Genomic DNA, 113,353 nt, shown 5'->3' with positions numbered 1-113,353 from the left:
TGTTGCGGGCGGAGGCGTCCCGCCCGCCCGGGCACTACGACCTCATCCACTCCCACTACTGGCTCTCCGGCCAGGTCGGCTGGCTGGCCAAGGAGCGCTGGGGAGTGCCGCTGGTGCACACCGCCCACACCCTCGCGAAGGTCAAGAACGCCCAGCTCGCCGCCGACGACCGGCCGGAACCGAAGGCCCGCGTGATCGGCGAGGAGCAGGTGGTCGCCGAGGCGGACCGGTTGGTCGCCAACACCAGGGTCGAGGCCCGCGACCTCGTCGAGCGGTACGACGCGGACCCCGCCCACGTCGCCGTCGTGCAACCCGGCGTCGACCTGGACCGTTTCCGGCCCGCACCGAGTGACCGCCACCTGGCCGCCCGTGCCGCCCGCCGCCGGCTGGGGCTGCCGGTCGACGGCTACGTGGTGGCCTTCGTCGGTCGGATCCAGCCGCTCAAGGCGCCGGACGTGCTGATCCGCGCCGTCGCCGCGTTGCGCGAGCGTGACCCCGCCCTGGCCGACGAGCTGACCGTGGTGATCTGCGGCGGGCCCAGCGGCAGTGGCCTGGACCGGCCGACCGCCCTGATCGAGCTGGCCGCCACCCTCGGGGTCACCGACCGGGTCGTCTTCCTGCCACCACGTACCGGCGACGACCTGCCGGCCCTGTACCGGGCCGCCGACCTGGTCGCGGTGCCGTCCCACAACGAATCCTTCGGGCTCGTCGCCCTGGAGGCCCAGGCCTGCGGTACGCCGGTGCTGGCCGCCGCCGTCGGCGGGCTGGTCACCGCCGTACGGGACCACGTGAGCGGGATGCTGATCGACGGGCACGACCCGGTGGACTGGGCCCGTGCTCTCAGTCGCCTGCTGCCGGACAGCGCCCTGCGGGCCACGCTGTCCCGGGGCGCCGCGCGGCACGCCCGGAACTTCTCCTGGGACCGTACGGTGTCGGGTCTGCTCGACGTCTACGGCGAGGCGATCGCCGCGCGCCGGGCCCGGCTCGCCGCTGACCTGGCCTGCGATCCGGCTCTGTCCTGCTCCTGGTGACCAGGGCCGCTCGCCACCGGAGCGGGTACGCCGGGTCGGTCGTAGAGTGGGTCCGGTGAGCCCGAAGAGCGATCTTGCGACCCTCATCGAGTCGGTCTGCGCCGAGCGTGACCTGGCCTGGGAGTCGACCGGTCCCGGCGCGTACGCGGTGACCCTGCCGGGCACCCACAAGCTCAAGACGGTCTGCAACCTGATCGTCGGCGAGCACGCGCTGCGGATCGAGGCGTTCGTGATGCGCCAGCCCGACGAGCGCCGCGAGGAGCTGTGGGCGTGGCTGCTCCAGCGCAACGCCCGGATGTACGGCGTCTCCTTCTCCATCGACGCGGTCGGCGACGTCTACCTGACCGGGCGGGTCAATCCGGCCGGCGTGGACGCCGACGAGCTGGATCGGCTGCTCGGCTCGGTCCTCACCTACTCCGACGAGTCCTTCGACAGGATGCTGGAGATCGGCTTCGGCAGCTCGATCCGGCGCGAGTACGAGTGGCGCGTCAAGCGCGGCGAGTCGACGGCGAACCTGGCCGCCTTCGCCCACCTCTTCGAGCCCTCCACCCCAGCTGCCACCACCGACCCGGCCTGACGACCCGCGCCACCCCCCCATCTCCCGCGATCCTGCACTTTCTGTCGCGACAGAAGTGGCATAAGCGGTCGTATCGACAGCTGAATGTGCAAGATCGGCGGCGTTGTGGGGTGGGGCTGCGACACCCGCGAGGGTTCGGGTCGTTCCTGAGGGGTATGCCGCGGCGCGCGGTGCGGCACAGGGACCCCCGCGCGCCGAGGACGGAGTGTCGAGGAGCGGAGCGTCCCATGGCTCAGCGGAACAGCTCAGGTCGCGGCGGGACTGCGACCAGGACCAGACGACAGGCCGGCAACCAGACTCCGGGTACCCCGGGCGTCTCCGAGTCGGCGATCTCGCAGATGCGGGTGGACGACATCCGGGGGCAACTGCGCAAGCGCGGGGTCTCCGGTATTTCCGCGATGCGCAAGCCCGACCTGGTGAAACAGTTGGTGCGCTCGCTGCGTTCGGACGCCGGTGGCGCGGGTCGGCGCAGCACCGGGCCGGCCGGGCGGGCATCCGGCAGCAGGGCGTCGGCGGGTCGGGCCGCCGCGACGAAGAAGTCGGCGGCGCGGGCGGTGCCGAGTCGCGCGAAGGCCGCGCCCGCGAACAAGAGCGCCCCGGCGAAGCGAGCCGCCGCGAAGAAGACGGCCGCCGCGAAGAGAGCCACCCCGGCGCGGAAGACGGCGGCTGCGAAGAAGACGACGACCGCACGGACGTCGACGGCGGCCCGTAGGTCGGCCACCGTGAAGAAGACGACGGCGGCGAAGTCGACGGCCGCGCGTCGGACCTCCGCCACCGCTCGTACCGCGCCGGCGCGCAAGGCGCCCGCGAAGAAGTCTCCGGCCCGACCGGCCGCCAAGCGCGCGGCCCCGGCGAAACGCGCCACGGCGAAGAGCGCGGCTCCCGCGAAGCGGGCCACGGCAAGCCGGTCGACGGGTACGGCGGCCGGTGGGATCCGGACCGGGCGGGGCAGCGGACGGTCGGTCCGCAGCTCGCAGGTGATCGCGTCGATCGCCGACCGGCCGGAGCGGCCGGGCCGGAGTTTGATCACCGCGAATCACGAGGTGATCCAGCGGTGGGCGCGAGCGCGTGGCGCGAAGCCGGCGACCATCGCGGGTACCGAGCGGGAGGGTCGGGCCGGTGTTCTGACCTTCAACATTCCCGGATATCGGGAAAGCAGCCGGATTCGTGAGATCACCTGGGATGAGTGGTTCCACACATTCGATCTGCGCCGGCTCAATCTGATCTATCAGGAGCAGATGCGCGACGGTCGGCAGAGCAACTTCTTCCGGACCGAGTCACCCGATCGTGAGGACGGTTGAGGTGTTTGCGGGAATGCTCGACGGGTACCCGGCTGTTGCCAGAGACCGAGGCCAGAGCTGGGGATACTCGTCAGTTGTGACCGGCGAGACAGCCCATCTGGGTTGAATCCAGAATCCGGCCGAACTAGCTTTATTGCGCCGCACCGCGCTTGGAAACGTTCGGGGGAGCGGCGGATCGATCAGATCCGCGCACCAGGCGAGGTGCGAGGGGACGGGTGGATCAACCGTTGGGGGACGGTGCCCACCTGTTTGGACCGGCGGCGCGAGCGGGCGATGCTTACGGGGGTGAGTGTTGCCCGCCGCCGCCGGCCCCACCGGCGAGCGCCCACCACGACCTTCGGGACGTGGTGGGCGCTTTGCCGTCGTACGGTCAGCTTGTCGGGATCGCGTCTGCCGGCTCCCGGTCGGCGGCCCGGCGCAGCGCGTCAACGTGGCGCTCGCGGGTCGGCCCGGCCAACAGGTGGCCGACTGCGGCCAGCAGGCCCAATCCGCCCACGATCAGCCAGTGCCGGTCACCGAGGTACTGCAGGCTCACCCCGCCCAGCATGGGCGCGACGAACGCCGCGGCCGGGAACGTCAGATAGAAGACCGACTGGTACCGCGCCCGTAGGTCCGGCGGCGCGAGATCCGCGTTGATCTGGGCGTTGGGCGGGGCGGCGAGCATCGAGCCGACCGTCCAGACCACCGCCGCGCCCAGGTAGACCGCCAGCTCGTCGGCGACCGCGAGCACTCCGAAGCCGACCGCCAGCAGGGCGGTGGAGGCGGCCAGTACGACGGCCTTGCGGCGTCCGTCGATCAGGCGGGGCACGAACAGTTGCCCCAGCACGATCAGCGCGCCGCCGAGCGCCACGACCACGCCGTACGCCGACGGCCCGAGGCCGTCCGCTCGCATCGCCAGCGGCATGATCGTCGAGGTCTGCAGGGTCAGGACGGCCAGCACGAAGGTGAGCCCGACGAAGACCAGGAAGATCCGGTCCCTGAGTACGGTGAGCAGTCCGGGCCGGCGGGGCCGGCCGGCCGTCGGGTGGCTGGTCGGAGCGGCCCGTCGCAGGGTCTCCGGAACCTTCCAGCCGATGACGGCGGCGGCGGTCAGCGTGGCGCCCGCGTCGATGAGGAACAGCGCGGTGAAGCTCGCCTCGGCCACCAGCCCGGCGAGCAGCGAGGCGACCGCCATCCCGAGGTTCAACGCCCAGAACTCCAGGTTGAACGCGCGCGAGCGCCGGTCCGTGGGCACCACGTCGACGATCGCCGCCACCAACGCCGGGCCGGGCATGGAGTGCGCGACGCCGACCAGCGCGGCGAATGCCGCGATCAGCAGCAGAGGACGGCTGAAGGCCAGCGCCACCATCAGGGTGGCGGTGGCCAGGTGGGCGGCGAGCAGAGTCGACCGGCGACCCCACCGGTCGGCCAGCACGCCACCGAACAGCACGCCGACCGCCCCACCGGCGCCGTACGCCCCGACGACGGCGCCGGCCACCGCCGCGCTGGCGCCTCGGGCGTCGGTCAGGTAGAGCGACAGGAAGAGCATGGCGAACGCGCCCGCGCGGTTGATCAGCAGGCCCGCCCAGAGGTACCAGAAGGCGCCGGGGAGCCCGCCTGCGGTGTCGTGCCACCAGCGCCGCAGGGCGTGCATGCGACCTCCCGACAGTTCAGTTTCTTAACCGTTTCCTCGGAACGGTAGTCGGGCCTGCGCGCGGTGGTCGTACCGGACTCAGGCCGCGGTCCCGGCGGGCTGCGGCGAACGGGTGCCCACCGGCGCCGCGACCTCGGCGGCGTGCCGCAGCGCGGTGGCCCGCCGCTCGCGGGCGGGGCCGGACGCCAGGTGGGCCACCGCCGTCAGCACACCGATCGCGGCGCAGCCGAGCCACAGCGCCGCGTTACCGACGTGCTCACGGACCAGGCCGCCCAGGATGGGCGCGCTCGCCCCGGCGATCTGCCAGGAGAGGCCGAACACGCCCTGGTAGCGACCGCGCAGCTCGGCCGGGGACAGCTCGGCGATCAGCGTGGAGTTCGACGGCGAGTTCAGCATCTCGCCGACCGTCCAGATCAACACGGTCAGCCCGTAGAACCAGGCGCTGCCCGCGAACGCGGTCAGCCCGAACCCGACGCCCATCACCACGGCGGCGACGGCGAGCACCTGCGAGCGGTTGCGTCCCCGGATCAGGCGAGGCACGAAGAGCTGGCCGACGACGATGAGCAGACCGTTGAGGGCGATCACCGAGCCGTACGTGGCCGGGCTCAGGCCGGAGTCGCCCATGGCGATCGGCAGCATCGAGATGTGCTGGAGGAACACCAGCGCGGCGAACAGGTTCAGCGTCACGAAGCCGAGGAAGACCCGGTCGGTGAGGATCGTGCGCAGGGCGCCGCGCGGGGCGGTGGTCGCCGCGACGGTGAATCCGCCGTGGCGCGTCTCCGGCACCCGGACGAAGATGATCAGTGCGGTGATCAGCATCGTGCCCGCGTCGACCACGAACAGCAGCAGGTAATCGGCCTGCGCGGCGAGGCCGGCGAGGATGGCGGCGCAGGCGAAGCCGAGGTTGATGGCCCAGTAGTTGAGCGAGAAGGCGCGTAGCCGGTCCTTCGCCGGCACCACGTCGATCATCATGGCCCCGAACGCCGGCCGGGCGGCCTCGGCGAACATGCCGAGCAGCAGGGCGCCCAGCGCGACCGCCCAGAGGTCCCGGGCCAGCCCGAGGGCGAGCATCATGGTCGCCGCGCCGACATGCGCGGTGAGCAGCGTGGGCCGGCGGCCCCACCGGTCGGCCAGGGCCCCGCCGGCCGTGGTGCCGACCGCGCCGCCGACGCCCCAGAGACCGAGCACCAGGCCGGCCTGGGAGGGCGAGAAGCCACGTTCCTGGGTCAGGTAGATCGCGAGGAACACGAGGACGAACGAGCCGAGCCGATTGATCAGGGTCCCCGACCACAGGTACCAGAAGGTCCTCGGCAGTCCGCCGGTGGTGTCCCGGAACCAGCTCCGCATTGTCCGCACGTCGTGCCCCCGCTTACAAGTAATGACCGATCTGACTACCGCGCCTTACGACCCTAGTGCTGGCCGGATTCGCAGGTCACCCGCTTTTTCACGTGGTGGTCGTCACCACGGGTGCCCGCGTGTCCGCAACCCGGTTGAGGCAGGATGATCCGCATGACTGCGAGCGAGGGGCCCACCGTCGGGACGCTGGTCCTGCTGCGGCACGGCGAGAGTGACTGGAACGCCAAGAACCTCTTCACCGGCTGGGTGGACGTCGACCTGACCGAGAAGGGCGAGGGCGAGGCACGGCGCGGCGGCGAGCTGCTGCGCGAGCACAGCCTGCTGCCGGACGTCGTCCACACCAGCGTGATGCGCCGGGCGATCCGCACCGCCGAGCTGGCGCTCAACGCCGCCGACCGGCACTGGATCGCCGTGCGCCGGTCGTGGCGGCTCAACGAGCGCCACTACGGCGCCCTACAGGGCAAGAACAAGAAGCAGACCCTTGACGAGTACGGCGAGGAGCAGTTCATGCTCTGGCGGCGCTCGTACGACACCCCGCCGCCGCCCATCGCTGACGACGACGAGTGGTCGCAGGTGGGCGACCCGCGGTACGCGCTGCTGCCGACCGAGCTGATGCCGCGTACCGAGTGCCTCAAGGACGTCGTGGAGCGGATGCTCCCCTACTGGTACGACTCGATCGTGCCCGACATCCTGGCCGGCCGGACGGTGCTGGTGGCCGCGCACGGCAACTCGCTGCGCGCTCTGGTGAAGCACCTCGACCAGATCTCCGACGAGGCGATCGCCAAGCTGAACATCCCGACCGGCATCCCGCTGCGCTACGACCTGGACCCGCAGCTGCGCCCGCTCACCCTGGGCGGTACCTACCTCGACCCGACGGCAGCGAAGGAAGCCGCCGCCGCGGTCGCCAACCAGGGCCGCTGAGCGTCGCAGAAAAGAGGGCCCCGCGCCGGCGGGGCCCCCTTTCTCGTACGCCTGGTCAGTTGCCGGTCGGGCTGCTCTCCCCGGTGATCAGGTAGATGACGTGCTCGCCGGCGTTCACCGCGTGGTCGGCGAAACGCTCGTAAAAGCGGCCCAGCAGGGTGGCGTCGATCGCGGTCTCCACCCCGTACGGCCAGTCGTCGCCGAGCAGCACCGCGAACAGGCTCTTGTGCAGCTCGTCCATGGCGTCGTCGTCGCGGTCCAGCTCGGCGGCGAGGTCCACGTCGGGCTTCGCCAGCACGGATCCGATCTTCGCGGCCATCCGGTCGGCGATGTCGGACATCTCGGTGAAGACCGTCCGCAGCTCGGCCGGTACGGCGGGGGAGGGGTGCCGGCGCAGCGCGGTCTTCGCCACGTGCTCGGCGAGGTCGCCCATCCGCTCCAGATCCGCTGCCACGTGCAGCGCGGTGATCATCGCCCGGAGGTCGGAGGCGACCGGCGCCTGTCGGGCGAGCAGGTCACACACCCGCTCCTCGACGTGCCGGTAGAGGTCGTCGATCTCGGCGTCCCGCTCGATGACCGTCTCGGCGGCCTGCCGGTCGGCGGTGAGCAGGGCCCGGGTGGCCTGGCGCATGGCGGCGCGGATGCCCTCCGCCATGTCCACCAGCAGTTGGCTGACGATCTGAAGGTCGGCCCGGAACTCGTCGCGCATCATCACGTCCTGTGGTCGGTCGCCGCCGACGGGTGTCGGCGCAGGGGTTGAGCAGGTGCGACGCCAACGGTAGGGGGCGTTGACGGACCCCGGATGAACCACGGTGAACGACGCCAGACGTGGGGGTGAACACTTACAGAAGTGAGGGTGGTTCGTCCCGTTCTGTGTGGTAGCCAGGTTAACAATGACCCTACGATCGCCGGGTGGAGTGGGCGGTGGCGGTCGTGGTGGCCGTGGCGTTGGCGACCGGACTGGTCGCCGGTCTCGTGCTGCCCCGGTTCCTGCCGGCGCGCGGCAGCTCCACGTCGACGGGTAGCGCGAGCTCCCGCTGGAGCAGGGGGAGGCCCGCGATAGCCGACTTGCAGCAGGCCGGCCTCGGCCGTCGGACGATCGACTCGCTCCGGGCCGGTGTCGTGGTACTGGACGACGACGACGTCCCCGTCCTGATCAATCCGGCCGCCCGCGCGATGGGCCTCCTGCGCACCGGCAGCACACCGGGTTCGATCGCCGCGCACCCGTTGATCCGTACCCTCGCGGGCCAGGTGCGGCGCACCGGCGTGCGGCGCGAGATCGAGCTGGACCTGCCCCGCGGCCGCGACAGCGCGGGGGAGAATCCGCTGGGCGTGCACCTGCGGGCCATGGGTATCGGGAACGGCTTCATCGCCGTCGAGGCCGTCGACGTGACCGAGTCGCACCGGCTGACCCGGGTCCGGCGCGACTTCGTGGCGAACGTCAGCCACGAGCTGAAGACCCCGATCGGGGCGCTGCAACTGCTCGCCGAGGCGTTGCTGGACGCCACCGAGCCGGCCGACGCCGCGGCGCCCGACCTCTCCGAGGACCTGGTCGCCGCCCGTCGCTTCGCCGAACGGATCCAGCACGAGTCCACCCGGCTCGGCCGGCTGGTGCAGGAGCTGCTGGAGCTGACCCGGCTCCAGGGCGCCGAGCCGCAGCCGCCGCCGGAGCCGGTCGCGCTCGACTGGGTGATCGCCGAGGTGGTCGATCGCACGCGGACCACGGCTTCCGCTCGGGGCGTCGAGGTGACGGTCGACGGCGCACGTGGTCTCACCGCCTACGGCAGCGACAGTCAGCTCGCCACGGCCGTGGCGAACCTGGTCGAGAACGCCATCAACTACTCGGGCGAGGACACCACGGTGCGGGTCACCCTCCGCGGTGACAGCGAGCACGTCGAGATCGCGGTCGCCGACCAGGGCATCGGTATCGCCCCCACGGACGTGGACCGGATCTTCGAGCGGTTCTACCGGGCCGACCAGGCCCGCTCACGCGCCACCGGTGGCACCGGGCTCGGCCTGGCCATCGTGAAACACATCGCGAGCAACCATGGCGGTCGGGTGGAGGTGTCGAGCACTCTTGGCGGTGGGTCGACGTTCACCCTCCGGTTGCCCGCCAGCCCACCGGACGACCTCCTGGCGACACTGCCGCCGGTTGGGATCGAGGCCGGTCCGGCCGAGCTACGGCAGGTCTGACAGCAATGGAAAGGAAATCCCCGTTGAGCCGCGTTCTGGTGGTCGAGGACGAGGAGTCGTTCTCCGACGCCCTGTCGTACATGCTCCGTAAGGAGGGCTTCGAGGTATCGGTCGCCGCGACCGGAACCGACGCCCTCACCGAGTTCGACCGGACCGGCGCCGACATCGTGCTGCTCGACCTGATGTTGCCCGAGATGTCGGGGACCGAGGTGTGCCGGCAGCTCCGGCAGCGCTCGGCGGTGCCGATCATCATGGTCACCGCGAGGGACAGCGAGATCGACAAGGTGGTCGGCCTGGAGATCGGTGCCGACGACTACGTCACCAAGCCGTACTCGCCCCGGGAGTTGGTCGCCCGCATCCGGGCGGTGCTGCGACGGCAGAGCCCGGAGGTCGCCGAGGCGGGCGCTCCGACCCTGGCCGCCGGCCCGGTGCGGATGGACATCGAGCGGCACGTCGTGACCGTCGAGGGCGGAGCCGTGCAGCTGCCGCTCAAGGAGTTCGAGCTGCTGGAACTGCTGCTCCGGAACGCGGGCCGGGTGCTGACCCGTGGCCAGCTCATCGACCGGGTCTGGGGTGCCGACTACGTCGGTGACACCAAGACGCTGGACGTGCACGTCAAGCGGTTGCGTTCCAAGATCGAGCCGGAGCCGTCGGCGCCGCGGTTCATCGTCACCGTGCGGGGTCTGGGCTACAAGTTCGAGCCGTGATCGACCGATCCGAAGGGGGTCCACGCCGGGCGTGGACCCCCTTCGGGCTGTCGGCGTCCGCTCAGCGGACGACCTTTACGTTGAAGAGCGCGGTGTCGAGCCGGCCGTAGAGCCGCAGCCAGAGGGGCATCAGCATCTCGGTGCCCCGGGCGGTGGAGAGGTCACCGAGGTCGATCACGTCGGTGTGCCCGAAGCTGACGAGCAGGCCGGTGACGATCCGCTTCGCCTCGGCGTCGTCGCCGGAGACGAAGACGCTGTGGTCGCCGTCGGCCAGTTGGCGCGGACGCACCATCAGCTCGGCGGTGAGCGTGTTGAGTGACTTGACGACCTTGGCCTCCGGGAACTCCCGTTGGATCCGCTCGGCCAGGGACTCGCTGTCGTCCACGGTCAGCGTGGGCGGGAAGCCCGCGCCGAAGTCGAGCGGGTTGGCGATGTCGAGCAGGACCTTGCCCGCCAGGTTCGCCGCGCCGGCCGCGGTGAGTGCCGGCAGGGACCCGGTGCCACTGGTGGCGTTGACGACCAGCTCCGCCTCGGCCGCCGCCGCGGCCATGGTCTCCAGGCCGACCCCGGGGTGCTCGGCGGCCCAGGCGGCGTACGCGCCGGCCCGGGTGGCCGCGACATCCCGGGTCCCGATGGTGACCTGGTGGCCCAGCTCCGCCGTACGGGCCGCGATGGCCTGTCCCACCGAGCCGGTGCCGAGAACTGCGATGCGCATGTCGATCGATCCTCCACTCGGGCGCGGTGGCCTCGCGCCGCTTGCTCGCAGACTAACAGACAGGTCTGTCTATCTGCTGTCCCTGATGCGAACACCCCGGCACGACTGGCGCGACGCCCGGGCCAGGGTGGGGACTCTCCTGCGGCGCCTTTGGAGCTGATGCCGTAAACGAGTCATCCACTGATGACGCAAACGATTCAGCTCCAAAGGCATCTCCGACGCGTACCCCCCGCCGCTCCTCGACGAGCGTGCGGATGCGGCCGCAGACAGAGCTGTCTGTAAAATCGTGCCCGCCACCAGCAACGACGAGGGAGTACCGATGCCCGCGCACCGCACGCCGGCCGGCTCGGCCCGGGACCGGATCCTGGACACCGCGTTCCGACTGTTCTACGCGCACGGGCCACGCGGCGTGGGGGTGGACACGGTCATCGCCGAGTCGGGCGTGGCCAAGGCGACGCTCTACAAGCACTTCCCGCGCAAGGACGACCTGGTGCTGGCATACCTGGACCGGGTCGACCAGGCCTGGTTCGGCGCGCTACGGGCGGCGGCCCGCGATGCCGGTGACGAGCCGCGCGACCAGCTCGTCGGGATGTTCGACGCCCTCACCAGCGCCTGTCGCCGGGACGGCTACCACGGCTGCGCGTTCATCAACACGGCGGCCGAGTCGCCCGCCGGCGGTCCGGTGCACGCCCGGACGGTCGAGCACAAGACCGTCGTCCGGGCGTGGGTGACCGAGCTGGCCCGCAAGGCCGGCGCGGCGGACCCGGAGCTGCTCGGCCGGCAGCTCACCCTGCTGATCGACGGTGGGCTCGCCGGCGGCGTGCTGGACGGCGATCCGGCGATCGCCGAGGCGGCCCGGCAGAGCGCCCGCACCGTCGTCGACGCCGCCCTCGACTGACCCGGGCGGTCGAAACAGGCGCCCCCCAGGGCCGGCTAGAGATCGTCGGCGGGGTGGGGGGCGACCAGGCCCTGCCGCACCCGCGCCGCGCACAGCTCGGCCAGCCGCTCGTACGCGGCGGCGCCGATCAGTGCGGTCAGCTCCGGGCCGTACGACAGGTACATCGGCTCGGCCCCGACGTGCGCGTCGGTCGACGAGGTGCACCACCAGTCCAGGTCGTGCCCACCGGCGCCCCAGCCCCGCCGGTCGAACTCGGACAGGGTGGACACCAACACCTTGGTGTTGTCCGGACGTTTCACCCAGTCCTGGTCACGCCGGATGGGGAGCTGCCAGCAGACGTCCGGCTTGTATTCGAGCGGGTGCACACCGTCGCGCAGCGCCTGGGCGTGCAGTGCGCAGCCACCGCCACCGACGAAGTCGGCGTCGTTGAGGAAGACGCACGGCCCGTCGGCGCCCTGGGTGGCGGTGCGGCGGGCCGGGTTCTTGCCGTCGATCGTGTCCTCGTCGGTCCAGTTCTTGAACCCGCGCTGGAAGTGCTGCCAGGTCGACGGCGTGAGCAGCTTGACGGCACGGCGGACCCGCTTCTCGTCGTCCGAGTCCGTGAAGAACGCCCCGTGCGAGCAGCAGCCGTCGGCAGCCCGGCCGGCGATGATGCCGTGGCAGCCCCGGCCGAAGATGCAGGTCCAGCGGGAGAGCAGCCAGGTCAGGTCGGCCCGGATCAGGTGGGTCTCGTCCGCCGGGTCGGCGAACTCGATCCACTCCCGGGGAAAGTCCAGCGGCACCTCACGGCTGCGCGGGTCGCCCGGGTCGTCCACCAGCACGCGAAGCTCCATCGTCACCCGGACCAGCGTACGCGTGGTGCCGTCCGCAGGCCGGCGAGCCGCACGAACGTGTTGCGCCTAGGGTCTTCACCATGCGACTGGGTGTCCTCGACGTCGGATCCAACACGGTGCACCTGCTGGTGGTCGACGCGCATCACGGCGCGCACCCCTGGCCGGCGCACTCGGAGAAGGTCGTCCTGCGTCTCGCCGAGCAGATCGGCCCGGACGGGGCGTTGACCGAGGCGGGTGCGGACAGCCTGGTCAAGGCGGTCGGCATGGCCAGGGCGGCGGCCACCCGGCTGGAGGCCGACGACCTCATCGCGTTCGCCACCTCCGCGGTCCGCGACGCCACGAACGCGGCCGACGTGCTCGCCCGGGTCCGCGACGAGACCGGCGTACGCCTCGAGGTGCTCTCCGGCGCGGACGAGGCACGGATGACGTTCCTGGCGGTGCGACGCTGGTTCGGCTGGTCGGCGGGCCGTCTGCTGGTGCTCGACATCGGTGGCGGCTCCCTGGAGATCGCCGCCGGGATCGACGAGGACCCGGATGTCGCGGTCTCGTTGCCGCTCGGCGCCGGGCGACTCACCCGCGAGCGGCTACAGGTCGACCCGGCCAGCGTGACGCCGCCGTCCGCCGAGGCTGTCGACGCGCTGCGGGAGTACGTCGACGGCCGCCTGGACAAGGTGGTCGATGAGATGACCGAGGTGGGCTGGGACCGGGTGGCGGCCACCTCGAAGACCTTCCGCACCCTGGCGCGACTGGCCGGCGCGGCGCCGTCCGGCGCCGGCCTCTGGGTGCACCGCAGGCTGACCCGTGCCGGTCTGCGGCAGATCATCGGCTTCATCCGGCACATGACGCCCGCCCAGTTGATGGAGTTGGAGGGCGTCGGCGCGGGCCGGGCACACCAACTGTTGGCGGGCGCGGTGGTCGCCGAGGCGGCGATGCGCCGGCTCGACCTGGATGCGTTGGACATCTGCCCGTGGGCCCTGCGGGAGGGGGTCATCCTCCGTCGGCTCGATCAACTCGAACCGATGTGACCGGTCCCCGGCGGCGACGGGTTTGCCGGTGCTCGTCCTGATGACCCCGTGACAGCCGGGCTACGCTGGCTGGTGTGACGTCCCGAGTCCCCGTGCTCCTGTCCAGCTCGTCGGTCTTTCCCGAGCCGACGGCTGCGGCGTTCCAACTGGCCGCGGCTCTCGGCTACGACGGCGTCGAGGTGATGGTCTGGACCGACGTCGTCAGCCAGGACGCGGGCGCGTTGCGCGGCCTGTCGACGCACTACGGCGTTCCGGTCCTCTCGGTGCACGCGCCCTGCCTGCTGGTCACGCAGCGGGTGTGGAGCCCGGACCCGTGGCAGCGGCTGCGCAGGGCGGCCGAGCTGGCCGAGACGCTCGGGGCGCCGACGGTGGTGGTGCATCCGCCGTTCACCTGGCAGCGCGACTACGCACGCGGGTTCGCCGAGGGGCTGGCCAGAGTCGAGGAGCGGTTCTCCGGGCTCCGCTTCGCGGTGGAGAACATGTACCCGGTACGCATGGCCGGCCGGCAGTTCGTCCCGTACGTCCCCGGCTGGGACCCCACCGACACCGGCTACCCGTCGTACACCCTGGATCTTTCACACTGCGCGGCCTCGCACAGCGACCCCCTCGCGATGGCCGACCGGATGGGCGCGGGGCTTGCCCACGTGCACCTGGGCGACGGCACCGGCGAGGGCCGCGACGAACACCTGGTGCCCGGGCGCGGCACCCAGCCCTGCGGGGAGCTGCTCTCCTCGCTGGCCGGCCGGGGTTTCACCGGCGCGGTGGCCGTCGAGGTGGCGACCCGGGGCGCGAAGAGCCGCGCGGTGCGCGAGGCCGACCTGCGGACCGCGCTCGAATTCGCCCGCGAGCACCTCACCGCGCCGTCACCGGTCGACGTCTGACGCCGGCCGCCGGGGTCAGCTGACTGGGGTCAGCGATTCGACGGTCGAGGTCGGCTGCGCGGCGACCGTCGCCTGCTCGCCGACCGCGGCCCGCTTGCGCGCCCGGTGCGCCGCCACGTGCGAGCGGGTGGCGCAGCGCTCGGAGCAGAACCGTCGGCAGCAGTTCGAGGACGTGTCCAGGTAGACGTTGCCGCACCGCTCGTCGGCGCAGACCCCGAAGCGGGCGCTGCCGTACTCGCAGAGCCACACGGACAGCCCCCAGACCGCGCCGGCCAGGTATTCGGCGCTGACCGACGCGCCACGGCTGGTCACGTGCATGTGCCAGTCGCTGGAGTCGTGCCCGGAGATGCGCGGCTGGACGGGGAACGCCTCCAGCAGCGCGTTCAGCTCGTTCACCGCCTGGGCGTCGCGGCCCGAGGTGCCGTACTCGAAGACGTCGCGCAACCGCTTCTGAGCCCGCCGGAAGATCGCGACGTCCCGGTCGGCGACCTCGTCGCGCATCCAGGCGTTGTCGTCGGGGAAGAGGGCCCGCAGGTCGTCGAGGTCGTCCAGGCGGGCGTTGACCAGGTCAACGCCGGTCCGGGCGTACGCGTCGAAGTTCACACCCCAACGGTAGACGACTCACGGGGTGCGCGGCGCGTCGATGTAGTGCGGCAGGAACCGCGCGTAGCCGTCGGTGATCAGACTGGCGCTCTCGCGGACCCCCAGTCCGGCCGACTCGCCGTCCACGATCCAGCTACCCAACACCGTCCGGTTGCCGTCGAACTGCGGCAGAGCCCGGAACTCCTGGTAGCACCACCCCTCGTCGCCGTAGATCCCCGGGTTGGTGATCTCCTCGCCCGCGGTGACGATGCGTACCGAGCCGCCCTCCCGGCCGAGCAGGGGCTTGGCAACGTACTCGGGCATGCCGCGCGGCGAGTCCAGGTACGCCGGCAGCAGGTACTCGTGACCGGGGTACAGCTCCCAGAGGATCGCCAGCAACGCCTTGTTGGACAGCAGCAGCTTCCAGGCCGGCTCGATCCACGTGGTCGGGGTGCCCGGGGCCAGCGCGGGCGGCCCGTACGGCTCGGCGAGCATCCACTCCCACGGGTAGAGCTTGAAGCAGGTGGTCACCGGGCGGTCGGCGGCGTCGACGAAGCGCCGGCCGTCCCAACCGATCTCCTGGATGGGTTGCAGCTCGACGTCCAGGCCGGCCTGCCGGGCGGTCTCGGCGAGGTAGCCGGCGGTCATGTGGTCCTCGCCCGACTCCTCCTCGTTCGACCAGAGCACGTGCACCCGGGGGTCGTGCAGTCCGGCGCCGATCTTGGCCCACGCGCCGACCAGCCGCTCGTGCAGGCTGTTCCACTGGTCCAGGTCGGGGCGGGTCTGCTCCAGCCAGTACCACTGGATGATGCTCGCCTCGACCAGCGCCGTCGGGGTGTCCGCGTTGTACTCCAGCATCTTCGGCGGCCAGGTGCCGTCGTACGCCAGGTCGAAGCGTCCGTAGAGGCTGGGCGGCGCCTCGCGCAGGGACCGCGCCACCGCGTCGGTGGCCCACTCCGGGATGCCGAACTCGGCGTACCGGCGCTGCGCCACCACGCGCTCGGCGGCGGCCACGCACATCCGGTGCAGCTCCTCGGTGGCGTCCTCCAGCCGCAGCACCTCGTCGAGGTCGAAGGCGTACGCGGCGGTCTCGTCCCAGTACGACATGACGCCGCCGTCGGGCAGTTCGGTGTCGACGTAGACCAGCCCCTGCGCCCGGATCGTGGCGTCCCAGTCGGGCCGGGGAGTCACGGACTCGCGGCGCACGTCAGCCGCCGCAGGACGCGAGGTGGGTGCCGAACCCGCCGCGCTCGGGCAGGGCGGCGGTCGTCGGCTCACCGCCGGTCCGCCCCGCGGTGGGGGCGGACACCCGCATCGCCAGCGCGACCGTGTCGCCGCCACCGACCGGCCCGAGAGCGCAGTCGTCATCGTCGTCGTCGGAGGTCATGTTGCAGCCGGAGAGGGCGAGCGCGAGAGCGGTGAGCGCGCCGAGTTGCACGGAGGCCGACCGGAGCCGGCGGCGGGGGCTTTGGTCCACGGCATCGTTGTAGCCGATCCACGCCAACGCCGCAGCCCCAGCCGCCGCCGGGCGGGGGGCCTGGCAGGGGCGATACGCTCGGCTCATGCTCCGTTCCGTCATCCTCGCCGCCTCCCGGTCATCCCAGGTCGAGCGGCTCGTCGCGACTGCCCCGTACACCCGGGACGTCGTCCGCCGGTTCGTCGCCGGCGCCGCCACCGACGACGCGTTGCGCGCGACCCGCGGGCTCGTCGACGACGGTCTGGCCGTCACCCTCGACCACCTGGGCGAGGACACCGTCACTCCCGAGCAGGCCACGGCCACCCGGGACGAGTACCTGAAGCTGCTGTCGATGCTCTCCGGAGCGGGGCTCACCCCCGCCGCCGAGGTGAGCGTGAAGCTCTCCGCGCTGGGCCAGATGTTCGACGAGCAGTTGGCGTACGACAACGCGCGTGCGATCTGCACGGCCGCCGACAAGGCCGGCACCACGGTCACCCTGGACATGGAGGACCACACCACCACCGACTCGACGCTCGAGGTGCTGGCGAAGCTGCGCAAGGACTTCCCGTCGACCGGCGCGGTGCTCCAGGCGTACCTGCGGCGGACCGAGTCGGACTGCCGGGAGCTGTCCTCGGCCGGGTCGCGGGTGCGTCTGTGCAAGGGCGCCTACAAGGAGCCGGAGTCGGTGGCCTACCAGTCGGCCCGCGAGGTGGACAAGTCCTACGTCCGCTGCATGAACATCCTGATGTCCGGCGACGGCTACCCGATGCTGGCGACGCACGACCCGCGGATGATCTCGATCGGCGAGGACCGGGCCCGCTGGTTCGACCGGGGGCCGGAGCGCTTCGAGTTCCAGATGCTCTACGGCATCCGTCCCGAGGAGCAGGCCCGGCTGGCGGGCGAGGGCTACACGGTGCGCACCTACGTCCCGTACGGCGACGAGTGGTACGGCTACCTGATGCGTCGGCTCGCCGAGCGCCCCGCGAACATGGTCTTCTTCGGCCGTGCTCTGATCTCCAAGAAGTGACAGTCGCTTGACGCGCCCGGCTAGCAGCGTTAGCTTTTGAGCTATGGAAGCTAGCCGGGTGTGTGCCGGTGCCTAGGGCGGGGCTCAACCAGCAGACCGTGGTGCGCGAGGCCGCCCGCCTCGCCGACGAGGTCGGTTACGAACAGCTCACCCTCGCCGCGCTCGCCAGCCGGCTCGGCGTCGCGCTGCCCAGCCTCTACAAGCACATCCGCGGGGCCGACGCGCTGAGTCAGAAGCTCTCCGCGCTCGCCACCGCCGAGCTGGCCACCGAGCTGACCACGGCCGCCGTCGGGCGGGCCGGCGGCGACGCCCTGCGCGCCATGGCCGACGCCTACCGGGCGTACGCCCGCCGGCACCCCGGGCGCTACCCGACCACCCAGCGGGTGCCCGACCCGTCCGACCCGGAGCACGTCGAGGCGGGCGAACGCGCGGTCGGCGCCATCTTCGCGGTGCTCCGCGGCTACGGGCTCACCGGCGACGACGCGGTGGACGCGACCCGCGCCCTGCGCAGCGCCCTGCACGGGTTCGTCGCCCTGGAGGCAGCCGGCGGCTTCGGTCTACCGCGCGAGGTCGAGCGGTCGTACCACCAGTTGGTCGCCGGGCTGGACACCGCGTTCCGCTCGTGGCCGGCTCGCGGGGCCTGACCCGGCCGATCGGGCCGGGTCGGCCTCGCCCGATTCGCCGATTGGTCGTACCCTTCGGCGGGTGACTGACGGGGTGCAGCAGCCAGCACCGCGGCGGCTCTGGCCGCTGTGGACCGTACTCGTCGTTGTCGTCCTGCTGCTGGGCTGCGGCCTTCCGGCGATGCTGGTGATCGGGGCCATCCGTGAGGCCAACGGCCGGGCCACGCTCAGCCGGGCCGGCGCCATCGCCACCGACGACCCGGCCACCGCCGTCGCGCGAGGGCTGTCCGACCGGATGACCGCGCAGCTCCGGCGCCAGTCCACGGCGCTGCTCGGCGGCGATCGCGCCGCCTTCCTCGCCATCGCCGACCCGTCCGCACACGCCGACCTGCGTCGTCGCTTCGGCGCCCTGCGGGCCCTCAAGGTGACCGTCTGGCGGGCCGAGCCGAGCGGCCTGCCCACGCCGGTCGTCGGCAGACCGGGGGAGTGGCGGCTGCTGGTGCGCTTCCAGTACTGCTTCGTCGCGGCCGACTGCCGACCGAGCCCCGTGCTGATCGGCACCCGCTGGCGGGAGAACGGTGACACGCCCCGACTGGTCGCCGTCGAGGAGTCCAAGTCCGTCGAGACCGGCACCCGGCCCTGGGAGATCAGCGACCTGGTCGTGGCGGTCGGCGCGCGGACCATCGTCGCCACCACTCCGGCGCTGCGCGGCAAGCTGCCGGCCCTGCTGACCCAGGCCGAGGCGGCGGCCAAGGTCGCCGACACGTACGTCGCGGCGGGCTCGCCCCCGGACCGCTACCGGATCTTCTACGCCGGCCGTACGGAGTGGCAGCGCTGGTACGGCGGCGGGCGGCCACAGTGGACCGGCGGATACGCGGTGACCGTCGGCGGTGGCCACCACGAGGTGGTGCTCAACGCCGACGGGCTCCCCAGCAGTGGCGCCGACGACCTGCTCCGGCACGAGCTGACCCACGCCGCCTCACTGCCCGAGCGTGGCTACCCCGGAAAGACGACCTGGTGGCTGGTCGAGGGGCTGGCCGAGTTCGCAGGTTCGGGCGGTCAGCCGGTCGACCGGTACGAGGGGCTCGCGGAGGTGCGCAAGCTCGTCCGGGGTGGTTGGGACGGCCGGTTGGAGGGCGTCACCCCGGCCGACGACGCACCCGCCGAACGGGTGGGCGGCAGCTACGGCGTCGGCTACCTCGCCGTCCGCCACCTCGTCGACCGGTTCGGGCCGGAGCGGCTGCTGACCTTCTTCAAGGCCGTCGTGCACGACCGCGCGACGCTCGCCGCCGCCGCCGACGAGGCGTTCGACGAGGACTGGTCGACGCTGCACGACGAGTGCGTGGCGTACGTCCGCGCCACGGCCGCGTGACGGTGCGCCGTACCATCGATGGGTGCGCCGCCCCGACCTGCCGAGGCCCGCAAGCGCCACGCGGCCCCGCCTGCTCATCGCCCTGACCGCCGTCGCCGTCCTCACCGCCACCACCGCCGCCTCCTGCGGTGACGATCAACCGCCGGTCGCGCTCGCCTCGGCCGCCCGCAATCCGGTCAGCGAGGTGATCGACGCGCCGGCGACGGTGACGGCCCGCGCTGCCGCCAGCCTCACCGCGCCCGCCGACGGCACCCTGGCCAGCCTGCGTGTCCAGCCTGGACAGCGGGTGAAGCGCGGTCAGGTGCTCGCGGTGGTCGCGTCCCCGTCGGCCCAGTCTCGCCTGCGCCAGGCGAAGGAAGCGCTGGACGCGGCCAAGCGCGCCGGTCGGGGTGTCTCCACCGGCAACCTGACCAGCAGTCGGCGCAGCACCGACAAGGCCGCCGACGAGGCGTTCGACGCCGCCCGCAAGGCCGCCGAGAAGATCGCCGACCAGCAGTTGCGGGATGCGTTGCTGGCGCAGGTGACGTCCGCCCAGCGGCAGTACGCCGCCGCCGCGCGCAGCGCCGACGCGGCCGTCCGCGCCGTGCAGCGGGGGATCAGCGGGTTGAACTCCGCCGTCGGTTCGCTGTCCGCGGCACAACGGCTCCAGGCCCAGCAGGCGTACGACCTGGCGAAGGCGACCGTCGACGCGCTGACCCTGCGCGCCCCGATCCCGGGAGTGGTGCAGCCGGGCGGTACCCGGGCCGGCGGTGGCGCGAACGCCGGTCTGGCGGGGCTGTTGGAGCAGGCCGGTGGGGCCGGTCTCGACCCGTCCGCCCTGTCTCCCGCCCAGGCCGGCCCGCCGGCCGGGGTCGACGACGCCGTCGTGGTCGGCGGTCAGGTCACCGCCGGTACGCCGGTGCTGACCATCGTGGACACCGGGCAGCTCGGGCTGCTCGCCGACGTGGACGAGACCGACGTGCTGCTGGTCAAGCCCGGCGTGACGGCCACCGTCGAGCTGGACGCGGTGACCGGCGCCAGCTACGACGCCACGGTCCGCTCGGTGGACGTGCTTCCCACCAGCTCGGCCCAGGGCGGGGTCACCTACCGGGTACGCCTCGCCCTGGGCGCGGGCAAGCTGGCCGAGGACGAGCCGGCTCCCACGCCCCGCCCCGGCATGAACGCGATCGTGCACCTGCGCGTGCGTGAGGCGGCCGACGCGGTGACCGTCCCCGCCTCGGCCGTCTTCACCGCCGACGGTCGGGACGCCGTCTGGGTGGTCCGCGACGGTAAGGCGGACCGGGCGCCGGTGACCGTGGGCGTCCAGGGGTCCGACCTGGTGCAGATCCTCAACGGCGTCCAGGCCGGCGACCGGATCGTGGTGCGCGGCACCGACCAGGTGCGCGACGGCCAGGAGGTGCGGTGAGCGACACCCCGCCGGCCATCGAGGCGGTGGACGTGTCGCGCACCTACCAGCTTGACGGGGTGTCGGTCGAGGCGCTGCGCGGGGTGTCGTTGACCGTGCAGCCGGGGGACTACGTGGCGCTGGTCGGGCCGTCCGGTTCCGGCAAGTCCACGCTCATGCACCTGCTGGGCGGCCTGGACCGGCCGACCGGTGGCCGGTTGGTGATCGGCGGGCGGGACGTCAACACCCTCTCCCCGCCGGAGATGGCCACCCTGCGCAACGAGACGATCGGCTTCGTCTTCCAGGCGTTCCACCTGCTGCCGCGTACGTCGGCGGTGGAGAACGTCGCGTTGCCGCTCGTCTATCGGGGGGTGTCGGCCCGGCAGCGACGGGAGCGGGCGGCGGCGATGCTGGGCCGGGTCGGTCTCGGGCACCGGCTCGACCACCGGCCCAACCAGATGTCCGGTGGTGAGCAGCAGCGGGTCGCCATCGCCCGCGCGCTGGTCACCGAGCCGACGGTGCTGCTGGCCGACGAGCCGACCGGCAACCTGGACAGTGTGACCGGCGCGGCGGTCCTGGAACTGTTGGAGCGGCTGAACGCGGAGTCCGGGGTGGCGTTGGTGATGGTCACCCACGACCAGGAGGTGGCGGCGCGGGCCGCGCGCCGGATCGCCATGCGCGACGGTGTGGTGGTGGCGGACAGCGCCGGCGACCTTCATGATCGACCGCCGTCCGGTGATCACAATCGACCTGAGACACTGGTGCCCGCTCCCAGCGCGGAGCCCCGGTCCGTGTCCGGAAACGGCCCGGGGCACCCGTCCGGTGGCTCCGGTGGCGCCGCCGGAGCCACCGGACGCCTTCCGCAGGACCCTGGTCCACCTCACACGGAAGCCGAGGTGCGCGAGCCCGGCCCGCGCCGAGCGACGGCCGATGTGCGCGAGCCCGGCCCGCGCCGAGCGACGGCCGATGTGCGCGAGCCCGGCCCGCGCCGAGCGACGGCCGATGTGCGCGAGCCCGGCCCGCGCCCCGCGCGAGCAGACACAACCGAGCCCGGGGACGGTACGGCGTGAGGGTCGCGGAGGCGTGGCGGGTCGCGCTGGACGCGTTGCGCGCCAACCGACTGCGCAGTTCGCTCACCATGCTCGGCGTGATCATCGGTGTCGCGTCGGTGGTGTTGCTGGTCGCCATCGGCACCGGCACCAAACAGAAGGTGGAGCAGCAGGTCGAAGGGCTCGGCTCCAACCTGCTGCTGGTGGTCCCCGGCAAGATCGAGGTGGGCAACGCGCCGGTGGTCTCGCCGTTGACGCTCAAGGACGCCGACGCGGTCTCCCGCGTCGTCGGCGATCCCCAGCGGGTCGCGGTCACCGTCGCCTCCGGGGCGACCGCACGGGCCGGCGCGCGCTCCGACTTCACCACCGTCCAGGGCGTGCTGGAGACCACGCCGACGGTGTTCACCCGGACGCTGGCCCGGGGCCGCTACCTCACCGGCACGGACGTGGACACCAGCCGGCGGGTCGCGGTGCTCGGCGACTCGGTGGCCCGCGCGTTGTTCCCCGACCGCGATCCCCTCGGTCAACAGGTCACGCTCGCCGGCGTGCGGTTCCGGGTCATCGGCGTGTTCGCGCCCCTCGGGCAGAGCCTCGGCGTCGACCGGGACGACGAGGTGCACGTGCCGGTGACCGCCGCGCAGCGCCTCTGGGGCACCCAGCGGGTGGACGGCATCGCGGTCAAGGCGCCTGACCGGGAACGGATCGACGAGCTGGGTGAACGCATCGTCGCGGAGCTGAACCGCCGGCACCCGGACACCGAGTTCAGCGCGGTCACACAGCAGCAGATCCTCGGTGTGCTCGGCGACATCCTCGGCGTCCTCACCGGTGTGCTCGCCGCCATCGCCGGCATCTCGCTGCTCGTCGGCGGCGTCGGCGTCTCCAACATCATGCTGGTCAGCGTCCGCGAGCGGACCAGGGAGATCGGGCTGCGCAAGGCCGTCGGCGCGCGGCCCCGCGACATCGGCGTGCAGTTCCTGCTGGAGGCGGTGCTGCTCACCACCATCGGCGGGCTGACCGGGATGGCGCTGGGTGTGGGGACCGCCCTGCTGGTGGACGCGTTGTCACCGATCCCCGCCGCGATCACGTGGTGGTCGTTGGCGCTGGCCTTCGGTGTGTCGGCGGCGGTGGGGATCGTCTTCGGCGTGGTCCCCGCGCAGCGCGCCGGCCGGCTCGACCCGGTGGTGGCGCTGCGCGCCGAGTGAACAAACGGACGACGGACGCAGCCGGGGGGATAACGGCCGGCCGGAACGGGTGAACCGGCCACCGAAACATGATCAGTTGTACGAAGGGATCGCGCCGGTCACAGCCGCCCCGCTACCGTACTGGTAACACGCGCGTCGCCGCCCGGCCCGGAGCATCCGTCGGGTTGGCACGCGCCGGGCATGGGATGGGTCGGTGAGCCATGGCCGGGTCGCAGTCCGACGGACGGCTGTCGGAGGTCAAGTTCCTGACCGTCGCGGAGGTGGCGACGGTCATGCGGGTGTCGAAGATGACGGTCTATCGCCTCGTGCACAGCGGTGAGCTGACCGCGGTCCGGGTGGGCCGGTCGTTCCGGGTGCCCGAGCACGCGGTGCACGAATATCTGCGGGGCGCTTTTCAGGAAACCGCCTGAGCCACCGTACGGCCGATCGAGCGCCCGCTGGGCGTGATGGACGGGGGCGCGTTGGTCCTGCTGACGCTCTCCCGCTACCCTGGAGCGCGACCGAGACCCCGCCGGTGCGCCCCGCCGCCCAGACTGGTCCGGTCCGTTGTCCGCATGCGGTCTCCGTCGCCACCTGCGTGGTGTCATCCGGTCCGCCCCGCACGTTGTATCGAAAGGCTGTCGTATGGGCTCGGTGGTCAAGAAGCGCCGTAAGCGCATGGCTAAGAAGAAGCACCGCAAGCTGCTGCGCAAGACCCGCGTCCAGCGTCGCCGTCTCGGCAAGTGACCGCCGCCGGGCCCAGCCCGGCACCAGCGTCACTTGCCAAACTGTCGACTCCCGGAGGCTCAGGTGATCAGGCCGTGGTCGTCCCGGCTCGATCCCGCCTGTCGGCGTAGGTGCGTGCGATGACCCCCGGTAGCACCCCAGGTGCTCCGGGGGTCGTCGTCGTGACCGGGGTCGGTCGTTACCTGGGCGCCCACGTGGCGGCCCGACTGGCCGCCGACCCGCGTATCGAACGGGTCATCGGCGTGGACGCGCCGGAACCGGCCGCCGAGTTCACCGATCTGCTGGACCGGGTGGAGCGGATCCGCGTCGATCCGGGTTCGCTCGGGGGTCTCCTCGCCGACCTGGACGTCGACGCGGTGGTCCACCTGGCGCTGGTCAGCTCTCCCGACCCGCAGCACGGTGGCCGGTCGGCCATGAAAGACCAGAACGTCATCGGCACCATGCAGCTCCTCGCCGCCTGCCAGCGGGCGCCCCGCCTGCGCAAGCTCGTGGTCCGGTCGTCGACCGCCGCGTACGGGGTGTCGTTCCGCGATCCGGCGGTGTTCACCGAGGAGACCGAGCCGCGTGAGGTGCCGCGCGGCGGTTTCGGCCGCGACATCCTCGACGTCGAGGGGTACGTCCGAGGTTTCCGCCGCCGTCGGGCCGACGTGACCGCGACGGTGCTGCGCTTCGCCCCGTTCATCGGTTCGACCGCCGACACGACCCTGACGCGCTACTTCGCGCAGCCGTTCGTGCCGACCGTGTTCGGCCGCGATCCCCGGCTCCAGTTCCTGCACTTCGACGACGCGTTGGAGGTGCTGCACCGGTCGATCGTGGAAGACCACCCGGGCACCTACAACGTCGCCGGCCCGGGTGTGCTGTCGCTGTCCCAGGCGATCCGCCGCGCCGGCCGGGTGGCCGTACCGGTGTTCGAACCGGGTCTCTCCGGCGCCGCGGCGCTGGCTCGCTCCATGGGGATCGGCCGCTACGGCCTCGACCAGGTCGATCTCTTCGTACACGGCCGGGTCGTCGACACCACGCGCCTCGAGCAGGAGTACGGCTTCACGCCGCGCTCCACCGCCGAGGCGTTCGAGGACTTCATCCGCGCCCACCACGGTAAGGCGGTGCTCAGCCGGGGTCAGTTGGCCGCCGCCGAACAGGTGGTCCTGGACGGCATCCGGCAGGTCCGTGCCGCGGTTCGGGAGCGGACGTCATGACCGGGCAGGAACCGCAGGGGATCGGGCGGTTCGACGTACCGTCGGTTCCGCCCGTGCCGGACGCGGAGCCGGCGCGGCGCAACGGCCACCGCCCGGCGGCCCGGCTCGCGCCCGCCGCGACGGCCGGCGACGAGGTGGACACGCCGACCGACGGTCCGGCGGGTACGGCCGGCGACGAGGTCGACGCCACGGCCACCGGCGAGCCGGCCAGCGGGAACGCGCCGGCTTCCGGCGGTGGCACCGCGCCGGCTTCCGGCGGTGGCACCGCGCCGGCCGTGGCGGATCGGCCGGGGGACCAGTGGGACCGCAGGGTCGCCAACGGGCTGGCGTTCCTGCGTCGACGGTTGGCCGGGGACTACGAGGTCGACGAGTTCGGTTTCGACCCGGAGTTGACCGACGCGGTCTTCCACCCGTTGCTGCGGCTGCTCTACCGGGACTGGTTCCGCACCGAGGTCAGCGGGGTGGAGCACGTACCCGTCGAAGGGCCCGCCCTGGTGGTCGGCAACCACTCGGGCACCGTGGCGCTGGACGCGTTGATCCTGTCGACGGCCCTGCACGACAAGCACCCGGCCCACCGCTACCTGCGCCTGCTCGGCGCCGACCTGGTGTTCCGGATGCCGGTGGTGTCGGAGATCGCGCGCAAGACCGGCGGCACGGTGGCCTGCAACCCGGATGCCGAGCGGCTGCTCGGCGGCGGGGACCTGGTCGGCGTGTTCCCCGAGGGGTTCAAGGGCATCGGCAAGCTCTACGCCGACCGGTACAAGCTGCAACGGTTCGGCCGGGGTGGCTTCGTCTCGGCGGCGCTGCGCACCGGCACCCCGATCGTCCCGGTCGCCATCGTCGGGGGCGAGGAGATCTATCCGATGCTCGCCGACATCAAGCCCCTCGCGCGTCTGCTCAAGCTGCCGTACTTCCCGGTGACGCCGACCTTCCCGTGGCTCGGGCCGCTGGGAATGGTGCCGCTGCCCAGCAAGTGGCTGATCGAGTTCTGCCCGCCGATCCCCACCGCCCACCTGACCGACTCGGCGGACGACCCGCTGGTCGTCTTCAACCTCGCCGACCAGGTGCGGGAGACCATCCAGCAGACCCTGCACACGCTGCTGGAACGGCGGCCCGATCCGTTCGGTCCCTGACCCTCAGTCGGTGCGGCGGCGACGCTGGAGGGCCAGGCCGGCGGTCACCGCGCCGGCGACGAGACCGGCCGCCGCCGTCGACGGTACGGCGATCTTGACCGCTCGACGGCCGGTACGGAAGTCCCGTACCTCCCAGCCGCGCTGGCGGGCCTGCCGCAGCAGGGTGCCGTCCGGGTTGACCGCCACGGCCCGGCCCACCGCGGAGAGCAGCGGCAGGTCGTTGGCCGAGTCGCTGTACGCCGCGCAGCGGGTCAGGTCCAGCCCTTCCACGGCGGCGAGCTGGGTGACCGCCTCGGCCTTCGCCGACCCGTGCATGAGGTCACCCACCAACCGCCCGGTGTACGCCCCGTCCCGTACCTCGGCCACCGTGCCGATCGCGCCCGTGAGGCCGAGCCGGGCGGCGATCACCCGTCCGATCTCCACCGGGGCGGCGCTGACCAGCCACACGCGTTGGCCGGCGTCCAGATGGCGTTGGGCGAGCTGGCGGGTACCGGCCCAGATCCGGGGGGCCATCAGCTCGTCGAAGATCTCCTCCGCCAGGCGTTCCACGTCGTCGACCCGCCATCCCTCGACGAAGGCCAGCGCGGCCTCCTTCGCCTGGGACATGTCGCCCGCGTGTTCCCGGGCGAGCAGCCGGAACCGGAGCTGCTGCCAGGCGAAGCGGGCCAGGTCGGCCGTCGTGAAGTAGTTCCGGGCGGCGAGCCCCCGGGCGAACCAGTAGATCGACGCGCCCTGCATCATCGTGTTGTCGACGTCGAAGAAGGCGGCGGCGGTCGGGTCCGGTGCCGGCGGGGTGAGCGCTGCGAGGTCCGTCTCCGCCCAACCGGCGGTGTGTCCCCGGACGTCGGTGCTGACCGTCACCCTGCGGCTGCGCGCCACGCGACTTCCCCTCCTTCCGCAGCTACGACGATGCCTCCAGCGAGGGTATCCGGAACGCACGGTCGACCGGCCGGGCACAGGGAACTCGTGCCGCGACCGGTCGGTTGTGCGCTCTCGCGTGGCGGTCCGCCTGCCGGTCTCGCCGTGCGCGCCTTCGCCGTGCGGGTCGACGTGCGCGTCTTTCGGTGGCGGTCAGCGTGCGCCGGGGCAGGTGCTCGGGGTGGGGCCGAGCGTGTCGCTGCCGGTCGGCGCCGGCAGGCCGCACGCGATGGCGGCGCGCACCGCGTCCGACCGCTCCCGGATGCTGTCCAGCAGGGCCAGCGACCGCCGGGTCCGTTCCCGGTCGGCCCGGCCGGCGCCGTCGAGCAGGTTGCTCACCGCCCGCCGCTGGCTGGCGACGAACGTGTTGACGGCGTCGAGACTGGCCGGCTCGGCGCGCTGCACGGCGGCGGCGGTGAGCAGGCGGACGCCCTGGCGGGTGTCGGCGTCCATGTCGTCGAGGACGGCGCTGTAGCCGATGCGGTCGCCGCGCAGCTCGGATGCCTCGCCGAGCCGGGTGCGGGCGAAGTCCAGGAAGAGCTGGCCGCGGCTGATGTCCGAGCTGGCCAGGGCGAGTTGCGCTCGCTCGGTGGACCGCTTCATGCCGTAGAGCGCGTCGCCGGGAACGGCGTTCTCGCTGGCGGCGGAGATACCGGAGACGGCGATGGCGCCGGCGGCGATGCCGACCAGGATCGCTCCCCGGGCACGGGCCCGCCGGGCGGTGACCGCTGGCAGCAACGAGCCACGGCTCGTGGCGGCGGTACGCGGGGCGGCCGGCTCGGCGGTCGTCGGGGTCGTGCCGATCCCCTCGCGCTCCGCGGTGGCGAGCAGCATCGCCCGCAGACCGGTGCGGAAGTCGGGATCCACCTCGACGGCGGGGGGATCGACGCTGATCCGCTGGCCCACCGCGACGAGCGGCGCGAGCTGGCTGTCCACCCGGGACCGCACGTGGTGCCGCCGGCCGCCGTTGGCCTCGTCGAGAAGTTGCGCGAAGCGCTCGGCACGCCGGCGACAGAAGAGGTCGTGGTCCACCGCAGGCACCTCCTCTCGCTGGTCACGGCCGGTCGGCCGCCGTGGTCTACGGCGACCGGTCGGCGTTGTGACACCACGGAGGTGAGGCGCCGTCCGGCCTGCCGGGCGGACCTCGGTGCCCCGGCCCTGCCGGGACTTCCACCGGTCGCACCCGGAGAAACGCGGCGGGCCGGGCACGGGTTACGGGCCGGGCGGAGCGGAAATCACAAAAAGTGATCGGCGTCACCGAGTGAGACCCACCCTGAGCTGCGCAGACAGTGATCGGCGCGCATCGGTGGGCTGGCGAATCACGGTTGGAAGCCGTCGGGCAGAAGTCGTGCCAGCGCACGGACGGCCCGGTACTGCAAGGCCTTGATGGCACCCTCGTTCTTGCCCATGGCTCGGGCCGTCTCGGCCACCGAGAAGCCCTGCAGGAACCGGAGGACAATGCACTCCTGCTGCTCCGGGTTGAGCTGCTTGACGGCGGTGAGCAGGGCGACGTTGGTGATGTGCTCGACAACGGCGGCTTCCGGACTGCCCTCGGGGCCGCGATCCTCGCGGTCGGCGTCGAGCACGTCGCCCGTGGTGACCTCCAGCCGGTAGCGGCCGGACTTGAAGTGGTCCGCGACCAGGTTACGGGCGATGGTCACCAGCCAGGCGCCGAGATCGCGGCCCTGCCAGGTGAAGCTGCCGATCCGTTTGAGGGCGCGCAGGAACGTGTCCGACGTCAGGTCCTCGGCGAGCTGTCGGTTGCCGACCCGGAAGTAGACGAACCGGAAGACCGTGTCCACGTACCTGTCGTAGATGAGACCGAACGCCTCGGACTCGCCGGCCTGCGCCCGCTCGACGAGCGTCCAGACCTCGGTGGCCGGATCGGACGGGTCCGGGCGGCTCGGGAAGCCGGTCGGCGTCGTCGCGGTGGCGGCCGGAACCGCCGGGATCACCGCCGTCTCGCCCGCCGCCGGATCGGTGGTCGCGGCCGGGGCGTCGCTGGTCCGGCGGCCCTGCGACGGCATGGTCGGTCGGGTCGGCGCGGCGACCCGACCACCGGTCGGCATCCCGTTGCCACCGGGGACCGCAGGTCTTGGCGGAGGCTCGTTGGTGTGCGGGCGGTTGCGGGTCCGCTGCGCGGGGCCCTCGCCGCGCGGGTCGCCCAGCGGCGCGCGGGTGGCTGGGCGTTCGTTGACCTGCGCGCGAGGCGTCTGGCCGGTCAGGCCGACGGGACGTTCCGCGTATCCGAAGGTGGTCATCGCGCCGTCCCCGTCCCGTTGGTGGCCGGGTGGGCCGGTTTGCGGGTCGTCGGTGCGGACCGGCCGGGCAGCCGGTCGGGCAGGACTGTTCCGGGGTGTGCCGACGGGCGGCAGTTCCCCTTGAGGTGCTGGTCCAATGCGCTCACAGGCACGGGGGCCTCCTCGGGCTGAGGGGTGTCGACTCACGGCAAATGGGGTGAGCCGACCCGAGTGATAATAGGGCCAACGTCACCCGCGCGTGGCAAGTCCGTTACACAGGGCGGAAGTATTTCCCGCCGTGTCGCACCGGTGGCGGACCGGTTGTCCGTCGTGTGCGTTTGACTTTCGGCCGGCCCCTTGTTCCAGGGTGGATCCGCAGGTCGGACGGCACATTGGCCGATCAGGTGAGCGGTCCCCGCCACCTGCCGCGGCGGCGCGGCCGAACCGCCGACCGGGCGCGTCGGTCGTCCCATCAGCCGGACTCGATCGGTGCGCCGGTGGCACGGTAAGCGTCCCGTACACGGGACGCTGGGCGACCCCTCGTCGGCGCGTCGTCGGGCGTGGCCAGTCGACCACCGCTGTGCCAGACTCGATGACCGTGCAGGACTTCCCGGCGGACCCGCCGCCGAACCTCGCCGACCGCGTCCACCGGGCGGCTCTCGACCACGGCGACCGGTCCGCGCTGCACTGGCGGGATCGGAAGGTGAGCTGGTCCGAACTGGACGCCGCCGTGACCGCCGCCGCGCACGGCCTGGCCTCCGCCGTTCCGACCACCGAACCGGGCGACCCGCCGCCCCGGGTGGCGATCGCGCTGCCCAACACCCCCGACTTCGTGATCGGGTGGCTCGGCGCGCTACGGGCCGGGCTGGTCGCGGTGCCCGTCAACCCCGGCTTCACCGCCCCGGAGCTGCGACACGTGCTGGCCGAGTCCGGCGCGTCGCTGCTCATCGGCACCGAGCGGGTATGCGGCCTCGTCGCCGAGGTGGCCGCCGACCTGCCCGCGCTCACCGCCGTGCACGTCACCGCGCCGACCGCCGAGCAGCCCGGACCGCGCCCCCGGGCACGCCGCGGCGGCGACGACCTCGCCGTACTGCTCTACACGTCCGGCACCGCCGGCCGTCCGAAGGGCGCGATGCTCTCCCACCGCGCGCTGCTGGCCAACCACGACCAGGTCGACGCCATCGAGCCGCCGGTGGTCGGTCCGGACGACACGGTGCTGCTGGCCCTGCCGCTGTTCCACGCGTACGGCCTCAACGCGGGGCTCGGCGCCGTCGTCCACCATGGCGCCACCGGCGTGCTGCTCGACGATCCGGACCCGACGGCGGGACTCGCCGAGATCGCCCGGCACCGGGTCAGCGTGCTGGTCGGCGTACCGTCGATGTTCCTGGCCTGGGCCGACGCCGACACGGCCCGCGCGGCGACCGCGTCGGTACGGGTCGCGGTGTGCGGCGCGGCGCCCCTGGAACCCGCGGTCGCGGCGCGCTTCACCGAGGTCACCGGCCACCCGGTGCACGTCGGCTACGGCCTCACCGAGACCTCGCCGGTGCTCACCTCCACCCTGGTCTGCGGGGCGCCCAAGGCCGGCTCGATCGGCCGACCGCTGCCCGGCGTCCACCTGCGCCTGGTCGGCCCGGACTCGGTGGACCTGTGGCGCGACGGCCAGGCCGTCCCCGACGACGACACCGACGAGATGGACATCTCCGACGCCGCCCCCGGCACCGACCCGGGACAGATCGTCGTACGCGGCCCCAACCTCTTCGACGGCTACTGGCCGGACGGCCGCGACGGTCCGGACGCCGACGGCTGGTGGGGCACCGGCGACATCGCGTACGCAGACTCCGACGGGGACCTGCACCTGGTGGACCGACTCGGCGACCTGATCCTGGTCAACGGCTTCAACGTCTATCCGCACGAGGTCGAACTGGTGCTCGCCGGCCACCCCGGGGTGGCCGAGTCGGCGGTACTGGGTGTGCCGCACCCGCGAACCGGAGAGACTGTGCGGGCGTACGTGGTGCCGGCGCCGGGGCGGCCGGCCAGCGGCGAGGAGTTGCTCGCACACTGCGCACGGAACCTGGCCCGGTTCAAGTGCCCGACCGCCGTCGAGTTCGTCGACGCACTGCCCCACTCGGCGATCGGCAAGGTACGAAAGACCCAGCTCCGGTCGGCGACCCCGGCCGGCCCGCCCGCATCCGCCGACGCCCGCACGGAGGTACCCGATGGCCACTGACGCCCGGCTCGCCCTGATCACCCGACCCGGCTGCCATCTGTGCGACGACGCCAAGGCCGCGCTCGACCGGGTGGTGGCGGTCACCGGCGACAAGTGGGTCGAGTGGGACGTCACCGGTGACGAGGGGCTGGAACGGGAGTACGGGGACCGGCTGCCGGTGGTGATGCTCGACGGCAAGGAGCACGGTTACTGGCGGGTGGAGGAGGAGCGGCTGCTGCGGGACCTGACCACACCGCAGCTCTGACTGTCCGCCTAAGGTGCTGGGATGACCTCCGCGCACCCCCACCTGGTCTGGGACTGGAACGGCACCCTGCTCAACGACCTCAGCCTGGTGGTGGCCGCCACCAACGCCGCGTTCGCCAGCGTGGGCGGGCCGGTCGTCACCGCCGACGAGCACCGGACGCGCTTCCGTCGGCCGATCGCCGAGTACTACGCCGAGGTGCTCGGGCAGGCCGTGGACGACGAGGCGTTCGGGCGGTTGGACCGGATCTTCCACGACGCGTACCGCGACGGGTTGACCACCTGCGAGCTGGCGGCCGACGCGCGGACCGCGATGGCCGCCTGGGACGGCAGCCAGAGCCTGCTCTCCATGTGGTTCCACGAGGAGCTGGTGCCCACGGTGCACACGTACGGGCTGACCGGCCACTTCACCCGCGTGGACGGACTGCGGGCCACGGTCGGCGGCGACCGCAAGGCCGAGTCGCTCCGGCGGCACCTGGCCGACCTGGACGTGGACGGCAGCGCGGTCGTACTCATCGGCGACTCCATCGACGACGCGGCCGCGGCCCTCGCCGTCGGCGGCCGGGCGGTGCTCTACACGGGCGGATTCACCGACCCGGCCCGTCTGCGCGCCTCCGGTCACCCGGTGGCCGACACCCTCACCGACGCGGTGGCCCTGGCCGCCCGGGTGGTCAGTTCCGCAGGTAGGTGAGGACGGCCAGCACCCGCCGGTGCTGCTCGGTGTCCGGCGGGAGGGTGAGCTTGGTGAAGATGTTGCGCACGTGCTTCTCCACCGCGCCGTCGCTGACCACCAGGGCGCGGGCGATGGCCGTGTTCGACCGGCCTTCGGCCATCAGCGCGAGCACCTCCCGCTCGCGCGGGGTCAACTCGCGCAGCGGGTCGTCACGGCGGCGTCGGGCGAAGAGCTGGCCGACCACCTCCGGGTCGAGCACCGTGCCGCCGGCCGCCACCCGCCGGAGCGCGTCCAGGAACTCGTCGATCGCCGCCACCCGGTCCTTGAGCAGGTAGCCGATCCCGCCGCCGCCGGCGCCGCCGGTGGTGGCGAGCAGATCATCGGCGTACGACACCTCGACGTACTGGGAGAGCACCAGGATCGGCGTACGCGGCACCAGTTGGCGTGCCCGCACCGCCGCCCGTAACCCCTCGTCGGTGTGGGACGGCGGCATCCGGACGTCGACGATCGACACGTCGGGCCGGTGTTCGACCACCGCCTCGACGAGCGCGTCGCCGTCCCCGACGGCGGCCACCACCTGGTGCCCGCTCTCGGTCAGCAGCCGTACCAGCCCCTCCCGGAGCAGGACGGCGTCGTCAGCGATCACGATGCGCATGGGTGTGGTGTCTACCACGTCGAGGTCGCTCTTCCGGTGGTTCACAGCGGCAGTTCGGCGCGGATCTCGGTGGGGCCGCCGTTCGGGCTCACCACGGTCAGCTCACCGCCGGCCGCCCGCACCCGGTCGGCGATGCCGGCCAGCCCGTGCCCCTTGGCCAGGTGTGCGCCACCCTGTCCGTCGTCACCCACCCGCACCTGGAGGTGGGTGCCCTGGCGGGCCACGGCGACCGTGGCCTCGGTGGCGCGGCTGTGTTTGGCGATGTTGGTCAGCGACTCGGCCACCACGAAGTACGCGGTGTTCTCCACCGCCGGGTCGAGCCGGCCGTCCCGCGCGCCCAACTCCTTGTCGACCTGAAGCTCGATCGGAATGAGCCCGCGGCCGGCGAGCGCGGCGAGCGCGCTGGGCAGACCCCGGTCGACCAGGATCGGTGGGGCGATGCCGCGCGACAGCGCCCGCAACTCGGCAAGCGTCTCCCGGGTCTGGGTGACCGCCTCGTCGATGGTCCGGCCGGCCTCCTCCGGGTCGGAGGCGAGTTGCATGCGGGCCCGGCTCAGGTCCATCGCGAGCCGGACCAGCCGCTGCTGCGGGCCGTCGTGGATGTCACGTTCCAGCCGGCGCAGCGCGGACGCCTCGGCGGACACCGCCGCCCGCTTCTGCTCCTCCAGCACGGTGATCCGGTCCCGCATCTCGGCCACGCCGGTCAGCAGGGCCCGGGCGAAGCTGGCCTGGAGCAGCGCGCAGCCCCGCACCACGATCGGCAGGGTGATCAGGAAGAACACGCCGACCGCGGTGTTCAGCCCGATCCGGGCGGTGGTCGAGTCACCCAGGCCGAGGAGTTGTGCCAGGTCCTGGTCGCCGTCGGTCGGGCGGGGCAGGGCCCAGTCGAACGCCCAGTAGAGCGAGCCGGCGAGCGCGACGCCCCACCAGACGACGGTGATCACGAAGGTGGCCAGCGCCACGATCAACCGCAGGATTCCGTGCGCCAGGTCGAGCCAGGACTGGGCGTCGCGCATCGGCAGGAAGATTCGCCGCCAGGCGCTCGCGCCCCCCTCCGGCAGCCGGTAGTGCGGTCGGACCCGGGGTTGCCGGAGTACGGCGGGCAACCGCAGCCGCTCGATGTCGGCCAGCCCGCGTGCGGCGTACAGGGTGCCGCTGAGGATCGGCAGGCCGATCACGGTGACCATCAGGCCGAGGCCCGCCGAGAGGCCGGCGATGAGGACGACGAAGCTGGCCACCGAGAGGGGCAGGCCGAGCAGCACGTACCCGGAGTCGACGAAGAGTTGGCGGGGGATGCTCCGTGCCAGCGGCTGCCGGTCGCTGGTGGCGGCAAGGGCGGTCATGGCTCAAAGGCTAGGCAGCCGCCGACCCGCCCCCCATCCCGAAGCCCGGTCTCTCCCCGGTAGTGCTGTCCCCACCCTCCCGCGCCCAAGTCTTCTCCCACCGCGCCCGTTCCCATCTCCCACCGTGCGCTCCTCCGTGCGCTCCTCCCCGTGCCCGCGCGCCCGTCCATTCCCGCGTCGATCTTGCAGTTGCTGTTGACGAATTGTGCAACTGCGGGCGGTATGGAACGACAGAAACTGCAAGATCGCGGCGTTGGGGTGGGGTGGGTGGCGCGGGATTGGTCAGAGAAGTCGGGATTGAGCAATAATCGCGCGGGCGGTGAGCGCTCAATCGATCTTGTGGAATGGAGGGGCGGGTGGGGTCGCGTGCTGGAGCGGCAAGATCGCGATTTGTGCACGTCTTCACAAGCGCCTACTCTGTAGTTCCGACGCGCCCTGCTAGCACAGCCGGCAACCTCGGTCGCCAGCGGGAGTCCATAAGCGGCCGACCAGCGGAGTTGGCCGAGGATCGCACCGCACGGAGTCTCATGAGTCAGCACCGTCAGTCAGGTGCGCCCGGCCGCGCCGGTGGCGTACCGGCGCTTCCGGACCTCCCCGAGGCGACCGTCGCTCGGCTTCCGGAATACCTGCGCGCGCTGCACAACCTCGCCGACGCCGGCCACGAAACCATCTCCAGCGAGGGCCTGTCGGCGGCCGCCGGAGTCAACTCCGCCAAGCTCCGCAAGGACCTCTCCCACCTCGGCTCGTACGGCACCCGGGGCGTCGGCTACGACGTCGCGTTGCTGATCGAGCAGATCGAGTACGTGCTGGGGCTCACACAGCGTCGCGCGGTCGCCCTGGTCGGCGTGGGTAATCTCGGTCACGCTCTGGCCGGCTACGACGGGTTCGCCAGCCGGGGCTTCCGGATCGCCGCACTGCTCGACGCCGATCCCTCCCGGGTCGGTGAGGAGATCAACGGCCTGGTTGTCCGGCATGTCGACGATCTGCCCGCGGTCGCCGCGGAGGAGTCCATCGCGATCGGCGTGATCGCCACCCCGGCCCCGGCCGCCCAGCGGGTCGCCGATCAGCTGGTCGCGGTCGGCGTGACGAGCATCCTCAACTTCGCGCCCTGCGTACTCTCTGTTCCGGAGGGGGTTGACGTTCGCAAGGTCGACCTCGCCATCGAGCTGCAGATTCTGTCCTTCCACGAGCACCGTAAGGCGTCGCTGACCGCGCTGCCCGCCACCGGCGGGTCCGCTCTCACCGCCCTGCCCGGCGGGCTCGCGGCCACCGACACCCAGGAGGCGATCGGCACGTGAAACTGCTCGTCGTCGGCGCGTCCTACCGGACCGCCCCGGTCGCCACGCTGGAGCAGCTGGCCGTGCCCCCCGCCGACCTCACCCGCACCCTGGACCGCCTGGTCGCCCAGCCGTACGTGAGCGAGGCGGTGCTCGTCTCCACCTGTAACCGGGTGGAGGTGTACGCCGCCGTGTCCGGTTTCCACGGTGGGCTCGGCGACATCTGCGCCGTCCTGGGTGAGCAGGCCGGCAGCACCCCGGCGGCGCTCGCCAACCACCTGTACGTCCACTACGACACCGCCGCCGTGGACCACGTCTTCCGGGTCGCCACCGGGCTGGACTCGATGGTCGTGGGCGAGGCGCAGATCCTCGGCCAGCTCCGCGACGCGTACCACTGGGCCACCGGCGCCGACTCGGCCGGCCGTCTGCTGCACGAGCTGATGCAGCAGGCGCTGCGCGTCGGTAAGCGGGCCCACGCCGAGACCGGCATCGACCGGGCCGGCCAGAGCGTCGTCACCGCCGCGCTGGACCTGGCGGCCGGGTACCTCGACGGCGACCTCGCCGGCCACCCCGCCCTGGTGATCGGGGCCGGCGCGATGGGCTCGCTCGGGGTGGCCTCGCTGTCCCGGCTGGGTGCCGGGCCGCTCACGGTCACCAACCGGGGCATCGACCGGGCCGTCCGGCTCGCCGAGTCGTACGGGGCGGGCGCCGCGCCGATGACCGAGCTGGCCGCCACGCTCTCCACAGTGGACATCGTAGTGGCCGCCACCGCGTCCACCGAACCGGTCCTCACCCGGACGGTCGTCGAGGCGGCGCTGGCCGAGCGCGACCCGGTCCGGGGCCCGTTGGTCCTGCTCGACCTGGCCGTGCCGCGTGACGTCGAGGAGGGCGTCGCCGACCTGCCCGGCGTCGAGGTGATCGACATCGACCGGATGGCGGCACTGCTCGCCGACGGTCCGGCCGCGGCGGACGCCGCCGCCGTCGAAGGAATCGTGACCGGCGAGGTGGAGGGCTTCCTCACCTGGCTGCGCGGCGCCGACGTGGCACCCACCGTGGCGGCGCTGCGTGGTCGCGCCGACGACGTGGTCGCCACCGAGCTGCGTCGCCTGGCCCAGCGCCGCCCCGACCTCGGCGACGACCTGCGCGCCGAGGTGGCCCGCACGGTGCACCGCGTGGTGCAGCGGCTGCTGCACCAGCCCACCGTCAAGGTCCGCCAGCTCGCCGCCGAGCCCGGCGGCGACCAGTACGCCGCCCTGCTGCGTGAGCTGTTCGACCTCCAGGTGCCGCAGACCTCGCCGGTGGACACCGTTCCCGACGTACTCAGCCCCGACCTCGGCATGCTGTCCGCCGCGACCGACCCGGTCCCCGGCGCGGACGCCACCGACCCCGTCCCGCCCACCGGAGGTGCGCGATGACCGCCCCCCTGCGCCTCGGCACCCGGGGCAGCGCCCTGGCGCTGGCCCAGTCCGGCCACGTCGCCGAGGCGCTGACCGCCGCCACCGGCCGCCCGGTCGAACTGGTCGAGGTGGTCACCGCGGGTGACCGCTCCAACGCGCCCGTGCACCGGCTCGGCGTCGGGGTGTTCGTCTCCGCGCTGCGTGACGCGCTGACCGCCGGGACGATCGACTTCGCGGTGCACTCGTACAAGGACCTGCCCACGGCCACCGCCGCCGGGCTGCACATCGCGGCGGTGCCGCCCCGGCAGGACCCGCGCGACGCCCTGGTCGCCCGCGGCGGCCGGACGCTCGCCGAGCTGCCGCCCGGCGCCACCGTGGGCACCGGCGCGCTGCGCCGGATCGCCCAGTTGCACGCGCTCGGCCTGCAACTGGAGGTCACCCCGATCCGCGGCAACATCGACACCCGCCTGGCGCGGGTGCTCGGCCCCGATGCCGACCTCGACGCGGTCGTCCTGGCCCGGGCCGGGCTCGCCCGGATCGGTCGGGCCGACGTGATCACCGAGACGCTGGACCCGATGCTGATGCTGCCCGCGCCCGCCCAGGGCGCGCTGGCCGTGGAGTGCCGGGTCGACGACCAGGACCTGGTCGAGCTGCTCGGAACGCTCGACCACGCACCGTCGCACGCCGCGGTCATCGCGGAGCGCGCGCTGCTGGCCACCCTGGAGGCCGGGTGCAGCGCACCCGTCGCCGCCTACGCCATCCTCGCCGAAGGCGAGCCGGTCGGCTCAGCCGCCGAAGGCGATGTTGTTGACGAGATCTACCTGCGCGGGGCGGTGATCAGTCCGGACGGCACTCGTGACCTCCGGCTGTCCCGCACCGGAACGCCCGCCGACGCCGCGGAGATCGGTAAGGCACTCGCCGCCGAACTCCTCGAACTCGGCGCCGACTCGATCCTCGGCCACGAAGGACACACCGGCCCGGGGACCCAGCAATTTGGGAGCACAGAATGACCCGCACCCGTAAGCCCGTCGGCCGTATCGCGTTCGTCGGGGCGGGCCCCGGCGACCCAGGTCTGCTGACCCGCCGGGCGCACGACGCCCTGGTCGACGCCGACCAGGTGATCTACGACCGGGGAGTCCCGGAGTCGCTGCTCGCCGCCGTGCGCGCCGAGGCCAGGGACGACGCCGAGTTCACCCCGGCCGAAGGCGCCCCGGGGGACGTGGCGAAGGTGCTGATCTCCGCGGCCCGGTCCGGGCTGAACGCGGTGCACCTGGTCGCCGGCGACCCGTTCGGCCACGACTCGGTGGTCAAGGAGGTGCAGGCCGTCGCCCGTACCGCCGCCCACTTCGAGGTCGTGCCCGGCGTCGGCCAAGCCGAGGGTGTGGCCACCTACGCGGGGGTTCCGCTGCCGGGTGTGCGTACCGCCGCCGACGTCGAGGACGTCAGCACGCTGGACTTCGAGGCGCTGGCCGCCGCCGTCGGCCGGGGTTCGCTCGCGCTCGCGGTGGACGCCGGTGACCTCGCGGCCGTCCGGGACGGCCTGCTGGCCGCCGGGGTCGACGGCACCACCGGTGTCGCGGTGACCGGTGACGGCACCGGCGAGACCCAGTACACGACCACGTCGACCGTGGACAGCTTCGTGGCCGCCGCGCTCGGCTTCACCGGCCGGGTGGTGCTCACCGTCGGCGTCGGGGTGGGGCAGCGCGACAAGCTGAGCTGGTGGGAGAACCGCCCGCTGTACGGCTGGAAGGTGCTGGTCCCCCGCACCAAGGAGCAGGCCGGCGCGATGAGTGCCCGGCTGCGGGCGTACGGGGCGATCCCGTGCGAGGTGCCGACCATCGCGGTCGAGCCGCCGCGCACCCCGGCGCAGATGGAGCGGGCGGTCAAGGGCCTCGTCGACGGCCGGTACGCCTGGGTCATCTTCACCTCGGTCAACGCCGTCCGCGCGGTCTGGGAGAAGTTCGCCGAGCACGGCCTGGACGCCCGGCACTTCGGTGGCGTCAAGATCGCCTGTATCGGCGAGGCGACCGCTGACGCGGTGCGCGCGTTCGGCATCCAGCCGGAGCTGATCCCCGCCGGGGAGCAGTCCTCCGAGGGGCTGCTGGCCGAGTTCTCGCCGCACGACGAGATCCTCGACCCGGTCGGCCGGGTGCTGCTGCCGCGTGCCGACATCGCCACCGAGACGCTCGCCGCCGGGCTCACCGAGCGCGGCTGGGAGGTCGACGACGTGACCGCGTACCGGACGGTGCGGGCTGCGCCGCCGCCGGCCGAGATCCGGGACGCCATCAAGTCGGGCGGGTTCGACGCGGTGCTCTTCACGTCTTCCTCGACCGTGCGGAACCTCGTCGGCATCGCCGGGAAGCCGCACGCGCGCACGGTTGTTGCCGTGATTGGGCCCAAGACGGCGGAGACCGCGACGGAGTTCGGCCTCCGGGTCGACGTCCAGCCGCCGCACGCCTCGGTGCCCGACCTGGTGGAGGCGCTCGCCGCCTACGCCGTCGAGTTGCGCGAGAAGCTGGCCGCCATGCCGGCCAAGCAGCGCCGCGGCTCGAAGGTGCAGGGGCCGACCGCTCTGCGCTTCCGGTAGTCGTCGTTCGAGGAAGGACCCTTCCATGTCGTACCCCGAGATCCGGCCCCGCCGCCTGCGCCGCACCCCCGCGATCCGCCGGCTGGTGTCCGAGACCCGGGTCGACCCGGCCGAGCTGATCGTGCCGATGTTCGTCAAGGAAGGGTTGGCCGAGCCACGGGCCATCGCGTCGCTCCCGGGAGTGCTCCAGCACTCCCGGGACTCGCTGCGCAAGGCGGCCGCCGAGGCCGTGCAGGCCGGTGTCGGCGGGATCATGCTCTTCGGGGTCCCGGAGCGGCGGGACCCCACCGGGTCCGGCGGCATCGACCCGGACGGCATCCTGAACGTGGCCATCCGCGACGTGGTCTCCGAGGTGGGCGACAGCACGGTCGTGATGAGTGACCTGTGCCTGGACGAGTTCACCTCGCACGGGCACTGCGGGGTGCTCGCCCCCGACGGCGACGTCGACAACGACGCCACCCTGGCCGCCTACGCCGAGATGGCGGTGGCCCAGGCCGCCGCCGGGGTCGACGTGGTCGGGCCGTCCGGGATGATGGACGGCCAGGTCGGCGTGGTACGCCGGGCGCTCGACGCCGCCGGACACCAGGACGTGGCAGTGCTGGCGTACGCCGTGAAGTACGCCTCGGCGTTCTTCGGGCCGTTCCGGGACGCGGTGGAGTCGGCGCTGGAGGGCGACCGCCGCAGCTACCAGCAGGACCCGGCGAACGTGCGGGAGTCGCTGCGCGAGGTGGCGCTCGACGTCGCCGAGGGCGCCGACATGGTGATGGTCAAGCCGGCGCTGCCCTACCTCGACGTGGTGTCGGCGGTCCGGGCCGCGGTGGACGTCCCGGTCGCCGCTTACCAGGTCTCCGGCGAGTACGCGATGGTTGAGGCCGCCGCCGCGAACGGCTGGATCGACCGGGAGCGGGTCATGATGGAGACCCTCACCTCGATCAAGCGGGCCGGCGCGCAGATCATCCTCACCTACTGGGCGGTCGAGGCCGCCGGTCTGCTCCGCCAGCGCTACTGACCGACCCGGCGGCTCCCGCCGGGGTTACCGCCTCGTGGGCAGCCGCGACGGCGGCCGGAAGTCGCCGGCTGGTCAGCCAGGCGAGCGCCAACAGCACGGTCGAAACCGCCATCGTGAGCCGGGTGGCCTGCGCCAGTTCCGGCGCGAGGCCGAGCCGGCTGGCCGGGTCGAGCCGGCCGGCGGCCGTGATGCCCCCGCCGCCCAGCTCCGGGGCCACCCGGTCCGCGAGGAAGGACAGGACGGCGGCGATCAGCGCCGTGCCGGCCGCGACCGAGGTGTGTGACACCGTGGTGAGCAGCGTGGAGCCGGACGGCACGTCCTCGGGCGGAAGCGACCGGCTGGCTGCCGTCATCGTCGGCATCAGCGTCGCGCCCATGCCCAGGCCGATGACCGCGCCCAGCGCGGCCAGCAAGGGGTACGACGTGTCGGCGTCGAGCACCAGCACGCGGGCCACCGTGCCGGCGACGGCGGTGCAGATGCCCAGCCCGACCACCCGCCGCGCCGACACGCGATCGACGAGCCGGGTCGCGACCTGGAGCGTCAGCCCGGTGGTCAGCGCCTGTGGGATGCCGATCACCCCGGCCAGGGTGGCCGAGTCGCCGCGTACCACCTGCACGTAGGCCGGGATGATCAGGAACGAGCCGAAGTACCCGGCGGCGAAGAGAGCCACCGTCGCGGCGCCGGGGGTCATTCCCGGCGCGCGCAGCACGGCCAGGCGCAGCAGTGGCTGCCGTACCCGGCCGGCCCGCACGGCGAAGGTGACCACCAGCAGGGCGCCGAGCGCGAACGGCAGCAGCACGGTCGCGGTGACGATCCCGCCCCGCTCACCGGTGACGCTGAGGCCGTACACGGCCAGGGCCAGACCGGGGCAGAGCAGCAGCAGCCCGACGACGTCCAGCCGGACCGGTGGCCGTCGCGTATCGGCGACCGGCAGCACCGACCGACCGAGCGCCAGCGCCACCAGCCCCACCGGCAGGTTGACCCAGAAGATCCACCGCCAGGACGCGTGATCGAGCAGCAGCCCACCCAGCACCGGCCCGATCAGGGGTCCGACCAGTACCGGAAGACCGAGCAGGCTCATCATCCGTCCGCGCCGCTCCGGCGGAACCGCGGCGAGCGCGACGGCCATCCCGACCGGGTTGAGCAGTCCGCCCCCCAGCCCCTGGAGCACCCGGAACGCGATCAGCGACCCGACGCTCCAGGCGGCCCCGGCCAACACCGAGCCGGCGGTGAACAGCAGCAGCGCGGTCAGGTAGGTGCGGCGGGCGCCGAAGCGGCCGATCGCCCAGGCCGCGGTGGGCATCACCGCGACCAGCGCGAGCGCGTAGCCGCTGGTCACCCAGCCGATCGTGGTGAGGTCGGTGTCGAGGTCGTCGACAAGCCTCGGCAGGGCCACCACGGTGACCGTCGTGTCGATCACCGCGAGCAGACCACCCAGGGCCAGGTACCAGCCGAGCCGTCGCGCGGACGCGTCCATGTCGGCTGCTCAGGGCCGGGCCCGGCGCGCGGTGCGCAGCGCCTCGGCCCACCAGGCCAGCTCGCTCAGCGTGGCGTCGGCCGCCTGCCGCAGCGGCTCGTCGTCGATCAGTCGACCGTCGACGTCGAGTCGTTCCCAGGGTGCCCGGAGCACCACCCCGGAACGGGTCGTGGCGGCCTGCACCTCGGCGAAGACCAACCGGAGCTGCTCCACCGCGCGGATGCCGCCGGAGCTGGCGCCGTACGACACGAAGGCCACCGGCTTGCGGGCCCACTCCCGGTAGTGCCAGTCGATGGCGTTCTTCAGGGCGGCCGGGAAGCTGTGGTTGTACTCGGGCGTCACCACCACGAACGCGTCGGCGGCGGCCAACCGGGCGCTGATCGGGCTGGCCGAGTTGCCTCCGGGAGGGGTGTCGGCGAACGGCAGCGCCACCTCGGCGAGGTCGACGAGGTCCAAGTCCAGGTCCGCGCGGCGGCTCCCGTGCGCGACGAACCAGTTGGCGATCGAGCGGCCCACCCGAGGTTGCCGGACGCTCCCGACGAGCACGGCGACGGTCGGCGAGGTGTCCTCTTGCGTAGTCATGCCTCGGACGCTAGGACTTGAAGTAATGGTGAAGTCAATGGCGGCGGGGGAGCGGCGATGGGCACGTTGACGGTCGGCGAGGTGGCCCGGGAGAGCGGGGTCAGCGGCTCCGCCGTGCGGTTCTACGAGCGGCAGGGCCTGATCACGGCTGCCCGCACCGGCGGCAACCAGCGGCGCTTCGACGTCGACGCGGCCTGCCGGATCAGGGTGGCGCGGGTGGCCCAGCGCGTCGGCCTGACCGTCAACGAGATCCGTGACCTGCTCGCGGCCCTGCCACCCGACCCCCAGCCGGCCGACTGGCAGGGCCTGCACGATCGGCTGACCGCCGAGGCCCAGCGGCGCATCCGCGACCTGCACGCCGCGTTGGACGACATCCGCTCCGGCCGCCGCCTCTGCGACCTCTGACCCCGCCCGGGCGACTCCTGCGAAAACAAGGATGTAGTGGCCTCCTGATCGGCGGAGACCACTACATCCTTGATCGAGCGCACCGGCGCGCGGGCCGTCAGTCGTCGTTGGTGATGGTTCCGGTCGCCAGAGGGTCGGCCAGCCGCAGGCCGGGCACGCCGGCCACCAGCAGGGTCAGCTTCTCGTCCGACTCGCGCCGCCGGTCACCCCGCACGCCGACCGGGAAGGTCACCGAGGTGTCACCGGCGGCCAACACCTTGCAGCCGGCGTACGGGTCGAAGTCCGAGCCCACCTGCGCCGTGAGACCGACGGTCGCGGCACACAGCAGCACAGGCTGTGACAGCGGCCGTGAGACGGTGGCGGTGAACACCAGATGTCGGGTGCCCTGATCGCCCTCGACCACGGCGGTGTCGGCGACGGTCAACGACGCCCGCGAGCGGAACCTCGCCACCTGCGGGTCGTGGTCACTCGAACCCCGCGAGCCGTCACCGGAGAACTCCGCCGGCCAGTCGGCGTTGATGTGCGCCGCCCGCACCTGCACCAGGTCGCCGTAGAGCGCGTCGTTGACGAACAGGTGGTCGAGCGTCTGCGCTTGCCCCTCGAAGCTGTACGAGTACGCCGAGGCCGGCACCTCCGCCACCAGGTTGTCCCACAGGCTGTGCAGACCCGCCTCGTACAGCGGAGCGAGCTGGTCCGACGGCGTGGGCTGGGCGGCCGTGGCGATGGGATCGTCCGGGCGGGGGAAGACGTTCAGGTCCCCGCCGTACACGACCCGGGCGTCCTGGTCGGCCGCCTCGATCGCGGTCACGATCGCCGCTCCGTACGCCGCCTGCTCCCGCCGCTGCCCGATCCGGCTGTCCGGGCCCGAGGAGTAGTGGTTGCTCAGCGCGTACAGGGTGAACCGCTCGGTCGAGCCCGGCGCCGCGGCCACGCTGAACTTGCCCAACTGGGGCGCCCGGGTGAAGACGTTGTTCCCGTCCTTGCCCGTCGAGGTGTCCACGTCGGACGGCAGCACCGCGTTGAGCGCCTTGGGGTTCTGCACGTCGGCGTTGCCCGGCAGGCCGTCGGCGCGGTACTGGACGGTCGGAGTCGCGCCCAGCAGCGGGTCGCCCGCCGTCGCGGACGCCAGCGACAGTCGGTCGGTGCGGTACAGGAACGCGGCGGTGATCCCGCGGGCGTCCGCGCCGGTCCGGTCGTAGGCAGCGGCGTACGCCGGCCCACCGGCCGCCGCCACCGCGAGCGCCAACTCCTGGATGCTGTCCGGAGCGCCGTCGGCGTTGTTGGTGTCGCCGCAGGCCAGGGCCGTTCCGGAGACCGTGCAGATGTCCTGGTCCTCGGCCTCCTGCACCAGGATCAGGTCCGGTGCGTGCAGGTCCTTGACGATCTGGTCGGCGAGCGACGTCAGGTGCTGCTGGTAGTCCGCCTCGCTGCTCGGCACGTAGTCGAACGGCGGGCTGACACCGGTGCAGCCGGCGTTGCCGGTGAAGTCGCAGCCGTCGAACGGGTCGTCGCGGTAGTCGTACAGGTTCTCCACGTTGTAGGTCGCGACCGCGACCTCCTGGGAGCGGTCGGCGGGCTTCGGCGGGTTGTTCTTCGACGGGTCGGCCCCGGCGTCGAACTCGGCCCGCTCGACCTGGACGCCGTACTTCTCGAACGAGTAGTAGACGCCGCCGACCGCGTCGCCGCGCAGCGTGTCGAAGGTGTGCGCCGGCGGGAGCAGCGCGGTGCTGTCACCCGCGGTGGCCTTGACGCCCATGCTCCCGAGCAGCACGCGCTGTCCGTTGCCGTCGTCGAAGCGCCGGGTCGGGTCGTTGTCCAGCGGGTGCGAGTCCCGGAAGACCCTCCGGGCGTACGGGTCGGCACGGTCCAACAGCGGGTCGTCCCGGTCGACGACCCACAGCTCGGCGTCGGCCGTGGACGAGAAGACGTCGCGGCCGCTCACCGCGCCGCTGCCCGCCCGTACCCGCAGTCGGGCCCCCTCGTGCCGCTCCCACCAGCGCTGCGCCTCGGTCACCTCGACCGGAGGCGTCGCGTCGGCAACCGGGACCGCCGTGTCCACGTCCAGGCCGGTGGCGATCCGACGGACCAGCGAGGCGCCGGAGAGCTGGGTGAAGTTGTAGTACTCCGACACCCGCGCCCGGAGTACCACCTCGTCGCCGACCGTCGGCACGTAGCCGCCGACCAGCGATCCGAACGTGCCCATGAAGACGAAGATCGCGTCGGAGCTGGTCGGATCGCCGTCGGTGTCGCCGCTGCGGCTCTGCAGGAAGAACCCGTTCTGCTCCGCGCCGGCCGACGTACGCGCCAGCGTCCGCTGGGTGATCACGCCACGGACGTCGTACATCGTGCTGCTCGTGCCGTTGCCGCTCGCGGGTGCGAGCGGTGACCGGTCCGCGGGGCCGGACTCGGCGTCGGTGGTCGGGCCCTGCACCTCGCCGACGGTCAGCTCCCGGGTCACCTGCACGGCCAGCGCGCAGGTGGCGGTGCCACCGCCCGCGTCGGTCGCGGTCACGGTCACGGTGTACGCCCCGGCCGTGAGGTCGGCGCTCACGCCGACCGTGGCGCGGGCCGTGCCGCCCACCGCGTCGGCCGGGGTGAACGCGGTACGGGTGATCGAGCCGCTGGCCGGGGTCGGGCTGACCCCGGTCACCGCCAGGTCGACGATCTCGTCGTCCGGGTCGGTGGCGGTGACCTCCCGGCTCGACGCCGTTCCCGACGCGGTGACCAGTGGGCCGCCGCAGGTGAGCGTGGCCGGGACGTCGACCGGCCCGCCGCCGTCCACGGTGTGCGAGCCGAGCCCGTCGAAGGTGTCGACCGGGAAGCCGGCCCACTGGGCGGCGGGGTCGAACGCGTCCGACGGGTCGGTGTCGCCCGCGGTCACCGAGGGCAGCCGGCGCAGCGTGTTGTCCGCCGTGCTGGTCGCGCCCGTGCCCCACTCGGTGCCCGGGTCGACGCCCACCTGGCCGATCGAGTCGAGCACGGTCGTGCCGCGGCGCAGCACGATCGCGTCGTCGCCGTTGAACAGGCTCGCCCCGGTGGTCTGGTCCGCCTGGGCGAGGATCGCCGCGCCGGCCGAGGCGCTGGCGAACACGAAGGCGTCCCCGGCCGCGACCGTCCCGGTCAGCGCGATGGTGGTCGCCGTGAGGGAGCCGTTGAAGTAGAGCTGGAGCTGGTAACCGCCCGCGGTCAGGTCGACGGGAGCACCGGTGCCGTTGAACAGCTCGATCGCCTTGTTGTTCGACGAGCCTTCCACGTACTCGGAGATGAAGAGGTCGGTGGGCGCGGCGCTGGCCGCGCCGGGTGTGACGCCGAGGGCCGTGACGGTCACTGCGGCGGTGGCGATCGCGAGCGCGGCTGTGGTGCGGCGCGGGCGCATAGGGCCTCCACGATGGGTGGACGGGGTCAACGAACGTTAAGGTGCCCCACTGTCCACCGTCCATCCCCCAGTGGACACTTTCGTGAATTCCTCAGCGCGGTGGATCGAGGCGGTGCACCAGCTCAGCGACGTCGACGCTGTACTCGCACCAGTCCCGGTCGGGCCGGTAACCCAGCTCCGCGTTGACCTTGAGCATCGCCTCGTTGGCCTGCGCGTTCCAGGTCTGCACCTCGGCCAGCTCCGGCTCGGCGGAGCGCAACTCCAGCAGCATTCGCGCCTTGATCGCCCGATCGATGCCGTAACCCCGATGGTCCTGCGCGACGATCGTGTCGTACTGGTCGGCGCGGGTCGGGTGCTGCGCGGGAACCACGACCTCGGTCAGGCCGGCCACCTCACCGCTCTGCTCGTGCCGCGCCAGCACGATGTACGGCTTCATGCCGCGCCGGTGCAGGGTGTCCAGGCTGTCCCGCAGGCGCTCCGGGTCGTAGGAGCTGGGACGTAGCTCGCCGTCCTCGACGTCGCGCACCTCGGCCTTGGCCCGCGCGTACGACTCCATCAGGTCGTCCGGCGGCCCGCCCGGATAGAACTCCAGGTGGTATCCCGCGCCGATCCCGGTGGCCATCTCGGTCAACTCGGCCCAGTCCACCGAGGTCAGGTCGAGCACGCTGCGCGTCTCCACGTACTCCCGGCTGAAGCCGAGCGACTCGTAGAAGGCCACGGCCGGCGTGTCGCCGACCACCTCGACGCCGATCGACCGGAAGCCCTCCTGATAGACCCGCCGGGCCGCGCGCAGGACCAGGTCACGACCGAGGCCGCCGCGTCGTACGGAGGGGTGGACCAGCACCTCGAGCACACCGATGTCACCGAGGAGCAGCACGTGGACCTGACCGAGGACCGCTCCGACCTCGCCGGGAGCGCTCGGTTCGGCCTGGGCGAGCCAGGAGATCCGCCGCTCACCGGGCATCACCTCGGCGAGATACTCCCGCAGGGACGTCTCCCGCCACGGCGGGTCCTGCGGCAGGTCGGCCGCGAGTACCGCGTTCAACGTGGTCAACAGCGACGCGATCTCGGCGGACGAGGCGGTCCTGGGGTCCCACTCGCGCACCATCACGCGTCTAGCTTGCCGCTAACGGCTGCCCGGGGGAAGTGTCCGGTCCTCCAATGTACGCGGACGATCACATCACCGGCGGCTGGTCCGTCCGTACCGGTCAGCGGTGTCGTAGACGGCCTTGGCGTACCGCCGCACGTCGTTGTACGACAGGATCGCGTTCCACCAGTCGCCGGGGATGCTGAGGTTGCGGCCACCCTTGCAGAGGTAGTTGCCGGCCGCCAGGGCCGCGTCGTCCAGGTCGTGCGGGTCCTTGACCCCGTCCTGGTCGGCGTCGGCCCCGATCTCCTGCCAGGTCGTCGGGATGAACTGCATCGGCCCGATCGCCCGGTCGTAGGTGCTGTCGTTGTCGAGCGAGCCGCGGTCGGTGTCGATGATCCGCATCCGGCCGCCATTGCCGTCCAGCGGTAGACCGATGATCTTGGGCAGCGCCTTTCCGTCGGCGCCCAACCGTGCGCCGTTGGCCGAACCGTGCCCGGACTCGACCTGACCGATCGCGGCCAACGTCGTCCAGCTCAGGGCACAGCTACGGTGGGTCTGGGCGAGCACCAGCTCCGCGTACCCGTACGCCTGCATGGCGGCCGGCGGGATGCCGACCTTGACCCCGACCTGCTGCGCCCAACCGGCCAGCGCGTCCGACGGACGACCGCCGACCGGCGGAGCGATGGTCGGCCCGGTCGGCACGACGCCGGTGGGGAACGCCCCGGTGGGCAGCGGCGCGGTCGGCAGCACACCCGTCGGCACCGCCCCGCTGGGCAGCGGACCGGTCGGCCGTGGATCGAGCGGCAGGGCCGGCGGCACGGCCACGGTCGGCGCGGCCGAGGCGTCGACGGCCACGGGCTTCGACCCGCGGATGGTCGCCGGGACGAGCAGCGCTCCCGCCGCGGCGGTCGCCGCGACCAGGGCCAGCAGGAACACTCCGGGCACGGTGAGCCGCCCGCTGGGCCGGCGGGACCACTCGCGGGTCGCCCGGGCGGCGGTCACCGCGGCCTGGCGCGGCGGTGGCAGACGTACGGCATGCGCGAACGGCACGCGCCGCCGCCGACCGGGCGTGACCGCCGGTACGGCCGCGACGCCGTCCACCTTGGTCGCCGTCAGGTCGGTGGCGGCTGCCGCGACTGTCCCGTCGCCGGTCTTCGCGGTGTCGACCTTGGCGTCGCCCGTCTCCGCCTTCGCCGGGTCGGCGGTCGTGGCGCTGGCCTTCGCCGTGTCGGCGGTCGTGCTGCTGACGCTTGCCGTGTCGGTCTTCGCGGGGGCGGCGGTGGCGCTGGCCTTCGTCGTGTCGTCGCCGTCGGTGCCGTCGCGCGGCGGGCTGTCGGTGCCTCCCTCGGCCCGGTCCGCGTCGGCGGTGTCCGTACCGGCGGTGCCGGCGTCGGCGGCATCGGCGGTGGGGGCCGCCTTCGCGGCGGTGTCGTCGTCGGCGGCGTTCTCGCGCCGGTCAGCGGCCGGGCCGTCGACTGTCGATCCAGGAGCAGCGTCATCCGAGGCCGGGGCTGCGGTCTTCGCGTCCGTCCTGTCGCTGCTCAGCCAGGGCCGACGCGGGCGAGGTACGGCCGGAGGCGCCGGATCCGGCGCGGCCCCCGACTCCGCCAGGGGCCCGTCCAGCGGCGCGGCCGGTCGAAGCGGTTGCACACGCGTCTTGTCCTCGCCGTCCACCACCCGTCGAGTATCACTCATGTTCCGGCGGACGTCAGGTGCACGTACCCTTGGTGGCATGCCCCGGTACGAGTTCCGATGCCGCGCCTGCGGCGACACCTTCGAGGTCAACCGTCCGATGGCGGAGGCCGGAACGCCGGCAAGCTGCCCGCAGGGCCATGCCGACACGGTCAAGTTGCTCTCGGCGGTGTCGGTCACCGGTCGCGGCACCGGCGCCGCGCAGACATCCGGCGGTGGCGGCGGCTGCTGCGGTGGCGCCTGCGGCTGCTGACCCGGCGGTTTCGGCGGCAGACTCGTGGACCGGCCTTGCCGGGACCGGGTTCGAGTGGCACCTTGAGTCGGCACGTGCCCGGCCGTTCTCACGATGCGTGACCGCTCGGACTCAGGCAGCATGAACCCGACGTCACGGGCGGAGGTTCCACGCATGTCGCCACGGATCCAGCTCCCGAGCGGTTGGGTGACCTTCGTGTTCACCGACATCGAGGGCTCGACCCGGCTGGCCCAGTTGCTCGGCGCGGACTACCGCCCGGTGCTCGCCGAGCATCGACGGCTGCTGCGTCGTACCCTGGCCGCCACCGGTGGTGCCGAACTGTTGACCGAAGGCGACTCGTTCTTCCTGGCCTTCGATGACGCGGCGGCGGCCCTGACGGCCTGCCTGACCGCCCAGCGGGCGCTGGCGAACCACGACTGGCCGACCGAGGAGGCCGCGCCCCGGGTGCGGATGGGTCTGCACACCGGCTACGCCGAGCCCCGCGACGGGGAGTACGCCAGTCCCGAGGTGCACCGGGCCGCCCGGGTGGCCGCGGCGGCACACGGCGGTCAGGTGCTCTGTTCGGCGTCCACGGCCCGCCGCGCCGACCCGCTGCCACCGGGCGCCACCCTGCTGGACCTGGGCCTGCACCGGCTGCGTGGCTTCGACGACCGGGAGCGGCTGTTCCAACTGGTCGCTCCCGGGCTGGAGCGGCAGTTCCCCCGACCGCGTACCGCCGACGCGGTGGCGCACAACCTGCCGACCCAGGTGACCTCGTTCGTCGGGCGGCAGGTCGAGCGCGCCGAGCTGAGTCAGCTGGTGGAGCGGCACCGGTTGGTCACGGTGCTGGGCGCGGGCGGCGCGGGGAAGACCCGACTCGCCGTGGAGTTGGCCGCCGGCGTGGTCGAGGCGTACCCCGACGGGGTCTGGTTCGTGGATATCGCCTCGGTGACCGACCCGGGGTTGGTGGCGTTCGCGATCGCCGCGGTGCTCGGGCTGCGGCCCGAGCCGGGCCGCCCGATGCTGGACACGCTCGTCGAGTACGCGGCGGCCCGCCGGATGCTCGTCGTGCTGGACACCTGCGACTCGCAACCGGCCGCCTGCGGAGAGGTCATCTCGCGGCTGCTCTCCGGCGGGGGTGGCGTGCGGGTGCTGGCGACCAGCCGAGAATCGTTCAGCCTGCCCGGCGAGGTGGTGTGGCGGATCCCGCCGCTCTCGGTCGACAGGCGTGCCGACGGCGCGGAGAGCGACGCGGTCGCGCTGCTGCTGGACCGCACGGCGGCGGCCCGTGGGGGCCGGCAGCCGGACCCGGCCGAGTCGGCCGACCTACGCCGGGTGGTGCAGCGGCTGGACGGGCTGCCGCTCGCCATCGAGCTGGCGGCTGCCCGGCTGCGGGTGCTCTCCGTGGGCCAGCTCGCCGAACGGCTGGACGACGTCCTCGGCACGCTGGACGCCGGCCGGGAGGATCCGGAGCCGCCGCCGGTGGAGCGGGGCTGGTCCGGCAACCAGCAGGACACCGTGGACCTGGTGGCCGCGGCGATCGGGACGCCGCCGCCGACCCCGGCGAGCAGAGCCGTGCAGCGGTCGGCCACCGAACGGCACCTGACCATGCAGGCCACCGTCACCTGGTCGTACCGGACGTTGGGGCCCCGGGCCGCGCGGCTGTTGCGGTGGATGGCGGTCTTCGCGGGGCCGGTGGACCTGCCGACGGTGGAGTGGCTGCTGGGCGACGACCCACTGGATCCGCTGTCGGTGCTGGTGGACAAGTCGATGGTGTTGGCCGAGCCGCGGGCCGCCGGCAGCTCGTACCGGATGCTCGACCCGATCCGGGCGTACGCGGCGCGGCGGCTGGCTGAGGCGGGTGAGGAGCAGGCCGCCCGGGACCGGCACGTGGCCTGGTCGGCACACGCCCTGGAACGGGCCCACCTCGGCCCGGACGGGCGACCGGTGACGCTGTCGCTCTACACGCTCGATCCGCTGGCCGACGAGCTACGGGCCGCGCTGCGGTGGTGTGCCACCGGGGGCAGCGCCCGCGCCGGTCTGCGTCTCGCGGGCGGGCTCGACCAGTGGTGGCGCGAGCGCGGGCTGGCGCGCGAGGGCCGGCTCTGGCTGTTCCGGCTGTACGGACGGATCGCCGAGACGGGCGAGCGGATTCCGGACGCGGAGCTGGCGGCGGCGTACCACATGCACTCGCTGCACGCCGGCGCCGACGGCGAGTTCGCGGAGGAGCTGCGGTACTCGCAGCGGGCGGAGGCCGCCGCCCGGCAGGCCGGTGACGCCGGCCTGCTGGCCCGGGTGCTCGCCGGCCGGGCCGCGCCACTCGTGGACATGGGCCAGTTCGTCGAGGCCGAGCGGGTCTGTCGGGAGGTCATCGACTGGGCGCACGGGCAGGACGTGGTGGGCGAGGCGCTGTTCGCGGTGTTCAGCCTGGCCGAACTGCTCTGGCGGCGGGGTGCGCTGGAGGAGGCGGCGGACCTGCTGGGAGCGGCGCGTCCGGTGGAGGCCGCCCGTCCGGTCGAGCGGGGCCGGCGGTCGGTGGACATGCTGCTCGGGATGGTCGCGCTGGCCCGGGGTGATGTGGTTGCCGCGCACGAACACCTGCTCGTGGCGTTGCGTTCGCGGATGGGGCACGGCTACCACGGCCGGGCCTGCGACACCCTGAACGCGATCGCGGTGCGGTGCGCGCGCGGTGGCGACCGGTCGACCGCCGCGCGGTTGTTCGGGGCGGCGCAGGTGACCCGGGCGAGCATGCGGGCGACGCCGGGCATCCACGGGGGCTACTGGGCCGACCAGCAGGCGGAGCTGCGGGCGATGATGGGCGACGGGGCGTTCGACGACGCGTACGCGGAGGGCGCCGAGTTGAGCCTGGACGAGGCGGTGGCGCTCGCGCTCGACGTGGAACATCCAGACCTGGCGGCGGACTCGACCCGTTTCAGCACGGACCTGTCCCAGCCCACCCCACCCCAACACCCGGCCACAAAAACCGAACACGCCTAACCCCAGCCCTGAGCCTTGTTGATCAAGAGGTTGGCGTCAGAATTCGCGCCTCCGCTGACGCCAACCTCTTGATCACCGCGCTGGGGTGGGGTGGGGTTGGGGGTCAGGCGCGGGTGCGGGCTTGGGATTCGGCCTGGGCCTTCATTTGTGCGGCTCGGTCGATGTCGGCCTGCTGGACGGCGGCTACCGAGCCGAAGATGTGGACCGCCTGGTAGTAGGTCCAGGCCAGGCTGTAGCAGGCGGGGCGGACGACCGTGTTGTACGTGGCGCAGACCCGCTTCAGATCTGCGTAGAAGGCGCTGTCCAGGCGGGCCTTGTTGGCCGAGAACTGGCCGACCGCCTTGTAGTTGCGGTAGCCGAAGTCGTGCCGGTAGCAGCTCAGGTTGAAGGTGAAGCCGAGCGGATTGTCCGGGCTGGACGAGCAGTAGTCGGTGGACCAGACGAAGTTGTACTCGGCCCAGGGTGCCCGGTTGAGGCGGGCGCTGTTCCAGGAGTTGTAGCTGGACGCGCTGGTCTGGGTCCAGCTCGACAGCACGGACAGCTTCTCGGCGGGGGTGACGGCGGCGGCGGGGGAGGCGATGGCGAGGGTGGCGAGCAGCGCGAGCGCGCCCGAGGCGAACAGGGTGGCGAGACGTCGGGGCACGGTTTACCTCCGCGGGGTGTGCGGTGGGACGGAAGTTACCGGCTGGTCACCGGATGTCGACAAGTTTCGATCAACTGATCAGCCGGCCGGTATGTGCCGCGCCAACTATCGGTGACATGCGTCGAAACAGACGAATGCCCCGGGCGCGGGTGCACCCGGGGCATTCACTGGACCTGATCAGTGCAGCAGGAACGCCGGCGGACCGGCCGGGCTCTCGTTGGCCGTCCGGTCCAGCGCGGTCAGCCGGTAGGTGTAGCGCCGGCCCGGCTCGGCCGAGGTGTCCACCCAGGACTGCACGACGCCGGGGGTCGCCCGCACGGTGTCGACCAGCCCGGTGGCGTCCGCGGTGGCGCACCGTCCGGGCAGCGTGGTCCCGTCGAAGCGGTAGATCGCGTACGACGTGGCCGTACCGAGGGGGCCCCTGCCGTCGGCGGGCTGACGCCAAGTCAGCCGGACGCCGTCGGCCTGCCGCGCGACCCTGGTGACCACCGGAGGGAGCAGCGGCTTCGCCGGCAGGTGCGGCATGGCCGGTACGAGGGCCGGGCGCGAGTAGTGCTCGGCCGCGTAGATGTCGGTGGCGCCGAGCCGGTTGGCCCGTACCTGGACGGCGGAGAAGTGCACGTTGCCCTGCACCTCGGGGTACGACCGGTTCAGCGTCAGGTGGTCGGACAGCTCACGCGGGTTCTGCCAGTAGGGCCCGTACGCGGGGTCGCCGCTCTTGTAGTCGGCCTGGCCGATGTAGAGCTGCACCCGGGTGCCGCGCACCGTCTCGGCCCACCACGGCACGAGGCGCGCGTAGTCGGCCGCCGGGTACTGGCCGATGTACCAGTAGAGCTGCGGCACGACGTAGTCGATCCACTCCTGCTTGATCCACTTTCGGGTGTCGGCGGAGATGATGTCGTACGACTGGCTGCCGGTGGTGTCCGAGCCGAGCGGGTCGGCGCTGGCGTTGCGCCAGATGCCGAACGGGCTGACCCCGAACTTCACCCACGGCTTCGCCGCCTTGATCTTGCCGTTCATCTCCTGGATCAGCAGGTTGATGTTGTCCCGCCGCCAGTCGGCCCGGTCGGTGAAGCCCCGGTTGTACGCCGCGAAGGTGGCGTCGTCGGGCACCTGGTAGGTGCCGCTGGGGTACGGGTAGAAGTAGTCGTCGAAGTGGACACCGTCGATGTCGTACCGCTGGACCGCGTCCATCATCGCGGTCTGGACGAACTCGCGTACCTCGGGGATTCCGGGGTTGTAGTAGAGCCGGCTGCCGGCGACGCCGGCCGGCGGATAGGCGAAAGTCCAGTCCGGGTGCTGCCGTGCCGGGTGCCCGGGCGCGAGCTGGCTGACGTCGGCGCCGGCGCCGCCGGGTGCCGGCATGGAGACGCGGTACGGGTTGAACCAGGCGTGGAATTCGAGGTTGCGCCGGTGCGACTCGTCGACGAGGAAGGCCAGCGGGTCCCACCCGGGGTCCTGGCCGCGTACGCCGGTCAGGTACTCCGACCACGGCTCGTACGCCGAGGGCCAGAGCGCGTCGGCCGTGGGGCGGACCTGTACGACGACCGCGTTGTGGTGCAGTCGTTCGGCGAGGTCGAGCAGGTCGCGGTACTCGGCCTGCTGGGCGGCGATCCGGTCGGGGCTCGTCTGGGAGGCCTTGCTGGGCCAGTCGATGTTGACCACCGACGAGATCCACATGGCCCGGAACTGTCGCTTGGGGGTGGCCGGGTTGGTGACGCAGTCAGCGGAGGGGGTGGAGGCGCTGGCGGAGGCGATGGGGGCGATGGGGGCGAGTGAGCCGAGCAGGGCCGCGGCCAGGCCGGCGGCGGTGAGCCGGAGTGCTTTCATGCGGTATGTCCCTTCGTTGGGGCTCCCGGTGCAGTCTGGATGCGGCAAGATTCGCCGCTGCCTATCTGCGTACAGAAGGAAATTTTCACAATCGCGACGCCGCCGCAAGTGTTCGTGGTTGACCATTCGTTCCGCTGGGTAGCAACGCCGGTCACCGGCCGCCACGGTGGTGGTCGCGCGGGTGTGAAGGGGTGAGCGCATGTCCGTGCTGCGAACCAAACCGATCAAGGACGTCATAGCCCAGGGCGAGGCGGACGGCACCGACGGCAGAGTCGGACTCAAGAGGCGGCTCGGGGCGCTCGACCTCACCGGCTTCGGCATCGGCATCGTGATCGGCACCGGCATCTTCACGCTCACCGGCATCGAGGCCCGCGACAGCGCCGGACCGGGCGTGGTGATCTCCTTCGCCATCGCCGGGGTGGTGGCCCTGCTCGCCGCCCTCTGCTACGCCGAGCTGGCGTCCAGCGTTCCGACCGCCGGCAGCGCCTACACCTACGCGTACGCGACGATGGGCGAGATCGTCGCCTGGATCATCGGTTGGGACCTGCTCCTGGAGTTCGCGCTCGGCGCGGCCGTGGTGGCCCGCGGCTGGTCCGGTTACCTGGCCGAACTGCTCGACCTGCCGACCCGCTGGTTCGGCGAGGAGGGCAGCGTCGTCAACGTCGGGGCCATCGCCATCGTGCTGATCCTCGGCATTGTCGCCATCGTCGGCATCCGGGAGTCGGCCCGGATCACCAACCTGCTGGTGCTGGTCAAGGTGGCGATCTGCGTCTTCGTGGTGGTCGCCGGCCTCTTCTTCGTCAAGGCCGCCAACCTCACCCCGTTCATCCCGCCGGCCGAGCCCGCCGGCAGCGGCGACGACGGCATCAAGCAGCCGGTGACGCAGGCGCTGTTCGGGTTGGAGCCGTCGGTGTTCGGCTTCGTCGGGGTGCTCAGCGCCGCCGCGGTGGTCTTCTTCGCGTACACCGGCTTCGAGGCCGTCGCCAACCTGGGCGAGGAGACGCGCAAGCCCAAGCGGGACCTCACGCTGGGCCTGCTCGGCACGCTGCTGATCTCCACCGTGCTGTACATCGGCGTCTCGCTGGTGGTCGTCGGCATGGTGCCGTACACCGAGATCGACCGGGGCGCCCCGATCGCGTCGGCGTTCGAGTCGGTGGGCGCCGGCTGGGCGGCGACGCTCGTCTCCATCGCGGCGGTCGCCGGCCTGACCAGCGTCATCCTGGTCGACCTGGTGGCGATGGGCCGGATCGGCTTCGCCATCGCCCGGGACGGGCTGATCCCGCCCTCGATCGCGGCCGTGCACCCGCGCTGGGGCACCCCGTACCGGATCTCGGCGATCATGACGGTCGCGGTCGCGCTGCTGGCCGGATTCCTGCCGCTCTCCGCCCTGGCCGACCTGGTCAGCATCGGCGCCCTCTGCGCGTTCGTGCTGGTCTCCATCGCGGTGCCGATCCTGCGCCGCAAGCGTCCGGACCTGGAGCGGCCGTTCCGGGTGCCGTTCTCACCGGTGCTGCCGATCGTCTCGGCGGTCGCCTGCCTCTACCTGATGCTCAACCTGTCCGTGGAGACCTGGCTGCGGTTCCTGGCCTGGATGCTGCTCGGCTCGATCATCTACTTCGGTTACGGCTACCGCCGTAACCGCCTCGCCCGCCACGAACCGGCCGTCGCGCCGGAGCAGCGCGAGCCGAGCGCCTGACCGGACGTGCCCAGGGGCCGAAGCGCCCCTGGGCACGATCGGGTCAGGGACGGCTCTGCGGCGTACCGGTCGGACCCTTGACCACCGGCTTGCCGTCGACCCAGGTCACCTCGTCGAGCCACACCTGCCGGCCCGGGTCGGTGCTGCCCTCCTGGCCGGGCGGCCAGGCGTGGTAGACGAGCCACGTGCGGCCGTCCTTGACCACCATCGAGGCGTGGCCCGGGCCGGAGGCGGCGTCGGTGCTCTTCAGGATCGGGTTCTCGGTGGCCTTCACGCACGGGCCGGTGGGGCTCTCGCAGACCGCGTAGCCCTCGGCGTACTCGGCACGGTCGTAGGCGTTGGCGGCGAAGAACAGGTACAGCCGACCGTCCTGTCGGTGGAAGAACGGCCCCTCGATCAGGGTGCCCTCCCACGGTTCGGTCTGCTTGAGCAGCTTGGTCGGCTCACCGACGAGGGTCAGACCGTCGTCGGAGAGGCGCTGCGACCACAGCCAGGTGTCGACTCCGATCGCGTTGCCGTCGTTCTTCCACAGCAGCCACAGGCTGCCGTCGGTGTCCCGGAACGGGCTCGCGTCGATCGCCCCGCCCAGCTCGGCCTGGCAGATCAGCGGGCCGGACGCGTCGTCGGAGTACGGGCCCTGTGGCGCGCTGGCCACCGCCCGCCCGACGCACTGGCGACCGGACTCCCGGCCGGCGACCGTGTAGTAGAGCAGAAACCTCTCCGGCGCGAGCTGGATGACCTCGGGCGCCCAGGTCTTGCCGGCGTCCGCCCAGTCCGGCAGCGCCGGCAGGGCGTCCTCGGCCTCCGTCCAGTCGACCAGGTTCGACGAGGTGCGCACCGGGACGTTGTGGCCCTGCGAGTTGGTGTGGAACAGGTACCAGGTGTCGCCGACCTGGATCACCTGCGGGTCCGGGGCGTCCGTGCGTACGACCGGGTTGGTGAACATCGTGGAGTCGCTTCCGCTGTTGGTGGTGGGTTCGCTGTCGGCGGCGCAGCCCGCGACGAGCAGCGCGGCGACGAGGGTGACCGCCGCCGCGCCCGCTCGCCGGGCATCTGCCCGCGTCATCCCTTCAGGCCGCTGCGGGAGACACCCTGGATGATGTGCCGCTGCGCGAGCACGAACAGGATCAGCACCGGCAGGCTCGCCAGCACCGCACCCGCCATGATCACCGGGTAGTCCGTGACGTACGAGCCCTGGAGCAGGCCCAGGCCCGGCGGCAGGGTCAGCTTCTCCGGGCTGAACAGCACGAAGATGGGCCACAGGAAGTCGTTCCAGTTGGTCAGGAACGACAGCACGGCGAGTGTGGCAAGCGCCGGCTTCGACAGGGGCAGGACCACCTTGTAGAAGATCTGCCACTGGTTGGCGCCGTCCAGGGTGGCGGCCTCCTCCAACTCGTTCGGGAGCGAGAGGAAGAACTGCCGCAGGAAGAAGACCCCGAACGCGCTTGCCGCGCCGGGCACCACGATCACGGCGAGCGTGTCGATCCAGTTGAGCTGGTCGACGATCAGGAAGTTCGGGATGATCAACGAAGTCGGTGGGATGAACAGCGTCCCGACGATCAGCGCGAAGCTGACCCCGCGACCGGCGAACTTCAGCCGGGCCAGGGCGTACGCGGCCATCGAGGCGGTCACCAGCACCAGCAGGGCGTGCAGCGTGGCGGCCACCATGCTGTTGAGGAACCACCGCAGCACCGGGTTCGCCGAGTTGTTGAGGATCTGCTCGTAGCCGTAGCCGGAGAGCGGGTTCGGCAGCCAGCTCGGCGGGATCTGCTGGGCGGCGGTGTAGGTCTTCAACGAGGTGATGACCATCCACGCCAGCGGCACCAGGAAGATCAGGGCCAGCGCGACCAGGGTGGCGTAGAGCGCGACCCGGCCGGTGGCGGCACCGCGGGTCGTCCGCGTGGGTGTCGTCATGGCGGTCCCCTCAGTCTTCCCGGTAGCGGAAGAGGCGGAAGTTGGCGATGCTCACGACCGCCAGCATCAGGGCGAACACGATGCTCATCGCGGCGGCTCGGCCGGCGTTGTTGTTGCGCAGGCCCTCCTCGACGATGAACCACACCACCGTGCGGGTCTCCGTGCCGGGCGTCCCCTGGGTGATCAGGAAGGACTGGCCGAACATGTTCGCCGAAGCGAGCACGGTCGTGGTGATCACGAACAGCAGGACGGGACGCAGGCCCGGCAGGGTGACGTTGCGGAACCGCTGCCAGGCGGTCGCGCCGTCCACCCGGGCCGCCTCGTACAGCTCCGGCGAGATGTCCTGGAGGCCGGCCAGGTAGATCACCGCGTTGAAGCCGGAGGTCCACCAGACCGTCACCCCGACCAGGGAGATCCATGCCCAGGGCATGTTCGTCACCCAGGGCGTGTCCGACGGCAACCCGACCACACCCAGGAGCCGGTTGACCAGGCCCAGGTTGGCGTCGAGCAGGAACCGCCAGAGCAGGCCGATCACCGCCACGCCCAGGACGTACGGGGCGAAGTAGATCGCCCGGAAAAAGGTCCGGCCCGGGAACGAGCGGTTCAACAGCAGAGCCAACCCCAGGGGTACGACCACCAGCAGTGGAACCGACAGCACCGTGAAGATCGCGGTGGCCCGTACGCTCTGCCACCAGTCGCCGTAGACGGCCGAGTCGCTGGAGAAGAGCTGCTTGTAGTTGTCCAGCCCGACGAACGGCCGGTTGGGGAGCTGGAAGTCCCACTGGTGCACGCTCAGCCAGAGGCCCAGGACGATCGGCAGCAGGCCGAATACCCCGAACAGGACCAGGTACGGGGCGAGGAACAGGTACGGCGTCGCCCGTCCGGTCCGGCGCGGCGAGGCGCCCCGGCGGGCTGCGGTGGCCGCCGGGGGCGGCGCGTCACCGCGCGCCGCCCCGACCTCGATCACGTCCGCCACGGGTTATCAGCTCCCGTACTTCTTGCGGTTGTCCTCGAGCTGCTTGTTGGCCTTCGCCACGCCGTCGTCGAGCGCCTGCTTGGGCGACTTCTTGCCCAGCGCGGCCTCGTTGAAGGAGTTGTAGAAGGTCGTCATGACCTCGCCGAGGCCCGGGGCCGCCGGCGGGAACGCCGCGTACTCCAGTTCGGGCGCGAGCGACGAGATCTCCGGCAGCGCCTTGAACTCGGCGCCCTCGCGGACCTCCTTGCGGGCTGGGATCTGGCCGCCCTTGGCCCAGTCCAGCGAGTGCTGGCTGAGCCAGTTGATGAAGACCTTCGCCCCGGAGACCTTGTTGGCGTCGTTGGCCCGCTGCTTCACGATGGTGAAGTTGTGCGAGTTGGCCCAGGCCGCCGGCTTGCTGCCGATCTGCGGGAGCGGGGCGACGCCCCACTGCACCTCAGGGCTCTTCTTGAGGTCGTTGATCTGCCAGATGCCGTTCCAGGTGAAGGCGTTCTTGCCGCTCTTGAACGCCAGGTAGTCGGCGTCCTGGCCGACGTTCGCCGGCGAGTAACCCTGCTTGATCATGTCGACCAGCCAGGTGCACGCCTCGACCGCCGGGTCGGAGTTGAACGTCGCCTTCGCCACCTCGGCGTCGAAGAGCGTGGCGCCCCACTGGTTGAGCACGGAGTAGAAGGTCATGCCGCCGGTGAACTGGAACGGGCTCACCCAGAAGCCCTGCACGCCGCCCTTCTTCAGCTCGACCAGGGCCGCCGTGTACTCGTCCCTCGTCGTCGGCGGCTTGTTCGGGTCGAGGCCGGCCTTCTGCATGACGGCCTTGTTGTAGTAGAAGCCCAGCGGGTGCATGTCCAGCGGGATGCCGTACCGCTTGTTGTTGTAGAGCCCGCCCTTCCACACGGTCGGGGCGAAGTCTCCCTCGGAGAGCTCCAGGTTCTTGGCCACGTCGTCCAGCTCGGTGATCACGCCACGGGCGGCGAAGGTGGCGAGCTGGTCCATGTGCATGACCGCGATGTCCGGACCGTTGCCGCTGGAGGCCGCCCCGGGGAGCTTGTTGTAGTAGTCCTCCCACTGGTACGTGGCCACCGACACCGCGATGTTCTTGTGCTCGGTGTTGAACTGGTTGACCAGCGCCTTGAAGATGTCGCCGTCGCCGCCGGTGAACCCGTTCCACAGCTTCAGGTCGACCTTGGGGCCGGTGTACTCCTTGCCGCCGTTGCCGGCGGCCGGGCCGGAGGCGTTGTCGCCTCCACCGCAGCCGGCGAGGGTCAGCGAGGCCGCCGCGCCGATTCCGAGACCGAGGCCGAGCAGGCGTCGCCGGCTCATGTCGTTCTGGATCATGCTTTATCTCTCCTTGGAGGGGGACGGTATGAATTGTGCCTGCTCGAACCTGGGACGACCTCAGGCGTGGACCGGGCCGAAGCGCAGCACGCTCCAGGAGACGGCGGGCAGGCGCACGCTGCACCGGCCGCCGTCGGGGGTGGGGGTGGGCATGTCCCGTGGCGTCACCCGGTCGGGCTCGGCCTCGGTGTTCGTCGCCGACGGGTCGGACCCGGCAGCGATGCTCTGGAAGGATTTGCCGGACAGTCCCGGCAGGCCGCGCAAATCGATGTCCAACGCGAGGTCCGTGGAGTCGCGGTTGACGGCGAAGACGGTCAGCTCACCGGTCTCCTCGTCGTGTACGGCGACCGTGTCCAGCACGGGCACGTCCCCGTACTTCTTCGTGTCGTAGCGCGGCGACACCGGCTCGGTGCGCAGCACGGTGCCCCGGGCGTGCCGGGCGGTCAGCGCGAACGGGTGGAAGATGCTCTGCCGCCAGGCCGGGCCGCCGTTGCGGGTGCGGATCGGCGCGATCACGTTGGCGAGCTGCGCCTGGGCGGCCACGCCGACCCGGTCGGCGTGCCGGAGCAGGGTGATCAGCAGGTCGCCGACCACCACGGCGTCCACCGCCGTGAAGTCGTCCTCGATCAGCGCGGGCGCCTCGACCCAGCCGCGCCGGTCCAGGTCGGCCTGGAGCCGGGACTCGTACCAGACGTTCCACTCGTCGAACGAGATCTTGAGCTTGCGGCGGTGCCGCTGCCTGGCTGCCACGTGGTCGGCGGTCGCGACGACCTCGGTGATGAAGTTGTCCATGTCGACAGCCGAGGCCAGGAGGCTCGCCTGGTCGCCGTCGGACGGGTCGTAGTAGGTGTGCGCCGAGATGTAGTCGACGTGCTCGTAGGTGTGCTCCAGCACGGTCGCCTCCCACGCGGCGAACGTGGGCATCCGCCGGTTGGAGCTGCCGCAGGCGACCAGGCTGATCGACGGGTCGATCATCTTCATGGCGCGGGCGGCCTCGGCGGCGACCCGGCCGTACTCGTCGGCGGTCTTGTGGCCGACCTGCCAGGGCCCGTCCATCTCGTTGCCGAGGCACCAGAGCCGTACGCCGAAGGGGTCCTCCGCGCCGTTCTTGCGGCGCAGGTCCGAGAGTTCCGTGCCGCCCGGGTGGTTGGCGTACTCCAGTAGGTCGAGTGCTTCCTGCACCCCGCGGGTGCCGAGGTTGACGGCCATCATCGGCTCGACGCCGGCCTCGTCGGCCCAGGTCATGAACTCGTGCAGGCCGAACGCGTTGGTCTCGATCGTCTTCCACGCCAGGTCGAGCCGGCGCGGCCGGTCGCCGACCGGGCCGACGCCGTCCTCCCAGCGGTAGCCGGAGACGAAGTTGCCGCCGGGGTAGCGGACCACCGAGACGCCCAGCTCGCGGGTCAGGTCCAGGACGTCCCGCCGCAGGCCGCGGGAGTCGGCGTCGGGGTGGCCGGGCTCGTAGATGCCGCCGTAGACGCACCGCCCCATGTGCTCGACGAACGAGCCGAAGAGGCGTCGGTCGGCCGGGCCGATCGCGAAGGCCGGATCGATCGTCAACTGCGCGGTCCGCAAGGGGTGCCACCTTTCCTGGGGTGCCGGCACCGGGTGACCGCAGTCACCGCCCACCCGGCGTCCCTCGTTTCTACAACGTTGTAGGCAACGTTGTAAAGAGCTGGTGACGAGGTATGGTGCGCTGGGTTACATCGGGGAGGTTGCGGGGTGCGACACAGGCTCAAGGACGTGGCCGAGCGGGCCGGCGTCTCGGTGAAGACCGTCTCCAACGTGGTGAACGGTTACGTGCACGTACGTCCGGACACCCGGGCCCGTGTCGAGGAGGCCATCGCCGAGCTGAACTACCGGCCCAACCTCTCCGCCCGGCACCTGCGCAAGGGGCGTACCGGGGTGATCGCCCTGGCGGTCCCGGAACTGGACATCCCGTACTTCGCCGAACTCGCCCGCCACGTCGTCACCGCCGCCGCCGAGTACGGCTGGACCGTGCTCATCGACCAGACCGGCGGCCGGCGTGAGCAGGAGCGGGTCGTCGCCTCCGGCATCACCGACCACCTGATCGACGGGCTCATCTTCAGCCCGCTGGCGCTCACGGCGGAGGATCTGGCCGGCCTCGACGGCACCCCGATGGTGCTGCTCGGCGAGCGCGTCGACCACGGCCCCGCCGATCGCGTCGTGATCGACAACGTCACCGCCGCCCGGGAGATCACCGACCACCTGATCCGGCTCGGCCGCCGCCGGATCGCCGCGATCGGCGCTCAGCGCACCGACGAGGGCGCCAGCGCCCGCCTCCGCCTGGCCGGCTACGGCGAGGCACTGCGCGCCGCCGGCCTGGCCTACGACGAAGCCCTCGTGGCGTCCGCGACGGCCTGGCACCGCGCCGACGGCGCGGCCGCGATGCGCGGCCTGCTCACCACGGGGGTACGCCCCGACGCCGTGTTCTGCTTCAACGACACGCTCGCCCTGGGCGCACTGCGTGCCCTGCACGAGGCGGGCCTTCGCGTGCCCGAGGACGTGGCGGTGGTCGGCTTCGACGACATCGAGGACGGCCGCTTCTCGGTGCCCACCCTGAGCACCGTCGCCCCGGACAAGGAGCAGATCGCCCGGCTGGCCGTCGAACTCCTCGCCAATCGCCTCGACGGCGACCGCGCCGCCCCCGCCCGCGCGCTCAAGGCCCCCTACCACCTGGAACTGCGCGAATCCTCCACGCCCTAGTCGAAGAAGCGGGCCAGGTGGGAGTTCGATGCGGGCTCGGCATCGGCGGGGAGGGGCGTCAGGTCGGCGAAGATCGACGCGCCGTCGCACCCGGCGTGCAGGGGGTACCAGCGCGGGGTGCCCGGTGGCCGGAGCTGACAGATCCCCTTGAAGGTCTGCACGTCCATCAGCCGGACGTGGGTCGGGTCGGCCACCGCGTTGACATGCCCCCACCACGGGCTCATGACGTGCAGGACGCCGCCCGGCCGGAGCACCCGGTGACACTCGTCCACCAGCGGCAGGAAGTCGATCAGGTGCTCCAGGATGTGTACCGCGAACAGGACGTCCACCGAGTTGTCCGCCAGCGGCAGCGAGCCGGACAGGTCCGCCACCGCGTCCACCCCCGGCGCGGGATAGATGTCCAGCCCGAGGTTGCCCGACCACTGCTTGGTCGGACCGCAGCCGAGATCCACCACCACCGGCGCGCGTCCGCCGACGCCGACCCGGCACCAGACGCCGTACACGCCGGCCAGCCGTCCCACCAGGTCCCGTACCAGCCGGAGGTCCGCCTGCTCCGCCACCTCCCCGGTGAGGTGGGCGACCCCCCGGTCGAACCGCGCCTCGACGGCCAGGCCCCGCAGCCGGTCGTCGTGCCGGACCTGGTCCGCCCACGCCTGCGCGAGGAATTCGTCGATCAACCGCAGCCGGTCGGCCGAGGGCGGAGTCTGTGCCAAAGCGACCATTCGGGCCACCTCCCGCCGCGCGTTACCCGCCTACGCGCCCGGTATTCCCGTTTCGCCGTCGCACGACCACCGGCGGGCGTGATGCGGCGTCCCGAGGCACCTACCTGTCGAGCCTGATGACTGTGCGGCATCAAGATGCCGCACAGTCATCAGGCTCATCGGAGTGCCGCGCCCCGGTCCAAGGCCCGCCCTCCGGTCCAAGGCCCGCCCTCCGGTCCAAGGCCCGCGCCCCGGTCCAAGGCCCGCGCCCCGGTCCAGCGCCGTCGCAGGTCAGCCGGACAGCGTCCGGCGGCCTCCGCGCATCCGCTGGCGGGGCGGGGGAGCGGCGGGTTTCGGCCGCTTGAGGTGGTAGCGGTGCAGTTCGTGGTTGCCGGGCAGCGACGGGTCCTCGCTCATCGCGACCAGCTCCCACCCCTGGTCACCGGCCCGGTTGAGGTGGGCCAGCGACGTGTCGCCGTACGGGGTCACGTCGACCATCGAGCCGTCCGGGCCGTACCAGACGAACACGACCTCCCAGCCGAGGTCGTTGGTCGCCGCCTGGCGGCGGCGGACCAGCAGGGCGTACTCCCACTTGAGCATGGCGTCATTCTCACCCCGCGCCGGCCCGCGGACCGGCATCAATCCTCGGCGATCCGCCCGGCCTCGACCCGCAGTCGCCGGTTGGTCTCGACGGCGGCCAGCATCCGCCGGTCGTGGGTGACCAGCAGCAGCGTTCCGGGGTAGCTGGCCAGTGCCGATTCGAGCTGTTCGATGGCGGGCAGGTCCAGGTGGTTGGTGGGCTCGTCCAGCACGAGCAGGTTGACCCCGCGCCCCTGGAGCAGGGCCAGCGCCGCGCGCGTCCGCTCGCCGGGCGAGAGGGTCGCCGCCGGCCGGGGGACGTGCGCCGCCCGCAGGCCGAACTTGGCCAGCAGGGTCCGTGCGTCCGCCGGCGACATCTGCGGTACGGCCGCCTGGAACGCGTCGATCAACGGCACGTCACCGAGGAACAGTCCTCGGGCCTGGTCCACCTCGCCGACCATCACGCCCGGCCCGAGCGATGCGGTGCCCTCGTCCAGCGGCAGCCGCCCCAGCAGCGCGGCCAGCAGGGTGGACTTGCCCGAGCCGTTCGCCCCGGTCACCGCCACCCGGTCCGCCCAGTCGATCTGGAGGTTGACCGGCCCGAGGGTGAAGCCTCCCCGACGTACCACCGCATGTCGGAGCGTGGCCACGACGGCCCCGGCGCGGGGCGCGGCGGCGATCTCCATACGCAGCTCCCACTCCTTGCGGGGCTCCTCGACCACGTCGAGCCGTTCGATCAGACGCTCGGTCTGCTTGGCCTTGGCGGCCTGCTTCTCGGTGGCCTCGCTGCGGAACTTGCGGCCGATCTTGTCGTTGTCGGTGGCCTTGCGGCGGGCGTTCTTCACGCCCTTCTCCATCCAGGAGCGCTGGGTCCGCGCCCGCGCCTCCAGGCCCGCCTTCGTCTCGGCGTACTCCTCGAAGTCGGCACGGGCGTGCCGCCGCGCCACCTCGCGCTCCTCCAGATAGGCGGCGTATCCGCCGCCGTAGTGGTTGACCTGCTGCTGCGGTAGGTCCAACTCCAGCACCCGGGTCACCGTGCGGGTCAGGAACTCCCGGTCGTGGCTGACCAGCACCGTGCCGGCCCGCAGCCCGGTGACGAACTCCTCCAGCCGCTCCAACCCGGCCAGGTCCAGGTCGTTGGTCGGCTCGTCGAGCAGGAACACGTCGTAGCGGCTGAGCAGCAGCGACGCCAACCCCGCCCGGGCCGCCTGGCCGCCGGAGAGCCCGGTCATCAGGTGGTCCAGGTCGACCGTGAGCCCCAGATCGGCGCTCACCTGGTCGGCGCGTTCGTCGAGGTCCGCGCCGCCGAGGGCGAGCCAGCGCTCCAGCGCGTCGCCGTACGCGTCGTCGGCGCCCGCCGACCCGGCCGTCAGCGCCTCCGTCGCCGCGTCCAGCGCCGCCTGCGCGCCGGTCACCCCGGTCCGGCGGGCCAGGAACTCCCGTACCGTCTCGCCCGGCCGCCGCTCCGGCTCCTGCGGCAGGTGCCCGACGGTCGCGGTGGGCGGGCTGAGTCGCACGCTGCCGGCCTCGACCGGCAACAACCCGGCGAGGGTACGCAGCAGCGTCGACTTTCCGGCCCCGTTCGGCCCGACCAGCCCGACCACGTCGCCCGGGGCGACCACCAGGTCCAGTCCGGCGAAGAGTGGGCGGTCGCCGTGCCCGGCGGCCAGGTCCTTGACGATCATCGTGGCGCTCATCAGGACGGCAGCCTATCGGGCCGCCCGCATGAGACCGGCCGCCAGCGGGCAGACTCCATGACGTGGTGACCACACTGGCGATCGACTGCGGTGGCGGCGGCATCAAGGCGTCGGTGCTCGACGAGGCCGGCACGATGCGCGCCCGACCGCTGCGGGTGCCGACCCCGTACCCGCTGCCGCCCGCCCTGTTCGTGCGGACCCTGCTGGACCTCGGTGGCCGACTGCCCACGGCCGATCGGCTGACCGTCGGCGTACCCGGAATGATCCGGCACGGCGTCGTGGTGGCCACCCCGCACTACGTCACCCGCAGCGGGCCCCGGTCCAGGGTTGACCCGGACCTGCTGGCCGAGTGGTCCGGCTGGGACGCGCGGGGCGCGTTGGCCGACGCGTTCGGAGTGCCGGCGCTGGTGCTCAACGACGCCGAGGTGCACGGGGCGGGAGTGGTGGCGGGCACCGGGTGTGAACTCGTGTTGACCTTGGGGACGGGGTTGGGCAGCGCACTCTTCGACGGGGGCGTCCTCGCGCCGCACCTTGAGTTGTCGCACGCGCCGGTGCGCTGGGGCACCACCTACGACACGTACGTGGGCGAGCCGGAGCGGCGGCGGCTCGGCGACGCCTTCTGGTCCCGCCGCATCCGACAGGTGGTGGACGGGCTGCGCCCGGTGTTCCGGTGGGACCGGCTCTACCTGGGTGGGGGCAACTCCCGGCTGATCCGACCGGAGCAGCTCGCCCGCATGGGCGACGACGTGGTGGTGGTGCCGAACACGGCCGGAATCGTCGGCGGCGTCCGGGCCTGGGAGCTGTCCGCCGGGCGGCGCGACGCGCGTACCTGACCCTATTTCGACCCGGGGAACAGTCGCCAAACGGCCGGTGTTGTGCCAGCGTCGGAACAGGTGACGGCGCGACCCGAGGAGGTGGGCAGATGGATCTTCTGGCGGACTACCGGCGGGCGACCATGTTCTTCGAGACCGGTGACCCGAGCGGAGCGGCCCGACTGCTGGAGCCGATCGTGGACGCCGAGCCCGGCAACGCGGCCGTCCGGCAGTTGCTGGCCCGGGCGTACTTCCAGTCGGCCCAGCTCAACCGGGCCGAGGAGCAGTTGCGGGAACTGGTCGACCGGGACCCGAGCGACCACTACGCGCACCACGTGCTGGGCCGGACGTTGGAGCGGCTGAACCGGCACACCGACGCGCTGCGGCACCTGCGGATCGCCGCGGCGATGTACGCGGCCAACGACGACTACCGGATCGCCCTGCAGCGGGTGGAAACCCGCGTGGGCGGCACGCGCTGAGCGTGGACGACGACGAACGGTGCGAAGGGGCGGTCCCGAGGGGCCGCCCCTTCGCCGTGGGCCGTCCCCTGATCGCCTGGCCGGGGTCTGTGCAGGGGCGTGCCTAGGATGGCGGACATGGGACCTGACCGGCCGGGGGCTGCGGCATGAAGCTCAAGCTGGACCTGCACGACATCTTCAACAAGGGCCAGGACATCGACCGCGCGCTGCGCGGGATCATGGACGAGGCGGTCGCGAAGAAGGCCACCCTCGTCGAGATCATCCCGGGCAAGGGTTCGGGGCAGCTCAAGAAGCGTGTACTGCGGTTCCTCGACCAGAAGGACGTCAAGCAGCTCTACCACCGGGTCGAGAAGGACTCGAAGAACTTCGGCCGCCTCTTCGTCCACTTCCGCTGGAAGTAGCGGCCTACCGTCTGATCAACCGCCGGGCTGGCCGGTTGGCAGCGGTGGGCCCGCGGTGACGAACCGGTCCGTCGGTTTCAGGTTGGCGCAGAGTTTGCGGGGGAAGGCGGGAGCCGCTTTGCGGATCGCATTGCACCCGCCCGACGTGGTCCGGGCGACGGTCGACCATCCGGCCGGCTCGTTACGCAGGAAGTAGCGCCTCACGCTGGTGTTCACCTCGCACCCGGGGCGCGGCTCGACGCCGCACGCCGCCGGGTCGTCGGCCACCGTCATGACGAGCCACTTCCCGTCGCAGGCTTCGACATGGCCCGGCGAATGGCGGGACACATCCATCCCCTGTACGGCCGCACGCGTCCAGATCGGATCGCAGCGGTCCTCCGGTGGCCTGCAACCCAGGGTCTCGTCACACGGGCTGTACACGCCGTCCTTCAGCGCCCAGGTCTTCTGGTTGAGCGACAACGGGCGGTCGCCGATCGGCTCCGCCGACGTGAGGGTCACCTCGGCGGGCGTGAAGGTCGGGCAGGCACCGACCGTGGCCGATCCGGCCGAGTCCTGCACGACGGTGGCGAAGACGACGCCGTTCTCCTCGGTGTGGTAGCCGACCCGGACGTTGCGCGAGCAGTCATCGCGGCCGGCGAGCGCCTTGACGTGCACGGTGACCGTCTGGGCGCCCGGACCGGGCGTCACGCCGCTCACCTCGGCCTCGTAGGAGCCCCACACCGGGCGCGGCTTCGAGGCGCAGGCGGTCGTCGCCGGGACCACGGCAGTCAGCAGAGTGAGGAGGATGGCGAGCCGGCGCATGGAGGGCATCTTGCACGTCCGCACCGGGTCTTGTGGTCCCGGTCGATTGATCGACGCGGGGTCCGCCCCGTGAATCAGGCGTCGGTGCGCCCGGCGAGGGATGGCCGGCGCATCTCCGTAGGATTTCGTCGGGCTCACCGACGATGATTGACTGGCTCGCTGGTTGTAGTGAAGGAAGTTTCCTCATGGTGGACAAGAGCGACGTCGAGGCGGCTGCGGCGCGGGTCGAGGGGCGGGTCCGTGCGACACCGGTCATCACCGTCGACGGCGCCGACCTGGGCATTCCCGGGATGCTCAGCCTCAAGCTGGAGCTGCACCAGCACACCGGCTCGTTCAAGCCGCGGGGAGCGTTCAACCGGATGCTCCAGGGACCGCTTCCGTCGGCCGGAGTGATCGCCGCCTCGGGCGGCAACCACGGTCTCGCCGTCGCGTACGCGGCCCGCTCGCTGGGCGTGCCGGCGGAGGTCTTCGTGCCGGTCACCGCCTCTCCGGTCAAGGTGCAGCGGTTGGCCGGCCTGGGGGCACAGGTGCGGCAGGTGGGCCAGCACTACGCCGAGGCGTTGGCGGCCAGCACCCGGCGGGCCGCCGAGACCGGAGCGCTCGTGGTGCACGCCTACGACCAGCCGGAGGTCGTGGCCGGGCAGGGCACCGTGGGTCGGGAGCTGGAACGCCAGCTCGGCGGGGTCGACACGGTGCTGGTCGCGGTCGGTGGCGGTGGGCTGGTGTCGGGCATCGCCACCTGGTTCGACGGGTCGGTGCGTGTCGTCGCCGTCGAGCCGGAGCAGATTCCCACCCTGAACACCGCACTGAAGGCGGGCCGGCCGGTCGACATCGAGGTGGGCGGTATCGCCACGGACTCGCTGGGCGCCCGCCGGATCGGCGAGATCGCCTTCGACACCGCCCGTCGTACCGGTGTGGTCTCGGTGTTGGTACGCGACGACGACCTGGTGCGCGCGCGTCGCCTGCTCTGGTCGGAGCTGCGGGTCGCCGCGGAACTGGGCGGCGCCGCCGCGTTGGCCGCGCTTGTCGGCGGGGCGTACGTGCCCAGGGCGGGGGAGCGGGTCGCGGTGATCGTCTGCGGCGGCAACACCGACCCGAGCGACCTGGGGCCCTCGGCCCCCACTGATCCGTCACCGGCCGTCGCGCGGGCCGCATAGGGCCTGGTCCACCTGGCCGGGGGTCCGGCGGCGCACATCGGCCACCGGACCCCCGCTCGTTCTTCTCAGATGGGATACGTGCGGGCGACGGCCAGCATCTCGGAGCTGTGCGACCCGACGACGCCGACGGCCGGCGGCCGGGGCCGGAAGCCGGGCAGCGCGTCCAGCCCGTCGCTGGCGTCCATCGCGCGCAGCGCCACCTGCGCGGCGATCGGTCGCAGCGTCAGCGTGACCTCGACGCCCTCCGGCGGCGGGGCGTGGAAGACCAGACCGAATCCCCACCTGCCCGCGCGCGGCTTCACCGGCGCCGCGCGCCCGGCGACCTCGGCGCGCAGCACGGTGGCGGTCGTCGTGTCGACGTGCAGGGTGGCGAGCCGGACCTCCCGCTGCGGGGTGAGGCGTAGCCGCAGCGTGCGTTCACCTCCGGCGCTGGTGTCGGCCAGCACGTCGAGCTTCGGCGCGGGCAGGCTGGCCGCCTGGGCCGGACCGACCCGCAGCTCACCGTCGCCGAGGCCGGGGAAGTCGTCCGCCACGCTGGCCATCCCGTCCACGTAGCCGTCCGTCCACGGCTGCGGGTCGGTCTCGTGACTCAGCCAGCGGGCCTGCCCGGTGCCCGCGTCCATGGCGTACATCAGGTGGGTGGGCGCGGGGTGGGCGGCGTCGAAGCGGTCCACGGCAAGCCCGACCCCGGCGAGCACCAGGGCCGCCACGGCGGCTGCGCCGGCGGGCAGCGCGGCGCGTCGCCGGGCCCGCAGCGCCACCAGGCCGCGCTGCCCACCGGCCTGCGGGTGCAGCAGGTCGACAACCGGCAGCGCGGTCAGGCCGAGCAGCACCGCGACGAGCGCGGCCACCCCGCCCATCGCCATCCCCAGCGCGGGAAAGAGCAGCACCACCGTCGGCAGGAGGATCACGACGCCGACCGCGGCGGCGACGGTCACCGCCACCACCGGCCACGGCCCGGTCTGCCGGGTGCGCAGCGCGACCAGGCCGCCGAGGGCGCCGGCCAGGGCCGGCAGGGTGGTCAGGTACGCCCCGCCGGGTACGGCCACGGCGAGCAGCACCCCGAGCAGGGCCAGCCAGGCCAGACCGCCGACGGCCAGCGCGGCCGGCCCGATGCGGCGGCGGGTCAGCGCGTACCAGGTGAACACGATGGCGGCGGCGAGCGCCAGCACGGCCATCCGGTACCAGATCGGACGGTACGGGTCGAGCAGTTCCGCGTAGCCCGGCCGGATCGTGGTGATCGCCAACCAGAGCAGTTGGGCGGCGACCGGCGCGGCCACGATCGGCACCAGGGCGAGTCCGAAGCCGGCGACCAGCCGGCCGGTGCTGGCCCGTCCGCTGCGGCGGGTCAGCCAACCCAGACCCGCGACCGCGAGCACCGCGAGCAGGGCCAGCGGCAGGACGAGCCAGCCCGGGTAACGGGCCAACCCGCCCGGCAGTGGGAAGTAGGTGGCGTCGTGCCCGGAGCGCAGGTCGGTCAGGTCGACCGCGCCGAACTCCCGGGCCAGGCCCAGGGCGTTGTCCCCGTGCTGTTGGAGGCTGCCCCGGTCCATGGCGGCCGGCGTGTCCAGCGGCGTGTGGTAGATCGCGCCGCCGTCGATGTACGCCGAGTTCAACCCGACGAACCCGCGGTCCAGAAAGGCGGTGAAGTCGGTGTCGTTGGGCAACGCCCGGTAGATCTCCACGGCGAACGAGGTGCCCACGGGGTGGGGGGCGGCCCGGCCGAAGACGTCCACCAGCTTCGCGTTGTTCTTCGAGGTCTCGAACATGATCACCGGACCGGTGGAGCCGCGCGCCTCCAGGTTGAGCACCACACCACCGTCTGCGGCGAGCGGGTCGCTCGCGGCGAACGCCGCCGCGCCACAGAGGCACGCCTCCTCGGCGTCGGTCAGCACGAAGACGACGTCGTTGCGGAGCCGTGGGCCGGTGGACAGCGCGCGGGCCACCTCCAGGATGGCGGAGGTGCCGGCCGCGTCGTCGTTGCCACCCGGTCCGGTCTGCACCGAGTCGTAGTGGGCGACCAGGAACACGCGCCCCGTCGAATCGGTCCCGGGCAGCCGGGCCACCACGTTGCGGACTCGGGCGAAGGTCGCCCCGCCGGCCGCCCCGCTGAGCTGGCCGGCCTCCGGCGCGACGGTGTCCTGCACCTGCGTCTGAAGGCCCAGACCGCGCAGCTTCTGCTCGACGTGCGCGCGAACCTGGTCGTTGGCGGGGCTCCCGGCGACGTGCGACCGGGCCGCGATCACCTGGACGTCCGCGTACGCCCGGGCGGCGCTGAACTCGCCCGCCGGCGCGTCCGCCGGCCGGGGGGCCGGGGTCCGCAGGTCGAGCAGGCTGCCGGCGCCGACGGCCGCCAGCGCGACCAGCGCCGCCGCGGCGGCCGCCAGGCGCCGTCGCGGTCGGGTCAGCGCACGGTCGGCAGGGGGTACGCGCGGAGGTGGCTTGAGCGGTACGTCCGCCGTGACGGGGGTGGGGGGTGCGCCCATCCGAACTCCTCGAGGGTGGTGGGGCCTGGGGGTGGCACCATCCTGCCGGTCGGCGGGTGGGAAGGGGACGGCCGGGCGCACACCGATCGTCCCGTCCGCTCTGTCCCCGATTCCCTCGGGGGCCAGTGATCCTGCCCATCCCCGCCCCGTGCCGCGGCCGTCGTGTTGTGTGCGACCGTTGTCTAATACAGGATCAGCGGGGCACTCGGAAGGAGCCCGACATCACCAGCGAACTCCCGCGTCTCGCGGCGGTGACCCGGCCGCACCGGGGAGGCGGCCTGGCCGGCTCCCCAGTCGTGCCGTACCCGCACGGCGGGCTGGCCCGGCACGGCAACCTGCCGCCGGGCGAGCGGCTGCGGGTGCTGTTGGTGGAGGACGACGAGGGTGACGCCTTCCTGGTGGGCGAGCTGCTCGCCGAGACGAACTCGATGATCGACCTGGTGGTCGCCACCAGTCTCAGCGAGGCGCGGCAGCGGATCACCGGTGTCGACTGCGTCCTGCTCGACCTGGGGCTGCCGGACGCCCAGGGGTTGGACGGGCTGCGTCAGGTGCTGGAGATGTCCAGCGGCGCCGCCGTCTGCGTCCTCACCGGCCGCTCGGACGAGCACATGGGCATCGTGGCGGTCGCCGAGGGCGCGCAGGACTACCTGGTCAAGGGTCAGGTCGACGGGGTGCTGCTGACCCGGGCGCTGCGCTACGCGGTCGAACGCAAGCGCGCCGACGAGAACGCCCGCCGGCTGCGCGAGGTCGAGCTGCGCCAGGCCGAGTCGGCCCGCCTCGAACGTGGCCTGCTGCCGCAGCCGCTGATGACGACCGACCAGGTCGCGGTGCACACCTTCTACCGACCGGGCCGGCACGCCGCCCTGATCGGCGGCGACTTCTTCGACGTGGTGCAGACCCGTCCGGATCGTCTCGACCTGATCGTCGGGGACGTCTGCGGGCACGGCGTGGACGAGGCCGCGCTCGGTGTGGAACTGCGGGTGGCCTGGCGGGCCCTCGTGCTCGCCGGGGTACCGGACGACGAGGTGCTGCCCGCTCTGGAGCAGGTGCTGATGAGTGAGCGCCGCCTCCAGGAGATCTTCGCGACGGTGGCCACCACCCGACTCGACCTGGACGCCAACCGGGCCACCGTCCGACTCGCCGGGCATCCGCCGCCGCTGCTGCTCTCCGGCGGCCGGGTCGTCCCGGTGCCCGCCCCCGGCGGCCTGCTGCTGGGCGTACGACCCCGCCGGCCGATCGCCTACGACCTGGAGTTCGACACCGATGACTGGTCCCTGCTGATGTACACCGACGGCCTGATCGAGGGACGGGTGGGCACGGGCAACGAACGGCTCGACGTGCCGGGCCTGGGTGGCCTGCTCGACGAGCCCGCCAACCGTGAGGTGTCGCTGCCCGAGCTGCCCGCCTGGCTGGTCGGCCGGGCCGAGCAGATCAACGGTGGCCCACTCGCCGACGACGTGGCGATGCTGCTGGTCAGCCGCGGTGGTGGCCGGTGACGCCGATGGTCGGGGGCTGGAGTCTGCGCCGCCGGGTCATCACGCTGCTCACCGTCGTGGGCGTGCTGCTGATCGGCCTGGCCGTCGCCGAGGCGGCCGTCGCCGCCCGCAACCGCACCCAGATCGACGCCATCCTGAACCAGACCGGGCCGCTGCGGGTGCAGTCGCAGGAGCTGCTGAACGCGGTGCTCGACCAGGAGACGGCGGTCCGCGGGTACGCGGTCAGCGGTGACCCGGACGACCTGGCGCCGTACGACGCGGGCCTCGAGCAGGAGAAGGCCACCGTCACCGCGATGCGGGCCCTGCTGGACGACTACCCGCAGATCGGTCAGGAGCTGCGGATCGTCGAGGAGCGTTCGGCGCAGTGGCGGGAGACCGTCGCCGCGCCGGTGATCACCACGACGGAGCAGGAGGGCACCCGGGCCGGCCAGGCGTTGGTCACCGAGCAGGCCCGGCAGCGGTTCGACCAGGTCCGGTCGGCGGTCGGCGACCTCCAGCAGGAGATCTTGACCGCCCGCGAGCAGGCCGCCGCGGATGTCCGCGACAGCAGTAACGTGCTCGTCGTCCTGTTGATCGTCGCGGCCCTGGTGGTCGTCGTGGCCGGCACGGTGCTGCTGCTCTCGCTGGACCGGATGGTGGTCCGGCCGCTGACCGGGCTGGCCGACCAGGTCCGCGAGGTCGCCGAGGGCGACTACCAGCACCGCGTCACCACCGTCGGCCCACCGGAGTTCGTCGGGCTGGCCGGGGACGTGGACGCGATGCGCCAGAAGATCGCCTCCGACCTGGCCGAGGTGCGGGAGGCCCGCGAACGCATCGAGTGGGTCAACAGCCAGCTCCAGAAGCAGGCCGAGGAGTTGACCCGGTCCAACCGTGACCTGGAGCAGTTCGCGTACGTGGCGTCCCACGACCTGCAGGAGCCGCTGCGCAAGGTCGCCAGCTTCTGCCAGTTGCTCCAGCGCCGCTACGCCGGGCAGCTCGACGAGCGCGCCGACCAGTACATCGCCTTCGCGGTGGACGGCGCGCAGCGGATGCAGCGCCTGATCAACGACCTGCTCGCGTTCTCCCGGATCGGCCGGCTCACCACCGGCTTCGTCGACGTCGACCTCAACAAGGTGATGGGCGACGTGGCCGGCCAGACCGAGGCCGCCCGGCAGTACGCCGACGCGGAGCTGACCTGGACCGACCTGCCCGTGATCCGTGGCGAGGAGCCGCTGCTCACGAACCTGCTGGCAAACCTGGTCAGCAACTCGATCAAGTTCCGTCGTCCGGACGTGCCACCGAAGGTGCACATCTCGGCCCGGCTGGTCGGGGCCGAGTGGGAGATCAGCTGCCAGGACAACGGCATCGGTATCGAGCCGGAGTTCGCCGACAAGATCTTCGTGATCTTCCAACGGCTGCACTCGAAGGACGCGTACCCGGGCACCGGCATCGGGTTGGCGATCGTCAAGAAGATCGTGGAATATCACGGCGGCCGGGTCTGGGTGGACACCGACGTACCGGAGGGCACCGCCATCCGGTTCACGCTCCCGGCGCGTCCCGAGGACGTGGAGGCGGCGGCCGCCGCCGAGGCGGCCGAGGAGCCGCAGGAGGTTCCGGCGGACGACACGACGCCTGCGAACGAGGCGTCTCCCGCGCTGCCGGAGCACTCCGCCGGGGCGGACCGGCCGGACCGGGTCGACGGGTCGCCAGAAGGCGGTAGAACGGGTGACATGAGGGAGACGGTGGGATGACCGCGCCGGCGGACGGCAAGAGCCCGATCGAGGTCCTGCTCGTCGAGGACGACCCGGGTGACGTGTTGATGACCCAGGAGGCGTTCGAGGAGCACAAGCTGCGCAACCGGCTGACCGTCGTCTCCGACGGCGCCGAGGCGCTCGCCTATCTGCGCCGGGAGGGTCCGTACGCCGACGCGGTGGCGCCCGACCTGATCCTGCTCGACCTCAACCTGCCCCGCCGCGACGGTCGCGAGGTGCTGGAGGAGATCAAGAAGGACGAGGAGCTGCGCCGTATCCCCGTCGTTGTGCTCACCACCTCCCAGGCCGACGAGGACATCCTGCGCAGCTACCAGCTGCACGCCAACGCCTACGTGACGAAGCCGGTGGACTTCGAGCGCTTCATCTCGGTTGTCCGGCAGATCGACGAGTTCTTCGTCAGCGTGGTCAAGTTGCCGCCCCGTGGCTGACACCCTGCTCGACGACGTCAGCGGCCTGCTCCGGGAGGCCGCGGACCAGGTCGTGGTGCCGCTGTTCCGCAAGCTCGACGACGACGACGTGACGGAGAAGGCGCCCGGCGAGGTGGTGACCGTCGCCGACCGTCGTGCCGAGGAGTTGCTCTCCGCCGGGCTGCGCAAGCTCCGACCAGGTTCGCTGGTGGTGGGCGAGGAGGGCGTCGCCGACGACCCGGAGCTGCTGGGCCACCTGCGCGACGCGGGGGACGTGTGGTTGGTCGACCCGGTCGACGGCACCGCCAACTTCGCCGCCGGCCGCCGGCCGTTCGCCCTCATGGTGGCGCTGTTGACCGATGGGCGACCACGAGCCGGCTGGATCCTCGACCCGCTGGCGGACACGCTGGCCGCCGGTATGGCCGACGAGGGCGCTCTGCTCAACGGCGATCCGGTCGACACCGCCGACGTCGCGGCGTCCGTGGGCGCGCTGCGCGGCGTGGCGATGACCCACTTCCTGCCCCCGGAGGTCCGTGACCGGGTCCGGGCCGGTGGTCGCCGGCTCGGCGAGTTGCTGCCCGGCCAGCACTGTGCCGGCCGGGAGTACCTGGACATCCTCACCGGCGAGCAGCAGTTCGCCCTCTTCTGGCGCACCCTGCCGTGGGACCATGCGCCGGGCGCGCTGCTGGTCCGTGCCGCGGGTGGTGTGGCCCGTCGTTTCGACGGCGTCGACTACGACCCGGCCGACGACGGTCGCGGGCTGCTCGTCGCGGCCAACGAACAGGTCTGGACCGAGGTGCACGAGGCGTTGCTCAGCTCCTGAACCGGAGCCTTCGCGTGCGGGGCGCTACGGCGCTGGCACGCTGCGTCGACACCGCGGCCTGGGCGCGGTCACGGGACTGGTCACCGGCGCGCGTTCCGGTATCGTGACCGGCGGTCTCCGCCAGCAGGCCGCCGCCCGGCGCCGGCGGGGACGCCGCCGCGCAGAGTTTCACCCGGGGGCCGGCGGTCGACGGAAGGACGCCTTCGTGCCCAGGACCAGGCTCAGTCAGCCGCGCGTTCGCCGCGTACTGATCCCTCTGCTCGCTGCCCTGGCGCTGGTGCTCGCTCCAGGTGTGCCCGCGTCCGCGGAGCCGGACGAGGGCGGCACCAAGAAGTTGCGGGACGCGCTGGAGCTGACCGCCAAGGGCCACATCGAGGCCAAGGCCAAGCTGGACAACTCCAAGCGGCGGCAGACGGCGTTGAACGGCGAGCTGAAGGCCGTCGAGGTCCGACTGGTCGGGTTGACCGCCCAGGTCGGCGAGGTGGCCGCGCAGTCGTACCGGGCCGGTCGGCTCACCCCGACGGCGATGCTGCTCAACACCGCGACGCCGCAGGCGTTCCTGCAAAGGGCGGCCGACCTGGACCTGATGGCCCAGCGGGACAGCAAGCGGTTGCGTGATCTCACCGAGGCCCGGCAGCAGGCCCAGCAGGCCAAGATCGCCATCGACACCGAGGTCCGTGAACAGCAGAAGCAGCTCGCCGTGATGGCCAAGAAGAAGAAGGAGGCCGAGGCGGCGCTGGCCGAGGTCAGCTCGGGCGGCAGCAACGGGTTCAGCGGCGGCAGCTCGTCCTCGGCGAAGCCGGCGCCACGGAACTCCGACGGCTCGTGGCCGTCGGAGTCCTGCTCCGTGAAGGACCCGACCACCTCGGGGTGCATCACGCCGCGCACCCTGCACGCCCTGAAGGAGACCCAGGCGGCCGGCTACAAGCGGCACGTCTCCTGCAAGCGCAGCGGTGGCGGTGGCGAGCATCCGAAGGGTCGGGCCTGCGACTTCTCGGCAGCCACGAACGGTTTCGAGGACAAGAACGCGACCGGCGGCGACAAGGCGTACGGGGACAGCCTGGCCGCCTGGCACGTCCGCAACGCCGAGCGGCTGGGTGTGCTCTACGTGATCTGGTACCGGCAGATCTGGCATCCCGGCACCGGGTGGCGTGCCTACAGTGGCAGCGGCAGTCCCGCCGCGTCGCACACGAACCATGTTCATCTCTCGATGTACTGACCCGGAGCGGCAGCTTCGCTGCGTACCATCGCGACGATGAGTTCCTCACCGTCCGACGTAGTGGCTCCCGAGGTTCCGCCCGTGCCGGTCACCGGCCGGGCGCTGCCAGGCGGCCTCGCCGCCTTCCTGGTCTTCTTCGCAAGCGGCGCCGTGCTGGTGCTGGAGACGGTCGCGCTGCGCCTGGTCGGCCCGTACGTCGGGGTGACGCTTCAGGTGACCAGCTCGGTCATCGGCATCGCGCTCGCCGCGATCGCGTACGGCGCGTGGTCCGGCGGCTGGTTGGCCGACCGGCGCGACCCGCGCGGCCTGCTGGGTCCCGCTCTGGTGCTGGCCGGGATCGCCACCGCGATCACCCTGCCCGTGGTGCGCTACGCCGGCGAGGTGCTGCGCGGCGGCGCGGCCAGCGCCATCCTGCTGCTCGTGGCGCTCGCCGTGTTCGTGCCAGCGGCGCTGCTGGCGGCGGTCACCCCGCTGGTGGTGAAGCTCCAACTCGCCGACCTGCGCCGGACCGGCCAGGTGGTCGGCCGGCTGTCCGGCATCGGCACCCTGGGCGGCATCACCGCCACCCTGCTCACCGGGTTCGTGCTGGTCGCGGCGCTGCCGAGCACGGTCATCCTGCTGACACTGGCGATCTCCCTCGGCCTGGTCGGTATCGGTCTCGGCTGGTACCTGCGCCGGCAGGCGCGCACCGACCTGCCCGGTCCGGCCCGGGCCCGGGCCGCGCTGGCCGTCCTCGGGCTGCTCGGGGCGGGACTGAGCACCATCGCGCCGAACCCGTGCGACATCGAGACCGCGTACCACTGCGCCCGTGTCACCACCGACCCGAACCGGCCCAGCGGCCGGACACTGCTGCTCAATTCGGCCCAGCACTCGTACGTCGACCTGGCCGATCCGAGGCACCTGGAGTACGCGTACACGAAGTGGATCGGCGCGGTCGCGGACGTGGCCATGCCGGCCGGCCAGCGGTTGGACGCGCTGCACCTGGGCGGCGGCGGCTTCACCGTGCCGAGGTACCTGACCGCCACCCGCCCGGGCACCGACAACGTGGTGTTCGAGATCGACGGTGGGCTCGTCGAGCTGGGCGAACGGGAGCTGGGCGTACCCCCGGGCCCGGGCCTGCGCACGGTGGTGGGCGACGCCCGGATGCTGGTCGCCGGTGAGCCGGCGGACAGCCGTGACCTGGTGGTCGGTGACGCGTTCGGCCACCTGGTGGTGCCGTGGCACCTGTCGACCCGGGAGATGGCCGCCGAGATCCGGCGCGTGACCCGCCCCGGCGGGGTGTACGTGCAGAACGTCATCGACTACCCGCCGCTGCGGTTCATCCGCGCCGAACTGGCGACGGTAGCCGCCGAGTTCAGGAACGTCGCGTTGATCGCCCCGCCGGAGGCGCTCGCCGAGGAGCGGGGGAGCAACTTCCTCATCGTCGCCTCCGACGCGCCCCTGCCGCTGACCGCCGTGCGCGCCCGCCTCGATGTGGTCGACGCGACTGTCAGCCTGCTCTCCGGCGCGGACCTCACGGCTTTCGTCGGCGCGGCGATGGTGCTGACCGACGACTACGCCCCGGTGGACCAACTGCTGGCGACCGCCTGATCGGGTGATATTCCTGACCGATTCCGATCCTTCAGGTGTAGCCCGGCCCGTGCTGGGCAACAACGGCCACCATGGGCGGTGGGGACCGTAACGGCGCGCAACTCCTCGATGAGCGATACCGGCTCGTCGAGCAGCTCGGCGCGGGTGGCATGTCGGTGGTCTGGCGCGGTTACGACGAGGTGCTGGGCCGCCAGGTCGCGGTGAAGGTGTTGGCCTCACGGCTGGCGGCCGACCGGGCCTTCCGGCACCGCATCCGCGTCGAGGCGCAGGCCGCCGCGCGGCTCTGCCATCCCAACATCACCAACGTGTACGACTACGGCGAGTCCCACCAGGTCGGCCTGACCGTGCCGTACGTCGTGATGGAACTGGTCGACGGCGGTTCGCTGGCCAGCCGACTCGGCCGCGAGGTACGGCTGCCGTGGCGCGAGGCGGTGACGATCGGCGCGGAGGTCAGCTCGGCGCTGGCTACCGCGCACAGTCGAGGGGTCGTGCACCGCGACGTCACCCCGGGCAACGTCATGCTCACCTCGACCGGGGTGAAGGTGGTCGACTTCGGGATCTCCGCGCTGGTGGGGGAGAGCGAGAAGGGGCCGGACGGCGCGTTGCTGGGCACGCCCGCGTACCTCGCGCCGGAGCGGCTGGACAACGGCCAGGTCTCCCCGGCCACCGACGTGTACGCCGTGGGGCTGCTGCTCTACCGGATGCTCACCGGTCGGTTGCCGTGGGAGGCGACCACGACCACCCAGATGCTGCGGGCGCACATGTACAGCGACCCGGAGCCGATGCCCGCGGTACCCGGTCTGCCCGACGAGGTGACCGACCTGGTGCGGCGTTGCCTCGCCAAGCGACCCGCCGACCGGCCGGCCACCGCCGAGCTGGCCCGGACCCTCGCCGAGGCGGCCGGAATGCTGGCGGCGGTACCGGTCTCGCCGGCGGGCGGTCCGCTGGACCCCGCCGCCCTGGCCAACGCCGGCACCACGATTCTGCCGTGGTCGGCGGAGACGGACGCCCTTCCGCTGTCGCGGACCCGGCGCGGCCGCATCCGTCAGGCGAACCGGCGTCGGCGGGTGGAGGCGGGGGTGGCAGCCGTCGGGTTGATCGCGGTCACCGGGGCGATGTGGGGGCTCACCTCCCGCAGCCCGGCCAGCGGCGAGGACCGGCCCACCACCGAGGCGCGGATGGGTCTGCCGGAGAAGGCGCCCTGCGAGGTGGCGTACGCGCTGCGGACGGACTCCGGCAAGGACTTCACGGCAGATCTGACCCTGACCAACACCGGCGACCGGGCGCTCAGCGACTGGACGATGAGCTTCACGTTCCCCGGTCAGCAGAAGGTGACCAAGGCCGAGCCCGCCCCGGCGCAGCAGCAGGGCGGCGCGGTGCAGATCCGCCCCGCGGCGCAGGCGAAGACGCTGGCGCCCGGCGCGGCCGAGAAGCTGACCCTCGCCGGGACGTACACCGGGGCGAACCCGCTGCCGGTGGAGTTCCGGCTCGGCGACGCGACCTGCGGGGTACGCGTCTCCGGGGTGGCCGGGTCGACCCCGTCCACCGCCCCGGCCGTCAAGGTCGCCCCGACCAAGGCCGCACCGAAGAAGACGACGAAGACCACGAAGGTCGCCCCCAAGGCGCCGGCCCCGCCCAAGGCACCCGAGAAGGAGCAGCCGAAGGCGCCGAAGAAGCCCTCCAACGGCAAGGGGCCGGGTGGTCCGGGAAAAGGGTGAAAGCGCCTGAGGGGCACGCGCGTCATCCGAAGTGAGAGGTCAGCGTCGCCCCGCGAACCGCTGCACCTGGTCGATCCCGCCCTCCACGACCAGCACCCCGCCGTCGACGAGCTCCGTGTCGTCCGAGGCGTACCGGAAACGCTCGCCCGGCACCTTCGCGCCGATCACGCGGACACCGTCGCGCTCGTTCGGGCGCAGGTCGAGCAGGGTACGGCCGACCAGGGACGGCGGAACCCGGACGGTGGCTATCGCGAAATCGTCGTCGAACTCGATGAAGTCGAGGAGCCGGCTGACGATCAGATGCGCTACCCGGTCACCGGTCTCCGCCTCCGGGAAGATCACGTGGTGCGCGCCCACGGACGCCAGGATCTTGGCGTGCTTCTGCGACGTGGCGCGGGCCCAGATCTGCGGCACGCCCAGCTCGACAAGCGCCAGCACGGTGAGCACGCTCGCCTCCACCGACGCCCCGATGGCCACCACCGCCCGGCCGAAGCTCGCGACGCCGAGCTGCCGTAACGCCCCCTCCTCTGTCGCGTCCGCCTGCACCACCCGGTCGATCTGGGCCGAGAAGCGCTGCACCTGATCCGGGTTGCGATCGACGGCCAACACCTCGCGTTCCATCCGGGAGAGTGACCCCGCGAGGTGGCAGCCGAACCGGCCCAGCCCGATCACCACGACGCCACCTCCGTCCGCTCGTCTCGTCGACACCTCGACCTCCTCCTCGCTAGCCGACAATCGGCTGTTCCTGGGCGTAGCGGTAGAGCCTGCGCCGGGTGTTCAGGGCGATCGCCGATCCGAGGGTGAGCGGCCCGACCCGACCGATGAACATCAACACGGTCAACACCACCTGACCACTGCTCGGAAGGTCACCGGCCAGGCCGATGGTCAGCCCGGTGGTGCTGAACGCGGACGTGACCTCGAACAGCACCGCGACGAACCGCACGCCCTCGGTGAGCAGCAGCACGAGCATCGTCCCGGCCGTGACCAGCGCGACGCTCAGCAGAGCGACCGTGACGGCCTGCCGTTGGCTGGCGGTGGCCACCCGGCGGTGCCCGACCGTCACGTCGGGCTCCCCACGCAGCTCCGCCCAGATGGTGAACGCCAACAGGAAGAACGTGGACACCTTGATGCCGCCGGCCGTGCTGGCGCTCCCGCCACCGATGAACATCAACACGATGAGCAGCGGGTAACTCTCCTCCTGGAGGTCGGCGATGTTCAGGACACTGAACCCGCCGGTCCGGCTCAACGCGATCTGCGTGAACGACGCGAGCATCTTTCCCGCGGCGCCGTACGGGCCGATGGTGCTGGCGTTGGTCCATTCGGCGGCGAGCAGGCCGAAGAAGCCGATCAGCAGCAGCGCCACACTGCCCCAGATCGTCAGCTTGGTGGCCACCGCCCAGCCCGCCGGCCTGCGCCACTCGCGCACCGCCTCGAACAGGGCGGGGAACCCGAGACCGCCGACGATGGCGCCGAACGCCAACGGCAGCGACACCCACGGATCGCGGTCGAAGGCCAGCAGGCCGTCCGAGTAGAGAGCGAAGCCACCGTTGTTGAACGCCTGGATGGCGTGGAACGAGCCCGACCAGAGGGCCCGACCGGGCGGGTAGTCGTACGCCCACCAGAGGCGGCCGGTGACCAGTGCGGTCATCACCGCCTCGCAGGCGAAGACGGTCACCGCGATCCTGCTCAGTAGCCGGGTCACGTCACCGATCCCGAACTCCGCCGTCTCGGCCTGCACGAGCAGCCGGTTACGCAGGCCGAGCTGGCGGGAGACCACGAGGATGACGAGCGCCGCGACGGTGAGGATGCCGAGGCCGCCGAGTTGCGTGAGCAGGGTGATCACCAGCAGGCCGCCGCCGGACCAGTAGTTGGGGGTGTCGGTGACCGCCATGCCGGTGACGGACACCGCCGAGGTGGCGGTGAACAGCGCGGTCACCAGCGGTGGTCGCTGGTGCTGGACGGTCGACCAGCGCGCCATCAGCAGCCCGGTGCCGAGCAGGATCGGCACCAGGAACCCCAGCGGCACCAGCCGCACGGGGTTGCGGAGTAACCGATGCACCAGACAATCTTCCTTTTCCGGGTGCATCACCGAGGGGGAACGCCCATTCCGGAGATTCACCTGCCGGTCAGTCCTCGACCAACTCCCGGTCAACCGCGGCCGGTCTGCTGTCTGCGACACCCCTCGATGACAGGAGACGGCGTTGCGACGTACCCTCTCGACCCTCGGCGTGACCGGCGCGCTGCTCGCCGCCGCCGCGGTGGCCGTGCCCACGATGGCCGCCGCCGGTCCCTCGGCCGGCGCGGACCGCGCCGGGGCCACCGACCGGCCGATCGTCGTCGGCCACCGTGGTGCCAGCGGATACCGGCCGGAGCACACCCTTGAGGCGTACCGGCTGGCGATCCGGATGGGCGCCGACTACATCGAGCCGGACCTGGTGTCCACGTCCGACGGCGTGCTGGTCGCCCGGCACGAGAACGAGATCTCCGGCACCACCGACGTCTCGGTCCACCCGGAGTTCGCGGCCCGCAAGGTGACGAAGACCATCGACGGCGTCGCCGTGACCGGCTGGTTCACCGAGGACTTCACCCTCGCCGAACTGAAGACGCTGCGGGCCAAGGAACGGCTGCCGCAGGTACGCGTGGCGAACACGGCCTTCGACGGCCGCTTCGAGGTGCCCACCCTCCAGGAGGTCATCGACCTGGCCCGGACCGAGGGGCGGGCACGGGGCCGCACCATCGGCATCTACCCGGAGACGAAGCACCCGAGCTACTTCACGTCGATCGGCAAGCCGCTGGAGGAGCCGCTGCTGGCGGTGCTGCGGCGCAACAAGCTGGACCGGAAGAACTCGCCCGTCTTCATCCAGTCGTTCGAGACGGCCAACCTGCGGCGGCTGAGCCGGCTGACCGACGTGAAGCTGATCCAGCTCCTCGACGCCACCGGTCGCCCGTACGACTTCACCGCCGCCGGTGACGCCCGCACCTACCAGGACCTCGCCACGGCAGCCGGCCTGAAGTGGATCGCCGGGTACGCCGACGGCATCGGCGCGAACAAGAACCTGATCGTGCCCCGCGACGCCGCCGGCAAGCTGCTCGCCCCGACGAACGTGGTGCGTGACGCACACCGCGAGCGGCTGCTCGTGCACTCCTGGACGTTCCGCGCGGAGAACCAGTTCCTGCCCGCCGACTTCCGCATCGGCACCGACCCGAACGCGCGCGGCGACATCACGGCCGAGTACGAACTCTTCTTCCGCCTCGGGCTGGACGGCGTCTTCAGCGACCACCCGGACACGGCGGTCGCCGCCCGCGCCGGCCTCTGACCCTCCGCGAGCCCTCTGACCCTCTGCGCCTCCGCGAGCCTCGGCTCGGAGCTGACCCGCTCCGGGCCGACCACCGGGCCGATCACGCCCGGCCCACACGCTGGCCCGTCGTCCGCTACCTCGGACGCCGGGCCGGCGGCGTCTCCACGCGGGTTCACCCGCAAGCCCACGACCCGCCGACCTCCGTGCGGGACGTTCCACTCGACCGGCACCACTTGCTGTGTTGAGGGATATACCTGTGAGTCATCAAGATGACTCACAGGTATATCCCTCAAAAGGAGATGGCTAGCCCAGTGGCGACACTCGCCGACGGCAAAGAGCAGCAACTTCCCTGTTGTTGCTGTCTTGGAGGTGGCGGAAGCAGCAACAACAGGGAAGTTGCGCGGATCTTCACCTGCTCGACCTCGCCGGCTTCGGCCACGGCCTCGACGGCGGCGGTGGGGCGCGAGGGGTGACGGCGAAGAGCTGCGGAAGGGGTGGAGGGAGGGAACGTCAGCGGGCGGGGTGCTCGGCGACGTAGGTGCCGCGTCCCGGTTGGCCGGTGATCAGCTCGCGGTCGTGCAGCAGGGAGAGCGCCCGTGACGCTGTGTTCATGTGGACGGCGTAGCTCTCGGCGAGTTCCCGAGTGGACGGCAGCTTGTCGCCCGGCTTCAGCTCGCCGCTCTTGATCTTCGCGGCGATCTCGTTGGCGATACGCCGATAGGGCGCTTCTGCTGTGGGCATGGTGAGGACTCCGGTTGGTTCGGCTCCTCGATCATGCCGGCCTACACCAATAACTGCAACAAGCTGCGACGCCGGCCGTCGACCTACACAAGCATTTGGTGTAGGTTGCTGAGTGTTCGGCTCCGGTTGGTTCGGCAAACCCTCGGAGTTCGGGCCACTGGTTGGCTCCGCGTTCGTACCGCCGCTGTCGAGAGCTGCGGGCGTGGGGTCGGCGGATCGAGGGTGAACATGACGAGGGAACGCTTCGTGGTGCACCTGCCGGTACTGGCGGCTGATCTGCCGGAGGCGTTGCGGTTCGCGCGGGCGATCACGCGGGCGCTGGGCTTCCTCGCCGATGTCGACCGGGCCGAGACGACGGTGTCGGAGGAGGATGCTCAGTGCGTACGACATCGGGTTTTCTGTGACCACCTGCTCGGCGGCCGGCGGCGGTGCCCGCGCGCCCGGCGGACCATGCCGGGCCGTGCGGCTGACGGTGGCTCGGGGCGACACACCTGTCGATCCATCCGTGGCGCTTCGGGCCATCGGGAGGCCCGGGGCAGGAATGGTAGTGCGGTCCGCTGTAACCCCGGGCCACCCCCCTGGCGTTACTTGTGTGTTTCCGCCACATAGCCCGTGGGTGACGTCACTTCTAGCGTGAGCCGACAACCAAGCATCCTGTCCTCACCTGGAGTCGCGATGACGGTCCGGCACACGCGGCGGGCGTTCCTCTCCGCCGCCACGATGATGGCTGCGGCGCTGGCCGCCACGGCCTGCGGTAGCCCGCAGGACACCGCCACCGGCGGCGGCGACAGTGCCGCCCCGGTCAAGGTCGGCCTGGTGTACTCCCAGTCGGGAGCCCTGGCCAGCTACGGCAAGCAGTACATCGAGGGTTTCAAGGCGGGGCTCGACTTCGCCACCAAGGGCACCGGCAAGGTCGGTGACCGCAAGATCGAGCTGACCGAGGTCGACGACGCCGGTGACCCGGCCAAGGCGGTCTCCGCCGCGAAGGACCTGATCGGCAAGGGCACGAAGATCATTGCCGGCTCGACCGCGTCCGGGGTGGCGTTGCAGGTCGCGCCGATCGCGGCGCAGAACAAGGTCCTGTTCATCTCCGGCCCGGCCGCCACAGACGCGGTGACCGGCGCGAACAAGTACACGTTCCGGTCCGGTCGGCAGTCCTACCAGGACGTGGTGACGGCCAAGTCCTTCATCGGCGACCCGACCGGCAAGAAGGTCGTGGTCTTCGCCCAGGACGGCGCGTTCGGCGACGCCAACGAGGCCGCCGTCAAGACCGTCATCGGCGGCGCGGGCGCCACCGTGAGCAGTGTGCGGGCACCGGCCAGCGCCACCGAGTTCACGCCGTTCGCCAGCCAGATCAAGGCCGCCAAGCCGGACCTGCTCTTCGTCGCCTGGGCCGGCACGACCGCCCCGGCAATGTGGCAGACCCTGGACCAGCAGGGCGTGCTGTCGTCCACGACGGTCGTCACCGGCCTGGACATCCGGGCCTCCTGGCCGACGTTCGGGGCGGCCGGCGCCAAGATCTCCTTCCTGTCGCACTACTTCGACGGCGCGTCGGACACCGAGGCCAGCAAGGCCCTCAAGGCCAAGGTGAACACCATCGACCTGTTCCACCCGGACGGCTTCGCCGCCGCCCAGATGGTGGTGCGGGCCGTGCAGGAGGGCGGCGACGACGTCGACAAGATGGTCACCGCTCTGGAGGACTGGAGCTTCGACGGGGTCAAGGGCAAGATGACCATCCGCGCCGCCGACCACGCGCTGCTCCAGCCGATGTTCCAGGCCAAGCTGACCGGCAGCGGCACCGCCTTCACGGCGACCGCGCAGAAGAGCCTCACCGGCGACGAGACCGCGCCACCGGCCGTGGCCATGAAGGGCTGACACATGCTCGCCACCCGCGGTCTGACCTGGCGGATCGGTGAGGTCGCCATCGTCGACAGCGTCTACCTCGACCTGGCGCCGGGAGAGTTCCTGGGCGTGATCGGGCCGAACGGCGCCGGCAAGACCTCACTGTTCAACCTGATCACCGGCCTGCGCCGGGCCACGGAGGGCCGGATCACCCTGGACGGGCAGGACATCGGGGCGCTCCCGCCACACCGGCGGGCCCGCCTCGGCCTGGGGCGTACCTTCCAGGCGTCCTCGGTCTTCGGCTCGCTCAGCGTGCGGGAGAACGTCCGGCTCGCCGTGCAGGCGCACCGCGGGGGCTCGATGGCGCTGTGGCGGCGGGCGGCGGCCGACCGGGAGGTCGCCGCCCGCCGCCGACGCGGCGCTCGACCGGGTCGGCCTCGCCCACCGGGGTACGGCGCTCGCCGGCACCCTGGCCCACGGCGAGAAGCGCAAGTTGGAGATCGCCCTGCTGCTCGCCGGTGAACCACGGGTCATGCTGCTGGACGAGCCGATGGCCGGGGTCAGCGCCGAGGACGTACCCGAGCTGGTGAGGGTCATCAAGTCGTTGACCGGCGACAGCGGCCGGTCGGTGCTGATGGTCGAGCACCACATGGACGTCATCCTGGAGCTGGCCGACCGGATCGCCGTCATGCACCACGGCGCGCTGCTGGCCTGCGACACCCCGGAGACGGTCATGGCCAACCCGACGGTGCAAGAGGCGTACCTGGGGGAGGCGCTGTGAGCGCGAGGAGTGAGCCGGGTTTGCGAGCCCCGCAGTCGCGAACGGAGGCAACTCAGCTGGAACCGATCCTCACCGTGGAGGACCTGTCGGTCCGGATCTCCGGGCTGCACATCCTCCAGGGCGTGTCCTTCACGGTCGCCCCGACCGGCGTGACCGTCCTGCTCGGTCGCAACGGCGTCGGCAAGACCACCACACTGCGCGCGATCGTCGGCCTCACCCCGCCCGCCGGGGAGGTACGCGGCACCATCCGGATGGGCGCGCAGAGCCTGCTGGCCCGGCCCACCCACCGGCTGGTCCGCGGTGGGCTCGGCTACGTGCCCGAGGACCGGTGCGTGTTCGCCGGCCTCACCGTCGCCGAGAACCTGCGGCTCGCCGAACGGCGCGGCACCACCCCGGCGTACGACAAGGTCTTTGCTCTCTTCCCGGAGCTGGACCGGCGCGGACGCCAGCGGGCGGGCTCGCTCTCCGGCGGGCAGCAGCAGATGCTCGCGATCGGGCGGGTGCTGCTCAACGACAACCGGCTGCTGCTGGTGGACGAGCCGACCAAGGGGTTGGCGCCGAAGGTGGTGACCGAGGTGGCCGAGGTGTTGGAGCGGGTCGCGGAGTCGGTGCCGGTGCTGCTCGTCGAGCAGAACCTGGCCGTCGTACGTCGGCTGGCCCGCGACGCGGTGGTGCTCTCCGCGGGTCGGGTCGCCTGGACCGGCGACGCGCAGGACCTGCTGCTGGAGACCGCGTTGACGAAGTCGCTGCTGGGCGTGGGCGCGGAGGTACGGGTGAGCGCGAGGAGTGAGCCGGGTTTGCGAGCCCCGCAGTCGCGAACGAAGGGTGGCTCGGCATGAGTACGGTCATCCTGCTGGCGTTGACCGGGCTGGGCCTGGCGGCGCTGTACTTCCTGGTCGCGTCCGGCCTGTCCCTGGTGTTCGGCCTGGCCGACGTGCTCAACTTCGCGCACGGGCTGTTCCTCGGCGTCGGCGCGTACGGCACCTGGTGGGCGGCGGGCAACCTACCCGGCGCGGGGTCCGACGGGTTCGGCTTCGTGCTCGCGGTCGCCTTCGGGGTGGCCGCCGGCACGCTCGTCGCGGTGCTGGTCGAACTGGTGCTGATCCGCCCGCTCTACTCGCGCACCATCGAGCAGGTACTGGTCACCGTCGGTCTGTCGCTGGCCGGTGTGGCGCTGCTCCAGGCGACCTGGGGTGCCGACGCCCGGCCGTTCCCGCGTCCGGACTGGACCCGGCAGGTGACCGGGATCCTCGGTGCCCAGGTGCCCAACGGCGGCCTGCTGCTGATCATCGCGGCGGTGCTGGTGCTGGGCGCGATCCTGGCGTTCCTGCGCTGGACCCGGTACGGCCTGGTGATCCGCGCCGGGGTGGAGAACCGGGAGATGGTGACCGCGCTCGGCATCGACGTCCGCAAGGCGTTCACGCTGGTCTTCGCGATCGGCGGGGCGGCAGCGGCGCTCGCCGGAGCACTGGGCGGGGTCTACTTCGGCACGGTCTCACCCGGCCAGGGCGGCTCACTGTTGATCTTCGCGTTCATCGTGGTGGTGATCGGCGGCATGGGCTCGGTGGTCGGCTCCGCGTACGCCGCGGTCGTGGTCGGGCTGGTGCAGCAGTTCGTGAACTACTACGGCACGTCCGGGCTGGGCGACATCTGCGTGGTCGGGCTGCTGGCCGTGGTGCTGCTGCTGCGCCCGCAGGGCATCGCCGGAAAGGTGGCAACGGCATGACGGTGATCGACGCGCCCCCCGCGCAGGTACCCGACGAACTGACCCCGCAGCGGGGGCGGTGGCACCGGATCCGCCCGTTCCTGCCGCTGGTCGCGCTCCTCGTGATGGCGATCCTGCCGTACTCGACGATCTCGCTCCCGGGGATCTTCGAGGGGCCGGTCAACTCGCCCGGCACCCTGCAACTGCTCGCCATCTGCCTGATCTTCGGTGGGCTGGCGGCGGGGTACGACCTGCTCTTCGGCCGCACCGGGATGCTCTCGTTCGGGCACGCGCTCTACTTCGCGGCCGGCGTGTACGGCACCGACATCCTCGTCACCCGGGCCGGACTGCCGCTGTGGCAGGCGGCGCTGCTCACGATCACCGGCGGCACGATCCTCGCGGCGCTGCTCGGCGCGGTGGCCCTACGGACCGTGGGCATCGCGTTCGCCATGGTCACCCTCGCGTTCGCCCAGGTCGGGGCGATCCTGGTGGCCCGGGACTTCGGCGGGCTCACCGGTGGTGAGGAGGGCCTTCCGCTGGACGTGTCCGGGCTGCCCGCCGCCCTGGTGGGGGTGACCAACACGGTCAACCTGTACTGGCTGGCGCTCGCGTACCTGACGCTCGTGGTCTTCGTGGTGCACCGGGTCAGCGCGTCCCCGACCGGTCGGGTGCTCGCCGGGCTGCGTGACGACGAGCGGCGGATCGGCGTGCTCGGGCTGGACCCGTACCGCTACAAGCTTGTGGCGTTCACCCTGGCCGGCGGGTTGGCCTCGGCGGGCGGGGTGGTCTACGTCCTGATCGTCGGCGGCGCGTCGCCGCACATCACGTCCTCCGAGCTGACCCTGTCGCTGCTGGTCATGGTGGTGCTGGGTGGCCCGGGCACCCGGTGGGGTCCGGTGCTCGGCGGCGTCCTCTACATGTACCTGGACCACCGGCTCACCGCGTTCGGCACGAGCGACGCGGTCGACAACCTGCCGGCCGTCCTCAGCCGCCCCCTGAGCCAGCCGCTGTTCGTCCTCGGCACGGTCTTCATCCTGGCCGTGTACTTCTTCCCCGGCGGCCTGACGAGCCTGGCCCCCCGCCTAACGGCCCTGACCAGAGCCCTCCGCCCCACCCCCCGCCGCTGACCCCGCGCCCGCCGGCCCCCAACCGCCGGATCCCCGTTGATCATGAAGTTATCGTCACGACACGCCGTGCCCGATGGCGATAACTTCATGATCGACCGGGTTCTGGGATGGGGAGGTAGGCAGATGGATTCGCGGCTTGCGGTGGTCAGCGGGGGTGGGACCGGGATCGGGGCCGCCGTCGCGGGGTCGCTCGTGCGGGATGGGTACGACGTTCTCGTCGTCGGACGACGGGCGGACGTGTTGACGGCTACCGCCGAGCGCATCGGCGTCGACTGTGGACGCCCGGGCGCGGTCACCCCGGTGACCGCGGACCTGACCGATCCGGAGCAGCTCGACCGGGTCCTGGCGGTGGTCGACGGCCGGCCCGTCGACGCCGTGGTCAACAACGCCGGTAGCTACCTGGCCGGGGACACTGGCACGCTGGCCGGGACCGCCGCGCACTGGCGGGCCAACCTGGACGCCAACGTGCTCACCGCGGTGCTGTTGACCGAGGCGCTGCGGCCCCTCCTGCGTCGACCCGGTGGGCGGGTGATCCTGGTCAGCTCGATCGCCGCGCAGCGGGGCGGCGCTGACGCGTACGCGGCGGCGAAGGCGGCCCTGCACGGCTGGGCGTACACCCTGGCGGCGCAGCTCGGCCCGGAACAGATCACGGTCAACGTGGTGAGCCCGGGTTACGTCGCCGAGACCGAGTTCTTCGGCGACCGGATGACCCCCGAGGGGTACGCGAAGCGGGTCGCGGAGACCCTCGTCAAGCGTCCCGGACTGCCCGATGAGATCGCCGAGGCCATCCGCTACCTGGCGAGCCCGGCCGCCGGCTACGTAACCGGCCAGGTCCTGGGCCTCAACGGCGGCTCAGTCCTAGGCCGCTAACCCCACCCCGCCCCACCCCAACCATGTTGATCAAGAGGTTTGCGTCAGATTCCGGCCGGATCCTGACGCGAACCTCTTGATCAACGGGGCGGGGCGGGGCGGGACGGGGCGGGGCGGGGCGGGACGGGGAGAGGGCGAGGGAGGGGAGGGGCGGGGTGGGGCGGGTGGGGCGGCGGCCCCCCGTGTGGCCGCCGCCCGTTGTAGGTCAGCCGTTCAGCAGTTCATACGCCGTTGCCGGGGCCTTTGTGGCGGCGGCGCCGGTCGGCACGGTGATCTTCGGCGCGCTGCCGTAGTCGGCGTATTTGACGACGTAGTCGTACGCCTTGGTCTCACCGACGGCCGGCATCTTCAGCGTCAGTGACGCCAGGTGCTTGTCCGCGCCGACCACGGCCGTGAACGGCACCTTCTTGCCCGCCTCGCCGAGGGCCGCCGCCTCACCGTCCTCCAACGCCTTCGCCGCCTCCCCGGCGCTGACGTCGATGAACCCGACGTACTGGCCGGGGCTCTTCTCCTGCACCGAACTGGCCGCTTGGATCAGCGGGCCGGCGTTGCCCTGGTCCACACCGTCGTACGACGGAATGCTCTCGGCGTCGGTCAGCTTCGTGCGGTCCAGCTTCATCCACTTGGCCGGAAACTTCGGCAGTCCGGGACGGCCGGTGAGCTTCAGCTTCACCCAGCTCTGGTCGTCGATGACCAGGATCGACACCTTCGCCACGACGCCGTCGTCCGGCGGCATGAGCAGGTGAAGTTCGACTGCCTTGGCCGCCGGGTCGACCCGGCCGTCCATCGTGCTCGACGCGTCCTTGCCGCTGAACCGGAACGCCCCCTCGGTGCCATCCGGGACGGCGTCGAGGAGCGCGTCCTTCGGGCTGGCGGACGGGCTGCTCGATGGCGCCGCGGCGGGTTCGCTTCCCGTTCCGCAACCCGCGAGCAGGGTGGTCGCGGCCAGCACGGCGGCGACCGTACCGACCGTCCGTCGGATGGTGCCGGCGGTGCCCGTTGCCTGTGTCATCACATGTCTCTTTCTCGCTGCGTGGCTTCTGCCGAGGAGAATGCTGCGGGCCCGCACGGCGGTTCGGCTGCCGATATGCTGCCGTCCGGCTGCCGGGCACTGCCGTCCGGCGGTCCCGGGGGTGTCAGGAGCGAAAACGGGCATGTCAGGCCACCTGCGTTTCGAGATTCTCGGGCCTCAGCGGGCCTGGTACGCCGACCGGGAGATCGACCTCGGTCCCGCCAAGCAGCGGGCGGTGCTCGCCGTACTGCTGCTCGCCGCCGGCCGACCGGTGTCCACCGGGCAGATCGTCGACGCGGTCTGGCCGGAGGATCCGCCCGCGAACGGTCCCAACGTCGTGCAGAAGTACGTGGCCGGACTGCGTCGGGTGCTGGAACCGGACCGGTCGCCGCGTACGCCGGGACAGGTGCTCAGCCTGACCGACGCCGGTTACTCGCTACGGGTGGACCCCGAGGCGGTGGACGCGGTCCGTTTCGAACGGGGCGTGCAGGCCGCCCGCCAGCATCACGCGTTCGGCCGCACCGACGAGGCGCTGGCCGAGCTGGCCACCGCCCTGCAACTCTGGCGCGGAGAGCCGTTGGCGGGCATGGGCGGGGGATTCTTCGAGGCCGCCCGGCACCGGATGGTGGAGTTACGGGCCGTCGCCCTGGAGACCCGCGTGGAGCTGGAACTGGCCGGCGGGCGGCATCGCGAGCTGGTCGGCGAACTGGTCGAGTTGGTCGTCGAGTTCCCGGTGCGGGAGCGGCTGCGCCACCAGTACATGTTGGCGCTCTACCGCAGTGGACGGCAGGCCGAGGCGCTGGCCGCGTACGGGGAGATCGACAGCTTGCTCCGCGAGCAGTACGGCATCGACCCCGGTCCCGCGCTGCGTGAGCTGCACGGGCGGATCCTGCGTGCCGACCCGACCCTGACCGCGGGTGTGCCGGAAGTGGAATGGCCTGCTCCGGCTCCTCCGGGCAGGGCCGCAGTGGCCCCGACCACCGAGGCGCGACCGGCCGGCAGCGCCCCGCCTCCGGTACCGCCGTACGCGGACCTCGCGCCACCGCTGCACTCCGCGCCGGGCGGGCTGCCCGCGGGTCCGCCACCGGTGGTGCGGGCCGACCCGTCGCGAAGTGACAGGCACCCACTGCCGCGATGGGTCAGCACCACGGCCACCGTCGCCGGCGCCACCCTGGCGCTGCTGTCCTTCGGCATGGCGACCTGGCTGGCCATGGCGGCGTACGCGGTGCGCCGGCGGAGTTCACGGCTCGGGCTGGTGGCGCTCGGCTATCTCCTCGTGGGGTCGTTGCTGGCCTACATGATCTACACGGACGACCTGGAGAAGGAGGATTCGGCGGCGGAAGCGTTCTTCGGTCTCGGGGTGCTCGTCCTCTGCTGGCTGTGGGGCGCCGCGCACGTGATCCTGCTCAACCGGTGGGTCTGGGGGCGGGTCACCGGGCGGTCGGTCGAGGCGCAGGCACACGAGGAGGATCGGCGGGTGCGCCGCGAGCAGGCACGGAACCTGTTGCACCGCTATCCCGCGGCACGCCAGGAGTTCGCCATCGGCCGCCCGGACCTGGCTCGCGCCTTCGACGACGGTGGACTGATCGACGTCAACGCCGTACCCGATCACGTGCTCGCCGCGCTGCCCGGTCTGACCGACGCGCAACGCCGGCAGGTGGCGATGGACCGGTGGATACGCGGGCCGTACGCCTCGATGGAGGACCTGGCGGCGCGCTGCCCGTTGCCGCTCGCGGCGACCGAGTCGTTGCGCGGCGTCCTGCTCTTCCTGCCGCCACCCGGGCGGTCCCCGGGTGCGCTCGGGCCGCACGCGGCGGAGTCGGCCGGGCCGCGCTGACCGTGGGGGTTGTCCGCCGCCCCTGGTAGAAATGCCGGATGGGCGACGAGCGGGTGGCGGTACGGGAGCGGGCCGAGGCGGTGCTCCGTCGGCTGGCCGGTGAGCACGCCCGGCTGCGCGAGGACCAGTGGCGGGCCATCGAGGCGTTGGTCGTCGACCGGCGGCGGGTGCTGTGTGTGCAGCGCACCGGTTGGGGCAAGTCGGCGGTCTACTTCGTGGCCACCGCGCTGCTGCGCGACAGCGGGCAGGGCGGCCAGGCCGGCCCGACCGTCATCGTGTCGCCGCTGCTGGCTCTCATGCGTAACCAGGTGGAGGCGGCGGCCCGAGCCGGCATCCGGGCCCGCACGATCAACTCGGCCAACCTGGACGAGTGGGACGAGATCACCGCCGAGATCCAGGCCGGGGCGGTCGACGTCCTGTTGATCAGTCCGGAGCGCCTCAACAACCCCGATTTCCGCGACGGCGTGCTGCCGAAGCTGGCCGCGACGACCGGTCTGCTGGTGGTCGACGAGGCGCACTGCGTCTCCGACTGGGGGCACGACTTCCGGCCGGACTACCGGCGGCTGCGTACCTTCCTCGCCGAACTGCCCGAGCGCACGCCCGTGCTGGCCACCACCGCCACCGCCAACGCGCGCGTCACCCAGGACGTCGCCGAGCAGTTGGGCGACGCGCTCGTCCTGCGCGGGACGCTGGACCGTGAGTCGCTTCGCCTCGGCGTGCTCGACCTGCCCAGCCCCGCGCACCGACTGGCGTGGCTCGCCGACCACCTGGACGAGCTGCCCGGCTCCGGCATCGTCTACACGCTGACGGTCGCGGCAGCGGGGGAGACCACCGAGTTCCTGCGCTCGCGTGGCTACCCGGTCGCGTCGTACACCGGCCAGGCCGACGACGCCGACCGACGCGCCGCCGAACAGGACCTGCTCGACAACAAGATCAAGGCGCTGGTCGCCACCAGCGCGCTCGGCATGGGCTTCGACAAGCCCGATCTGGGCTTCGTCGTCCACCTCGGCGCACCACCGTCGCCGATCGCGTACTACCAGCAGGTCGGCCGCGCCGGCCGCGCCGTCGAACACGCCGAGGTGCTGCTGCTGCCCGGCGTCGAGGACGCCGCCATCTGGCGCTACTTCGCCTCGCTGGCGTTCCCGCCGGAGCAGCAGGTCCGTGCCGTGCTGGCCGCCCTGCACACCGACCGGCCGCTCTCCACCCAGGCCCTCGAACCCCTCGTCGACCTGCGCCGGGCCCGCCTGGAGCTGATGCTCAAGGTGCTCGACGTGGACGGCGCGGTCCGCCGGGTGCGCGGTGGCTGGCTCGCCACCGGCGAGCCCTGGGTCTACGACGAGGCCCGGTTGCGCCGCGTCGCCCAGGCGCGCACCGTCGAGCAACAGGCCATGCGGGAGTACGCGTCGACGGGCGACTGCCGGATGCGATACCTACGGGAGCGCCTGGACGACACCGGGGCGACCGACTGCGGCAGGTGCGACAGGTGCGCCGGCCCACTGTTCGCCGCGGACACCTCGCCGGCCGCGCTCACCGCCGCGCAGACGTTCCTGGGCCGCCCGGGCGTCGAGATCGCGCCCAAGAAGCTCTGGCCGACCGGGTTGGAGGCGGTGGGCGTACCCCTCAAGGGCCGGATCGCCCCGGCGGACCAGGCGCTGCCCGGCCGTGCCGTCGGCCGCCTCTCCGACCTGGGGTGGGGCGGTCGGCTGCGCGACCTGGTCGGCCCGGAGTCGCCCGACGCGCCGGTGCCCGACGACGTGGCCGGCGCGGTGGTGGAGGTGCTGAAGGCCTGGGCGCACGGCGACGACCCGTGGCCCCGCCGTCCGGTGGCGGTGGTCGCGGTCTCCTCCCGTCGGCGGCCCCGGCTGGTCGGCTCGCTGGCCGAGCGGATCGCCGCCGTCGGCCGGCTCCCGCTGCTCGGCGCGGTCACGGCGACCGGCCCGGACGGCCCCGGCGGGCCGCGCGGCAACAGCGCCCAGCGGGTACGCGCGCTGCACGACGCCTTCTCCGTACCGCCCGAACTGGCCGACGCGCTGGCCGCGCTGGACGGGCCGGTGCTGCTCGTCGACGACCTGGTCGACTCGGGCTGGACGATGGCGATGGTGGCCCGTGAACTACGGCGGGCCGGCGCTCCCGACGTGCTTCCGCTCGCGCTCGCCGTGGCCGGCTGAGCCGTCCCCGATCACGCCTCGACGGCTGGGGTGCGGAAAGTTCCCGGGCCGGGCGGATTGCGACGGCCGCCACGCTGTCCCGGCGTCGTCCGGAACCGGGCGGGCTCGGCGGTACGGTGGCGGGATGAGCTGGACGCCGGCGGTGCCTGACCAGGCGGGCGCGCCCCCGTCGGACGGGAGCACCGTGGCCTCCGACCAGGCGGGCGAGGCCCCGACGGCCGGGAGCCCTCGCGACTCCGACCGGGTGGGCGCGGCGCTGTCGGACGCGAGCACCGTCGCCGCCGACCGGGCTGGCGAGGCGCTGTCGGACGGGCCCGCCGCCACGGCCGTCTCGGCTCCGGGTGTTGCCGGTGGGCCCGACCGGAGCACGGTCCGGTTGGCGCTGGTGGTGGGTGGTCTGGTGCTCGCCGTCCTGCTCGGGTTCGGTCTCGGTCGCCTGAACGGCGGCACCAGCGTCGGCGGCGGCCCCACCGGCGGCGCGGCGCTGACCCCCGACCACACCCACCCGGCGGGCACCGCTGCCCACGACCACGGTTCCGTCGCGGGAGCCGACCAGGGTGCTGCCACGGAACCCGGTGGATTGTCGGTCAGCTCGGCCGGCTACACGCTCGTGCCACTGGGCACCGAGTTCCCGGCGGGCCGCCCCGGGCAACTGCGCTTTCAGGTACGCGACGCGCAACGTCGACCGGTCACCCGCTTCGCCGTCGTGCACGACAAGCCGATGCACGTCATCGTGGTCCGACGGGACCTGACCGGCTACCAGCACCTGCACCCGACCATGACACCGGACGGCGTCTGGTCGGTGCCGGTGACCCTCGCGCAGCCCGGCGTCTGGCGGGCGTACGCGGACTTCACCGTGGTCGCCGACGACGGTGGTCAGAGCGCCGTGACGCTCGGCGTGGACCTGGTCGTGCCGGGCGCGTACGAGCCGCGTCCGCTACCCGCGCCGGCGACCTCGACGACGGTGGACGGGTTCACGGTCGGCTACCAGGGCAGTCCGCAGGCCGGGGTGACGGTGCCACTGACCTTCCGGATCGACGGGCCGAACGGTGGCGCGGAGCTGGAGCGCTACCTCGGCGCGTACGGGCACCTGGTGGCGCTGCGCGAGGGCGACCTCGGCTACCTGCACGTGCACCCCGAACCAGAGTTGGCCGACGGCCAGGTCAAGTTCTGGTTGACCGTCCCCAGCCCCGGCCGTTACCGCCTCTACCTGGACTTCCAGGTAGCCACCAAGGTCCACACCGCCGAACTGACCCTAACCGTCCCCTGACCCCGGCCCCCGCCGTCCCCCCGTCGCCGGGTTGATCATGAAGTTGTCGCCGCTCGCGTCGGCGTGTCGTGGCGCTAACTTCATGATCAACGGCGCTGTGGGGCGCTGGGGGAGGAGCTGGGTCAGCCGGCGCGGCGGGTGGGGCGGCGGGCCAGGTAGCGGAGCAGGTCGCGGATGTGGTGCTTCTCCTCGGCCGGGACGGTGGGGTCGGCCAGCCGGTCCAGGATGGCGCGAACGTCGGCGTCGACCGGGCCGTCGTCGCTGCGCCGGCGGGGCGCCGGGCCCGCGTCGGGCAGTCCGAGAGCCCGGAACGCGGCCGCCACCGGCAGATCCAGGGCGGCGCAGAAGCCACGTACCTTGGCCAGTTCGGGGTAGTCCTGCCAGTCACCGGCGAGCCAACGGAACACGGTCGAGCGGCCCACACCCGTGTGCGCGGCGAGATCGGTCACGGTCCATCCACGCTCGTCCCGGGCGTCGTCGATGGCCCGCCGGACGAAGCGGGCGAACGCCATCTGCGGTGTTACGTCTGCGGAACCCATCCGGTATGTCTTTCCCTCCCGGCCGAGCACTGGGAAGATGCGCCTCCGAGCGTAGTACGCCGAGGATCGGAAACCACTGACTGACCGCACAAACTGTCCCATCGGTGAGACTCCACCTCGGGCAGTATTCGGACCGGTACCGAGCGATCATCATCGTTCTTCCACTAAGCTCGGTGCCCGTCCCGGCACGGCGCACACGCGCCTGCCGCGTTCGTCCGGACCACCGCCGAGGAGCACCATGGCCGAATCGCGCCGTCCGCAGCCGTACCAGCCCGGTGCGGTGAGCCTCTTCTTCGTCGCCAAGGCCGGCGTCTTCGCCGCCGGGTTCTGGATCTGGTTGCTGATCCTGGTGCTCCGCACCGACGCCGCGACCGGCGCCCACGTGCTGGCCGCCACCGGCGCGATCACCACCACGCTGGTCGCCGTCGTGCTGGGCGCCCGGATGGCGTTGCAGCAGAACGCGGCCGTCCGGCACGCCGAGACGAAGAAGCTGCTCGTCGACATCTCCTGGAACGCGTTCACGGCCGCCGGCAACGCGGAGAGCTCGGGAAAGGTGGTGCCCTTCCCGAGCAGCTCGATCGAGGACGACCGCTCGACACGCAGCGGCGCGGACCGGGTGTCGGTATTCGACCGTACCGGCGGCCGGGACCGGGGCGGCAGCGCCGACCGCCGACGCTGAAGCCCGGGGCCTGCGGCAGGCCGGACGAAGACCGCTAGGCGACGGGCTCCGCGTCGGCGGCCAGAAGGACCTCCAGCCGGGGCGTGACCTGCCACTGGTCGACCAGCTCGCGGTACTCCGTGTGCCGCAGGTCGACGGCACCCGTACGACGGGCGCGGATGAGCAGGTTGCGGGGAGTGTGCTGAGAGTCGACGAACTCCACCACCTCGGCCCGGTAACCGTGCGACCGCAGCAGCCCGGCGCGCAGCGCGTCGGTGAGCACGTCGGCGAAGCGCTCGCGCAGGATGCCCTGCCGGGTCAGCAGCTCGTACGGCGCCGGGGTGGGCTGCGCGCGTAGCTGCTTGGCGAGGTCGTGGTGGCAGCAGGGCGCGGCGAGAATCCAGCGGGCCTGCCAGCGCACCGCGCGGGCCAACGCCTCGTCGGTGGCCGTGTCGCAGGCGTGCAGCGCCAGCACCAGGTCCGGGGCCGGGTCGACGACCGCCTCGGCGATCGTGCCGGCAACGAAGCTGACCTTGTCGGCCCAGCCCAGTCGCTGCGCCAGCTCGGTGTTGCGCCGGCGCTGGTCCTCCCGGACGTCCACGCCGACCAGCTCGACATCGAGCCCCCGGCTGGCGAGGTAGCGGTACGCCGCGAAGGTCAGATAGGCGTTGCCGCAGCCGAGGTCGACCACCCGCAACGGACCGGTCAGGTCGTCGGGCAGGGTCGCCGCCAGGGCCCGCAGGAACGCGTCGACCTGGCGGCGTTTCGCCGCCGAACCCCCGATCTCGGCGAAGATCGGGTCGCCGGGATCGAGCAGGTACTCCTTCGCCCGGTCGTTTCCACCCGGCTCTGCCGCCGGTCGGGCCGTCGCCGCGCGGTGCACCTGCGCCTCGCCGGACTTCGTCACCCGGAGTTGGAGGGTCGCGTCGGCCGTCTCCACGTGCCAGTTGCCGAAGGGCTCGGCCAGGAGTTCGTCGACCGCCGCGTCGGCTTCGGGGCCGGGTGCGACGTTGCGGGTGTACGGGCGTACACCGTCGGAGGTGGCGATCTGCAGCCGTGCGCCGGCCTTGAGCGTCACCGGCCGCAGCTCGGCCCGTACGACGGTGGGGCGGTGGCCCCGGCGACGCCCGGCGGCTACCGCCCGGGTCAGCGCGGGGTCGAGCAGCAGGGCACGGACCTCGGTGAGGGCGGCATCCAGTGGTTCCGGCATCGTTCCATCTTCGGCAGGTGGGTGGGCAGAAGGCGACATCCCCCGTGCCGCTCGCGCGGTGCGGGGGATGTCGGATGGATCTCGTTGCGTCAGTCCGCGGTCGCCTCGGCCGGCGTACCCCCGCCGGAACCGCCACCACGACGGCGCCGGCGGCGGCGCGGCTTCGACGCCTCGCCCTCGGCGGCGTCGGCGGACTCGACGGGCGCCGCGTCGGCCGAGATCACCGCGGTCGGCTCACCGGTCACCGTCTCGCCGGCCCGGCGGCGACGCCGGCGGCGCGGGGTGCGGGTGCCCTCGTCGCCAGCGGCGTCCGCGGGCGCTTCGGGGGCCGGCGTGCCGGCGTCGGTGCGGTCCCGGCGACCGTCGCCCCGACCGCGTCGCTCGCCCCGGCCCTCGCCACGGCTCTCACCGCGTCGGGAGCCCCGGCCGCCGCTGTCACCGCGGCGGGAGCGCGTCGTACCGCCCAGGTCTTCCTCGATCTCGGCGGACAATCCGGCGCGCGTGCGCTCGGCGGTGGGAAGGGTGCCGGTGACCTCGGTCGAGATGTGCAGGTCGGTGTAGAGGTGCGGGGAGGTGTGGTACGTCTCCGGCGGCTCGGGCATCTCGAGACCGAGGGTCTTGTCGATGATCCGCCAGCGCGGCATGTCGTCCCAGTCGACGAAGGTCACCGCGACGCCGGTCGCCCCGGCCCGGCCCGTACGACCGATGCGGTGGGTGTAGGTGTCCTGGTCTTCCGGGCAGTCGTAGTTGATGACGTGGGTGACGCCGGTGACGTCCAGGCCCCGGGCCGCGACGTCGGTCGCGACCAGGATGTCGATCTTGCCGGCGCGGAAGGCCCGCAGGGCCCGCTCCCGGGCGCCCTGGCCGAGGTCACCGTGAACGGCGGCGACCGCGAACCCCCGGAAGTCGAGATCCTCGGCGACCCGGTCGGCGGCCCGCTTGGTACGGGTGAAGATCATGGTCAGCCCGCGGCCCTCGGCCTGGAGGATGCGCGCCACCACCTCGACCTTGTTCATCGAGTGGGTGCGGTAGACCAGTTGCTGGGTCTGCGGCGACGGCCCGGTCTCGGCGGTGTGCCCGGCGTGGATCGTCATCGGCTGGCGCAGGAAGCGCCGGGACAGTGTGACGATCGGGTCCGGCATGGTCGCCGAGAAGAGCATCGTCTGCCGGTCTTCCGGAAGCATCGCCAGGATCTTCTCGACGTCGTCGAGGAAGCCCAGGTCGAGCATGCGGTCGGCCTCGTCCAGGACGAGCGCGCGCACCCGGTCGAGGCGGAGGTGCTTCTGCTTCTGCAGATCCATCAGCCGGCCGGGGGTGCCGACCAGAATCTCGACGCCCTTGCGCAGCGCGTCGATCTGCGGCTCGTACGCCACGCCGCCGTAGATCGGCAGCACGCGGACGCCGCGCGTCCGGCCGGCGGCGGCCAGGTCCTTGGCGACCTGGATACCCAGCTCGCGGGTCGGGACGACGACAAGCGCCTGGGGGACGCCGTCGCCGCCCTCGCTCGGGGCGAAGACGCGCTCCAGCAGGGGTACGCCGAAGCCGAGGGTCTTGCCGGTGCCGGTGGGCGCCTGGCCGATGAGGTCGACGCCGCGCAGCGCGATCGGGATCGCGTACTCCTGGATGGCGAAGGCGCGGGTGATGCCGGCCGCGGCCAGCGCCTCGACGGTCTCGTCGCGGGCGCCGAGGGCGGCGAAGGTGGGTGCCTCCGGTCGGACCGGGGCGGTGGGGGCCAGTTCCTGGCCGTCCATCAGATCTTGAGTCAGCTCGCTCATGTGGATGTGGGGGTGCCCTCTCGTGGGTGCGCCCCGTCATGTCCTCAGGGCGCGGTCGGTATGACGCGGGCCACACGGTCGGCGGCTGACTGCCGAGCCGGACCGGGCCGCACGCGCGCCGCGGGCTGAACGTCGATCAGATCGGCGCCCACGGCAACTGCTCTATGCTACCCGAACAGGCAAGCTCACGTCCCGATTCCCGATCGGCCAGCCGCCACGCGGGGCGACTAAATGTGAGCTGCCTCACACGCGGTAGCCTGCGCTCGTGTCCACCGCCGGCTCCGCCGTCCCCGACCTGCTGGGCCTGGTCGCCTTCGGCGAACTACTCGCCTTCGAACGCATGGTCGCCGATGCGCGCCTCGCCCCGGACCTGCGCCGGCGCGTCGCGTTGAACCAGATGGCCGCGGCCGAGATCGACAACTACCGGCGGCTCGCCGACCGGCTCGCCGCGCTGGGTGTGCCGCCGGAGGAGGCCATGACGCCCTACGTGCGGCCGTTGCAGGCGTACCACGACTCCACCGAGCCGCGGGACTGGGCCGAGGTCGTTACCAAGGCGTACGTGGGCGACGCCATCACCGACGACTTCATCCGGGAGATCGCCGACGCCCTGGACGGGCCCGACCGGGTGCTGGTGCTCGACGTGCTGCACGACTCCCGGTACGCGGAATTCGCCGCCACCGAGATCCGGGCGGCCGTCGCCGAGGATCCGCGGGTGGCCGGCCGGCTCTCCATGTGGGCCCGGCGACTGGTCGGGGAGGCACTGTCCCAAGCCGGCCGCGTCGCCGCCGAACGCGCCACGCTCACCACGCTGATCACGCAGGCCGACCGGATCGACGTACCCGGCCTCTTCGCGCGGCTCACCGCGGCGCACACCGCGCGGATGGCCGCCGTCGGACTGAACAACTGAGCGCGCGTCCATGCGGTTCCGGCCCGCGGCAGGTGGCCCGACGGCGACCTGCCGCGACAGCCGGACCGGTCAGCGGACGGTGAAACCAACCGCTCGGGGGGACGCCTCGGCGATCTCGACGTAGGCGACCTTCTCGACCGGAACGATGACCCGCCGGCCCTTCTCGTCGGTCAGGGAGAGCGTGCCGCCGTTACCGGCGAAGGCGTCGGTCACGATCTGCTCGATCTCGGCCGGCGACTGCGCGCTGTCCAGAACCAGCTCGCGCGGCGCGTACTGCACGCCGATCTTGACCTCCACTGTGCCTCCTCAACTGGGCGATAACCGCCCTGCGAAGGCTATCCGATCACGGGGGCGGCGGTCAGGCTGACTCACCTTGCAGCGGGAAGCTCGCGATGCCCCGCCACGACAGCGCCGCGACCAGCGCCTCGGCCTCCGCCTTCGGCACCTGCCGGCCCCCGGCCAGCCAGAACTGCGCGGCCGTCTCCGCCGCGCCGACCAGCCCGGAGGCGAGCAGCTCGGCGTGCGACCGGCTCACGCCCGTGTCGGAGATGATCGTGTCGGTGATCGCCGCGATACAGCCCTGCTCGACCCGCTCGACCCGCTGCCGTACCGCCGGGTCGTTGCGCAGGTCCGACTCGAAGACGAGGCGGAACGCCTCGCTCTCGTGATCGACGAAGTCGAAGTACGCGCGGACCGACGCGCTGACCCGTTCCTTGTTGTCGCTGGTGCCCCGCATCGCCTCCTGCACCTGAGCGACGATGGCGTCACAGTGCGTGTCCAGCAGCGCCAGGTAGAGGTCCATCTTCCCGGGGAAGTGCTGGTAGAGCACCGGCTTGGAGACCCCGGCCCGCTCGGCGATGTCGTCCATCGCCGCAGCGTGGTAGCCCTGTGCGACGAACACCTCCTGGGCCGCCGCGAGCAGCTGCTTACGACGCGCGGAGCGGGGCAGGCGCGTGGGCCTGCCAGCGGTCTGTGCGCCGTTCCCCACAGCCGTCATGGGATCCTCCGAGTTCTTCGTACGAGCCGCCATTTTCCCCCCAGACCGGGGCGGCCCCCGACCGCGTCGTGGAATTGGCCCGCCGCTGTAACTTATCGCCACTCTCCCCACACGGTAGCCTCAGCGAGGGCGACCAAGGAGCGCGCGGTGAGTGAAACAGGGCAACCCGGAGCCGCCACCCCGGGAGAGCACGGTGACGGAGCGGGTCAGCACGACGACCCGGGTCGTCCCGGCAGCGGGTGGGCACCCTCGACGGGCGGGTGGTCACCGTCCGGCGAGGGAGAAACGGCCGGGGAGCAGGCGCCACGATGGCAGCCCGACCCGGCGTCCGGCTGGCGCACGACCTCCACGAGACACGGTGACCTGCCCGCGCCGCTACCCGGGCTGACCGGCGACGCCGAGCGGCCGGCCCGGGTCAACGGCCACCACACCAACGGCGTCCACCATGGCGAGGCCGAGGTCGACGGTGATGGCGTGGTCAACGGCGTGCACCACGGGGACGCCGAGATCAACGGCGTGGGTCCGTCGTCCGGTCGCCAGACACCGGTGAGCGCGCCGCCGGGGCGGACCACCGACGACCGGCCCGACCTGGGCGCCGGCCGCCTGGCGGTGCCCGCCCAGCGCCCCGCGCCGCCCGCCGAGCAGGGGTCGGGGGAGGCCGACACCGGCCGGGCCCGGCACCTGACCGCGGAACCCACGACGCCGCGCGGCACCCACTGGGCCGATGCCGGCGTGCCCGGCACCGCGCCCCTTGAGGTGCCGCCCGTCGGCACGTCCGCCTCGGGCTTCGAGGTGCCACCCGGTCTCCGGGCGCCCACCGGCGACCGCTCGGCCGTCGACCGCTCGGCCGTCGACGACCCGGCGACCGGATCGCGTGCCCGGCGGGACACCCTCGCGCCAGAGGCTTCGGCCGAGCCGGGGCGCGGCGACGACCCCGAGCCGGAACGGCCCTCCGCCGACATCCGGCGCGCGGGCGAGTCCTCCTCCGTCGAGCCGGACTGGTCCGGGCCCAGTTGGAACCGCCCGAGCTGGGGCAGCGGATGGGCGCCACCCTGGTCCCGACAGGACGGCGAGCCGTCCGACCGGCCGGCGCGGGACGAGTCCGCGCCGGGTTGGGTCGCCGAGCCCAGCGTGCCGTACGAGCCGGTGCGGGCCGAGCCGACCCGTCCGTACGAGCCACTGGCAGCCGAGCCGCCCCGCGCGTACGACATCGCCCCCGAGGCCGAGGCGGCATCCGACCGCGGTAGGCCGTCGCGCCCGTCCTGGGCCGGTGAACCCCCCGCCACCACCCCGGCGGGCGTGCCGCCGGCAGTCTCCCGCTCCGAGCCGGCCGAGCGCCCGTCCTGGGCCGGTGGGCCGACGTCCGAGCCGGCCGCCGCGCCTCCCGGAGACCGTCCGTCCTGGGCCGCGCCGGTGCCGAGCAGCGTGTCGGCCGACCCGGCATCCCGAGCGGGCGTCGCGGACCCCACCCCCACCGGCGGCCCCGGGACGCCTGCGCCCGCCGCGTCGACTGCTGCCGACCGCCCGTCCTGGGCCGGTTCCACGCCGACCAGCGGTCCGCCGGCCGCCGAGCGTCCGTCCTGGGCCGGTGGTCCCGCGCCGACCAGCGGTGCGCCGGCCGCCGAGCGTCCGTCCTGGGCAGGTGGCCCCGCGCCGACCAGCGGTCCGCCGGCCGCCGAGCGTCCGTCCTGGGCAGGTGGCCCCGCGCCGATCAGTGCCGCTCAGGCGGAGCCGACCAGCGGTCCGCCTTCCGCCGAACGTCCGTCCTGGGCCGGTCCGGCGTCGGCGCTCCCCCCGCCGCCGCGCCCACCCTGGGCCGGCGAGTCCGACCCGGCCCCGAGCAGCTTCGGAGCGTCACGCCCGTCCTGGGCCGGTGCGCAGGCCTCCGACGGCACGCCCGCCCGCCCAACCTGGGCCGGCCCCGCGCCGGTGGACCCGTCAGCGCCGGTTGACCCTCCACCCGCGCCCGCCGGACCGCCGGCGACGGTAGTGGACGCGCCGCCGCAGAGCACGCCGTCACCGGCGAAACCGGTCCGGCCGGCGGCCGAGCGTCCGTCGTGGGCGGGAAGCTCGCCGACGCCCGTGGCGAACGCGGCCGGCGAGCGACCGGACTGGTCCGAGGGGCGCATCCCGCCGGCCACGGCGGCCGATCGCCCCTCCTGGCCGGCCAACCGTCCGGTGAGCCCCGCGCGCGCGAGCGAGACGGGTGAGTCGGCCAACCCGGTCCGACCGACCGCGCCGTTCCGGCTCCGGCCGGCGAGCCCCGAGCCACCCGACCCGTCGACCGTCGGACCGGCCTCGACCGCCCCGGCGGCCACCGGTCCGGCCGCGGCCACTGGCGGGCCGGGACGACACGACCGGCCGTCGTCCGCGGCCACCCCTGCGTACGCGGCCCGTCGATCCGCCCCGGACCCGGCGTCGCCGGCCGACCCCGTCGCCGGCGGGCGACGACCCGACACACCGGCGGTACTGCCGCAGCGCGTCCCCGCGCAACCGGACGTGCCCGTCGTGCCGGAGCCGCCAGCCGTGGAACCACCCGCCGAGACCCCCGAACTCGCACGCATCGCCACCCACCTGCGCCGTGACGACGAGCCCGCCCCGTTGCAGGAGCGTCCCGAGGGATTCGACGTCAACGCCATCCTGGACGCCGTCCGGGAGGTGGCCGGTGTCCGGGACGCGGCGCTGCGTCGTACCCCGGCCGGTGCGCACAGCCTCCGGCTGGACCTGGCCGACGGCGCGGACCCCGCCGAGGTGAGCCGACAGGTCGCCCGGCTGCTCCAGGAACGGATGGGGCTCGCCGCCGCACCGCAGAACGTGCCCGGCCTGCCCACCACGCCGGCCGCGCCGGTGCGCCGCCGCGCTGCCGAGCCGCGACCCGCCGAGCCCCGGCCGGGCGGCGCGAAACCCGCCAACGCGCGATCCGCCGAGGCCCGACCTGCCGAGCCGCGCAACACCGGCGCGAATTCGCGTGTCGCCGAGGGCGGCAGTCCCGCGGAGGCCGCGCCGGCGAGCCCCGAGCAGTGGACCGGCTCCGACGCCGCACGCCGGCGGCGAACGGGCGCCCCGCACCGGGGCCGCGCCACGGTCGAGGAGCCCGGCTCGGTCTCGGGTGCGCCCGCCGGTGGGGCCACCGGCAGCCCGGCGACGGTCGGTACGTCGTACTCCGGTGGTCAGGTGACCACGACGGAGTCGGCGCCCTCCCGCCCCCTGGACACCGGCGGCGCGCCGGGGCCGCGCGTGGTCATCGACCACGTGCAGGTCAGCACCTTCGGTCTGGACGCCAATGTGGAGGTACGGCTGCTGGCCGGCGACGGCAGCGCCGCCGGGTACGCGACCGGGCCCGCGGTGGACGGTTACGTGCTGCGGCTCTGCGCGGTGGCCGCCGCCGCAGCCGTCGACGAGTTGCTGCGCGGCGCCGAGAACGCCGAGCGTGGCCGCTGCTTCGTCGAGCACGCGGCGGTGGTGCCGTTCGGCAACTGCGAGGTGGCCACCGTGGTGGTGCTGCTGGTCTGCGACGGCTGGGTCGAGCAGCTCGCCGGCTCGGCTCTGGTGGCCGGCGACCCCCGGCAGGCGGTGGTCCGCGCCACGCTCGCGGCGGTCAACCGTCGGCTGGAGGCGCTGCTGTCCTGAGGGCCCGGTCCACATGGACTGGCCCGTGAGGAGTGCGAGGCAGACTGGAGAAATGAAGCGCGCCACCCTCTGGCCGGACCATCTCCTTCCCGACGCCGGTGTGCCGCCGCCGTGGCCGGGCCGGGAGGTCCGCCTCGACGGCCAGGTCACGTACGTGCGGGACACCCCGGCGACGAGCACGGGCGCGGAGCCGGCGCTGTTCGTGCACGGGCTCGGCGGCTCGTCGCAGAACTGGACCGACCTGGCCGGTCTGCTCGCCGACCGGTTGGACGGCCAGGCCATCGACCTGCCCGGATTCGGGCGCAGCGCCCCGGGTCGGCGTTACACGATCCCGGCTTTCGCCGACCTGGTCATCCGGTGGATCGAGCACTCCGGTCGAGGGCCGGTCCACCTGTTCGGCAACTCGCTGGGTGGCGCGGTCTCGGTCCAGGTGGCGGGGTTGCGGCCGGACCTGGTCCGCACCCTCACCCTGATCTCTCCGGCGCTGCCGTTCCTGGATTTCCGGCGGTCGTTGCAGGGCAGGATGCTGCCGGTGCTGGCGATTCCGGGTGGTGAGCGGCTGGTCGCCCGGCATCTGACGCAGCTCGCACCGGAGGTGATGGCCCAGCAGGTGCTGGAGGCGTGCGTCGCCGACCTCACCCGGATCTGCGATCAGCGCCGGGCCGAGGCGTTGCAGGAGATCCGGGTGCGGTACGAGGAGGCGCACTACGCGGCCGCGTACGTCCGGACGTTCCGGGGTCTGGTCTCCAGCTTCCTGCGGGCGTACCTGCCGGGGTCGGGTTCGCTGTGGCGGCTTGCCGGAGCGGTCCGCGCGCCGACGCTTGTGGTGGGGGGTCGGCAGGACCGGCTGGTCGACGTGCGGGTCGCGCCGCAGACCGCCCGGGTCATTCCGGACAGCCGCCTGTTGATGCTCGACGGTGTCGGCCACGTGGCGCAGTTGGAGGTGCCTCGGCTGGTCGCCCGTGCGGTGGTGGGTCTGCTCACCGAAAAGGGGGACGCCGTCCGGCGGTCCGATCTGGCAGGCTGAGCCGGATGTTCAGGTCCGCTTCCCGCCACCGACGCTTCGCACTGATCGCCCAGTTGGTGGCGGTGGTGCTGGCGATCGGCGCGGCGGTGACCGTGGTCGCCGAGGAGCGGGGCGAGCCGTCCGATCGGTTGACCGCCGAGGAGGCCGCCGCGCCGCCGCTGGTGGCGGGCCCGCTGCCGGTGTCGGTGAGTCCGTCGCCGAGCGCCACGGTGGCGGCGTCCCCGAGCGCGTCGCCGGTGCTGCGGATGCCGGGTGCGGTCCCGAGCGCGGGGACCGGCCGGTTCGACCACGACGACCGTTCCGGTCCGGTCCTGGGCCGCGCGGGTGGGCTGCGTCGTTACCGGGTGGCGGTCGAGTCGGGCAGCGACGAGGACGTGGCCGCGTTCGCGCAGGCCGTCCAGGTGGCGCTCACCGGGCCGGGTAGCTGGGTCGACAGCGGTCGGCTGCGGTTGCAGCAGGTGCCGGGGGATGCTCCCCGGGACTTCACCGTCTACCTGGCGACGGCCCGTACGGCGGGCCGGATGTGCGCGGCGGGTGGGGTCGATATCCGGGTCGACGGGCGGCCGTACACCTCGTGCCGCGCGCCCGGTCAGGTGATCGTCAATCTGGACCGGTGGCGGTTGTCGGTGCCGCACTACGTGTCGGCGCGCGTGCCGTTGTCGGTGTACCGGACGTACGTGGTGAACCACGAGGTTGGTCATCAGCTCGGTCACCACCACGAGCGCTGCCCGGGCGCGGGGCGCCCGGCGCCGGTGATGATGCAGCAGACGCTCTTCCTCAACGGGTGCCGGGTCAATCCGTGGCCGTACGTCGACGGTCGGCGCTACGCCGGGCCGCCGCTCTGAGACACCGGTCAGACGTATTGCAATAATAGAGGCAAAAAGCGGAGAATTGCCCGAATAGTCTGGCACGCTGGACGTCATGACGCCGTCGTCCCCTTACGGCCCGCCCGAGCCGCCCGAACCGCCGGCCGGGCCGGCGTACGACGGCACGCGTCCCACCCTCGTACGGATGCGCCGCCGCCGACGCCGCACTCTGCTGCTCGGCGTGCTCGTCCTCGCCGCCGCCGCCGGCGTGACCGTCGCCCGCACCGGCCAACCGCCGACACACGTACCGCCCACCCCCACGCCGGGCGGCATGGGCGAGGGCGGCGGGGTGGCCCACCCGGTGCCCAGCGACTACCCGTCGGTCGGCGCGGGACGGTTCACCGCCGCCGACGGGGGAACCGCCGTGCACGGTGAGGACGGGCCGCTGCGCCGGTACCGCGTCGTGGTCGAGCGCGACAGCGGCCAGGACGCCGACGCGTTCGCGGCGCGGGTGGACGAGGTGCTGGCCGACCCCCGTAGCTGGATCGCCTCCGGCGAGCTGCGCGTGCAGCGGGTGGCCGACGCGCGGGCCGCCGACTTCACCATCTACCTCGCCACGCCGGTCACGTCGGAGCGGATGTGCGCCGAGGGTGGGCTGACCACCGAGCGGTACACGTCCTGCCGGCTGCCCGGCCGGGTCATCATCAACCTGGCCCGCTGGCAGGAGGCGGTGCCCGACTACGGCGCGCCGTTGGAGACGTACCGCACCTACGTGGTCAACCACGAGGTCGGTCACGAGTTCGGCGCCGAGCACGAGGCGTGCCCCGGCCCGGGCGAGCCCGCTCCGGTGATGCAGCAGCAGACGTACGGGCTCCAGGGCTGTGTGGCGAACGCGTGGCCCTACCTCGACGGCCGTCGTTACGCCGGCGACGTCGTCCCCTGAGTTATTCCCGCTCCCGCATCGCGGACCACGTGTCCTCCCTCATGGCCGAGCCGGGCCCCGGCGAGCAACAATGGCGCGGTTCACACCGCCGATCCCGGGGAGTCCACCGTGTCGTTGCCCCCGCTCGTCGAGCCCGCCGCCGAGCTGACCGTTGACGAGATCCGCCGCTACTCGCGCCACCTGATCATCCCGGACGTCGGGGTGGCCGGGCAGAAGCGGCTGAAGAACGCCCGGGTGCTCTGTGTCGGCGCCGGTGGCCTCGGCTCGCCGGCCCTGCTGTACCTGGCCGCTGCCGGGGTCGGCACGCTCGGCATCATCGACTTCGACACCGTCGACGAGTCCAACCTCCAGCGCCAGGTCATCCACGGCGTGTCCGATGTCGGCCGATCGAAGGCCGAGTCCGCCGCCGCGTCGATCCGCGAGATCAACCCGCTGGTCAACGTGGAGATCCACAACACCGCGTTGGACCGGGAGAACGTCCGCGAGATCTTCGCCCAGTACGACCTGATCGTCGACGGCACCGACAACTTCGCCACCCGCTACATGGTCAACGACGCCGCGGTGCTGCTCGGCAAGCCGTACGTCTGGGGTTCGATCTACCGGTTCGACGGGCAGGCGTCGGTGTTCTGGGCCGAGCACGGCCCCTGCTACCGCTGCCTCTACCCGGAGCCGCCGCCGCCCGGCATGGTCCCCTCCTGCGCCGAGGGTGGCGTGCTCGGCGTGCTCTGCGCGTCGATCGGCTCGATCCAGGTGAACGAGGCGATCAAGCTGCTCACCGGCATCGGCGAGCCGCTGGTGGGCCGGCTCATGGTCTACGACGCCCTCGAGATGGAGTACCGCAAGATCAAGGTCCGGAAGGACCCGAACTGCGTGCTCTGCGGCGAGAACCCGACCGTCACCGACCTGCTGGAAGACTACGAGGACTTCTGCGGCGCGGTCTCGGTCGAGGCCCAGGAGGCGACGCTCGACTCGACCATCACCGCCCTGGAGCTCAAGGAGTGGCAGGACGCCGGCAAGGACATCTTCCTCGTCGACGTACGGGAGCCGGCCGAGTACGAGATCGTCCGGATCCCCGGCGCCACCCTGATCCCCAAGGGCGACATCATCTCCGGTGAGGCCCTCGCCAAGCTCCCGCAGGACAAGCAGATCGTGCTGCACTGCAAGTCCGGCGTCCGTTCCGCCGAGGCGCTCGCCGCGCTGAAGTCGGCCGGGTTCCGCGACGCCGTCCACGTGCAGGGCGGCGTGCTCTCCTGGATCAAGCAGATCGACCCGTCGCTGCCCGCGTACTGACCGGCGGAGCCGGGGCGGCCCCTGTCGTCCCGGCTCCGACCCGTCGCGTCAATCGACGCAGATGGCTCCGACCAGACCCGCGCGCAGAGCGACGCAGCCATTTCCGGCTGGCCGATTCCCCGAGGCGGGATCGCGTCTGCGCAGGTAGCGTCTCCGCCGTGGTCGACTTGGAAGCCGCGATCGGGTTCGTCGTGGCGCACGGGGACGCGGTGGAACGCGCCCGCCTCTCCTGGCTGCGCAACGGCACGCCCCCACCGCCGGAGCTGTTGGACGCGGCCGAGGTCGGCCAGTCACCCGACGGCGGCTGGCCGGCGACCTGGGGCGGCGAGGTGGCCTCGGTCGACGCCACGTGTTTCCGGCTCGTCGAGCTGGACGACCTCGGCGCGCTGGGTCGTCCCGCCGCCCGGCGTGCGCTGGACTGGTTGGCCTCCCGGCAGCAGCCCGACGGTGGGTGGGACGAGGACCTCTCGTTGGCCGGCTCGGCGCCCGAGTGGGCCCGCCCCGGTGACCCGGAGGCCAAGCTCTTCCTTACCGCCAACGCCGGCTTCTGGCTCACCGTCGCCGGCCTGGACGCCCGCGCCTCGGGTCCGCTCGATCACCGGGTCGGTGGGGCGTACGCCGGTGTGGTGCAGGCCGCGGCCCAGTCGATCGTCGCGCGGCTACGCCCGGACGGGAGTTGGCCGTCGTTCCTCGCCGCCGGCTGGCTGAGCGCGGCCGTCCTGCACCGGCAGGACATGTTCCAGGAGTCGGCGCGGATCCAGGTGGTGCTCGCCGAACGGATGGCCACCATGTCGGCGGGCGACGTGGCGTGGCTGGCGGCCACGCTGCGCCGGGTCGGCATCGACTCGCACGACTGGGTGATGACGCGTGCCCTGCGGCGGCTCGCCGAGACCCAGCGCAGCGACGGCGGGTGGGAGAGCGACGACGGCCACCAGTTCGACGTGCACTCCACGCTGTCCGCGATCCGGGCCTGCCGCCCCGCCGACTAGCGCACGTGCCCGTCGCCGGTGACGACGTACTTGGTGCTGGTCAGCTCGGGTAGGCCCATCGGCCCCCGGGCGTGCAGCTTCTGCGTCGAGATGCCGATCTCCGCGCCGAAGCCGAACTCGCCCCCGTCGGTGAACCGGGTCGACGCGTTCACCATCACCGCCGCCGCGTCCACCCGGGCCACGAACGCGCGGGCGGCGGTCGTCGAGTCGGTGATGATCGCCTCGGTGTGCCCGGTGCCGAAGCGCCGGATGTGCGCGACCGCCTCGTCCAGCGAGTCCACCACCGCCACCGAGATGTCGGCCGACAGGTACTCCGTGGCGTAGTCCTCCTCGGTGGCCGGAACGACGGCGGCCGAGTGGGCGGCCACCGCGGGGGAGCCGTGCACGGTCACGCCGGCCTCGGCGAACGCGGCCAGCATCGGCGGCAGGAACGCGTCGGCGACGTCCGCGTGCA

The 113,353-nt window shown here is 72.4% G+C and carries 99 protein-coding genes and 2 pseudogenes (2 of these 101 running past the window's edge); 61 read left to right on the top strand and 40 right to left on the bottom strand.

Translation table 11 applies throughout. The annotated features are described in order from the left end of the window. The 3 genes from mshA to ACTFTM_RS29390 all read left to right on the top strand — a co-directional run. On the top strand, positions 1-1,031 hold the 3' portion of the coding sequence (gene mshA / locus ACTFTM_RS29400; protein WP_449563562.1) for a D-inositol-3-phosphate glycosyltransferase. 334 nt of this gene lie to the left of the window's left edge; the window shows 1,031 of its 1,365 coding nt (coding positions 335-1,365); its start codon lies beyond the left edge, outside the window; its stop codon occupies positions 1,029-1,031. A 55-nt stretch (positions 1,032-1,086) separates the two neighbouring features. Next, positions 1,087-1,608, top strand: coding sequence for a YbjN domain-containing protein (locus tag ACTFTM_RS29395; protein WP_449563561.1), 522 nt, complete (start codon positions 1,087-1,089; stop codon positions 1,606-1,608). 437 nt (positions 1,609-2,045) lie between these two features. Then, positions 2,046-2,909 (top strand): hypothetical protein, encoded by an 864-nt coding sequence (locus ACTFTM_RS29390; protein ID WP_449566766.1) that lies wholly within the window; start codon positions 2,046-2,048, stop codon positions 2,907-2,909. Positions 2,910-3,279: 370 nt separating this feature from the next. Here ACTFTM_RS29390 and ACTFTM_RS29385 read toward each other — a convergent pair whose 3' ends face one another. Then, positions 3,280-4,542, bottom strand: a complete 1,263-nt coding sequence (locus ACTFTM_RS29385) for an MFS transporter (RefSeq protein ID WP_449563560.1) — start codon at positions 4,540-4,542, stop codon at positions 3,280-3,282. Positions 4,543-4,620: 78 nt separating this feature from the next. After that, positions 4,621-5,898, bottom strand: a complete 1,278-nt coding sequence (locus tag ACTFTM_RS29380) for an MDR family MFS transporter (RefSeq protein ID WP_449563559.1) — start codon at positions 5,896-5,898, stop codon at positions 4,621-4,623. A gap of 153 nt (positions 5,899-6,051) precedes the next feature. Here ACTFTM_RS29380 and ACTFTM_RS29375 point away from each other — a divergent pair, with 153 nt between their 5' ends. Beyond that, on the top strand, positions 6,052-6,819 hold the full coding sequence (locus ACTFTM_RS29375) for a phosphoglyceromutase (protein WP_007465667.1): 768 nt from the start codon (positions 6,052-6,054) through the stop codon (positions 6,817-6,819). 55 nt (positions 6,820-6,874) lie between these two features. On the opposite strand, the gene phoU is transcribed toward ACTFTM_RS29375, so the two are convergent. Continuing rightward, a complete protein-coding gene (gene phoU, locus ACTFTM_RS29370) occupies positions 6,875-7,528 on the bottom strand; it encodes a phosphate signaling complex protein PhoU (protein ID WP_449563558.1) in 654 nt (217 codons plus the stop codon). A 203-nt stretch (positions 7,529-7,731) separates the two neighbouring features. Here phoU and ACTFTM_RS29365 point away from each other — a divergent pair, with 203 nt between their 5' ends. Further along, entirely contained in the window at positions 7,732-9,012 is a 1,281-nt protein-coding gene (locus ACTFTM_RS29365) for a sensor histidine kinase (protein ID WP_449563557.1), read from the top strand. A gap of 23 nt (positions 9,013-9,035) precedes the next feature. Beyond that, positions 9,036-9,719 (top strand): response regulator transcription factor, encoded by a 684-nt coding sequence (locus ACTFTM_RS29360; RefSeq protein WP_039906992.1) that lies wholly within the window; start codon positions 9,036-9,038, stop codon positions 9,717-9,719. Positions 9,720-9,780: 61 nt separating this feature from the next. On the opposite strand, the gene ACTFTM_RS29355 is transcribed toward ACTFTM_RS29360, so the two are convergent. After that, positions 9,781-10,434 carry an NADPH-dependent F420 reductase gene (locus ACTFTM_RS29355; protein WP_449563556.1) on the bottom strand — a complete coding sequence of 218 codons (654 nt, stop codon included), beginning with the start codon at positions 10,432-10,434 and terminating at the stop codon, positions 9,781-9,783. A 319-nt stretch (positions 10,435-10,753) separates the two neighbouring features. Here ACTFTM_RS29355 and ACTFTM_RS29350 point away from each other — a divergent pair, with 319 nt between their 5' ends. Beyond that, on the top strand, positions 10,754-11,332 hold the full coding sequence (locus ACTFTM_RS29350; RefSeq protein ID WP_449563555.1) for a TetR/AcrR family transcriptional regulator: 579 nt from the start codon (positions 10,754-10,756) through the stop codon (positions 11,330-11,332). Positions 11,333-11,367: 35 nt separating this feature from the next. On the opposite strand, the gene ACTFTM_RS29345 is transcribed toward ACTFTM_RS29350, so the two are convergent. Next, positions 11,368-12,165: a hypothetical protein gene (locus tag ACTFTM_RS29345; protein ID WP_449566765.1), complete on the bottom strand. Its 798-nt coding sequence runs from the start codon at positions 12,163-12,165 to the stop codon at positions 11,368-11,370. A gap of 80 nt (positions 12,166-12,245) precedes the next feature. Between ACTFTM_RS29345 and ACTFTM_RS29340 the strand changes: the two genes are divergently transcribed. Both ACTFTM_RS29340 and ACTFTM_RS29335 read left to right on the top strand, forming a co-directional pair. Further along, the gene (locus tag ACTFTM_RS29340; protein WP_449563554.1) at positions 12,246-13,190 is read left to right on the top strand and encodes a Ppx/GppA phosphatase family protein; all 945 of its coding nucleotides are present in this window, start codon (positions 12,246-12,248) and stop codon (positions 13,188-13,190) included. Between the two features lie 74 nt (positions 13,191-13,264). Beyond that, complete coding sequence (locus tag ACTFTM_RS29335; RefSeq protein WP_449563553.1) at positions 13,265-14,071, top strand: sugar phosphate isomerase/epimerase family protein; 807 nt, start codon at positions 13,265-13,267, stop codon at positions 14,069-14,071. 15 nt (positions 14,072-14,086) lie between these two features. Here ACTFTM_RS29335 and ACTFTM_RS29330 read toward each other — a convergent pair whose 3' ends face one another. Genes ACTFTM_RS29330 through ACTFTM_RS29320 form a run of 3 tightly spaced genes read right to left on the bottom strand, consistent with a single transcriptional unit; the run spans position 14,087 to position 16,130 of the window. Next, positions 14,087-14,674, bottom strand: a complete 588-nt coding sequence (locus tag ACTFTM_RS29330; protein ID WP_449563552.1) for a CGNR zinc finger domain-containing protein — start codon at positions 14,672-14,674, stop codon at positions 14,087-14,089. An 18-nt stretch (positions 14,675-14,692) separates the two neighbouring features. Next, positions 14,693-15,859 (bottom strand): glutathionylspermidine synthase family protein, encoded by a 1,167-nt coding sequence (locus tag ACTFTM_RS29325; protein ID WP_449563551.1) that lies wholly within the window; start codon positions 15,857-15,859, stop codon positions 14,693-14,695. A 1-nt stretch (position 15,860) separates the two neighbouring features. Further along, positions 15,861-16,130 (bottom strand): hypothetical protein, encoded by a 270-nt coding sequence (locus ACTFTM_RS29320; RefSeq protein WP_449563550.1) that lies wholly within the window; start codon positions 16,128-16,130, stop codon positions 15,861-15,863. A gap of 85 nt (positions 16,131-16,215) precedes the next feature. On the opposite strand from ACTFTM_RS29320, the gene ACTFTM_RS29315 reads away from it, so the two are divergent. From ACTFTM_RS29315 to ACTFTM_RS29270, 10 genes and pseudogenes are all read left to right on the top strand, one after another. After that, positions 16,216-17,136, top strand: a complete 921-nt coding sequence (locus ACTFTM_RS29315; protein WP_449563549.1) for a proline dehydrogenase family protein — start codon at positions 16,216-16,218, stop codon at positions 17,134-17,136. Between the two features lie 68 nt (positions 17,137-17,204). Beyond that, a complete protein-coding gene (locus ACTFTM_RS29310; protein WP_449563548.1) occupies positions 17,205-17,780 on the top strand; it encodes a TetR/AcrR family transcriptional regulator in 576 nt (191 codons plus the stop codon). 61 nt (positions 17,781-17,841) lie between these two features. After that, entirely contained in the window at positions 17,842-19,131 is a 1,290-nt protein-coding gene (locus ACTFTM_RS29305; protein ID WP_449563547.1) for a hypothetical protein, read from the top strand. Between the two features lie 22 nt (positions 19,132-19,153). Continuing rightward, positions 19,154-20,536, top strand: coding sequence for an efflux RND transporter periplasmic adaptor subunit (locus tag ACTFTM_RS29300; protein ID WP_449563546.1), 1,383 nt, complete (start codon positions 19,154-19,156; stop codon positions 20,534-20,536). Continuing rightward, positions 20,533-21,372: pseudogene (locus tag ACTFTM_RS29295) on the top strand (ABC transporter ATP-binding protein); the annotation flags it as partial. The gene ACTFTM_RS29300 and the pseudogene ACTFTM_RS29295, both read left to right, overlap by 4 nt. 209 nt (positions 21,373-21,581) lie before the next feature. Then, positions 21,582-22,766 (top strand): ABC transporter permease, encoded by a 1,185-nt coding sequence (locus ACTFTM_RS29290; RefSeq protein WP_449563545.1) that lies wholly within the window; start codon positions 21,582-21,584, stop codon positions 22,764-22,766. A 200-nt stretch (positions 22,767-22,966) separates the two neighbouring features. Further along, positions 22,967-23,176: a helix-turn-helix domain-containing protein gene (locus tag ACTFTM_RS29285; protein WP_007465625.1), complete on the top strand. Its 210-nt coding sequence runs from the start codon at positions 22,967-22,969 to the stop codon at positions 23,174-23,176. A 214-nt stretch (positions 23,177-23,390) separates the two neighbouring features. Beyond that, a complete protein-coding gene (locus ACTFTM_RS29280; RefSeq protein WP_007465623.1) occupies positions 23,391-23,492 on the top strand; it encodes a 30S ribosomal protein bS22 in 102 nt (33 codons plus the stop codon). A gap of 119 nt (positions 23,493-23,611) precedes the next feature. Then, positions 23,612-24,688: an NAD-dependent epimerase/dehydratase family protein gene (locus ACTFTM_RS29275; RefSeq protein ID WP_449563544.1), complete on the top strand. Its 1,077-nt coding sequence runs from the start codon at positions 23,612-23,614 to the stop codon at positions 24,686-24,688. 275 nt (positions 24,689-24,963) lie between these two features. After that, a complete protein-coding gene (locus ACTFTM_RS29270) occupies positions 24,964-25,821 on the top strand; it encodes a lysophospholipid acyltransferase family protein (protein ID WP_449566764.1) in 858 nt (285 codons plus the stop codon). Between the two features lie 3 nt (positions 25,822-25,824). On the opposite strand, the gene ACTFTM_RS29265 is transcribed toward ACTFTM_RS29270, so the two are convergent. The 3 genes from ACTFTM_RS29265 to ACTFTM_RS29255 all read right to left on the bottom strand — a co-directional run bounded on the left by ACTFTM_RS29265 (position 25,825) and on the right by ACTFTM_RS29255 (position 29,000). Further along, positions 25,825-26,700 (bottom strand): HAD family hydrolase, encoded by an 876-nt coding sequence (locus ACTFTM_RS29265; protein ID WP_449563543.1) that lies wholly within the window; start codon positions 26,698-26,700, stop codon positions 25,825-25,827. A gap of 192 nt (positions 26,701-26,892) precedes the next feature. Then, the gene (locus ACTFTM_RS29260; RefSeq protein ID WP_449563542.1) at positions 26,893-27,771 is read right to left on the bottom strand and encodes a DUF5667 domain-containing protein; all 879 of its coding nucleotides are present in this window, start codon (positions 27,769-27,771) and stop codon (positions 26,893-26,895) included. Between the two features lie 287 nt (positions 27,772-28,058). Beyond that, a complete protein-coding gene (locus ACTFTM_RS29255; RefSeq protein ID WP_449563541.1) occupies positions 28,059-29,000 on the bottom strand; it encodes an ECF subfamily RNA polymerase sigma factor, BldN family in 942 nt (313 codons plus the stop codon). A gap of 571 nt (positions 29,001-29,571) precedes the next feature. Between ACTFTM_RS29255 and ACTFTM_RS29250 the strand changes: the two genes are divergently transcribed. From ACTFTM_RS29250 to ACTFTM_RS29240, 3 genes are read left to right on the top strand one after another with little or no spacing between them, the layout of a single operon-like run. Continuing rightward, on the top strand, positions 29,572-31,206 hold the full coding sequence (locus ACTFTM_RS29250) for an AMP-binding protein (RefSeq protein ID WP_449563540.1): 1,635 nt from the start codon (positions 29,572-29,574) through the stop codon (positions 31,204-31,206). Next, on the top strand, positions 31,196-31,450 hold the full coding sequence (locus tag ACTFTM_RS29245; protein WP_449563539.1) for a glutaredoxin family protein: 255 nt from the start codon (positions 31,196-31,198) through the stop codon (positions 31,448-31,450). Before ACTFTM_RS29250 ends, ACTFTM_RS29245 begins: the two co-directional genes overlap by 11 nt. A gap of 21 nt (positions 31,451-31,471) precedes the next feature. Next, positions 31,472-32,137 (top strand): HAD family hydrolase, encoded by a 666-nt coding sequence (locus ACTFTM_RS29240; protein WP_449563538.1) that lies wholly within the window; start codon positions 31,472-31,474, stop codon positions 32,135-32,137. Here ACTFTM_RS29240 and ACTFTM_RS29235 read toward each other — a convergent pair. Together ACTFTM_RS29235 and ACTFTM_RS29230 are read right to left on the bottom strand one after the other, a co-directional pair. Next, positions 32,118-32,774 carry a response regulator gene (locus tag ACTFTM_RS29235; protein WP_422737077.1) on the bottom strand — a complete coding sequence of 219 codons (657 nt, stop codon included), beginning with the start codon at positions 32,772-32,774 and terminating at the stop codon, positions 32,118-32,120. The two genes, ACTFTM_RS29240 and ACTFTM_RS29235, sit on opposite strands and share 20 nt — an antisense overlap. A 41-nt stretch (positions 32,775-32,815) precedes the next feature. Continuing rightward, complete coding sequence (locus tag ACTFTM_RS29230) at positions 32,816-34,117, bottom strand: sensor histidine kinase (RefSeq protein ID WP_449563537.1); 1,302 nt, start codon at positions 34,115-34,117, stop codon at positions 32,816-32,818. A 527-nt stretch (positions 34,118-34,644) separates the two neighbouring features. On the opposite strand from ACTFTM_RS29230, the gene ACTFTM_RS29225 reads away from it, so the two are divergent. The 5 genes from ACTFTM_RS29225 to hemB are packed head-to-tail and all read left to right on the top strand — an operon-like array spanning position 34,645 to position 40,387. Beyond that, the gene (locus tag ACTFTM_RS29225; protein ID WP_449563536.1) at positions 34,645-35,415 is read left to right on the top strand and encodes a redox-sensing transcriptional repressor Rex; all 771 of its coding nucleotides are present in this window, start codon (positions 34,645-34,647) and stop codon (positions 35,413-35,415) included. Continuing rightward, the gene (locus ACTFTM_RS29220; RefSeq protein WP_449563535.1) at positions 35,412-36,809 is read left to right on the top strand and encodes a glutamyl-tRNA reductase; all 1,398 of its coding nucleotides are present in this window, start codon (positions 35,412-35,414) and stop codon (positions 36,807-36,809) included. Before ACTFTM_RS29225 ends, ACTFTM_RS29220 begins: the two co-directional genes overlap by 4 nt. Beyond that, positions 36,806-37,801 (top strand): hydroxymethylbilane synthase, encoded by a 996-nt coding sequence (gene hemC, locus ACTFTM_RS29215; RefSeq protein WP_449563534.1) that lies wholly within the window; start codon positions 36,806-36,808, stop codon positions 37,799-37,801. Before ACTFTM_RS29220 ends, hemC begins: the two co-directional genes overlap by 4 nt. Beyond that, complete coding sequence (locus tag ACTFTM_RS29210) at positions 37,798-39,378, top strand: uroporphyrinogen-III synthase (RefSeq protein ID WP_449563533.1); 1,581 nt, start codon at positions 37,798-37,800, stop codon at positions 39,376-39,378. Before hemC ends, ACTFTM_RS29210 begins: the two co-directional genes overlap by 4 nt. Before the next feature lie 25 nt (positions 39,379-39,403). Beyond that, positions 39,404-40,387, top strand: coding sequence for a porphobilinogen synthase (gene hemB / locus ACTFTM_RS29205; RefSeq protein WP_449563532.1), 984 nt, complete (start codon positions 39,404-39,406; stop codon positions 40,385-40,387). Here hemB and ACTFTM_RS29200 read toward each other — a convergent pair. Then, entirely contained in the window at positions 40,338-41,864 is a 1,527-nt protein-coding gene (locus ACTFTM_RS29200; RefSeq protein ID WP_449563531.1) for a DHA2 family efflux MFS transporter permease subunit, read from the bottom strand. The two genes, hemB and ACTFTM_RS29200, sit on opposite strands and share 50 nt — an antisense overlap. Positions 41,865-41,873: 9 nt before the next feature. Continuing rightward, positions 41,874-42,446, bottom strand: coding sequence for an NADPH-dependent FMN reductase (locus ACTFTM_RS29195; protein ID WP_449563530.1), 573 nt, complete (start codon positions 42,444-42,446; stop codon positions 41,874-41,876). Between the two features lie 57 nt (positions 42,447-42,503). On the opposite strand from ACTFTM_RS29195, the gene ACTFTM_RS29190 reads away from it, so the two are divergent. Next, positions 42,504-42,851, top strand: coding sequence for a MerR family transcriptional regulator (locus ACTFTM_RS29190; RefSeq protein ID WP_449563529.1), 348 nt, complete (start codon positions 42,504-42,506; stop codon positions 42,849-42,851). A 97-nt stretch (positions 42,852-42,948) separates the two neighbouring features. Here ACTFTM_RS29190 and ACTFTM_RS29185 read toward each other — a convergent pair whose 3' ends face one another. The 3 genes from ACTFTM_RS29185 to ACTFTM_RS29175 all read right to left on the bottom strand — a co-directional run bounded on the left by ACTFTM_RS29185 (position 42,949) and on the right by ACTFTM_RS29175 (position 49,012). Then, positions 42,949-46,227 (bottom strand): lamin tail domain-containing protein, encoded by a 3,279-nt coding sequence (locus ACTFTM_RS29185; protein ID WP_449563528.1) that lies wholly within the window; start codon positions 46,225-46,227, stop codon positions 42,949-42,951. Between the two features lie 91 nt (positions 46,228-46,318). Beyond that, complete coding sequence (locus ACTFTM_RS29180; protein WP_449566763.1) at positions 46,319-47,335, bottom strand: GNAT family N-acetyltransferase; 1,017 nt, start codon at positions 47,333-47,335, stop codon at positions 46,319-46,321. Positions 47,336-47,407: 72 nt separating this feature from the next. After that, a complete protein-coding gene (locus tag ACTFTM_RS29175) occupies positions 47,408-49,012 on the bottom strand; it encodes a lytic murein transglycosylase (protein WP_449563527.1) in 1,605 nt (534 codons plus the stop codon). 37 nt (positions 49,013-49,049) lie between these two features. Here ACTFTM_RS29175 and ACTFTM_RS29170 point away from each other — a divergent pair, with 37 nt between their 5' ends. Next, positions 49,050-49,262: an FmdB family zinc ribbon protein gene (locus tag ACTFTM_RS29170; RefSeq protein WP_449563526.1), complete on the top strand. Its 213-nt coding sequence runs from the start codon at positions 49,050-49,052 to the stop codon at positions 49,260-49,262. Between the two features lie 153 nt (positions 49,263-49,415). Beyond that, positions 49,416-52,238 carry an ATP-binding protein gene (locus ACTFTM_RS29165; RefSeq protein ID WP_449563525.1) on the top strand — a complete coding sequence of 941 codons (2,823 nt, stop codon included), beginning with the start codon at positions 49,416-49,418 and terminating at the stop codon, positions 52,236-52,238. A gap of 103 nt (positions 52,239-52,341) precedes the next feature. On the opposite strand, the gene ACTFTM_RS29160 is transcribed toward ACTFTM_RS29165, so the two are convergent. Then, positions 52,342-52,881, bottom strand: a complete 540-nt coding sequence (locus ACTFTM_RS29160; protein WP_449563524.1) for a phospholipase — start codon at positions 52,879-52,881, stop codon at positions 52,342-52,344. A 177-nt stretch (positions 52,882-53,058) separates the two neighbouring features. Continuing rightward, on the bottom strand, positions 53,059-54,711 hold the full coding sequence (locus tag ACTFTM_RS29155; protein WP_449563523.1) for a family 10 glycosylhydrolase: 1,653 nt from the start codon (positions 54,709-54,711) through the stop codon (positions 53,059-53,061). Between the two features lie 199 nt (positions 54,712-54,910). On the opposite strand from ACTFTM_RS29155, the gene ACTFTM_RS29150 reads away from it, so the two are divergent. Next, positions 54,911-56,407, top strand: coding sequence for an amino acid permease (locus tag ACTFTM_RS29150; protein WP_449563522.1), 1,497 nt, complete (start codon positions 54,911-54,913; stop codon positions 56,405-56,407). A gap of 43 nt (positions 56,408-56,450) precedes the next feature. Here ACTFTM_RS29150 and ACTFTM_RS29145 read toward each other — a convergent pair whose 3' ends face one another. The 5 genes from ACTFTM_RS29145 to arfA are packed head-to-tail and all read right to left on the bottom strand — an operon-like array spanning position 56,451 to position 62,207. After that, on the bottom strand, positions 56,451-57,473 hold the full coding sequence (locus ACTFTM_RS29145; protein WP_449563521.1) for a glycoside hydrolase family 43 protein: 1,023 nt from the start codon (positions 57,471-57,473) through the stop codon (positions 56,451-56,453). Then, entirely contained in the window at positions 57,470-58,321 is an 852-nt protein-coding gene (locus ACTFTM_RS29140) for a carbohydrate ABC transporter permease (protein WP_449563520.1), read from the bottom strand. The genes ACTFTM_RS29145 and ACTFTM_RS29140 overlap by 4 nt, the downstream gene beginning before the upstream one ends. Before the next feature lie 10 nt (positions 58,322-58,331). Beyond that, positions 58,332-59,297, bottom strand: coding sequence for a carbohydrate ABC transporter permease (locus tag ACTFTM_RS29135; RefSeq protein ID WP_435208100.1), 966 nt, complete (start codon positions 59,295-59,297; stop codon positions 58,332-58,334). Between the two features lie 6 nt (positions 59,298-59,303). Then, complete coding sequence (locus tag ACTFTM_RS29130) at positions 59,304-60,632, bottom strand: ABC transporter substrate-binding protein (protein WP_449563519.1); 1,329 nt, start codon at positions 60,630-60,632, stop codon at positions 59,304-59,306. Positions 60,633-60,692: 60 nt separating this feature from the next. Continuing rightward, on the bottom strand, positions 60,693-62,207 hold the full coding sequence (gene arfA, locus ACTFTM_RS29125; RefSeq protein WP_449563518.1) for an arabinosylfuranosidase ArfA: 1,515 nt from the start codon (positions 62,205-62,207) through the stop codon (positions 60,693-60,695). A 147-nt stretch (positions 62,208-62,354) separates the two neighbouring features. Here arfA and ACTFTM_RS29120 point away from each other — a divergent pair, with 147 nt between their 5' ends. Further along, entirely contained in the window at positions 62,355-63,359 is a 1,005-nt protein-coding gene (locus ACTFTM_RS29120; protein ID WP_449563517.1) for a LacI family DNA-binding transcriptional regulator, read from the top strand. Here the strand turns inward: ACTFTM_RS29120 and ACTFTM_RS29115 are convergent. The 3 genes from ACTFTM_RS29115 to ACTFTM_RS29105 form a co-directional block, all read right to left on the bottom strand. Beyond that, complete coding sequence (locus ACTFTM_RS29115; protein WP_449563516.1) at positions 63,356-64,081, bottom strand: methyltransferase domain-containing protein; 726 nt, start codon at positions 64,079-64,081, stop codon at positions 63,356-63,358. The two genes, ACTFTM_RS29120 and ACTFTM_RS29115, sit on opposite strands and share 4 nt — an antisense overlap. A 270-nt stretch (positions 64,082-64,351) precedes the next feature. After that, complete coding sequence (locus ACTFTM_RS29110; protein ID WP_396799844.1) at positions 64,352-64,699, bottom strand: hypothetical protein; 348 nt, start codon at positions 64,697-64,699, stop codon at positions 64,352-64,354. Next, positions 64,699-66,336, bottom strand: a complete 1,638-nt coding sequence (locus tag ACTFTM_RS29105; protein ID WP_449563515.1) for an ABC-F family ATP-binding cassette domain-containing protein — start codon at positions 66,334-66,336, stop codon at positions 64,699-64,701. The genes ACTFTM_RS29110 and ACTFTM_RS29105 overlap by 1 nt, the downstream gene beginning before the upstream one ends. 62 nt (positions 66,337-66,398) lie before the next feature. On the opposite strand from ACTFTM_RS29105, the gene ACTFTM_RS29100 reads away from it, so the two are divergent. From ACTFTM_RS29100 to ACTFTM_RS29090, 3 genes are all read left to right on the top strand, one after another. Then, on the top strand, positions 66,399-67,169 hold the full coding sequence (locus ACTFTM_RS29100; RefSeq protein ID WP_421473317.1) for an ROK family protein: 771 nt from the start codon (positions 66,399-66,401) through the stop codon (positions 67,167-67,169). Between the two features lie 89 nt (positions 67,170-67,258). Continuing rightward, positions 67,259-67,627 (top strand): tetratricopeptide repeat protein, encoded by a 369-nt coding sequence (locus tag ACTFTM_RS29095; RefSeq protein WP_234582401.1) that lies wholly within the window; start codon positions 67,259-67,261, stop codon positions 67,625-67,627. Between the two features lie 146 nt (positions 67,628-67,773). Next, positions 67,774-68,028, top strand: a complete 255-nt coding sequence (locus ACTFTM_RS29090; RefSeq protein ID WP_088987488.1) for a Smr/MutS family protein — start codon at positions 67,774-67,776, stop codon at positions 68,026-68,028. Between the two features lie 15 nt (positions 68,029-68,043). On the opposite strand, the gene ACTFTM_RS29085 is transcribed toward ACTFTM_RS29090, so the two are convergent. Further along, entirely contained in the window at positions 68,044-68,967 is a 924-nt protein-coding gene (locus ACTFTM_RS29085; RefSeq protein WP_449563514.1) for a hypothetical protein, read from the bottom strand. Between the two features lie 47 nt (positions 68,968-69,014). On the opposite strand from ACTFTM_RS29085, the gene ACTFTM_RS29080 reads away from it, so the two are divergent. Continuing rightward, the gene (locus tag ACTFTM_RS29080) at positions 69,015-69,986 is read left to right on the top strand and encodes a threonine/serine dehydratase (protein ID WP_449563513.1); all 972 of its coding nucleotides are present in this window, start codon (positions 69,015-69,017) and stop codon (positions 69,984-69,986) included. 65 nt (positions 69,987-70,051) lie between these two features. On the opposite strand, the gene ACTFTM_RS29075 is transcribed toward ACTFTM_RS29080, so the two are convergent. Then, the gene (locus ACTFTM_RS29075) at positions 70,052-72,472 is read right to left on the bottom strand and encodes a M28 family peptidase (protein ID WP_449563512.1); all 2,421 of its coding nucleotides are present in this window, start codon (positions 72,470-72,472) and stop codon (positions 70,052-70,054) included. Positions 72,473-72,768: 296 nt separating this feature from the next. On the opposite strand from ACTFTM_RS29075, the gene ACTFTM_RS29070 reads away from it, so the two are divergent. The 7 genes from ACTFTM_RS29070 (at position 72,769) to ACTFTM_RS29040 (ending at position 81,476) form a co-directional block, all read left to right on the top strand. Beyond that, positions 72,769-73,968 (top strand): PP2C family protein-serine/threonine phosphatase, encoded by a 1,200-nt coding sequence (locus tag ACTFTM_RS29070; protein ID WP_449563511.1) that lies wholly within the window; start codon positions 72,769-72,771, stop codon positions 73,966-73,968. 5 nt (positions 73,969-73,973) lie between these two features. After that, positions 73,974-75,698 (top strand): sensor histidine kinase, encoded by a 1,725-nt coding sequence (locus ACTFTM_RS29065; protein WP_449566762.1) that lies wholly within the window; start codon positions 73,974-73,976, stop codon positions 75,696-75,698. Beyond that, positions 75,695-76,147, top strand: coding sequence for a response regulator (locus ACTFTM_RS29060; protein ID WP_421473310.1), 453 nt, complete (start codon positions 75,695-75,697; stop codon positions 76,145-76,147). Before ACTFTM_RS29065 ends, ACTFTM_RS29060 begins: the two co-directional genes overlap by 4 nt. Continuing rightward, positions 76,140-76,949: an inositol monophosphatase family protein gene (locus ACTFTM_RS29055; RefSeq protein ID WP_449563510.1), complete on the top strand. Its 810-nt coding sequence runs from the start codon at positions 76,140-76,142 to the stop codon at positions 76,947-76,949. Before ACTFTM_RS29060 ends, ACTFTM_RS29055 begins: the two co-directional genes overlap by 8 nt. Before the next feature lie 205 nt (positions 76,950-77,154). Continuing rightward, the gene (locus ACTFTM_RS29050) at positions 77,155-78,168 is read left to right on the top strand and encodes a coiled-coil domain-containing protein (protein WP_449563509.1); all 1,014 of its coding nucleotides are present in this window, start codon (positions 77,155-77,157) and stop codon (positions 78,166-78,168) included. A gap of 36 nt (positions 78,169-78,204) precedes the next feature. Then, entirely contained in the window at positions 78,205-79,758 is a 1,554-nt protein-coding gene (locus ACTFTM_RS29045) for a fused MFS/spermidine synthase (protein ID WP_449563508.1), read from the top strand. Between the two features lie 71 nt (positions 79,759-79,829). After that, on the top strand, positions 79,830-81,476 hold the full coding sequence (locus ACTFTM_RS29040; protein WP_449563507.1) for a protein kinase domain-containing protein: 1,647 nt from the start codon (positions 79,830-79,832) through the stop codon (positions 81,474-81,476). Positions 81,477-81,515: 39 nt separating this feature from the next. Here the strand turns inward: ACTFTM_RS29040 and ACTFTM_RS29035 are convergent, their stop codons facing one another. After that, positions 81,516-82,184: a potassium channel family protein gene (locus tag ACTFTM_RS29035; protein WP_449563506.1), complete on the bottom strand. Its 669-nt coding sequence runs from the start codon at positions 82,182-82,184 to the stop codon at positions 81,516-81,518. A gap of 16 nt (positions 82,185-82,200) precedes the next feature. Beyond that, complete coding sequence (locus ACTFTM_RS29030; protein WP_449563505.1) at positions 82,201-83,535, bottom strand: TrkH family potassium uptake protein; 1,335 nt, start codon at positions 83,533-83,535, stop codon at positions 82,201-82,203. A gap of 142 nt (positions 83,536-83,677) precedes the next feature. On the opposite strand from ACTFTM_RS29030, the gene ACTFTM_RS29025 reads away from it, so the two are divergent. Beyond that, positions 83,678-84,793, top strand: coding sequence for a glycerophosphodiester phosphodiesterase (locus ACTFTM_RS29025; RefSeq protein ID WP_449563504.1), 1,116 nt, complete (start codon positions 83,678-83,680; stop codon positions 84,791-84,793). A 492-nt stretch (positions 84,794-85,285) separates the two neighbouring features. On the opposite strand, the gene ACTFTM_RS29020 is transcribed toward ACTFTM_RS29025, so the two are convergent. Beyond that, positions 85,286-85,516, bottom strand: a complete 231-nt coding sequence (locus ACTFTM_RS29020; protein ID WP_449563503.1) for a GntR family transcriptional regulator — start codon at positions 85,514-85,516, stop codon at positions 85,286-85,288. Positions 85,517-86,191: 675 nt separating this feature from the next. Between ACTFTM_RS29020 and ACTFTM_RS29015 the strand changes: the two genes are divergently transcribed. The 6 genes and pseudogenes from ACTFTM_RS29015 (at position 86,192) to ACTFTM_RS28990 (ending at position 91,841) form a co-directional block, all read left to right on the top strand. After that, positions 86,192-87,391 (top strand): substrate-binding domain-containing protein, encoded by a 1,200-nt coding sequence (locus ACTFTM_RS29015; RefSeq protein WP_449563502.1) that lies wholly within the window; start codon positions 86,192-86,194, stop codon positions 87,389-87,391. 3 nt (positions 87,392-87,394) lie between these two features. Then, positions 87,395-88,139 (top strand): annotated as a pseudogene (locus tag ACTFTM_RS29010) (ABC transporter ATP-binding protein). A gap of 56 nt (positions 88,140-88,195) precedes the next feature. Further along, a complete protein-coding gene (locus ACTFTM_RS29005) occupies positions 88,196-88,978 on the top strand; it encodes an ABC transporter ATP-binding protein (protein ID WP_449566761.1) in 783 nt (260 codons plus the stop codon). Continuing rightward, complete coding sequence (locus ACTFTM_RS29000; RefSeq protein ID WP_422737029.1) at positions 88,975-89,865, top strand: branched-chain amino acid ABC transporter permease; 891 nt, start codon at positions 88,975-88,977, stop codon at positions 89,863-89,865. Before ACTFTM_RS29005 ends, ACTFTM_RS29000 begins: the two co-directional genes overlap by 4 nt. Continuing rightward, a complete protein-coding gene (locus ACTFTM_RS28995) occupies positions 89,862-90,971 on the top strand; it encodes a branched-chain amino acid ABC transporter permease (protein WP_449563501.1) in 1,110 nt (369 codons plus the stop codon). The genes ACTFTM_RS29000 and ACTFTM_RS28995 overlap by 4 nt, the downstream gene beginning before the upstream one ends. Positions 90,972-91,094: 123 nt before the next feature. Next, the gene (locus ACTFTM_RS28990; protein ID WP_449563500.1) at positions 91,095-91,841 is read left to right on the top strand and encodes an SDR family NAD(P)-dependent oxidoreductase; all 747 of its coding nucleotides are present in this window, start codon (positions 91,095-91,097) and stop codon (positions 91,839-91,841) included. Between the two features lie 205 nt (positions 91,842-92,046). On the opposite strand, the gene ACTFTM_RS28985 is transcribed toward ACTFTM_RS28990, so the two are convergent. Next, entirely contained in the window at positions 92,047-92,853 is an 807-nt protein-coding gene (locus tag ACTFTM_RS28985) for a hypothetical protein (RefSeq protein WP_449563499.1), read from the bottom strand. 142 nt (positions 92,854-92,995) lie between these two features. Between ACTFTM_RS28985 and ACTFTM_RS28980 the strand changes: the two genes are divergently transcribed. The 3 genes from ACTFTM_RS28980 to ACTFTM_RS28970 all read left to right on the top strand — a co-directional run bounded on the left by ACTFTM_RS28980 (position 92,996) and on the right by ACTFTM_RS28970 (position 98,128). Further along, positions 92,996-94,690, top strand: coding sequence for a BTAD domain-containing putative transcriptional regulator (locus tag ACTFTM_RS28980; protein WP_449563498.1), 1,695 nt, complete (start codon positions 92,996-92,998; stop codon positions 94,688-94,690). A gap of 38 nt (positions 94,691-94,728) precedes the next feature. Continuing rightward, entirely contained in the window at positions 94,729-96,858 is a 2,130-nt protein-coding gene (locus ACTFTM_RS28975) for a DEAD/DEAH box helicase (RefSeq protein WP_449563497.1), read from the top strand. Positions 96,859-96,982: 124 nt separating this feature from the next. Continuing rightward, a complete protein-coding gene (locus tag ACTFTM_RS28970; RefSeq protein WP_449563496.1) occupies positions 96,983-98,128 on the top strand; it encodes a hypothetical protein in 1,146 nt (381 codons plus the stop codon). 122 nt (positions 98,129-98,250) lie between these two features. On the opposite strand, the gene ACTFTM_RS28965 is transcribed toward ACTFTM_RS28970, so the two are convergent. Further along, a complete protein-coding gene (locus ACTFTM_RS28965) occupies positions 98,251-98,667 on the bottom strand; it encodes a helix-turn-helix domain-containing protein (RefSeq protein WP_433535825.1) in 417 nt (138 codons plus the stop codon). A 238-nt stretch (positions 98,668-98,905) separates the two neighbouring features. Here ACTFTM_RS28965 and ACTFTM_RS28960 point away from each other — a divergent pair, with 238 nt between their 5' ends. Next, positions 98,906-99,346 carry a hypothetical protein gene (locus ACTFTM_RS28960; protein WP_449563495.1) on the top strand — a complete coding sequence of 147 codons (441 nt, stop codon included), beginning with the start codon at positions 98,906-98,908 and terminating at the stop codon, positions 99,344-99,346. Between the two features lie 34 nt (positions 99,347-99,380). Here the strand turns inward: ACTFTM_RS28960 and ACTFTM_RS28955 are convergent, their stop codons facing one another. Together ACTFTM_RS28955 and ACTFTM_RS28950 are read right to left on the bottom strand one after the other, a co-directional pair. Next, the gene (locus tag ACTFTM_RS28955; protein WP_449563494.1) at positions 99,381-100,535 is read right to left on the bottom strand and encodes a class I SAM-dependent methyltransferase; all 1,155 of its coding nucleotides are present in this window, start codon (positions 100,533-100,535) and stop codon (positions 99,381-99,383) included. A gap of 89 nt (positions 100,536-100,624) precedes the next feature. Continuing rightward, positions 100,625-102,310: a DEAD/DEAH box helicase gene (locus tag ACTFTM_RS28950; protein ID WP_449563493.1), complete on the bottom strand. Its 1,686-nt coding sequence runs from the start codon at positions 102,308-102,310 to the stop codon at positions 100,625-100,627. A 265-nt stretch (positions 102,311-102,575) separates the two neighbouring features. On the opposite strand from ACTFTM_RS28950, the gene ACTFTM_RS28945 reads away from it, so the two are divergent. Beyond that, the gene (locus ACTFTM_RS28945) at positions 102,576-103,217 is read left to right on the top strand and encodes a ferritin-like fold-containing protein (protein WP_449563492.1); all 642 of its coding nucleotides are present in this window, start codon (positions 102,576-102,578) and stop codon (positions 103,215-103,217) included. 69 nt (positions 103,218-103,286) lie between these two features. On the opposite strand, the gene ACTFTM_RS28940 is transcribed toward ACTFTM_RS28945, so the two are convergent. Both ACTFTM_RS28940 and ACTFTM_RS28935 read right to left on the bottom strand, forming a co-directional pair. After that, complete coding sequence (locus tag ACTFTM_RS28940) at positions 103,287-103,514, bottom strand: DUF3107 domain-containing protein (protein ID WP_030329796.1); 228 nt, start codon at positions 103,512-103,514, stop codon at positions 103,287-103,289. Positions 103,515-103,575: 61 nt separating this feature from the next. Then, entirely contained in the window at positions 103,576-104,214 is a 639-nt protein-coding gene (locus ACTFTM_RS28935) for a TetR/AcrR family transcriptional regulator (RefSeq protein WP_355053367.1), read from the bottom strand. 147 nt (positions 104,215-104,361) lie between these two features. Here ACTFTM_RS28935 and ACTFTM_RS28930 point away from each other — a divergent pair, with 147 nt between their 5' ends. The 6 genes from ACTFTM_RS28930 to ACTFTM_RS28905 all read left to right on the top strand — a co-directional run bounded on the left by ACTFTM_RS28930 (position 104,362) and on the right by ACTFTM_RS28905 (position 112,899). After that, positions 104,362-107,844: a hypothetical protein gene (locus ACTFTM_RS28930; RefSeq protein ID WP_449563491.1), complete on the top strand. Its 3,483-nt coding sequence runs from the start codon at positions 104,362-104,364 to the stop codon at positions 107,842-107,844. A 52-nt stretch (positions 107,845-107,896) separates the two neighbouring features. Then, entirely contained in the window at positions 107,897-108,871 is a 975-nt protein-coding gene (locus ACTFTM_RS28925; RefSeq protein WP_449563490.1) for an alpha/beta fold hydrolase, read from the top strand. A 5-nt stretch (positions 108,872-108,876) separates the two neighbouring features. Further along, positions 108,877-109,716 carry a DUF3152 domain-containing protein gene (locus ACTFTM_RS28920; protein ID WP_449563489.1) on the top strand — a complete coding sequence of 280 codons (840 nt, stop codon included), beginning with the start codon at positions 108,877-108,879 and terminating at the stop codon, positions 109,714-109,716. A gap of 76 nt (positions 109,717-109,792) precedes the next feature. Beyond that, a complete protein-coding gene (locus ACTFTM_RS28915; protein ID WP_449563488.1) occupies positions 109,793-110,620 on the top strand; it encodes a DUF3152 domain-containing protein in 828 nt (275 codons plus the stop codon). A gap of 108 nt (positions 110,621-110,728) precedes the next feature. Further along, complete coding sequence (gene moeZ, locus ACTFTM_RS28910) at positions 110,729-111,910, top strand: adenylyltransferase/sulfurtransferase MoeZ (RefSeq protein WP_435208186.1); 1,182 nt, start codon at positions 110,729-110,731, stop codon at positions 111,908-111,910. A gap of 107 nt (positions 111,911-112,017) precedes the next feature. After that, positions 112,018-112,899: a prenyltransferase/squalene oxidase repeat-containing protein gene (locus ACTFTM_RS28905; RefSeq protein ID WP_449566760.1), complete on the top strand. Its 882-nt coding sequence runs from the start codon at positions 112,018-112,020 to the stop codon at positions 112,897-112,899. Here the strand turns inward: ACTFTM_RS28905 and ACTFTM_RS28900 are convergent. Then, on the bottom strand, positions 112,896-113,353 hold the end of the coding sequence (locus tag ACTFTM_RS28900) for a glutamate-5-semialdehyde dehydrogenase (RefSeq protein WP_449563487.1). 784 nt of this gene lie beyond the right edge of the window; the window shows 458 of its 1,242 coding nt (coding positions 785-1,242); its start codon lies beyond the right edge, outside the window; the stop codon is at positions 112,896-112,898. The genes ACTFTM_RS28905 and ACTFTM_RS28900 overlap by 4 nt on opposite strands.

This window comes from Micromonospora sp. RB23, assembly GCF_053585025.1.
The sequence above is the reverse complement of the archived record's forward strand: the minus strand, read 5'-3'. Positions and strand labels throughout refer to the sequence as shown.

Bases quoted from the DNA above. Each gene is read 5' to 3' on its own strand.
- ACTFTM_RS29385 (WP_449563560.1), bottom strand. From the start codon at position 4,542: ATGCACGCCCTGCGGCGCTGGTGGCACGACACCGCAGGCGGGCTCCCC.
- ACTFTM_RS29375 (WP_007465667.1), top strand. From the start codon at position 6,052: ATGACTGCGAGCGAGGGGCCCACCGTCGGGACGCTGGTCCTGCTGCGG.
- phoU (WP_449563558.1), bottom strand. From the start codon at position 7,528: ATGCGCGACGAGTTCCGGGCCGACCTTCAGATCGTCAGCCAACTGCTG.
- ACTFTM_RS29355 (WP_449563556.1), bottom strand. From the start codon at position 10,434: ATGCGCATCGCAGTTCTCGGCACCGGCTCGGTGGGACAGGCCATCGCG.
- ACTFTM_RS29350 (WP_449563555.1), top strand. From the start codon at position 10,754: ATGCCCGCGCACCGCACGCCGGCCGGCTCGGCCCGGGACCGGATCCTG.
- ACTFTM_RS29345 (WP_449566765.1), bottom strand. From the start codon at position 12,165: ATGGAGCTTCGCGTGCTGGTGGACGACCCGGGCGACCCGCGCAGCCGT.
- ACTFTM_RS29340 (WP_449563554.1), top strand. From the start codon at position 12,246: ATGCGACTGGGTGTCCTCGACGTCGGATCCAACACGGTGCACCTGCTG.
- ACTFTM_RS29315 (WP_449563549.1), top strand. From the start codon at position 16,216: ATGCTCCGTTCCGTCATCCTCGCCGCCTCCCGGTCATCCCAGGTCGAG.
- ACTFTM_RS29285 (WP_007465625.1), top strand. From the start codon at position 22,967: ATGGCCGGGTCGCAGTCCGACGGACGGCTGTCGGAGGTCAAGTTCCTG.
- ACTFTM_RS29280 (WP_007465623.1), top strand. From the start codon at position 23,391: ATGGGCTCGGTGGTCAAGAAGCGCCGTAAGCGCATGGCTAAGAAGAAG.
- ACTFTM_RS29275 (WP_449563544.1), top strand. From the start codon at position 23,612: ATGACCCCCGGTAGCACCCCAGGTGCTCCGGGGGTCGTCGTCGTGACC.
- ACTFTM_RS29255 (WP_449563541.1), bottom strand. From the start codon at position 29,000: ATGACCACCTTCGGATACGCGGAACGTCCCGTCGGCCTGACCGGCCAG.
- ACTFTM_RS29250 (WP_449563540.1), top strand. From the start codon at position 29,572: ATGACCGTGCAGGACTTCCCGGCGGACCCGCCGCCGAACCTCGCCGAC.
- ACTFTM_RS29245 (WP_449563539.1), top strand. From the start codon at position 31,196: ATGGCCACTGACGCCCGGCTCGCCCTGATCACCCGACCCGGCTGCCAT.
- ACTFTM_RS29240 (WP_449563538.1), top strand. From the start codon at position 31,472: ATGACCTCCGCGCACCCCCACCTGGTCTGGGACTGGAACGGCACCCTG.
- ACTFTM_RS29235 (WP_422737077.1), bottom strand. From the start codon at position 32,774: ATGCGCATCGTGATCGCTGACGACGCCGTCCTGCTCCGGGAGGGGCTG.
- ACTFTM_RS29230 (WP_449563537.1), bottom strand. From the start codon at position 34,117: ATGACCGCCCTTGCCGCCACCAGCGACCGGCAGCCGCTGGCACGGAGC.
- ACTFTM_RS29225 (WP_449563536.1), top strand. From the start codon at position 34,645: ATGAGTCAGCACCGTCAGTCAGGTGCGCCCGGCCGCGCCGGTGGCGTA.
- hemC (WP_449563534.1), top strand. From the start codon at position 36,806: ATGACCGCCCCCCTGCGCCTCGGCACCCGGGGCAGCGCCCTGGCGCTG.
- ACTFTM_RS29210 (WP_449563533.1), top strand. From the start codon at position 37,798: ATGACCCGCACCCGTAAGCCCGTCGGCCGTATCGCGTTCGTCGGGGCG.
- hemB (WP_449563532.1), top strand. From the start codon at position 39,404: ATGTCGTACCCCGAGATCCGGCCCCGCCGCCTGCGCCGCACCCCCGCG.
- ACTFTM_RS29200 (WP_449563531.1), bottom strand. From the start codon at position 41,864: ATGGACGCGTCCGCGCGACGGCTCGGCTGGTACCTGGCCCTGGGTGGT.
- ACTFTM_RS29195 (WP_449563530.1), bottom strand. From the start codon at position 42,446: ATGACTACGCAAGAGGACACCTCGCCGACCGTCGCCGTGCTCGTCGGG.
- ACTFTM_RS29190 (WP_449563529.1), top strand. From the start codon at position 42,504: ATGGGCACGTTGACGGTCGGCGAGGTGGCCCGGGAGAGCGGGGTCAGC.
- ACTFTM_RS29185 (WP_449563528.1), bottom strand. From the start codon at position 46,227: ATGCGCCCGCGCCGCACCACAGCCGCGCTCGCGATCGCCACCGCCGCA.
- ACTFTM_RS29180 (WP_449566763.1), bottom strand. From the start codon at position 47,335: ATGGTGCGCGAGTGGGACCCCAGGACCGCCTCGTCCGCCGAGATCGCG.
- ACTFTM_RS29175 (WP_449563527.1), bottom strand. From the start codon at position 49,012: ATGAGTGATACTCGACGGGTGGTGGACGGCGAGGACAAGACGCGTGTG.
- ACTFTM_RS29170 (WP_449563526.1), top strand. From the start codon at position 49,050: ATGCCCCGGTACGAGTTCCGATGCCGCGCCTGCGGCGACACCTTCGAG.
- ACTFTM_RS29165 (WP_449563525.1), top strand. From the start codon at position 49,416: ATGTCGCCACGGATCCAGCTCCCGAGCGGTTGGGTGACCTTCGTGTTC.
- ACTFTM_RS29155 (WP_449563523.1), bottom strand. From the start codon at position 54,711: ATGAAAGCACTCCGGCTCACCGCCGCCGGCCTGGCCGCGGCCCTGCTC.
- ACTFTM_RS29150 (WP_449563522.1), top strand. From the start codon at position 54,911: ATGTCCGTGCTGCGAACCAAACCGATCAAGGACGTCATAGCCCAGGGC.
- ACTFTM_RS29145 (WP_449563521.1), bottom strand. From the start codon at position 57,473: ATGACGCGGGCAGATGCCCGGCGAGCGGGCGCGGCGGCGGTCACCCTC.
- ACTFTM_RS29140 (WP_449563520.1), bottom strand. From the start codon at position 58,321: ATGACGACACCCACGCGGACGACCCGCGGTGCCGCCACCGGCCGGGTC.
- ACTFTM_RS29130 (WP_449563519.1), bottom strand. From the start codon at position 60,632: ATGATCCAGAACGACATGAGCCGGCGACGCCTGCTCGGCCTCGGTCTC.
- ACTFTM_RS29115 (WP_449563516.1), bottom strand. From the start codon at position 64,081: ATGGTCGCTTTGGCACAGACTCCGCCCTCGGCCGACCGGCTGCGGTTG.
- ACTFTM_RS29110 (WP_396799844.1), bottom strand. From the start codon at position 64,699: ATGCCGGTCCGCGGGCCGGCGCGGGGTGAGAATGACGCCATGCTCAAG.
- ACTFTM_RS29105 (WP_449563515.1), bottom strand. From the start codon at position 66,336: ATGAGCGCCACGATGATCGTCAAGGACCTGGCCGCCGGGCACGGCGAC.
- ACTFTM_RS29095 (WP_234582401.1), top strand. From the start codon at position 67,259: ATGGATCTTCTGGCGGACTACCGGCGGGCGACCATGTTCTTCGAGACC.
- ACTFTM_RS29090 (WP_088987488.1), top strand. From the start codon at position 67,774: ATGAAGCTCAAGCTGGACCTGCACGACATCTTCAACAAGGGCCAGGAC.
- ACTFTM_RS29080 (WP_449563513.1), top strand. From the start codon at position 69,015: ATGGTGGACAAGAGCGACGTCGAGGCGGCTGCGGCGCGGGTCGAGGGG.
- ACTFTM_RS29075 (WP_449563512.1), bottom strand. From the start codon at position 72,472: ATGGGCGCACCCCCCACCCCCGTCACGGCGGACGTACCGCTCAAGCCA.
- ACTFTM_RS29065 (WP_449566762.1), top strand. From the start codon at position 73,974: ATGGTCGGGGGCTGGAGTCTGCGCCGCCGGGTCATCACGCTGCTCACC.
- ACTFTM_RS29060 (WP_421473310.1), top strand. From the start codon at position 75,695: ATGACCGCGCCGGCGGACGGCAAGAGCCCGATCGAGGTCCTGCTCGTC.
- ACTFTM_RS29045 (WP_449563508.1), top strand. From the start codon at position 78,205: ATGAGTTCCTCACCGTCCGACGTAGTGGCTCCCGAGGTTCCGCCCGTG.
- ACTFTM_RS29040 (WP_449563507.1), top strand. From the start codon at position 79,830: ATGGGCGGTGGGGACCGTAACGGCGCGCAACTCCTCGATGAGCGATAC.
- ACTFTM_RS29020 (WP_449563503.1), bottom strand. From the start codon at position 85,516: ATGCCCACAGCAGAAGCGCCCTATCGGCGTATCGCCAACGAGATCGCC.
- ACTFTM_RS29015 (WP_449563502.1), top strand. From the start codon at position 86,192: ATGACGGTCCGGCACACGCGGCGGGCGTTCCTCTCCGCCGCCACGATG.
- ACTFTM_RS29000 (WP_422737029.1), top strand. From the start codon at position 88,975: ATGAGTACGGTCATCCTGCTGGCGTTGACCGGGCTGGGCCTGGCGGCG.
- ACTFTM_RS28995 (WP_449563501.1), top strand. From the start codon at position 89,862: ATGACGGTGATCGACGCGCCCCCCGCGCAGGTACCCGACGAACTGACC.
- ACTFTM_RS28990 (WP_449563500.1), top strand. From the start codon at position 91,095: ATGGATTCGCGGCTTGCGGTGGTCAGCGGGGGTGGGACCGGGATCGGG.
- ACTFTM_RS28985 (WP_449563499.1), bottom strand. From the start codon at position 92,853: ATGACACAGGCAACGGGCACCGCCGGCACCATCCGACGGACGGTCGGT.
- ACTFTM_RS28980 (WP_449563498.1), top strand. From the start codon at position 92,996: ATGTCAGGCCACCTGCGTTTCGAGATTCTCGGGCCTCAGCGGGCCTGG.
- ACTFTM_RS28975 (WP_449563497.1), top strand. From the start codon at position 94,729: ATGGGCGACGAGCGGGTGGCGGTACGGGAGCGGGCCGAGGCGGTGCTC.
- ACTFTM_RS28970 (WP_449563496.1), top strand. From the start codon at position 96,983: ATGAGCTGGACGCCGGCGGTGCCTGACCAGGCGGGCGCGCCCCCGTCG.
- ACTFTM_RS28965 (WP_433535825.1), bottom strand. From the start codon at position 98,667: ATGGGTTCCGCAGACGTAACACCGCAGATGGCGTTCGCCCGCTTCGTC.
- ACTFTM_RS28960 (WP_449563495.1), top strand. From the start codon at position 98,906: ATGGCCGAATCGCGCCGTCCGCAGCCGTACCAGCCCGGTGCGGTGAGC.
- ACTFTM_RS28955 (WP_449563494.1), bottom strand. From the start codon at position 100,535: ATGCCGGAACCACTGGATGCCGCCCTCACCGAGGTCCGTGCCCTGCTG.
- ACTFTM_RS28950 (WP_449563493.1), bottom strand. From the start codon at position 102,310: ATGAGCGAGCTGACTCAAGATCTGATGGACGGCCAGGAACTGGCCCCC.
- ACTFTM_RS28935 (WP_355053367.1), bottom strand. From the start codon at position 104,214: ATGACGGCTGTGGGGAACGGCGCACAGACCGCTGGCAGGCCCACGCGC.
- ACTFTM_RS28925 (WP_449563490.1), top strand. From the start codon at position 107,897: ATGAAGCGCGCCACCCTCTGGCCGGACCATCTCCTTCCCGACGCCGGT.
- ACTFTM_RS28920 (WP_449563489.1), top strand. From the start codon at position 108,877: ATGTTCAGGTCCGCTTCCCGCCACCGACGCTTCGCACTGATCGCCCAG.
- ACTFTM_RS28915 (WP_449563488.1), top strand. From the start codon at position 109,793: ATGACGCCGTCGTCCCCTTACGGCCCGCCCGAGCCGCCCGAACCGCCG.